This window comes from Saccharospirillum alexandrii, from assembly GCF_043641555.1.
Classification (GTDB): domain Bacteria; phylum Pseudomonadota; class Gammaproteobacteria; order Pseudomonadales; family Natronospirillaceae; genus Saccharospirillum; species Saccharospirillum alexandrii_A.
Map to the genome: position 1 here is coordinate 67,929 of NZ_JBHZRJ010000004.1, position 113,039 is coordinate 180,967.

The 113,039-nt window shown below is 56.4% G+C and carries 113 protein-coding genes and 1 pseudogene (1 of these 114 only partly in view); 40 read left to right on the forward strand and 74 right to left on the reverse strand.

Features of this window, described 5'->3' with window-relative positions:
• Positions 1-77 precede the first annotated feature (77 nt).
• Positions 78-923 (forward strand): MBL fold metallo-hydrolase, encoded by an 846-nt coding sequence (locus ACHUE7_RS14750; protein ID WP_394170661.1) that lies wholly within the window; start codon positions 78-80, stop codon positions 921-923.
• A gap of 68 nt (positions 924-991) precedes the next feature.
• On the opposite strand, the gene ACHUE7_RS14755 is transcribed toward ACHUE7_RS14750, so the two are convergent.
• Entirely contained in the window at positions 992-1,606 is a 615-nt protein-coding gene (locus tag ACHUE7_RS14755) for a LysE family translocator (RefSeq protein ID WP_394170662.1), read from the reverse strand.
• A 224-nt stretch (positions 1,607-1,830) separates the two neighbouring features.
• Here ACHUE7_RS14755 and ACHUE7_RS14760 point away from each other — a divergent pair, with 224 nt between their 5' ends.
• Positions 1,831-3,597: a choice-of-anchor I family protein gene (locus tag ACHUE7_RS14760; RefSeq protein WP_394170663.1), complete on the forward strand. Its 1,767-nt coding sequence runs from the start codon at positions 1,831-1,833 to the stop codon at positions 3,595-3,597.
• A 252-nt stretch (positions 3,598-3,849) separates the two neighbouring features.
• Here the strand turns inward: ACHUE7_RS14760 and ACHUE7_RS14765 are convergent, their stop codons facing one another.
• Entirely contained in the window at positions 3,850-4,278 is a 429-nt protein-coding gene (locus tag ACHUE7_RS14765; protein WP_394170664.1) for a GNAT family N-acetyltransferase, read from the reverse strand.
• 218 nt (positions 4,279-4,496) lie between these two features.
• Between ACHUE7_RS14765 and ACHUE7_RS14770 the strand changes: the two genes are divergently transcribed.
• Both ACHUE7_RS14770 and ACHUE7_RS14775 read left to right on the forward strand, forming a co-directional pair.
• A complete protein-coding gene (locus ACHUE7_RS14770; RefSeq protein WP_394170665.1) occupies positions 4,497-5,543 on the forward strand; it encodes a Fe(3+) ABC transporter substrate-binding protein in 1,047 nt (348 codons plus the stop codon).
• A 99-nt stretch (positions 5,544-5,642) separates the two neighbouring features.
• Positions 5,643-7,349, forward strand: coding sequence for an ABC transporter permease (locus ACHUE7_RS14775; protein ID WP_394170666.1), 1,707 nt, complete (start codon positions 5,643-5,645; stop codon positions 7,347-7,349).
• Between the two features lie 319 nt (positions 7,350-7,668).
• On the opposite strand, the gene ACHUE7_RS14780 is transcribed toward ACHUE7_RS14775, so the two are convergent.
• The 9 genes from ACHUE7_RS14780 to ACHUE7_RS14820 form a co-directional block, all read right to left on the reverse strand.
• Positions 7,669-8,793: an ABC transporter ATP-binding protein gene (locus ACHUE7_RS14780; protein WP_394170667.1), complete on the reverse strand. Its 1,125-nt coding sequence runs from the start codon at positions 8,791-8,793 to the stop codon at positions 7,669-7,671.
• A 161-nt stretch (positions 8,794-8,954) separates the two neighbouring features.
• Entirely contained in the window at positions 8,955-10,019 is a 1,065-nt protein-coding gene (locus ACHUE7_RS14785; protein WP_394170668.1) for a phospholipase A, read from the reverse strand.
• A gap of 109 nt (positions 10,020-10,128) precedes the next feature.
• Complete coding sequence (locus tag ACHUE7_RS14790; protein ID WP_394170669.1) at positions 10,129-10,914, reverse strand: substrate-binding periplasmic protein; 786 nt, start codon at positions 10,912-10,914, stop codon at positions 10,129-10,131.
• A gap of 68 nt (positions 10,915-10,982) precedes the next feature.
• Positions 10,983-12,164 (reverse strand): vWA domain-containing protein, encoded by a 1,182-nt coding sequence (locus ACHUE7_RS14795; protein WP_394170670.1) that lies wholly within the window; start codon positions 12,162-12,164, stop codon positions 10,983-10,985.
• A gap of 6 nt (positions 12,165-12,170) precedes the next feature.
• Entirely contained in the window at positions 12,171-13,016 is an 846-nt protein-coding gene (locus ACHUE7_RS14800) for an AAA family ATPase (RefSeq protein ID WP_394170671.1), read from the reverse strand.
• Positions 13,017-13,254: 238 nt separating this feature from the next.
• On the reverse strand, positions 13,255-13,923 hold the full coding sequence (locus ACHUE7_RS14805; protein WP_394170672.1) for a hypothetical protein: 669 nt from the start codon (positions 13,921-13,923) through the stop codon (positions 13,255-13,257).
• A gap of 404 nt (positions 13,924-14,327) precedes the next feature.
• A complete protein-coding gene (locus ACHUE7_RS14810; protein WP_394170673.1) occupies positions 14,328-15,182 on the reverse strand; it encodes an NAD-dependent protein deacetylase in 855 nt (284 codons plus the stop codon).
• A 118-nt stretch (positions 15,183-15,300) separates the two neighbouring features.
• Positions 15,301-16,098, reverse strand: a complete 798-nt coding sequence (locus tag ACHUE7_RS14815) for an acyl-CoA thioesterase (protein ID WP_394170674.1) — start codon at positions 16,096-16,098, stop codon at positions 15,301-15,303.
• A gap of 36 nt (positions 16,099-16,134) precedes the next feature.
• Positions 16,135-16,446: a putative signal transducing protein gene (locus tag ACHUE7_RS14820; RefSeq protein WP_394170675.1), complete on the reverse strand. Its 312-nt coding sequence runs from the start codon at positions 16,444-16,446 to the stop codon at positions 16,135-16,137.
• 151 nt (positions 16,447-16,597) lie between these two features.
• On the opposite strand from ACHUE7_RS14820, the gene ACHUE7_RS14825 reads away from it, so the two are divergent.
• Complete coding sequence (locus ACHUE7_RS14825; RefSeq protein WP_394170676.1) at positions 16,598-17,422, forward strand: ion transporter; 825 nt, start codon at positions 16,598-16,600, stop codon at positions 17,420-17,422.
• Here the strand turns inward: ACHUE7_RS14825 and ACHUE7_RS14830 are convergent.
• Both ACHUE7_RS14830 and ACHUE7_RS14835 read right to left on the reverse strand, forming a co-directional pair.
• Positions 17,419-18,042, reverse strand: a complete 624-nt coding sequence (locus tag ACHUE7_RS14830; protein ID WP_394170677.1) for a 3'-5' exonuclease — start codon at positions 18,040-18,042, stop codon at positions 17,419-17,421. The genes ACHUE7_RS14825 and ACHUE7_RS14830 overlap by 4 nt on opposite strands.
• Positions 18,035-19,900, reverse strand: a complete 1,866-nt coding sequence (locus ACHUE7_RS14835; RefSeq protein WP_394170678.1) for a DUF294 nucleotidyltransferase-like domain-containing protein — start codon at positions 19,898-19,900, stop codon at positions 18,035-18,037. Before ACHUE7_RS14835 ends, ACHUE7_RS14830 begins: the two co-directional genes overlap by 8 nt.
• 157 nt (positions 19,901-20,057) lie before the next feature.
• Here ACHUE7_RS14835 and dctP point away from each other — a divergent pair, with 157 nt between their 5' ends.
• Entirely contained in the window at positions 20,058-21,017 is a 960-nt protein-coding gene (gene dctP, locus ACHUE7_RS14840) for a TRAP transporter substrate-binding protein DctP (protein WP_394170679.1), read from the forward strand.
• Between the two features lie 238 nt (positions 21,018-21,255).
• Here the strand turns inward: dctP and ACHUE7_RS14845 are convergent, their stop codons facing one another.
• Both ACHUE7_RS14845 and ACHUE7_RS14850 read right to left on the reverse strand, forming a co-directional pair.
• On the reverse strand, positions 21,256-21,447 hold the full coding sequence (locus tag ACHUE7_RS14845; protein WP_127560298.1) for a PA3496 family putative envelope integrity protein: 192 nt from the start codon (positions 21,445-21,447) through the stop codon (positions 21,256-21,258).
• Between the two features lie 267 nt (positions 21,448-21,714).
• Positions 21,715-24,444: an EAL domain-containing protein gene (locus tag ACHUE7_RS14850; RefSeq protein WP_394170680.1), complete on the reverse strand. Its 2,730-nt coding sequence runs from the start codon at positions 24,442-24,444 to the stop codon at positions 21,715-21,717.
• Between the two features lie 173 nt (positions 24,445-24,617).
• On the opposite strand from ACHUE7_RS14850, the gene uvrD reads away from it, so the two are divergent.
• A complete protein-coding gene (gene uvrD / locus ACHUE7_RS14855; RefSeq protein WP_394170681.1) occupies positions 24,618-26,783 on the forward strand; it encodes a DNA helicase II in 2,166 nt (721 codons plus the stop codon).
• Position 26,784: 1 nt separating this feature from the next.
• A complete protein-coding gene (locus tag ACHUE7_RS14860) occupies positions 26,785-27,300 on the forward strand; it encodes a DNA-deoxyinosine glycosylase (protein ID WP_394170682.1) in 516 nt (171 codons plus the stop codon).
• 122 nt (positions 27,301-27,422) lie between these two features.
• Here ACHUE7_RS14860 and ppk1 read toward each other — a convergent pair whose 3' ends face one another.
• From ppk1 to ACHUE7_RS14875, 3 genes are all read right to left on the reverse strand, one after another.
• Positions 27,423-29,504, reverse strand: a complete 2,082-nt coding sequence (gene ppk1 / locus ACHUE7_RS14865; protein WP_394170683.1) for a polyphosphate kinase 1 — start codon at positions 29,502-29,504, stop codon at positions 27,423-27,425.
• Positions 29,505-29,783: 279 nt separating this feature from the next.
• A complete protein-coding gene (locus ACHUE7_RS14870; RefSeq protein ID WP_394170684.1) occupies positions 29,784-30,596 on the reverse strand; it encodes a substrate-binding periplasmic protein in 813 nt (270 codons plus the stop codon).
• 90 nt (positions 30,597-30,686) lie between these two features.
• The gene (locus ACHUE7_RS14875) at positions 30,687-31,247 is read right to left on the reverse strand and encodes an isochorismatase family protein (protein ID WP_394170685.1); all 561 of its coding nucleotides are present in this window, start codon (positions 31,245-31,247) and stop codon (positions 30,687-30,689) included.
• Positions 31,248-31,430: 183 nt separating this feature from the next.
• Between ACHUE7_RS14875 and ACHUE7_RS14880 the strand changes: the two genes are divergently transcribed.
• From ACHUE7_RS14880 to ACHUE7_RS14890, 3 genes are read left to right on the forward strand one after another with little or no spacing between them, the layout of a single operon-like run.
• Positions 31,431-32,000, forward strand: a complete 570-nt coding sequence (locus tag ACHUE7_RS14880) for a hypothetical protein (RefSeq protein WP_394170686.1) — start codon at positions 31,431-31,433, stop codon at positions 31,998-32,000.
• Positions 32,000-32,608, forward strand: coding sequence for a GNAT family N-acetyltransferase (locus tag ACHUE7_RS14885; RefSeq protein ID WP_394171070.1), 609 nt, complete (start codon positions 32,000-32,002; stop codon positions 32,606-32,608). The genes ACHUE7_RS14880 and ACHUE7_RS14885 overlap by 1 nt, the downstream gene beginning before the upstream one ends.
• 10 nt (positions 32,609-32,618) lie before the next feature.
• Complete coding sequence (locus tag ACHUE7_RS14890; protein WP_394170687.1) at positions 32,619-33,197, forward strand: TetR/AcrR family transcriptional regulator; 579 nt, start codon at positions 32,619-32,621, stop codon at positions 33,195-33,197.
• Positions 33,198-33,205: 8 nt separating this feature from the next.
• Here ACHUE7_RS14890 and ACHUE7_RS14895 read toward each other — a convergent pair whose 3' ends face one another.
• Positions 33,206-33,997: a helix-turn-helix domain-containing protein gene (locus tag ACHUE7_RS14895; protein ID WP_394170688.1), complete on the reverse strand. Its 792-nt coding sequence runs from the start codon at positions 33,995-33,997 to the stop codon at positions 33,206-33,208.
• Between the two features lie 138 nt (positions 33,998-34,135).
• Between ACHUE7_RS14895 and ACHUE7_RS14900 the strand changes: the two genes are divergently transcribed.
• Positions 34,136-34,540: a hypothetical protein gene (locus ACHUE7_RS14900; RefSeq protein ID WP_394170689.1), complete on the forward strand. Its 405-nt coding sequence runs from the start codon at positions 34,136-34,138 to the stop codon at positions 34,538-34,540.
• Between the two features lie 69 nt (positions 34,541-34,609).
• Here ACHUE7_RS14900 and ACHUE7_RS14905 read toward each other — a convergent pair whose 3' ends face one another.
• The 3 genes from ACHUE7_RS14905 to ACHUE7_RS14915 form a co-directional block, all read right to left on the reverse strand.
• Complete coding sequence (locus ACHUE7_RS14905; RefSeq protein WP_394170690.1) at positions 34,610-34,987, reverse strand: MmcQ/YjbR family DNA-binding protein; 378 nt, start codon at positions 34,985-34,987, stop codon at positions 34,610-34,612.
• A 155-nt stretch (positions 34,988-35,142) separates the two neighbouring features.
• Positions 35,143-35,601 carry a GNAT family N-acetyltransferase gene (locus ACHUE7_RS14910; protein ID WP_394170691.1) on the reverse strand — a complete coding sequence of 153 codons (459 nt, stop codon included), beginning with the start codon at positions 35,599-35,601 and terminating at the stop codon, positions 35,143-35,145.
• Positions 35,602-35,653: 52 nt separating this feature from the next.
• Complete coding sequence (locus tag ACHUE7_RS14915) at positions 35,654-36,118, reverse strand: DUF3592 domain-containing protein (RefSeq protein ID WP_394170692.1); 465 nt, start codon at positions 36,116-36,118, stop codon at positions 35,654-35,656.
• A 177-nt stretch (positions 36,119-36,295) separates the two neighbouring features.
• On the opposite strand from ACHUE7_RS14915, the gene ACHUE7_RS14920 reads away from it, so the two are divergent.
• Complete coding sequence (locus tag ACHUE7_RS14920; RefSeq protein ID WP_394170693.1) at positions 36,296-37,570, forward strand: O-acetylhomoserine aminocarboxypropyltransferase/cysteine synthase family protein; 1,275 nt, start codon at positions 36,296-36,298, stop codon at positions 37,568-37,570.
• A 21-nt stretch (positions 37,571-37,591) separates the two neighbouring features.
• Here the strand turns inward: ACHUE7_RS14920 and ACHUE7_RS14925 are convergent, their stop codons facing one another.
• Together ACHUE7_RS14925 and ACHUE7_RS14930 are read right to left on the reverse strand one after the other, a co-directional pair.
• Positions 37,592-37,804 carry a helix-turn-helix domain-containing protein gene (locus ACHUE7_RS14925; protein WP_348474273.1) on the reverse strand — a complete coding sequence of 71 codons (213 nt, stop codon included), beginning with the start codon at positions 37,802-37,804 and terminating at the stop codon, positions 37,592-37,594.
• Positions 37,804-38,436 (reverse strand): DUF2975 domain-containing protein, encoded by a 633-nt coding sequence (locus ACHUE7_RS14930; RefSeq protein WP_394170694.1) that lies wholly within the window; start codon positions 38,434-38,436, stop codon positions 37,804-37,806. Before ACHUE7_RS14930 ends, ACHUE7_RS14925 begins: the two co-directional genes overlap by 1 nt.
• A 226-nt stretch (positions 38,437-38,662) precedes the next feature.
• On the opposite strand from ACHUE7_RS14930, the gene ACHUE7_RS14935 reads away from it, so the two are divergent.
• From ACHUE7_RS14935 to ACHUE7_RS14945, 3 genes are all read left to right on the forward strand, one after another.
• Positions 38,663-39,076 carry a MarR family winged helix-turn-helix transcriptional regulator gene (locus ACHUE7_RS14935; RefSeq protein WP_394170695.1) on the forward strand — a complete coding sequence of 138 codons (414 nt, stop codon included), beginning with the start codon at positions 38,663-38,665 and terminating at the stop codon, positions 39,074-39,076.
• A gap of 54 nt (positions 39,077-39,130) precedes the next feature.
• Positions 39,131-40,333 carry an FAD-dependent monooxygenase gene (locus ACHUE7_RS14940; protein WP_394170696.1) on the forward strand — a complete coding sequence of 401 codons (1,203 nt, stop codon included), beginning with the start codon at positions 39,131-39,133 and terminating at the stop codon, positions 40,331-40,333.
• Positions 40,334-40,481: 148 nt separating this feature from the next.
• Positions 40,482-40,823, forward strand: coding sequence for an ASCH domain-containing protein (locus ACHUE7_RS14945; RefSeq protein ID WP_394171071.1), 342 nt, complete (start codon positions 40,482-40,484; stop codon positions 40,821-40,823).
• Positions 40,824-40,855: 32 nt separating this feature from the next.
• Here ACHUE7_RS14945 and ACHUE7_RS20655 read toward each other — a convergent pair whose 3' ends face one another.
• The 3 genes from ACHUE7_RS20655 to ACHUE7_RS14955 all read right to left on the reverse strand — a co-directional run bounded on the left by ACHUE7_RS20655 (position 40,856) and on the right by ACHUE7_RS14955 (position 43,849).
• On the reverse strand, positions 40,856-41,218 hold the full coding sequence (locus ACHUE7_RS20655) for a GFA family protein (protein ID WP_463558985.1): 363 nt from the start codon (positions 41,216-41,218) through the stop codon (positions 40,856-40,858).
• Positions 41,219-41,325: 107 nt separating this feature from the next.
• A complete protein-coding gene (locus ACHUE7_RS14950) occupies positions 41,326-43,311 on the reverse strand; it encodes a hypothetical protein (RefSeq protein ID WP_394170697.1) in 1,986 nt (661 codons plus the stop codon).
• A gap of 70 nt (positions 43,312-43,381) precedes the next feature.
• Complete coding sequence (locus ACHUE7_RS14955) at positions 43,382-43,849, reverse strand: SRPBCC domain-containing protein (protein ID WP_394170698.1); 468 nt, start codon at positions 43,847-43,849, stop codon at positions 43,382-43,384.
• Positions 43,850-43,941: 92 nt separating this feature from the next.
• On the opposite strand from ACHUE7_RS14955, the gene ACHUE7_RS14960 reads away from it, so the two are divergent.
• Positions 43,942-44,553, forward strand: a complete 612-nt coding sequence (locus ACHUE7_RS14960) for a DUF938 domain-containing protein (protein ID WP_394170699.1) — start codon at positions 43,942-43,944, stop codon at positions 44,551-44,553.
• A 67-nt stretch (positions 44,554-44,620) separates the two neighbouring features.
• On the opposite strand, the gene ACHUE7_RS14965 is transcribed toward ACHUE7_RS14960, so the two are convergent.
• The 25 genes and pseudogenes from ACHUE7_RS14965 to ACHUE7_RS15085 form a co-directional block, all read right to left on the reverse strand.
• Positions 44,621-45,316: a DNA alkylation repair protein gene (locus ACHUE7_RS14965; protein WP_394170700.1), complete on the reverse strand. Its 696-nt coding sequence runs from the start codon at positions 45,314-45,316 to the stop codon at positions 44,621-44,623.
• A 207-nt stretch (positions 45,317-45,523) separates the two neighbouring features.
• The gene (locus ACHUE7_RS14970; protein WP_394170701.1) at positions 45,524-46,045 is read right to left on the reverse strand and encodes a GrpB family protein; all 522 of its coding nucleotides are present in this window, start codon (positions 46,043-46,045) and stop codon (positions 45,524-45,526) included.
• Positions 46,046-46,092: 47 nt separating this feature from the next.
• A complete protein-coding gene (locus ACHUE7_RS14975; protein WP_394170702.1) occupies positions 46,093-46,491 on the reverse strand; it encodes a GFA family protein in 399 nt (132 codons plus the stop codon).
• A gap of 221 nt (positions 46,492-46,712) precedes the next feature.
• Positions 46,713-47,378: a formylglycine-generating enzyme family protein gene (locus tag ACHUE7_RS14980; protein WP_394170703.1), complete on the reverse strand. Its 666-nt coding sequence runs from the start codon at positions 47,376-47,378 to the stop codon at positions 46,713-46,715.
• 34 nt (positions 47,379-47,412) lie between these two features.
• Complete coding sequence (locus tag ACHUE7_RS14985; RefSeq protein WP_394170704.1) at positions 47,413-47,844, reverse strand: bifunctional diaminohydroxyphosphoribosylaminopyrimidine deaminase/5-amino-6-(5-phosphoribosylamino)uracil reductase RibD; 432 nt, start codon at positions 47,842-47,844, stop codon at positions 47,413-47,415.
• A 64-nt stretch (positions 47,845-47,908) separates the two neighbouring features.
• The gene (locus tag ACHUE7_RS14990; protein ID WP_394170705.1) at positions 47,909-48,508 is read right to left on the reverse strand and encodes a class I SAM-dependent methyltransferase; all 600 of its coding nucleotides are present in this window, start codon (positions 48,506-48,508) and stop codon (positions 47,909-47,911) included.
• A gap of 792 nt (positions 48,509-49,300) precedes the next feature.
• Positions 49,301-49,606, reverse strand: coding sequence for an ASCH domain-containing protein (locus ACHUE7_RS14995; RefSeq protein WP_394170706.1), 306 nt, complete (start codon positions 49,604-49,606; stop codon positions 49,301-49,303).
• 111 nt (positions 49,607-49,717) lie between these two features.
• On the reverse strand, positions 49,718-50,203 hold the full coding sequence (locus tag ACHUE7_RS15000; protein ID WP_394170707.1) for a nucleoside deaminase: 486 nt from the start codon (positions 50,201-50,203) through the stop codon (positions 49,718-49,720).
• A gap of 10 nt (positions 50,204-50,213) precedes the next feature.
• A complete protein-coding gene (locus ACHUE7_RS15005; RefSeq protein WP_394170708.1) occupies positions 50,214-50,912 on the reverse strand; it encodes a hypothetical protein in 699 nt (232 codons plus the stop codon).
• 109 nt (positions 50,913-51,021) lie between these two features.
• The gene (locus tag ACHUE7_RS15010) at positions 51,022-51,636 is read right to left on the reverse strand and encodes a LysE family translocator (RefSeq protein WP_394170709.1); all 615 of its coding nucleotides are present in this window, start codon (positions 51,634-51,636) and stop codon (positions 51,022-51,024) included.
• A gap of 32 nt (positions 51,637-51,668) precedes the next feature.
• On the reverse strand, positions 51,669-52,043 hold the full coding sequence (locus ACHUE7_RS15015) for a hypothetical protein (protein WP_394170710.1): 375 nt from the start codon (positions 52,041-52,043) through the stop codon (positions 51,669-51,671).
• Positions 52,044-52,230: 187 nt separating this feature from the next.
• Complete coding sequence (locus ACHUE7_RS15020; protein ID WP_394170711.1) at positions 52,231-52,599, reverse strand: hypothetical protein; 369 nt, start codon at positions 52,597-52,599, stop codon at positions 52,231-52,233.
• A gap of 442 nt (positions 52,600-53,041) precedes the next feature.
• On the reverse strand, positions 53,042-53,629 hold the full coding sequence (locus ACHUE7_RS15025) for a class I SAM-dependent DNA methyltransferase (protein WP_394170712.1): 588 nt from the start codon (positions 53,627-53,629) through the stop codon (positions 53,042-53,044).
• Between the two features lie 308 nt (positions 53,630-53,937).
• Positions 53,938-54,234, reverse strand: coding sequence for a YciI family protein (locus ACHUE7_RS15030; RefSeq protein WP_394170713.1), 297 nt, complete (start codon positions 54,232-54,234; stop codon positions 53,938-53,940).
• A gap of 296 nt (positions 54,235-54,530) precedes the next feature.
• A pseudogene (locus ACHUE7_RS15035) lies at positions 54,531-55,187 on the reverse strand (VIT1/CCC1 transporter family protein).
• 141 nt (positions 55,188-55,328) lie between these two features.
• Complete coding sequence (locus tag ACHUE7_RS15040; RefSeq protein WP_394170714.1) at positions 55,329-55,934, reverse strand: class I SAM-dependent methyltransferase; 606 nt, start codon at positions 55,932-55,934, stop codon at positions 55,329-55,331.
• Positions 55,935-56,427: 493 nt separating this feature from the next.
• On the reverse strand, positions 56,428-56,868 hold the full coding sequence (locus tag ACHUE7_RS15045; RefSeq protein ID WP_394170715.1) for a VOC family protein: 441 nt from the start codon (positions 56,866-56,868) through the stop codon (positions 56,428-56,430).
• A 112-nt stretch (positions 56,869-56,980) separates the two neighbouring features.
• Positions 56,981-57,271 (reverse strand): hypothetical protein, encoded by a 291-nt coding sequence (locus ACHUE7_RS15050; RefSeq protein WP_394170716.1) that lies wholly within the window; start codon positions 57,269-57,271, stop codon positions 56,981-56,983.
• 86 nt (positions 57,272-57,357) lie between these two features.
• A complete protein-coding gene (locus ACHUE7_RS15055; protein ID WP_394170717.1) occupies positions 57,358-57,810 on the reverse strand; it encodes a hypothetical protein in 453 nt (150 codons plus the stop codon).
• Between the two features lie 888 nt (positions 57,811-58,698).
• Positions 58,699-59,418 (reverse strand): hypothetical protein, encoded by a 720-nt coding sequence (locus ACHUE7_RS15060; protein WP_394170718.1) that lies wholly within the window; start codon positions 59,416-59,418, stop codon positions 58,699-58,701.
• A gap of 71 nt (positions 59,419-59,489) precedes the next feature.
• Complete coding sequence (locus ACHUE7_RS15065; protein WP_394170719.1) at positions 59,490-60,068, reverse strand: hypothetical protein; 579 nt, start codon at positions 60,066-60,068, stop codon at positions 59,490-59,492.
• A 112-nt stretch (positions 60,069-60,180) separates the two neighbouring features.
• A complete protein-coding gene (locus ACHUE7_RS15070; protein WP_394170720.1) occupies positions 60,181-60,864 on the reverse strand; it encodes an AbiU2 domain-containing protein in 684 nt (227 codons plus the stop codon).
• A gap of 66 nt (positions 60,865-60,930) precedes the next feature.
• The gene (locus ACHUE7_RS15075; protein ID WP_394170721.1) at positions 60,931-61,407 is read right to left on the reverse strand and encodes a GNAT family N-acetyltransferase; all 477 of its coding nucleotides are present in this window, start codon (positions 61,405-61,407) and stop codon (positions 60,931-60,933) included.
• A gap of 121 nt (positions 61,408-61,528) precedes the next feature.
• A complete protein-coding gene (locus ACHUE7_RS15080) occupies positions 61,529-61,855 on the reverse strand; it encodes an EF-Tu C-terminal domain-related protein (RefSeq protein ID WP_394170722.1) in 327 nt (108 codons plus the stop codon).
• Positions 61,856-63,045: 1,190 nt separating this feature from the next.
• Positions 63,046-63,603 carry a hypoxanthine-guanine phosphoribosyltransferase gene (locus ACHUE7_RS15085; protein ID WP_394170723.1) on the reverse strand — a complete coding sequence of 186 codons (558 nt, stop codon included), beginning with the start codon at positions 63,601-63,603 and terminating at the stop codon, positions 63,046-63,048.
• Between the two features lie 138 nt (positions 63,604-63,741).
• Between ACHUE7_RS15085 and ACHUE7_RS15090 the strand changes: the two genes are divergently transcribed.
• Entirely contained in the window at positions 63,742-64,254 is a 513-nt protein-coding gene (locus ACHUE7_RS15090; protein WP_394170724.1) for a dihydrofolate reductase, read from the forward strand.
• Between the two features lie 6 nt (positions 64,255-64,260).
• On the opposite strand, the gene ACHUE7_RS15095 is transcribed toward ACHUE7_RS15090, so the two are convergent.
• The gene (locus tag ACHUE7_RS15095) at positions 64,261-65,487 is read right to left on the reverse strand and encodes a multidrug effflux MFS transporter (protein WP_394170725.1); all 1,227 of its coding nucleotides are present in this window, start codon (positions 65,485-65,487) and stop codon (positions 64,261-64,263) included.
• Positions 65,488-65,611: 124 nt separating this feature from the next.
• The gene (locus ACHUE7_RS15100) at positions 65,612-66,748 is read right to left on the reverse strand and encodes a response regulator (protein WP_394170726.1); all 1,137 of its coding nucleotides are present in this window, start codon (positions 66,746-66,748) and stop codon (positions 65,612-65,614) included.
• A gap of 136 nt (positions 66,749-66,884) precedes the next feature.
• Here ACHUE7_RS15100 and ACHUE7_RS15105 point away from each other — a divergent pair, with 136 nt between their 5' ends.
• Positions 66,885-68,576 (forward strand): diguanylate cyclase, encoded by a 1,692-nt coding sequence (locus ACHUE7_RS15105; RefSeq protein WP_394170727.1) that lies wholly within the window; start codon positions 66,885-66,887, stop codon positions 68,574-68,576.
• Here ACHUE7_RS15105 and ACHUE7_RS15110 read toward each other — a convergent pair.
• The 6 genes from ACHUE7_RS15110 to ACHUE7_RS15135 all read right to left on the reverse strand — a co-directional run bounded on the left by ACHUE7_RS15110 (position 68,518) and on the right by ACHUE7_RS15135 (position 75,794).
• Positions 68,518-68,910, reverse strand: coding sequence for a response regulator (locus tag ACHUE7_RS15110; protein ID WP_394170728.1), 393 nt, complete (start codon positions 68,908-68,910; stop codon positions 68,518-68,520). The genes ACHUE7_RS15105 and ACHUE7_RS15110 overlap by 59 nt on opposite strands.
• A gap of 82 nt (positions 68,911-68,992) precedes the next feature.
• Positions 68,993-71,821, reverse strand: a complete 2,829-nt coding sequence (locus ACHUE7_RS15115; RefSeq protein ID WP_394170729.1) for a PAS domain S-box protein — start codon at positions 71,819-71,821, stop codon at positions 68,993-68,995.
• 89 nt (positions 71,822-71,910) lie between these two features.
• On the reverse strand, positions 71,911-72,972 hold the full coding sequence (locus ACHUE7_RS15120; RefSeq protein WP_394170730.1) for a Leu/Phe/Val dehydrogenase: 1,062 nt from the start codon (positions 72,970-72,972) through the stop codon (positions 71,911-71,913).
• Positions 72,973-73,149: 177 nt separating this feature from the next.
• Positions 73,150-73,611: a Spy/CpxP family protein refolding chaperone gene (locus ACHUE7_RS15125; protein WP_394170731.1), complete on the reverse strand. Its 462-nt coding sequence runs from the start codon at positions 73,609-73,611 to the stop codon at positions 73,150-73,152.
• Between the two features lie 108 nt (positions 73,612-73,719).
• Positions 73,720-74,388, reverse strand: a complete 669-nt coding sequence (locus tag ACHUE7_RS15130) for a response regulator (protein WP_394170732.1) — start codon at positions 74,386-74,388, stop codon at positions 73,720-73,722.
• Positions 74,388-75,794 (reverse strand): ATP-binding protein, encoded by a 1,407-nt coding sequence (locus tag ACHUE7_RS15135; protein ID WP_394170733.1) that lies wholly within the window; start codon positions 75,792-75,794, stop codon positions 74,388-74,390. Before ACHUE7_RS15135 ends, ACHUE7_RS15130 begins: the two co-directional genes overlap by 1 nt.
• Positions 75,795-75,957: 163 nt before the next feature.
• On the opposite strand from ACHUE7_RS15135, the gene chrA reads away from it, so the two are divergent.
• A complete protein-coding gene (chrA, locus tag ACHUE7_RS15140) occupies positions 75,958-77,142 on the forward strand; it encodes a chromate efflux transporter (RefSeq protein WP_394170734.1) in 1,185 nt (394 codons plus the stop codon).
• Between the two features lie 129 nt (positions 77,143-77,271).
• On the forward strand, positions 77,272-77,685 hold the full coding sequence (locus ACHUE7_RS15145; protein ID WP_394170735.1) for a VOC family protein: 414 nt from the start codon (positions 77,272-77,274) through the stop codon (positions 77,683-77,685).
• 94 nt (positions 77,686-77,779) lie between these two features.
• On the opposite strand, the gene soxR is transcribed toward ACHUE7_RS15145, so the two are convergent.
• Complete coding sequence (gene soxR / locus ACHUE7_RS15150; RefSeq protein ID WP_394170736.1) at positions 77,780-78,220, reverse strand: redox-sensitive transcriptional activator SoxR; 441 nt, start codon at positions 78,218-78,220, stop codon at positions 77,780-77,782.
• 368 nt (positions 78,221-78,588) lie between these two features.
• Between soxR and ACHUE7_RS15155 the strand changes: the two genes are divergently transcribed.
• The gene (locus tag ACHUE7_RS15155; protein WP_394170737.1) at positions 78,589-79,431 is read left to right on the forward strand and encodes a hypothetical protein; all 843 of its coding nucleotides are present in this window, start codon (positions 78,589-78,591) and stop codon (positions 79,429-79,431) included.
• 270 nt (positions 79,432-79,701) lie between these two features.
• Here ACHUE7_RS15155 and ACHUE7_RS15160 read toward each other — a convergent pair whose 3' ends face one another.
• Positions 79,702-79,854 (reverse strand): hypothetical protein, encoded by a 153-nt coding sequence (locus ACHUE7_RS15160; protein ID WP_394170738.1) that lies wholly within the window; start codon positions 79,852-79,854, stop codon positions 79,702-79,704.
• 192 nt (positions 79,855-80,046) lie between these two features.
• Between ACHUE7_RS15160 and ACHUE7_RS15165 the strand changes: the two genes are divergently transcribed.
• The 6 genes from ACHUE7_RS15165 (at position 80,047) to ACHUE7_RS15190 (ending at position 86,005) form a co-directional block, all read left to right on the forward strand.
• On the forward strand, positions 80,047-81,012 hold the full coding sequence (locus ACHUE7_RS15165; protein WP_394171072.1) for a TRAP transporter substrate-binding protein: 966 nt from the start codon (positions 80,047-80,049) through the stop codon (positions 81,010-81,012).
• 279 nt (positions 81,013-81,291) lie between these two features.
• Positions 81,292-81,882, forward strand: a complete 591-nt coding sequence (locus tag ACHUE7_RS15170) for a TRAP transporter small permease (protein ID WP_394170739.1) — start codon at positions 81,292-81,294, stop codon at positions 81,880-81,882.
• 50 nt (positions 81,883-81,932) lie between these two features.
• The gene (locus tag ACHUE7_RS15175; RefSeq protein WP_394170740.1) at positions 81,933-83,216 is read left to right on the forward strand and encodes a TRAP transporter large permease; all 1,284 of its coding nucleotides are present in this window, start codon (positions 81,933-81,935) and stop codon (positions 83,214-83,216) included.
• Positions 83,217-83,243: 27 nt separating this feature from the next.
• Positions 83,244-83,687, forward strand: a complete 444-nt coding sequence (locus ACHUE7_RS15180; RefSeq protein WP_394170741.1) for a universal stress protein — start codon at positions 83,244-83,246, stop codon at positions 83,685-83,687.
• A 135-nt stretch (positions 83,688-83,822) separates the two neighbouring features.
• A complete protein-coding gene (locus tag ACHUE7_RS15185; protein WP_394171073.1) occupies positions 83,823-84,959 on the forward strand; it encodes an alcohol dehydrogenase catalytic domain-containing protein in 1,137 nt (378 codons plus the stop codon).
• Positions 84,956-86,005 carry a proline racemase family protein gene (locus ACHUE7_RS15190; protein WP_394170742.1) on the forward strand — a complete coding sequence of 350 codons (1,050 nt, stop codon included), beginning with the start codon at positions 84,956-84,958 and terminating at the stop codon, positions 86,003-86,005. Before ACHUE7_RS15185 ends, ACHUE7_RS15190 begins: the two co-directional genes overlap by 4 nt.
• Before the next feature lie 19 nt (positions 86,006-86,024).
• Here ACHUE7_RS15190 and ACHUE7_RS15195 read toward each other — a convergent pair whose 3' ends face one another.
• The 5 genes from ACHUE7_RS15195 to ACHUE7_RS15215 form a co-directional block, all read right to left on the reverse strand.
• Positions 86,025-86,417, reverse strand: coding sequence for a thiol-disulfide oxidoreductase DCC family protein (locus ACHUE7_RS15195; protein WP_394170743.1), 393 nt, complete (start codon positions 86,415-86,417; stop codon positions 86,025-86,027).
• 8 nt (positions 86,418-86,425) lie between these two features.
• The gene (hemF, locus tag ACHUE7_RS15200; protein WP_394170744.1) at positions 86,426-87,343 is read right to left on the reverse strand and encodes an oxygen-dependent coproporphyrinogen oxidase; all 918 of its coding nucleotides are present in this window, start codon (positions 87,341-87,343) and stop codon (positions 86,426-86,428) included.
• Positions 87,344-87,377: 34 nt separating this feature from the next.
• Positions 87,378-87,959: an L-threonylcarbamoyladenylate synthase type 1 TsaC gene (gene tsaC, locus ACHUE7_RS15205; protein WP_394170745.1), complete on the reverse strand. Its 582-nt coding sequence runs from the start codon at positions 87,957-87,959 to the stop codon at positions 87,378-87,380.
• Positions 87,960-88,066: 107 nt separating this feature from the next.
• Positions 88,067-89,164: a DNA-processing protein DprA gene (gene dprA, locus ACHUE7_RS15210; protein WP_394170746.1), complete on the reverse strand. Its 1,098-nt coding sequence runs from the start codon at positions 89,162-89,164 to the stop codon at positions 88,067-88,069.
• Between the two features lie 115 nt (positions 89,165-89,279).
• Positions 89,280-90,353, reverse strand: coding sequence for a LysM peptidoglycan-binding domain-containing protein (locus ACHUE7_RS15215; RefSeq protein ID WP_394170747.1), 1,074 nt, complete (start codon positions 90,351-90,353; stop codon positions 89,280-89,282).
• 529 nt (positions 90,354-90,882) lie between these two features.
• Here ACHUE7_RS15215 and def point away from each other — a divergent pair.
• From def to ACHUE7_RS15260, 9 genes are all read left to right on the forward strand, one after another.
• Entirely contained in the window at positions 90,883-91,389 is a 507-nt protein-coding gene (gene def / locus ACHUE7_RS15220; protein WP_394170748.1) for a peptide deformylase, read from the forward strand.
• 3 nt (positions 91,390-91,392) lie between these two features.
• Complete coding sequence (fmt, locus tag ACHUE7_RS15225) at positions 91,393-92,361, forward strand: methionyl-tRNA formyltransferase (protein ID WP_394170749.1); 969 nt, start codon at positions 91,393-91,395, stop codon at positions 92,359-92,361.
• A complete protein-coding gene (gene rsmB / locus ACHUE7_RS15230; protein ID WP_394170750.1) occupies positions 92,358-93,647 on the forward strand; it encodes a 16S rRNA (cytosine(967)-C(5))-methyltransferase RsmB in 1,290 nt (429 codons plus the stop codon). The genes fmt and rsmB overlap by 4 nt, the downstream gene beginning before the upstream one ends.
• Before the next feature lie 19 nt (positions 93,648-93,666).
• On the forward strand, positions 93,667-95,043 hold the full coding sequence (gene trkA / locus ACHUE7_RS15235) for a Trk system potassium transporter TrkA (protein WP_394170751.1): 1,377 nt from the start codon (positions 93,667-93,669) through the stop codon (positions 95,041-95,043).
• 199 nt (positions 95,044-95,242) lie between these two features.
• The gene (locus tag ACHUE7_RS15240; RefSeq protein WP_394170752.1) at positions 95,243-96,691 is read left to right on the forward strand and encodes a TrkH family potassium uptake protein; all 1,449 of its coding nucleotides are present in this window, start codon (positions 95,243-95,245) and stop codon (positions 96,689-96,691) included.
• Between the two features lie 248 nt (positions 96,692-96,939).
• Positions 96,940-97,926: a glycine--tRNA ligase subunit alpha gene (gene glyQ, locus ACHUE7_RS15245; protein WP_394170753.1), complete on the forward strand. Its 987-nt coding sequence runs from the start codon at positions 96,940-96,942 to the stop codon at positions 97,924-97,926.
• Between the two features lie 6 nt (positions 97,927-97,932).
• Entirely contained in the window at positions 97,933-100,008 is a 2,076-nt protein-coding gene (gene glyS / locus ACHUE7_RS15250; protein WP_394170754.1) for a glycine--tRNA ligase subunit beta, read from the forward strand.
• A 134-nt stretch (positions 100,009-100,142) separates the two neighbouring features.
• Positions 100,143-100,898 carry a lysophospholipid acyltransferase family protein gene (locus tag ACHUE7_RS15255; RefSeq protein WP_394170755.1) on the forward strand — a complete coding sequence of 252 codons (756 nt, stop codon included), beginning with the start codon at positions 100,143-100,145 and terminating at the stop codon, positions 100,896-100,898.
• Positions 100,899-101,184: 286 nt separating this feature from the next.
• On the forward strand, positions 101,185-103,686 hold the full coding sequence (locus tag ACHUE7_RS15260) for an EAL domain-containing protein (protein ID WP_394170756.1): 2,502 nt from the start codon (positions 101,185-101,187) through the stop codon (positions 103,684-103,686).
• 87 nt (positions 103,687-103,773) lie between these two features.
• On the opposite strand, the gene ACHUE7_RS15265 is transcribed toward ACHUE7_RS15260, so the two are convergent.
• The 5 genes from ACHUE7_RS15265 to ACHUE7_RS15285 form a co-directional block, all read right to left on the reverse strand.
• The gene (locus ACHUE7_RS15265; RefSeq protein ID WP_394170757.1) at positions 103,774-104,526 is read right to left on the reverse strand and encodes a DsbA family protein; all 753 of its coding nucleotides are present in this window, start codon (positions 104,524-104,526) and stop codon (positions 103,774-103,776) included.
• 54 nt (positions 104,527-104,580) lie between these two features.
• Positions 104,581-105,201, reverse strand: a complete 621-nt coding sequence (locus ACHUE7_RS15270) for a DUF924 family protein (RefSeq protein WP_394170759.1) — start codon at positions 105,199-105,201, stop codon at positions 104,581-104,583.
• A complete protein-coding gene (locus ACHUE7_RS15275) occupies positions 105,182-107,047 on the reverse strand; it encodes a hypothetical protein (RefSeq protein ID WP_394170760.1) in 1,866 nt (621 codons plus the stop codon). The genes ACHUE7_RS15270 and ACHUE7_RS15275 overlap by 20 nt, the downstream gene beginning before the upstream one ends.
• A 124-nt stretch (positions 107,048-107,171) precedes the next feature.
• Positions 107,172-108,707 (reverse strand): GTPase family protein, encoded by a 1,536-nt coding sequence (locus ACHUE7_RS15280; RefSeq protein ID WP_394170761.1) that lies wholly within the window; start codon positions 108,705-108,707, stop codon positions 107,172-107,174.
• On the reverse strand, positions 108,691-109,899 hold the full coding sequence (locus ACHUE7_RS15285; RefSeq protein ID WP_394170762.1) for a YcjF family protein: 1,209 nt from the start codon (positions 109,897-109,899) through the stop codon (positions 108,691-108,693). The genes ACHUE7_RS15280 and ACHUE7_RS15285 overlap by 17 nt, the downstream gene beginning before the upstream one ends.
• A gap of 214 nt (positions 109,900-110,113) precedes the next feature.
• Between ACHUE7_RS15285 and ACHUE7_RS15290 the strand changes: the two genes are divergently transcribed.
• Positions 110,114-110,353, forward strand: coding sequence for a DUF5062 family protein (locus tag ACHUE7_RS15290; protein ID WP_394170763.1), 240 nt, complete (start codon positions 110,114-110,116; stop codon positions 110,351-110,353).
• On the opposite strand, the gene ACHUE7_RS15295 is transcribed toward ACHUE7_RS15290, so the two are convergent.
• A complete protein-coding gene (locus tag ACHUE7_RS15295) occupies positions 110,350-110,934 on the reverse strand; it encodes a VTT domain-containing protein (RefSeq protein WP_394170764.1) in 585 nt (194 codons plus the stop codon). The genes ACHUE7_RS15290 and ACHUE7_RS15295 overlap by 4 nt on opposite strands.
• Before the next feature lie 179 nt (positions 110,935-111,113).
• Between ACHUE7_RS15295 and ACHUE7_RS15300 the strand changes: the two genes are divergently transcribed.
• On the forward strand, positions 111,114-111,986 hold the full coding sequence (locus ACHUE7_RS15300) for an urea carboxylase-associated family protein (protein ID WP_394170765.1): 873 nt from the start codon (positions 111,114-111,116) through the stop codon (positions 111,984-111,986).
• On the opposite strand, the gene ACHUE7_RS15305 is transcribed toward ACHUE7_RS15300, so the two are convergent.
• A complete protein-coding gene (locus ACHUE7_RS15305; RefSeq protein WP_394170766.1) occupies positions 111,943-112,653 on the reverse strand; it encodes a pseudouridine synthase in 711 nt (236 codons plus the stop codon). The two genes, ACHUE7_RS15300 and ACHUE7_RS15305, sit on opposite strands and share 44 nt — an antisense overlap.
• A gap of 148 nt (positions 112,654-112,801) precedes the next feature.
• On the opposite strand from ACHUE7_RS15305, the gene ACHUE7_RS15310 reads away from it, so the two are divergent.
• Positions 112,802-113,039, forward strand: partial view of a hypothetical protein gene (locus tag ACHUE7_RS15310; RefSeq protein WP_394170767.1) — the 5' portion only. It continues 41 nt past the right edge of the window; the window shows 238 of its 279 coding nt (coding positions 1-238); its start codon is at positions 112,802-112,804; the stop codon falls past the right edge of the window.

Genomic DNA, 113,039 nt, shown 5'->3' on the forward strand with positions numbered 1-113,039 from the left:
AGTCGCTGTGGTCGCTGGCCTGTGAAGCTGGCCGTCGAGCGCCTAAGGTAAGCTCATGCCTGCCACAGGAGACCAGAATGAAACTGCATGCCCTGCTCGGAAACTCCCAGAAACTGGATGGCGGTGCCATGTTTGGCAACGCCCCCAAGGCCTTGTGGGAGCGCTGGCTCCCCAGCGATGACCAGAACCGGATCGACCTCAACTGTCGCTGCCTGCTGGTGCAAGAGCCTGACCGAAACATCCTGTTTGAAACCGGTGTCGGCGCGTTCTTTCCGCCAGATCTGCGCGAGCGCTTTGGGGTGCAGGAAGCGCAGCATTGCCTGCTGGACGCCCTGGCCGACCTTGGCCTGGGGGCCGATGACATCGACATCGTCGTGTTGTCTCATCTGCATTTCGATCACGCCGGGGGGCTGCTCAGTGCCTGGCAGGAAGGAAAGACGCCGCAGCTGGTGTTCAAAAACGCCTGGTTTATTGTGGGTGAACAGGCGTGGCAGCGGGCAATTCAGCCACACCCGCGAGACAAGGCGTCGTTTATTCCCGAGTTACCCGCACTGCTGGAAGCCTCGGGCCGGCTTGAGCGCATTAATGGCACCCGGTCGAAACGCCTGGGCGATGCTTATCGCTTTCATTACAGCGATGGCCATACACCGGGCATGTTGCTGACCGAAATTCAGACCGATGACGGCCCCCTGGTGTTTGCCGCCGACCTGATTCCCGGCAAAGCCTGGGTTCACCTGCCGATCACCATGGGCTACGACCGTTTTCCGGAGGCGCTGATTGACGAGAAACGCCGCCTGCTGTCCGACCTGGCCAGACGTAACGGACGGCTGTTCTTCACCCACGACCCCAACATTGCCGCGGGCCGGGTGGTTAAGGATGAGAAAGGAAAGTTTTCCGTAGCCGACGAGACGGTGGCCGTTTGAAAGTGGAGGGACACTGCCGGGGCAGACTGATCTGACCCGGGAAGGTGGGTTCCGAAGCAGCGCTCCGGCTACTTAAGAATCGACACGACCAGCCGGCCGGCCAGCGCCACCAGAATGACACCGAATACCCGCTCGAACCAGACTGAATGGCGCTTAAGACGCTCCAGCCAGGCGGGCGTCGAGAACAACCAGGCCACTACCAGATACCACCCGCCATCAATCACCATGGCGGTTGCGGCGTAACCCAGCTTGGCCAGCACCGAGGTATCGGCACCGACGACCTGACTGAACAGGGCAATAAAGAACACCGCGACCTTGGGGTTCAGGAACACCACCAGAAAACCATCCCGGGCGGCGCTGGCGGTGGTGGGTACATCCGGTAACTCGGCATCGGGGTTGGCCCGCGCGCGCAGCCCCTTAACGCCGAGCCAGGCCAGGTAGAGCGCACCGCTCCATTGCAAGGCGGTGAAGGCGACGGGTGAGGCCGTGATTAAGGCTGCCAGGCCAAAAATACTCAGCAACGCATAGAGGCCGATGCCCAGGCCGTGCGTCAGCGCCACAACAATGCCGTTGGAGCGTCCGCCCGCCAGGGTTTGCTTGAGCACCACCGCCAGTGAAGGGCCAGGCGACATGGCGCCCAACATGCAAATACTTACCACCGCCAGCCAGGTTGCCCAGGTCACAGTTCACCTCTGAAAAATCGTGTCTTGATCGTTGTGTGTATTGGGGTCCAAGTCAGATAGCCATCGACCTGGACCGGGCAAGACTAACCAAAGCCCGAACCATTGTCATCCGCATGAAAGCCAGCTGTCGTTTTGCTGTCATCATTTTGTCGTCAGGCTGTCACACAGGCTCCGTAGCGTGGGTGGGAATAACAACACTCACCGACCACCGACAGGATGCCGAAATGACCCTAAAACCTCTTGCGCTAAGCCTGGCTGCCGGCCTGACGCTCAGCGCCTGCAGCACCAACCCGACCCAGTCTGCCGACCGCGCCTTGCCCGCCGGCGACCCCAGCGTACAAATCGATATGGTAGGCCGCTACACCAGTGGCATTTTCGATGAAAGCGCCGCCGAAATTGTCGCCTACCACCGGGCGTCTGGCTATGCCTATCTGACCAACGGCGCAACGGGTCGCGTGAATGCCGTACGCATCAGCAATCTGCTGTCGGAGCCGGCGGTTAACCCCTACACCCTGAGCAACCTGGCCGATCGCAGCGATGCAGTACCGGAACAGGTGTGGGTGGCCGACCCCTATATGGGCCAGCGCAAGATCATGATCGGCGGTGCCAACAGCCTGGCCGTGCACGGCGACTTGCTGGCGATAGCGGTCGAGAACGAAAACAAGGTCGATAAGGGCGCAATTCTGTTTTACCGCCTCAACGACCAGGGCGACACCGACTTCGTAAAAGGCGTAATGGCCGGTGCCCTGCCCGACATGGTGACCTTTTCACCCGATGGCCGCTACGTACTGGTCGCCAATGAAGGCGAACCCAGCGGCGACTACCTGATCGACCCGGAAGGCAGTGTCTCCGTCATCCCGGTTACCCGGGGCATCCCGGATGACCTGGCGATTCAACTGAACTTCAATGGCTTTGATGACAACTACCACCCCGATATCATCACCGGCAACAACCCAGACCCGGACTACACGCGCCTGTCGCAAGACCTGGAGCCGGAATACATCACCGTCACGCCCGATAGTCGCACCGCCTTTGTTTCGCTGCAGGAAAACAACGCCCTGGCACGAATCAGCCTGACCGATACCCCCAGCATCACCGGACTGTTCCCACTGGGCTTCAAGGATCACGGCGTCACTGAAAACAGCCTCGATGCCAACAAGGACGATGAACTGGCCGCACTGTCCACTTACGCCGGCCTGTTTGGCACCTACCACCCAGACACCATCGCCAGTTACAGCGTCAATGGCAGCAATTACCTGGTCACGGCCAACGAAGGGGATGCGCGCGAATACTTCTCCGACGCCGCGAGCGAAGCGCAATGCAAGGGCCCCTTGCCCCTGGGTCAGTACGACTGGGATGAAGACGACGGCTGCCTGGTGTACACCGACGAAACTGAAATCGGCGACGTTCAACTCGACGCTTCGCTGACCGGCTTCGACGCCATCGCGGACCTGAAAATCAATAAAGCTCTGGGCGACAGCAATGGTGACGGCGTGTACGAAGCCGCTTACGCCTACGGCGCCCGTTCCTTCGCGATTTTCGACGACATCGGCGCCCTGGTGTACGACTCCGGCGATCTGATCGAGCGCATCACGGCTGATCGTTTCCCCGAGCATTTCAACACCACCGACAACGAACTGGCCATCGATGACCGCAGCGACAACAAAGGCCCCGAACCCGAAGCCCTCACCCTGGGCCAACTCGGCAACCGCACCCTGGCCTTTGTCGGCCTGGAGCGCATGGGCGGTTTCATGACCTTCGACATTACCGACCCGGAAGCGGTTGAGTTTGTGGCTTACACCAACCACCGCAACTACGACGCTGCGGCGGCGGCAACCGAAGACGGTGACCTGACCGCCCAAGCCGGCGACCTGGCCCCGGAAGGCATGCAATTCATACCCGCCAGCCAGAGCCCGTCGGGCGTTGCCCTGTTGCTGGTTGCCAACGAAGTTAGCGGCACCTTGAGCGTGTATCAGGTGCAGCAGCAGTAATTGAATGGTGCTGGGAGTAACTACTCTTTAAGCGGTAGATGCCGGTGGTGCCTCTGCAGGGTAGTCCGCAACAGGGACTAAAACGCCGGGAGCGTTTTAGCATGAGCGCAGCGAGCCCGTAGGGGGAATCCCATGGATGGGATTCATATCATGCGGTCTAGGCCCCATGGAAGGGTTTACGCCGACCCTGCAGAGGCACCACCGGTAGCTGCCGCGAACCACAGCCACTCAAATTAAGAGCAACCATGAACGTTAAACGGGCCAGCGCATGCAGTATTGGGCGTGTGGCCCGTCTTCCGGAGCGTCCGCTTCGGGAACAATCTCGAACCCCATCGCGAAATAGAAGCGCTGCGCCTGATAGTTCTCCCGAAACACCTTGACCCGCAGCTCGTCGTGCAGCTGCTTCACGTGCTCGACCAGCTCCCGGCCGATGCCCTTACGCTGATGCTCCACCTTGATGAACAAACCATTAATCCGTTTGCCCTCCAGCGCAATGTAGCCAGCGATGTCTCCCTGCCGCTCCCACAGGAACGCCTGCTCCAGCGGTAGCCGGTGCTCGCGCAGGTGCCTCATATCCCGGGCAATGTAGTCGGGGTCGATAAAAGGGTGGGCGATCAGACTGGCATCCTGGTACAGCTCGGCCAGCTCGTGGAAATCGGTATTGGTGGCGTGTCGGATCATCGGTCACTCCTGCCCGCAATGGGCTTGCTGATCGGGCTGAGACAGCACAACAGCCAGTCTAGCAGCCTGCCTGAGTTTCATCATGCCATCACACACTTACCCGAACACCCCTAAAGTTCCTTTATTAGTGTCTTTAGGGGGTTGTGTCTATTGACAGCGACAAGCCCACAACTGAGAATACTTATCATATTGAAAGCCTTTCGCAATGGAGATCAAGAATGACAACAACTATCAAACGCACAGTGAAGCACCTGACGCTGGTGGCCCTGCCACTGGCCGCCAGCCTGACCGTTACCGCCGCCCAGGCCGAGGAAGTGAACATTTACTCCTACCGCCAGGCATTTCTGATTGAACCCCTGCTGAACGCCTTTACCCAGCAAACCGGCATTGAAACCAATGTTATCTACGCCAGCTCTGGCCTGAACGAGCGCATCGAACAGGAAGGTCGCAATAGCCCGGCCGATATTATCCTGACGCCGAACACCACCATTCTGGTCGATGCCTACGACAAAGGCCTGACTCAGGCAGTCGAAAGCGACATTCTGACCAGCAACATCCCGGCCCAATACCGCGCCGACGACAACCACTGGTTTGGCCTGACCACTCGTGGCCGCGTGATCTACGCCTCGAAAGACCGCGTCGAGCCAGGCGAGATTACCACCTATGAAGAACTGGCAGACCCTCAGTGGGAAGGCCGTATCTGCACGCGCAGTGGCAAGCACAGCTACAACCTGTCGCTGTTTGCCTCGATGATCGAACACCACGGTGAGGAATACACCAAAACCTGGCTGGAAGGCGTCAAGAACAACCTGGCGCGCACCCCTCAGGGTAACGACCGTGGCCAGGTAAAGGCCATTATGGAAGGTGAATGCGACCTGTCTCTGGGCAACACCTACTACTTCGGCAAGATGATCACCAATACCGCAGAGCCGGAACAGGTTGAATGGGCCAACTCGGTCAACATCGTCTTCCCGAACCAGGAAGACCGGGGCACGCACATGTTCATCTCTGGTGCTGCCGTTGCCAAACACGCGCCAAACCGTGACGAAGCGGTACAACTGCTGGAATTCATGAGCCAGGATCTGGCGCAGTACATGTACGCCCAGGAAAACTTCGAATTCCCGGTCAAGCCCGGAACGCCTTACTCAGCCCTGCTGAACCAGTACATGGGCGACTTTGTGGCCGATGACGTCAGCCTGACGGCCATCGTTGACCACGTCGATGAAGCCTCTCGTCTGGTCGATGAAGTCGGTTACGACTTCTAAGCGCCACGGCCTTGCAGTAAACTTGCACACGGCAGCTACGGCTGCCGTTTTTGTTTGTCCGCTACCCGACCACTCCTTTTATCTGCAACAGAGGCATTAATGGCCAACCAGCCAGCACTGGGCACCCGACCGGGCATTCCGTTTTTCAGGCATCTGCGTGCCTGGCCGGCCACGGTGTTCATCATCGCCGGGCTGGTGGTGTTGCCGGTCCTGTCGGTGTTTTACCTGGCCCTGTTTCCAACCGAAAACATCTGGCGTCACCTCTACAACACGGTTCTGTTTCGCTACATTGAAGCCACGCTGCTGTTGCTGGCGGGCGTCGGCCTACTGAGTTTTGCCATTGGGGTCACCACAGCCTGGCTGGTTACCCTGTGCCGCTTTCCGGGGCGACGGGTGTTTGAATGGGCACTGCTCCTGCCCTTTGCCGTACCGGCCTACGTTATCGCCTTTATCTACACCGATATGCTTGAATTCGCAGGCCCGCTGCAAGGCGCGCTGCGCGATCTCTTTGGCTGGCAGACCCGCCGGGACTACTGGTTCCCGGAGATTCGCAGCCTGGGCGGGGCCATTGTGCTGATGTCACTGGTGCTCTACCCCTATATTTATCTGATGGCCCGTGCAGCCTTTATGGAGCAGGGCAGCAACGTGCTGGCCGCCAGCCGAACCCTGGGCTGCACGCCCTGGCAGAGCTTTTACCGGGTGTCGTTGCCCCTGGCCCGGCCCGCCATAGCTGTCGGCCTGGCGCTGACGCTGATGGAAACCCTCAACGATTTCGGCACGGTCGACTATTTTGCGATTCGAACCCTGAGCCTTGGCGTTTACGATACCTGGCTGAACATGGGCAACCTCGGTGGCGCCGCCCAGATCGCCAGCATGATGCTGGTGTTTGTGGTGGTTCTGGTGACGCTGGAACGCATTGGCCGAGCCCGGCAACGCCACTTCGGGCAGGGCAAGCCCAATCAGGATTCAGCACTCTACACCCTTACCGGTCTGAAAGCCTGGCTGGCTTCTCTGGCCTGCGCCCTGCCGCTGGTGCTCGGGTTTGCGGTACCGGCGTTTCAGCTGGCCAGCTACGCTCTGGGCAATTTTTCCGCTTACTGGACTGAAGATTTCGTTGCGATTTCCTGGAACAGCCTGTTTTTGGCAAGTGCTGCTGCGCTGGTGACCGTCGTTATTGGCACCCTACTGGCGTATGGCCAGCGCTTGCACCCCAACCGGAGTGTCCGGCTGTTTGTCAGTCTGTCGAAGCTGGGTTACGCGATGCCGGGAACGGTCCTGGCGATAGGCGTTCTGATCCCGCTGGCAGCGTTCGACAACAGCATCGATGCGTTCTTGCGTGCCCGGTTCAATGTATCCAGCGGTTTATTGCTCAGCGGAACGGTGTTCGCACTGATCTTCGCCTACAGCGTGCGCTTTCTGGCCGTCGCTGCCGGGGCTGTTGAGTCGAGTCTCGACAAGGTCACCCCGTCGATGGACAAGGCCGCCCGTTCACTCGGCATGAACAGTCTGGAGACGTTGCGCCGGGTTCATCTGCCGCTGATCCGCCCGGGCCTGCTCACCGGTGCCCTGGTCGTCTTCGTCGATACCATGAAGGAGTTACCGGCCACCCTGATGCTGCGGCCTTTCAATTTCGACACCCTGGCAACCTATGTGTACCAGTATGCCTCAGATGAACAAATCGAAGTCGCCGCCATGGGGGCGCTAATGATTGTACTGGTGGGTTTGTTGCCGGTCATCATGCTGAGTCGGTCGATCAAAGGCGGGCGTAAGGCGGCGGCTGTTTTGCCGGTGGCTGAACAGGGGTAGGGTAGCACCGCTTTCCCTTGTTGAATTTACTTCGGTGCCAAGAGTTCGTGCCCGCCACCGGGTAGGTCTGTCCGGGGTCGGCGTGAACCCATCCATGGGGCCTAGACCGCATGATATGAATCCCATCCATGGGATTCACCCTCCGGGCTCGCTGCGCTCATGCTAAAACGCTCCAGGCGTTTTAGTCCCTGCTGCGGACTACCCCGGATAGGCAGACCCGGCAGCCATCACTCGTGACATTGACTTACTGGCACTCTGCGAAAAAACTAGAAAAACTCCACGACATCCTGCCACTAAATCCAAGCCACATTTACGAAAACTAACGGGCCACTCCGCTGAACAAGGCGGCGGGCCGTGGCTGGTCAGCCATGGGCGCGACCGCGCTATGCCAGTCAGTGGGGTCGTAGTGGTTGCTGGTGGGAAAGGCCACCAGGTTGGCGGAAGTGAGTGCCAGCCCCAGGGTTGAGCCGGGCTGAAACACGGCCTGGGAGCCGAACTGGGCTTCGAGTTCACGACCGCTGTGCAATTTGAAGCGGTAAAGCGTCTGGGTGCCCAGAAACTCGCCACTGAGTGTTTCTACCTGAACGGCGTCGAAGGCGTCGGTGACGTTGACCTCATGCGGCCGTACAAAAATATCCAGGCTGGAGCCCGTGGCCCAGGGGTGGCCTGGTTGATGAACCTGGCCCAGTTCGGTTTCCAGCGTTTGGCTGTCCAGTACCCGGCCTTCAATCCAGTTGCCATCGCCGACGAAACTGGCCACCAGCGGTGTGGCTGGCTGATGATAGACCTCGGCTGGCGTGCCCCATTGCAGCAGGCGGCCCTGGTCCATAACGCCAAGACGGTCGCTGACCACGAAGGCTTCATCGCGGTCGTGAGTGACCATGATGGCCGTGATACCGGCGGTTTTTAGGATGTGGCGTACTTCGCGCGACAGGGTACGACGCAGCTCGGTATCGAGGTTCGAGAAGGGTTCGTCCATTAACAGCAGGCGCGGTTTTGGTGCCAGGGCGCGGGCGAGCGCGACGCGTTGTTGCTGGCCGCCCGACAATTCATGGGGGTATCGGTCGGCCAGGGCATCCATTTTGACCAGATCCAGCGCTTCTCGGATGCGGGTTTCGCGTTCAGACCGGCCAAATGACTTGAGCCCGAAGCCGATGTTTTCGCGTACGGTCAAATGCGGGAACAGGGCATAATCCTGAAACACCATGCCGATGCCCCGGGCTTCCGGGGCGATGCCAGCGCCAGGCTGGGCTATGCAGTTGTCATCGAGCTCGATTTGGCCGGCGACCAGGGGGGTGAAGCCGGCAATGGCTTGCAGCAGGGTGGTTTTACCGCAGCCACTGGGGCCCAGCAAACAGCAAATATCGCCTTCGTTCACCTGCAGCCCGATATCCTGCAACACCGGGACCGGGCCGTACTGGCATGCCAGACTGTCGATTCTCAACAACGAATTCACCGCACCCCCAGTGCTGATCTATTCAGATTCTCACTAGCAAGTGTAAATGAATATCAGTATGTGGCAAGTGATGCCACGTGTTTTACCTGCTTTACCCTTTGGCGCTCTGTGCGTGAGGCCCGGTTTTGGCTTACTGTGCTCAAGCGCCGTTAGAGCCAGCCGTTCAGTTCAAAGCCGAGGCCCAGGGTCTGATTGTAACGGTCGTAATCGATGAGGTTTTCACCATAGCCATGAAAATACTGCAGCCGCCCCCTCACCCGGTCGTTTACCGGAAACGACCAGCTAAATTCCGCCGCACCGCGATTGGGATCGGCCTGTAAATTGTTCCGTACCATCAGGGCAAACTGGTGCGTATCGCCGCCATAGACGATGTTCAGGTCAAAATGCCCCATGTAATCGAGAATATCGGGGTTGTCATCCGCGAGGGGGTCACCCGGGTAACGCTCCTCGGGGGCCGGAATGCGCAGCCACGGCCTGAGAGCAAAGGCCCAGCGATCCTGCTCCCAGATGGTTTGAAAAATCACCCGGTTCCAGCTGCGGGAGTCTTCTCCGGACAGACCATTGGACTGATGATTCAGTGAAATGGCGTTACCGATGTTACGCAGGCCACCCAGTTCAAGCCGACTGCCCATTGCAAAAATAAGCTCAGGTTCGTGGTTGGTTTCGCGAAACGGGGACGACAAGTCAAAGTTATAGGCCTGCCAGAATGAATGGGTGGTGTAGGCGAACGACAGCGACCCGTAATCCCGGTACAGGCTCTCCAGAATCACTACCTTTAAGCTCAGTTGAAACTCAATTTCAATCGGTTGCAGGTCGTCTTCACCCTGAGTATTGGGATTCGGGTCGGTGGAAAAGGCAATGGGCAATATATAGTTGGGCCGGTGCGGCAACAGGCTAAAGGGGTTATTCAACGAAAACTGTTCAAGTGCAATGCGCCGTCGCAATGGTGTCTCATCGTCACTGACCCCGCTGCCCGTCCGGCTTTCAAGACTGCAGTAATTACGCAAAGACGCGATGCTGATGACATTGGACGCACTCTCTATCAACTGCAGCATGCACCGCTCGTAGGGTGTCAGAACAATCGACTGCGGCTCTGCTTGCGTTTCTGATTCGCTGTCTGATTCTGGCGCATTCCCAATGCCCGAATCATCGACACCCACCATCTCGCCAAACGCACTGGGAATGCTGAGCGCGAGCATTAATAGCAGTAACACTCCCCCCCTGGCACCTGAGGCCAGATGAGAAAAAACCGGAACCATACGTGACCACCCACACAGACAACCAGCCTTCAGCCTACCAGAAAAAACAGGAACACTACTCCTGTTAACGCCAGTCGCTGACACCGTAGTCGGCCAGAATCTGCGCCAGCTCGCCACTGGCCCGCAGCCGGGCGATGCCATCGGTCAACAGGCGGGCGTAGCCTGGTGAAGCTGCAAAGGCGGGGCTAAAGGCAATGTAAACACGCGCGGCGTTAGCCTCTGCCGGCACATAGCCCGCCCGCTTGAACTTATCGGACTGTCCGGACCGGCGCAGTTGATAACGCATGACGTGTTCGTCTTCAAGCAACACCTGAATACGACCCCGCTCCAGCATCATAAGCCCATTCCTTAGCGGAGATACGCCGTGCAGTTCAGTGATGTAGGAACGATGCTGCTCATCCTGCAGCATGTTTTCGATGGTATCGCCATAACTGTAACCGGCGATCACCGCCAGGTGTTGCCCTTCAAGCGAACTGGCTTCGTGGTATTGCCAGGGGGATTCGGCCAGGGTCCAGAAGGCATTCGCCATCTGTCCCTGGGCCAGGTCGGGAAAGATAAAATCTGGCGCTTCCAGCCGGGTTGCGCCGATAACGCCATGAAATTCGCCATCACGCGTTTCCTGCAAAGCCCGCACCCAGGGTCTCTGGTGGTATTCAACCTGATGGCCGGCAGCCTGGAAAACCCGTCTGGCAATCTCGACCATAAAACCCACGCGCTCAGTTCCCGGCTCGCAGTTGTAGGGGCACCAGGGGTCGGCGACCAGCCGAATGGTGTCGCCACTGGCCAGGGGCATCTGGCATAGAGCCATCGCCGCCCAGAACAGGGCATACACCCACACCTTTTTCATCATCCGTAACCTCGGTGTGTTGCCGTAAATCTTTACATTGAGTATACCCCTGCCAGCCAGAGATGACACCTTCAGGCTTTACCGCTGAGTGCTCCGATTCCCTGGCTTAACCCCTCTACCGTCAGCGGGTACATACGACCTTCTATCAGTTGGCGCACCATCTCGATGCTTTGGGTGTACCGCCAGTACTCGCGGCCGATCGGGTTCAGCCAGATACTGCGTTTGAAATGGCGCCTTAAGCGTTCAAACGACACGGCTCCAGGCTCTTCGTTCATGAAGTCGATACTGCCGTATGCCGCCGCAATTTCATAAGGCGCCATAGCAGCATCGCCCACAAAAATAACTTTGTAGTCCGGCTCGTATTTGTGCAGCACCTCGCTCAGCGGCGTCACCGATTGCCGCCCGAGGCGGTTGTCGTGCCAGACGTGATCGTAGATGAAATTGTGGAAATAGAAGTGCTCCAGGTGCTTGAACTCGCTGCGACAGGCCGAGAACAGGGTTTCACAGACCCGGACGTGATCGTCCATCGACCCGCCCACATCCAGAAACAACAGCACCTTAACCGCATTATGCCGCTCAGGCCGGGTGCGAATGTCGAGCATGCCCGCGTTACGGGCGGTGTAGCGAATGGTGTCGTCGAGAGCCAGTTCCTCACGCGCACCGGTGCGGGCAAACTGACGCAACTTGCGCAGCGCCATTTGGATGTTTCGGGTGCCAATGTCGACCTGATCGTCCAGGTTGCGATACTGGCGTTGTTGCCACACCTTGGCCGCACGGCGGTGTTTGCCAGGGCCGCCAATGCGAACGCCCTGAGGGTTGTACCCACCATGCCCGAACGGACTGGTACCGCCAGTACCGATCCACCGGTTGCCACCTTCGTGCCGTCCTTCCTGCTCTTTGAGCCGCTCTTCCAGCGTGGCCAGCAATTCATCGAGGCTGCCCATGGCCTCCAGTGCGGCTTTTTCCTCGTCACTCAGATCGCGCATCAATTGCTGGCGCAGCCAGTCTTCGGGGACGTCCACTTCCAGCGGGTTCGGCAGTGCTTCAAGGCCGTCGTAGAAGTCGGCGAACGCCCGGTCGAATCGATCGAACTGGGTTTCATCCTTGACCAGGCACAACCGTGCCAGCTCGTAGAATGCATCCGCGTCGGCCGACCCCAGACCGGCATCGAGAGCCTCCAGTAGCGTCAGCAGTTCTTTGGGCGTGGCACTGACCCCATGCTGGCGGACTGTGGTAAAGAAGCGAATCAGCATGACAATTCAGCGCTCGCGCCGGCTCATGAAGGCCAGCCGTTCGAGCAAGTGCACGTCCTGTTCGTTTTTCAGCAAGGCACCGTAGAGCGGCGGCAATGCCTGACGAATGTCGCCGTCTTGCAGCGCATCGGCGGCCAGCCGGTCGCTGACCAGAAGCTTTAACCAGTCGATCAGCTCAGACGTTGACGGCCGCTTCTTGAGACCGGGCACTTCCCGAACCTGAAAGAAAACCTGCAAGGCGTCGCGCACCAGTCGGGATTCAAGATCCGGGAAGTGCACATCAACAATGGCCTGCAAGGTCTCGGCATCCGGGAACTGAATGTAATGAAAAAAGCATCGGCGCAGGAACGCATCGGGCAGTTCTTTTTCATTGTTGGAGGTAATGATCACCACCGGCCGCTGCACCGCTTCGATGGTTTCGCCCGTTTCATAGACGTGAAACGCCATGCGATCGAGCTCGACCAGCAGGTCATTGGGAAACTCTATATCGGCCTTGTCGATTTCATCAATCAGCAACACCACCCGTTGTTCGGCGGTAAAAGCCTCCCAGAGTTTGCCAGGGCGAATGTAGTGCCGGATATCATGCACCCGGTCATCGCCGAGCTGGCTGTCGCGCAAGCGCGACACCGCGTCATATTCATACAACCCCTGTTGCGCCCTTGTAGTCGATTTGATGTGCCACTGAACCAACGGCATCCCCAGCGCGGCGGCAATCTCTTCGGCCAGCAGAGTCTTACCGGTGCCTGGCTCCCCTTTTACCAGCAAAGGCCGCTGCAAGGTGATGGCGGCATTCACCGCGCGCTGTAACTCACCCGTGGCAATATAACGATCGGAACCGGAAAACATCGACATTCGAAAACCTGTACAAAGCGGATTTGCACCGAGTGTAGGCCGAGCCGGGCACAGAATAAACGGTTGTCATGCCAGCACGTCTTAATGGTTGCTAATTGGATGGGCTGCCTGTGGATTGTTGACTGGTAGCTCCTAACCATCGTTGCACTGGGCTGGGAGGCAGTCGGCCGCACGTGCATCGGGTAAGTCGATTTTATACTTTGTCTGTTACCGCTAAGAATCCCCGAGGATATTGCTCTTAAGTGTTGGCCAGGTAACTGCGAATACCCGCGTTGGTTTCAGACCCGGGAGCCAGGCGGCTGGCGATGAGCATGACATCCATGGCCTGGGTCATGCGATAGCGGTCAGCGTCGCTGAGAGCGGCTGCGTCTGAATCGTTGGCCAGCGCCTGCTCAAGGCGTTGCTGCAGGGCCTTGTATTGAGGAGCATTGGACAGCGGGGAAGACGCCTTAAGTTCGGTCAGGGCTGCAGAGGTTTCGTTGAGTAACAGTGCCAGATTACCGTCTTCGGGCACTGTACTGGCCAGGGCTTCGAGGTCCTGTTGCAGGTCGATGATCGCCTGTGGTCCGGCATCTTTAATGGCCGGTTGATCAGTGTTGTTCGCAGCCTGTGACTGACCCAGTAAACGCTCTGCTTCACTGCTGTCGATAAATTCGAGTTCTTGCAAACGACTGATAAAAGCAGCGCTGACTTCGAAGCTAGGGCCAGTAATGGTGAACTCTTCATTTAACGCCGCAAGGCGCTCTGCCCGGGAGCTGAAAGTGGCGCTGTCATCACTCGTTGCCGTGGCTGATTCTGCCTGAGCAGTTTGGGCAGGCAGCGTGGTGGCGCTAACCGCTGTGTCCTGCCCGCTGGCGTTCTGGTTCACCCCGGTTGGCGACACTGGGGTTAGAGGTGAGATGGCCATCGTTTGCATCCTGTCTGGAATCTTGAGCGATCCATTGCAAGGGCTATTCCAGTTAGCTGGAACCCGCGCTACAAGGCGTTTTTCTCATGTTTTCTGTTAACGAAAAGCAGATTCCGGTCAGAATACCGGAGAGAGTTTGCCGCATATAAAACGCACGGTGATCCAACGTAAAGGTGTCGATAAGTTTAATTGGCTTCCGGAAAATTAATGTTTGACCAACTCAGTCAGTGATCGGTGCCGGGTAGGGTCTCACGGGGTAGTCCGCAGCAGGGATGCTGCGGTCTAGGCTCCAGGGATGGATTTACGCCGACCCCGTGAGCCCCTACCCGGTGCCGGTCACGAATTCTGCCACCGAATAGAATTCAACTTTCCTGAGTCAACCACCCAGGCCGGCGGCGGGCGAATCACCTGGACAGCGCCCAACTGGCCAGCGTATCGCCGATGGGGGCGTTCAGGGTCAGGTCCATCAGGGCGTCTGCCCGGGTGGCTCCGAGGTTGAGGGTTGCCATGGGAATGTTGGACTGGTGGGCGTGGCGGCAGAAGCGATAGCCTGAGAAGACCATTAGGGAGGAGCCGATGACCAGCACGGCATCGCTGGCTTCCATCGCCGCCATGGCGTGTTCTACCCGGGTCTTGGGGACATTGTCGCCGAAGAAGACGACATCTGGCTTTAAAATGCCACCGCACTTTGGGCAATCGATGACCTCGAACTGACTGAAATCCAGTTCGAGGTCGGCATCGCCATCGGGGGCGGTTTCGGCGCTGTAGCCGTTGAAGGCGGGGTTGGCGAGGCGTGAGCGATCGTGGACTTCATCGCGCGGGCAACGGGAGTGACAGCTCATGCATACCACTTCGTCGGCCCGGCCATGCAGGTCGACCACCTGTTGGCTGCCGGCTTTCTGGTGCAGCCGGTCGACGTTCTGGGTGACCAGCGCCGACACCTGCCCGGCTTGCTCCAGTGACACCAGCGCCTGATGGGCGGCGTTCGGAGCCGCGGTTTGCATCACCGGCCAGCCGATCAGGCTGCGACCCCAGTAGCGCTGGCGCACCGGGTGGCGGGTCATGAACTCCTGGTGTTGAACCGGGGGCCGGCGCTTCCAACCGCCTTTATCGTCGCGATAATCCGGAATGCCCGAGGCCGTGCTGATGCCCGCGCCAGTAAGAATGAACAGCCGGGGGTGCCGGTCAATGAAGTCCGCAAGCCGCTCTGCCGCCTCCCCGACAGCCAAAACCCGGGGGTCACGGCTGGATGGTGGCATGGCGATGCTGCGAAACCCTGACTCGGCGGCCCTCATTATGTAGCTGTCTCCATTGGCGGTTGGTTAGCGAAGATTCGGAAGATGCCCCTTTAGCATACGACACTAAACCGGTTTTCGTTCACGCAAACACCGTAATGGTTTGTCGGCTAATCGCGATCAGGTCGCCATGCGCATTCCAGATATTGGCCTCAGTGTGGCCGTAACCTTCACCGGCCTGGCGGGTGATGGCGCGATACCCGAACCAGGCATCGGCCGGTACCTCGGCATGGGGGTGCAGGAATTCCAGATTCCAGGCCAGGGTACTGGCGGGCGCAGGTGCCTTCAGTTGCTGCAACAGTGTGGGCGGCCAGGCGTCGATCAGGGTGATCAGATGCGCATCGGTGAGCACGGCCGGGGCTTCCCTGAACCGCATAAACCCACCGTGGTGTGACGTATCGGAACCACTAAAGGCGATGTTGCCATCGATCAGGTTAACGTCGATGTGCTGGAAAAACTGGGGCGTTACCTTGGGTATAAAGGGCAGAAAGACCGGTTTCTCCGGCAAAGTAAAAGGCGGTGTCTCGGTATTCTCGACGCCGGTGACGGAGGTGCGCGCCTGGCCAAAGCTGGCCAGAATGGCCACGCCCACTTGCCCGTCCTGCACCACCCGGGCTTCTACCTGAGTAACGTTTTTGCCCTCGCGCAGCACCTCGACCTGAAACCCGAAGGGTGAGTCTGTCGCTACCGGGCCGACAAAGCTGATGCTCATAGAGCGCAAGACCCGGTCTGCAGGTACCGATGCCCGCATTACCTGATACGCCAACCCGGCCGACAAGCCTCCGAAGACGGTGCGGCCCTGGCCCCAGCTGTCGGGCACCGTCATTGTCTGGTCAGTGCCGCACTGGCAGGCCCGTTCCAGGAGTTCATCTATGGTCATGGTCGTGATTCCTCATGTGGCCAAACCGGCCGGTTATCATCGTTGCGGCGGCTCGGCCCCACAGGCCCAGCACAGCTCGAAGCTGCCGGCATTGCGTTCGCCGCACTGGCCGCAGAACCAGTCGGCCTCATCAGCCTGAGCCGTTGACTGGTCGATCAACTCGCGGGCGCGTGCTTCGTCATCGTCTTCCGCCACCCAGAGCTCAGGCCAGACATCGATCGGTGCCAGCTCGCCCATGGCGCCAACGGCGAATTCATTGCGCACCTGGCAGTCGATCCCATGGGATTCCAGTAAATGGCGTATATGGATGACGGCAAAGTGGTTGGGGTGGGTAAACACCAGCTTCATGGAGCCTCCTGTCAGTAACCCTCAGCTTAGGGAAGGCGGGGGAGCGGTGCAATGCAGACGCGATCTTTTCATAGAGATTGAGCAAGACGATAGGATGCACCGCCATGCCCCCGTATAATCGACCTCTTGAGAATCATGGAGTCCCTGCATTATGTCTGGTGTGTCTTCCCAATCACTGGCGGTACAGTTGAAACGCGTCGAGTCGAGCCGTCTGTTTCAAATTGTGGTCATCAGCATCATCATTTTGTCGGCCATTACCATCGGCGCCAAAACCTACGATGTGCCACCACTGCTTAGCCGCGCGCTGTCGGTGATGGATTACGCCATCACCTATTTTTTTCTGGCTGAGATTCTGTTTCGATTTGCGGTCTGTGAAAACAAGAAACGCTTCTTGCGCGATGGCTGGAACTTGTTTGATACGCTGGTGGTGGTCGGCAGTCTGATCCCGCTCGACAATGCTGATGCGGTCCTGATTGGCCGGTTGTTGCGGGTGTTCCGGGTGTTGCGTCTGGTCTCGGTGGTGCCGGAATTGCGGTCGCTGATCAATGCGCTGCTGAAGGCGATTCCACGCATGGGTTACATCGCGCTGCTGATGTTTATTATTTTCTACATCTACGGCGCCATCGGTTCGCTGTTTTTTGCCAACATCAATGAATACCTCTGGGGCGATGTCTCCATTGCCATGCTGACGCTGTTTCGCATCGCGACCTTCGAAGACTGGACCGACGTCATGTACGAAACCATGGCTGTTCATCCGCTCAGCTGGATTTACTACCTGACCTTTATTTTCCTGACAGCTTTTGTGTTTTTAAACATGATGGTCGGTGCCATTCTCGATGTCATGACGGCCGAGCAAAATGCCAGCTCACAGGAACAGGCCCACCAGGAACGTCACGATCTGGCCGAGCAAATGAACCAGATGCAGGCACAGATGAAGCGAATGGAGCAATTACTGGAAGGGCAATCGAAACCCTAAAACAACCGTTTCAATTTCCGGTCCGTCAGGTGAGTATCACGGCGTGATTTCACCTGTGCAAGAAACAATTCCGCCGTTGCCAGTGCATCGCTGAACGCATGGTGTGAGCGGTAGTGCGGCAAGCTGTAACGGTGGCGGCAGGCATTCAGGTTCAGGGTAGCATGGGTGCCCAGCCGGTCTGGTGGGACGCGGCGTTTTTCGTAGAGCATGGTGTCGAGCGTTTCCGCTTTTGGCCAATGCACGCCAAGACGCTGACTGTGCATTTTCAGAAAACGCAGGTCGAGTGGCGAGTGGTGCATCACCCATATGTCGTGTTGGTGCTGCGCCAGTTGCTGTTTCAGCCAGAGCCGCAGGTCTACGCCCTGTTCGCGTTGCTGGTCGGTGATGTGATGCACGTGGGCGCTATCGCTGACGTCGTCACCCATCAGGGCGCTTTTCCTGAACAGGCAATAGCCTGCCTGGTCCAGCTGAACGACACCATCCTCAATGCACACCCAGCCCGCGCTCAGGATGTGACTGTCGACGGGGTCTAGCCCGGATAATTCCAGATCCAGTACCCAATAACGTCGAGATTCCCAGGCGTCGCCCGAGCGGAAAAAGTGTTTGATCCAGTTAACCAAGCTGACCTCGCGCAAAGCGTTGCAGGGCCAGCGACTGGGCGCGTTTGATGGTGGCGAAGGCGTCTTTAAGGTGTGCCCGGGTCAGTGAACTGAGGGTATCCGGGTCAACAAAGCTGGTGGGTTCTTCGCCATTGGCCAGGGCATTGCTCTGCCCTTCAATGCGCAGGTGCGCGATCAGGGACCAGGCTTCGATCAGGCTTTCGGCCAGCTCGCTGTCGATCGTTCCGGCGGCTTTTACCGCCAGCAGCCGCTCTTGGGTGTTGGCCACAGTCACACCCGAAGCCAGGGCGTAGACCCGGGCCAGGTCGTTCACCAGCGCGACGCCGCGGTGTTTCAGGTCCAATGCGTCTTCCTGTTCACCGCTGCTTTTCAATACGAACTGGCGGAAAAAACCCAGCGGCGGGCGGCTGCGCACGGCGGTTTGGGTAAGCATGGCAAGGAAGATGTCGGCCTTAGGGGTACGCTTCGCCAGATGCGCCTGTATCGGATCGAGCAGGCTGGCATCGCCATCGATAACACGTACGTCGAAGAAGATGCTGCTGTTGAGCAGGGCCTCGGGGGTGGGCTGGTCGATCCAGTCATCGAAGGCGGCTTGCCAGCCGGCGACGCTGCGCCGCCATTTGGGGTTGCGCGCCATGATGTCGCCCGGGCACAGCACGTAGCCGCAGCGGTCGAGCGCGACACAGACCCAGTCAGACAGGGCCGCAAAATAATCGGCCTCTTCCGGTGTCGGTTCACGCGCCAGAATCAGAGCGTTGTCCTGATCGGAGGCGAAAGTCTGGTCCATGCGGGCCTGGGAACCGAACGCCAGCCAGGCAAACCGCATCGGTGCCTCGCCCACTTCCAGCTTGGCCAGGCGCAGGCATTGCTGTACGAAGGCATCGCCGATGGCCGCCAGTATGTGGCCCATCTCGTAGGGGCTGGTGTCTACCTGCACCCAGTTGTGTATCAGCCGCGGAATGCGGTGGCGCAATTCGGCCAGGGCGTCGAGCGATGACTGACGCTGAATGTCGTTGATCAGGTACAGCGGCGACACCTGCTGGGCACGAACCAGGTCGGTGGCGGAGATCATGCCGACCGGCTTGCCTTTTTCCATGACCGGCAGGTGATGGATTTGCTGCTGGGTCATCAGTTTCTGGGCATCGAACAGGGGAGCGTCGACATCGATGGTCGAGGGTTCGTCAGTGGCGATGCCCGACACCGGCAGGGTCAGGTCCATGCCTTCGGCCACGGCGCGGTTGCGCAAATCCCGGTCGGTGACGATGCCGGCCAGGGTGTCGCCGTTCATCAGCAACAGAGACGAAACCCGGTGCTCGCGCATAATGCCGGCGGCGGCTTTGATGCTGATGTCGCTCTGGCCGATCACCGGCCCCAGGTGCGCAAATTGCCGTACCGACTGGTTCAGGGGCTGCTCGAAGCGGGGCTGCACATCGCGGTCGAGCAGCATCCGGTTCTGGCGGTGGCGCTGCTCGCTGATCTGCTGAAAGAACTGGCGCATTGGCTGGTAGCGTTCGCACAGGGCGGTGAAATCGTCACTCGACAGTTTGAACACCAGGGCATCTTCAATGGCGAACACCCGAATGCCGCCGGTGTTGCCTTCGAGCAGAGTGTTGACGCCGAAAATCTCGTGTTCGCCCAACCGGTCGATCAGTTCATCGTGCTGGGTGCGCAGTTCGAAGGCGCCGGTACGAATCAGGTACAGAAATCCGGTCAGGGTGAGCGCTGATTGCTGTGCCCGGGGTACGTAGTCGATGCTCAGCCGTCGGGCGACTTCTGAACGCTCTTCGGCCGAGAGTGCCGAAAACGGCAGAGTCCGGGCCAGGAATTCCACTACGTCGTGCAAATCATCGCTGTTCATCGTTCATCCTCTGCCTGGGCGGCTCGTGTGCTCCTGCAATCTACCATGGCTGCGACGGTTTTTCCCGGTCTTCGGCGGCGACCCGGCAGTGATGCCATCCGCTCGTAACAATGGGCCCTTAAGCTGCGTATTTTATCCATCAAGGCAGGGGAAGGGTATGTCATTCACTACATCGATCACTGCAGGCGCGCCACGTTATGTGTGCCGGGCGCTGGGGTTGCTGGCGCTCGGTTTTATGGCCGGGCCAGTACTCGCCGGTACCTTGAAGATCTCGACGCTCTATCCGCCGGGTTCAGCCCCGGTGCGCAGCCTGACCGAGCTGTCCGCCGAGCTTGAAAGCGCGACCAGCGGCGCCCTGACGCTAAAGGTCTACCCGGGCGGGGTGATGGGGGATGATGCGACGGTAATGCGCAAACTGCGCATCGGGCAATTGCAGGGTGCTCTGGTCAGTAGCAGCACGCTGGAAGCACTGGAGGTGGAGATTAGCGATCTCAGCCAGCCGTTTCAGTTCGACAACCTCGGTGATGTACACCAGGCCCGGGAGACGTTCGACGCAACCATGCGCGAGCGACTGGCCGAGCGCGGCTGGTATGGCTTCGGCCCGCTCGACGGAGGCTTTTCCTACGTCATGTCGCAGCAACCGGTGGCGGACTTGGCCGGGTTGAGGGCCAGCAAGCTCTGGCTCCCCAATACCGATGCCATTCGCGAGCTCAGCCAGCAAATCCGTGTGGATTATCAGGTACTGGGCATTGCCGATGTGCTGCCGGCCCTGGAAACCGGGGCACTCGATACCCTGGTCGCGCCGCCCAGTGCCGCCCTGACGCTGAACTGGCACAGCCGGGTTGGCTACTTGACCGACCAGCCCGTTGTGTACACCTGGGGGATGCTGGTGCTGCCCGAACGCAGCCTGGCCCGGCTAACGGCCGACCAGCAAGCTGCCGCGCATCGGGTGCTGACGCTTTGGGCCAGCCAGTTGGATGAGCAAATGCGGGACAGTAACCTTGCGGCGGACCAGGCGTTGCGCCAGCAACTGACCGAGGTGTCAATCGCGCCCCCCACCCTGAGCTCAATTCGAGCGGAATTAGGGCAATTCGAGCGCCCGGGTAACGGTTCGTAACACGCGGTGTAGGATTGGGTAACATCAGACCGGGCTGTTTTGGCGTGCCCGGCTTCAGGAAGCGTTAGGGCACCAGCCCCGGGGTGCAGGCGTTCGCCTGTCAGTGGAACGCTGAAATTCACTGAATTTCAACAGCCTGCCAAGGAGGATAACCGCTGGCAAAAAGCAGGCTGGTAACGGGTCTGCCTTTTGCCAGCGGCTGTTTCAGACCGGTGTTGCCGGTGTGAACCCAGATCGCTCAGAACAACTCCAGATCCAGATCGTCCAGGTCTTTGCGCAGCCGTTGCTGTTCCATATGATCTTCGATGGCGCGGCGTGCGGCCAAGCGGCGATGATTATTGGAACGCTTGTTCTCGCTGGATTCAGTGGGCTTATGCAACTGATCGTCTTCAATATTAGCCAGTTCAAGATCGAACAGATTGACCGACATAAATTGAGCTCCTTAGGGCGACTGCCGTTTTCTTATTGTTGATCGTAATGGAAACAAGGGTGTGGTTTCGGATAGTGTCCGTTTCGGGAAAGGCCTGATGACACCAAACCGGGCGCCATATTATCCGCTTCGTATGGCAATTCAGTGACGCCAGTCAATGTCTTCATCGAACAGGGAACGACCCGCTACCGAGCCTTGCCTATGCAGTTTGTATGCCCATATTGGTATGGTATTTTAAGCCCAAAAGATCGCATTGGGCTGAAAGGCTCAATGCACCTGAATGGGCGAGGCCGCCAGGTGCATCTGGTGGCGTTGCTTCACCAGCGCCAGCAGGGTGTCGGCGTTCATCGACTGGCTAACCAGCCCGCCCTGGGCGATGTCACACTCCAGTTTCTTCAACAAGCGCAGTTGGGCCGGTTGCTCGACCGGGCTGGCGATAACCGCCAGGTTCAGACTGTGCGCCATCTCGATCACCGCCTTGAGCACCGGCTGCTGGCCTTTGGAGACGGCCTCCCGCACCAGGCCCGGTGCGAGGCTCAGCGCATTAACGGGCAGGTACTTCAAATGGCTCAGCGACGACTGGCCGGCGCCGAAGTCACCCAGCACCAGCCTCACCCCCAGCGTTGACAGGCGGTCGAGCACGCCGCGCACATGGGCGACGTCGGCCATCAACTGGCTTTCCGTGATCACCAGTTCCAGTGCATCGCTGGCCAGCCCGGTACTGGAGAGCACGGCGCTGATCTGGTCGACAAAACCCTCATCGTCGAGCTGGTTGCTCGCCAGTCGCAGCGACAGACGCACTGTTTCACAACCTTCGCGCTGCCAGCGCACTGCCTCAGTGCAGCTGCGTTGCAAAAACCAGTGCTGCAAGTCCGGACCCAGGCCGACGGTGTGAGCCATCGACAACAACACGTCCGACTCCAGTCGGCCGTAGACTGAGTGATGCCAGCTAACGCGTGCATCCACCCCCTCCAGCTGGCCGTTCGCCAGGCGGGTACGCGGCCAAAAATCGAGATGCAGCACCTGTCCGTCGAGCGCCTGCCTGAATTCACGGGCCCAGGCATCCCCCAGCTGCGGCAACCCGGGTGGGTAAGCCGCGTGGTAATTGATGGTGTTGCCGCCGTTAGCGCTGGCCTGAATCATCGCCTGTTGCGACAGTGTCAGTAGGGTGTCGATGTTGTCGGACTGAACCCGGCACACCCCGATACTGGCCGTCACCGACACCACCTGATCATCGACCAGCATCGGCCGCGCTACTTCCTGCAACAGGGTTTTCAGACAGTCTTCCAACATTGCCCGGTCGCCTTCGTATTCCAGGAACAAGCCAAACCGGTCGCCTCCGAGCCGCGCCACCCAGCGCAGCGGATCATTCTGATTGGTCAGCCTGGCGGCGACATCGCGCAACAACTGATCACCGGTGTCGGTGCCAACGTGACGGTTCAGCGCCGCAAAGTCATCGAGGTTCAGAATGGCAATGGCATAGTGGTCTGGCAGCAGCGGATCGTGCCGGTGAAAGCCGGCCAGCAACTCCTGAAAAAAGCGCCGGTTGTAGACCCCGGTCAGCGCATCGTAGGCGTCTTTATCGGTGGGAATCAGGCCATTGTAACGCTGCGACAAATCCTGACAGATGCCCAGATAGTGGCTGATGGTTCGGTCTTTGCTGCGCACCGCCGTGAGTGTCAGCAACACCTGAATACGGCGCGAGCCGCCCACTCTGATCACCAGGTCTCCGTGCCAGCGCCCGTTGTTGAGCAACGCCTTGGCGATGCATTGCGACTGATGGGTGGGCAGAATTGAAAACAGATCACGCCCCAGTAGCTGACTTTTCTGCATGCCCACGATCTGACTGAACATCCGGTTGGCCGTTTTGAAACGCTGGTCGCGACCCAGTACAAAAACACCATCAGAACTGTTGTTGAACAGCGAGGCTGACAAGCTGAGTTCTTCGCGCTGGCGCATGTCGGAGCTGATGTCGCGCCGGGTGCCGACCATGCGCACTGCCTGACCAGACTCGGTGCGTTCAATCACCTTGCCGCTGTCTTCCAGCCACACCGGCTCGGCACCCTCATCGGTCACCAGGCGATAGCGGGCGTGGTAAAAATCGCTGCGCCGGGTCAGATGGGCCGACAGGGCGCGCTTGACCTGGCCTCGGTCATCCGGGTGAACCCGGGCAATCAGGTCGATGCTATCCTCCGTTTCTGTGTTCTGGCCAAAGAACCGATGCTGGTCGGAATGGTAAACGCGGCGGCCGGTGATGTCCCAGTCCCAGAAGCCAATACCACTGGCTGTCATGGCCAGGTTCATTTGCTCTTCGTGCTTGATCAGCGACTGGTTCACCTGCTTGCGCAACGCAACTTCTTCCTGCAGGCGTTCATTACTCTGGTGTAACGCCCGGGTACGTTCTTCAACCGTGGCTTCCAGGCTATCGCGATTGCGCGCCAGTAACGCATTCAGGCGTTTGTTCACCAGCGCCCGACGCATGGCACGACGCGCCATCAAATGCCCCTGCCAGGCGCCCAGCAGCACCATGCTCATCAGTGGCAGATGCACGTCGATCAGGGTTTCGGCCGGCAGCGGCGGGCCGACGAAGACGGGCAACACCATCACCGGTGCCCAGGCGGCCAGAAAGGCTCGCCACTGGGCATACAACGCGATGGCCGCCATACCGACATAGGCAATGGACAGTGTCAGGCAGAGCCCACCGTAATGTGCCTCGTAGCCCCAGACCGACGATTGCAGTACCGTCAGAACAACAACGGCCGGCATCGCCCTGAACGCCGGGTACTGCGCCTGCCAGGCCAGTCCAAATCGGGACAACACCAGGCCCGCCGACGCCAGCAGTGCAATTAACCCGCCCACCAGCCACATATCGGGCCGCGCCGGGTGCACCGCAACACACACTAGCCCCATGGCCAGTGAAGACACCCACAGCAAATTGCTGTGGCGCAACACCTGGCGCTGGCGTTCCTGACGAAATGAGTGGCTGGCCGACTGCATGTTCAATCCTGACGGGTTTCCGCTGGAGTATAGACCAGCCATAGCGGTCCGCTGCGCGAAGTTAGCCAAACAGTCAGGAATTTCGACTAAAGGTTTATACGCCGCGCGCCCATCCACAAAGGCCAATCCCTTCTGGTACACTACCCCTGTTTTTTTGTACAGTGACCTTGCCGATGAGCCTGAATGCCCTGCTAGACCAACTCAACCCCGAACAACGCCAGGCTGTGGAGAGCGATGCCCAGCATCTGCTGGTGCTGGCGGGTGCCGGCAGCGGCAAGACCCGGGTGCTGACGCACCGCATTGGCTGGCTGATAGCAGCCGGTTTGGCCTCGCCCTACAGCGTGCTGGCCGTCACCTTTACCAACAAGGCCGCCCGGGAAATGCGCGGCCGGGTTGAAGAGTTGCTGGAAACTCCCTCGAACACCCTGTGGATCGGCACCTTTCACGGCCTGGCGCACCGCTTGCTGAAACACCACAACAAGCTGGCCCACCTGCCCGATAACTTTCAGGTCATGGACAGCGATGATCAGTTGCGGCTGGTCAAACGCCTGATGGTCGATCTGGGCATCACGGATGAGCGGGTACAGCCCAAGCAGGTGCAGTGGTTCATCAACGGCCAGAAAGACGAAGGCATTCGCGCCGAGTACGTCCAGACCCATGGCGACTGGTTTCAGGAAACCCTGAAAAACATCTACCTGCGTTACGAAGAAATCTGCCAGCGCAGCGGCCTGGTCGACTTCGGCGAATTGCTGTTGCGCGCGCACGAACTCTGGCTCAACAACCCGGACTTGCTGGCCAACTACCAGCAGCGGTTTACCCACCTGCTGGTCGACGAGTTTCAGGACATCAACACCATTCAGTACGCCTGGCTGCGGGTACTGGCCGGCGACAAACTCAGTCTCACCATCGTCGGCGATGATGATCAGTCCATTTACGGCTGGCGCGGTGCCAAGGTCGAAACCATTCAGACCTTCAATCAGGATTTCCCCGGCACTCACATGGTAAGGCTGGAGCAAAACTACCGCTCCACCGCCACCATTCTCGATGCCGCCAACGCCGTCATCGCCAACAACCCAGCCCGGCTTGGTAAAAGCCTCTGGACCGAAGGCGATCGCGGCGACCCGATTCGCCTGTATGCGGCCTTCAACGAACAGGACGAAGCCCGTTACGTTGCCGACGAAATCAACCGGCTGATGGAAAACGGCACCAACGCCAACACCATCGCCATGCTCTACCGCTCCAACGCCCAGAGCCGGGTACTGGAAGAGGCGCTGATTCACAGCCAGATTCCTTACCGCATTTATGGCGGCCAGCGTTTCTATGAACGGCTGGAAGTCAAAAACGCCGTCGCCTATTTACGCCTGGTACTCAACCGCCAGGACGACGCAGCAATAGAACGCATCATCAACGTACCAACGCGCGGCATTGGCAACAAAACCATCGAAACCCTGCGCGTGCTGGCGCGTGACCAGGGCTTTTCATTGTGGGAAGCCTGCTTGTCGGCACTGGAAAATTCAGTATTGCCCAAGCGCGCTGCCAACGCCCTCGAAGACTTCATGCTGCTGATTGCCGACCTTGAGAGCATTGTTAGCGAAAAAGAAGAACTCGGGGACATGGTCAAAGACGTCACCGCCGCTTCCGGGTTGATTGAACATCATGAAAAGGAAAAGGGCGAGAAAGGCCGGGCTCGCGTCGAAAACTTGCAGGAACTGGTCTCCGCCGCTCAAAGCTTCGCTGGCAATGACGAAGCCGACACCCCGGTTGCCCTGCTCGCACAATTTCTCGGCGAAGCCTCACTCGACGCTGGCGACAGCCAGGCCGATGAGTTCGAAGACAGTGTAAATCTGATGACACTGCACAGCGCCAAAGGCCTGGAATTCGACCATGTATTTCTGGTCGGCCTGGAAGAAGGGCTGTTCCCGCACAAGATGTCGATGGACGACGCCTCCGGCCTGCAGGAAGAGCGACGACTGGCCTATGTAGGCATCACCCGCGCGCGGCAGATTCTCACCCTCACCTACGCCGAAAGCCGTCGCCTCTATGGCTCGGAAACCTTCAATTCTCTGTCACGATTTGTACGGGAAATTCCGCAGGAATTGCTGACCGAAGTGCGCTTGCGATCAACGGTCAGCCGGCCGGTTAATTTCGGCCTGCAACAAGACATGGCCATGGACGATGCCGGCTTCAGCCTCGGCCAGCGCGTGCTGCACCCCATGTTCGGCGAGGGCACGTTAGTCAACGCCGAAGGCGGCGGAGCCCATGCCCGGGTACAAGTCTCTTTCGACGACGGCAGCGAACGTTGGCTGATGATGCAGTACGCCAAACTCGAAGCGATCTGAGATGACCGGTGTCACCATCAACAGCTTTGCCCCGGTTGAACCGACACAGGCCAGAGTGCTTATCATTGGTTCAATGCCGGGCAAGGCATCGCTAAACGCCCACCAGTATTATGCCCACTCACGCAACGCCTTCTGGCCAATACTCGGCCACTGGCTGGGCTTTGATGCAACACTACCCTACGAGCAACGGCTGACTCACCTGACCCACCATCACATCGGTTTATGGGATGCCCTCTACCAGTGCGAACGGCCATCAAGCCTCGATGCGGACATCGTAAAAACCAGTATCGTCCCGAATGATTTTGCCGCCTGGTTTGCCCGCCACCCGAACACACAGGCGGTACTGTGCAATGGCACAGCAGCGTACGATAACTATCGCAAGAAAGTCCTGCCAACACTGAGCACCACAGACCAGACCCTGCCTCTACACAAATTACCCTCAACCAGCCCGGCACACGCCAGCCTCAGTTTTGAACAAAAGAAAGACCAGTGGCGGATACTACTCGACTATTTATAAACCCAAGTTTCGGAGTGTGGTTCACTTCTATGGCATTGGCCCGCACCGGATACCGGGTATGCCTCTGTGGCTGGCACGATCTCAGAGCTACCAAGTAAACTAAGCCACAGAACCAGACCGGCTCAGGGCGTCAAGCTGCCCGAGCCGATGGCTTCTTCAAGTAGCATCATTTGTGCTGACAGGGGGTCGTGGCCGTTGGGTTTTTGCTGATGATAGCGACCGTCGGGATCGAGTTCCCAGGCTTGCTGGTTGTCGGTCATGTACAGCTCGAGATCCTTGATGACCTTGTCGCGCAGTTTTTTGGTCAGCAACGGGAAGCCGGATTCGACGCGGTGAAACATGTTGCGACTCATCCAGTCGGCGCTGGCAAGAATGACCTCCGGGTCGTTATCGTTGTGGAAACAGAACGCCCGGGTATGCTCCAGGAACCGGCCCACAATGGAACGCACCCGAATGTTTTCCGAGATGCCCTTGATGCCCGGGCGAATCTGGCAAATACCGCGAATGATCAGATCAATTTGCACACCGGCCTGGCTGGCTTCATACAGCTTGCGCACCAGTTGCTCTTCATACAGTGAATTCATTTTCGCGAGCACCCGGGCGGGCTTGCCCGCCTTGGCGAATTCGATCTCACGATCGATCTTGCGCATCAGATTTTTGTGCAGCGTAAACGGCGACTGATACAAGCACTCCAGCTTGCTCACCTTGCCCAGGCTGGTCAGTTGCAGGAAGACCCGGTAGACATCGTCACCAATCTGCTTGTTGCAGGTCATCAGACCGTAATCGGTATAGATCTGCGCGGTTTTCGGGTGATAGTTGCCGGTGCCCAGGTGCACATAATGCCGCAGTTTTTCGCCTTCGCGCCGGGCGATAAGCAGCATTTTTGCATGGGTCTTGTAGCCGACTATGCCGTAGACCACGTGAATGCCGTATTCCTGCAACCGCTCGGCCAGCGCCACGTTCGCCTCTTCATCAAACCGGGCCAACAGCTCAATAATAACGGTTACTTCCTTGCCCGCCCTGGCGGCCGACACCAGCGCTTCAACGATGATCGAATTCACACCGGTACGATACAGGGTCTGCTTGATGGTCAGCACCTGCGGGTCTTTCGCGGCCTGGCGTATCAGATCCACGACCGGCATGAACGAATCAAACGGATGATGCAACAGAATGTCGCCCTTGCGAATGGCATCGAAAATGGTGTCCTTGCGTTTCAGAACCCGCGGCACCCTTGCATCGAAGGGGGTATAGAGCAGATCAGGCCGGTTAACCTGGTCGATCAGCGTGACCAGTCGGTTCAGGTTGACCGGACCGTCAGCGCGGTACAGATCGACCTCACTGATTTCAAACTGCTTGAACAAAAACTGCACCAGTTCATCCGGACAGTTGGCGGCGACTTCGAGGCGCACTTCATCGCCGTACTGGCGGTACACCAGTTCGCCTTCAATGGCGCGGCGCAGGTCACCGGTTTCCTCTTCATCGACAAACAAATCGGAATTGCGCGTTACCCGAAACTGGTAACAGCCGATTACTGTCATGCCGAAAAAGATTTCGTCCATGAAATAGTGAATGATTGACGACATGAAGACGTAATCGTTCGAGCCAGATTGAGTTTGCTCCGCTGGCAATTTGATCATATCCGGCAGGGCGCGCGGGCACTGTACGATGGCCTGGCCGCTGTTGCGGCCGAAGGCATCTTTGCCATCGAGCTTGACGATGAAGTTAAGGCTTTTGTTCAGAATGCGCGGAAACGGATGCGCCGGATCTAGCCCGATCGGGCTCAGCAGCGGCAAGACTTCATGTTCAAAATAATACTGCAGCCATTGCGTTTGCTGCTCGCTCCAGTCTTCGCGTTTAATGACTCGAATGTCGTGCTCTGCCAGTAACGGCAACAGGGTGGTGTTCAGAGTGTCGTACTGGCGCTGGACCAGATCATGGGCTCGGCCAGCGATCTGGTCGAGCTGGGTACGCGGTGAAATGCCCTCCGGCCCGGTGACCATGGAACCAGCTTCAAAGCGTTCCTTCAAGCCGCCAACGCGAATTTCAAAGAACTCATCCAGATTGGTGCTGGAAATGCACAAAAATCTCAGCCGTTCGAGCGGTGGGATGGTGTCGTCCAGTGCCTGAGACAGCACCCGGTCGTGAAATTCCAGCAACGACAGTTCGCGGTTGATGAAATGCTCGTGCGTAATCGGTTCAGCCATGACCCACCTCTGATTCAGATGCGATCAGTGTATGACAAAACTGTTGCAGAGGTATGACAGACGACAGGATTTACGCTTTTCGTTCTTCTTGGCAAGGGTGGCTGGCATTCGTCCCGGCCGTCAGGTTGGTCTGGCCGGGGTCGGCGTGAACCCATCCATGGGGCCTAGATCGCAGCTTCCCTGCTGCGAACTACCCCGGCAAGACCAACCTGACAGCTGGGACTTGATGGGTTGCCTACTTTCAACAAAACCAGAACCGAATCCGTAGAACAATAGGGTTTATTGTTCCGCGATCGGCAGGTACACACCATTAGCCACATTATTCAGATGAACCTGCACTTTCTGTCGTTCCTGAATGGCTTGCAGCCCCTGATTAAACGCCTCGGTCAGCGCTTCGCCTCGGGGGCTTCGGGTAAAGATCAGGCGGTATGGCCAGGTTTCGATGGGAGTTGGGTCGTAGCTGATGTCGTTCTGCCGGTCGGCGAAATCCTGCTGCAGAATGTGCAAGCCGACCAGTTTGTCCATGGCGTAGGCATCTATTCGCTGCGACAGGAGTTTTGAGAAGTTCTGCTGTTCTGTGGAGACGAGCTCCATCTCCACGGCCGCCCCTGCGGCCCGGGCGGCGTCGAACCAGGGGTAGCTGGCGCTGCGCAGGCCGCCAAAGCGTTTGTTGTCCAGATCCCTGAATTCTTGCCAGATCAGCGGGTTATCCTTGTGGTAAAAAAATACCGCCTCCCCTTCCAGAACAACGTCTGAAAACAGGAAGCTGGCTTGCCGCTCTTCTGTCTTCACCCACAGAATCGACGCGTCGTATTGGCCACTCTCGACATAGACAAGCACTCTGGCCCAGGGCAGAAAATCGATTTCCACGTCCATGCCACTGGCCTGAAACGCTTCTTCAACGATGTGTGCCGCCACACCATAATGCTGGGCGGTTCTAGACAAATAAGGGGGCCATTCACCAACGGCAATGCGCACTGTTTCCTGGGCTACCAGGGGGCTACAGCATGCCAGCGACACCAGGCCAAGGAGTATTTTACGAACTGAGACCATTACATCGTTCTGCCGAATGGGCCAAGACAATCTAAGCATAGCCTACTGCAAAAAAGCCTACCGATTATTCTGCTCAGCACCGGCGCGCCACCGTACTGGCGACCCTGCCAGCCTGCAGGGGCTACGCCATCAGGCATTAAACGCGAGTGCCTGGGCCGTGACCGTGGTGTTTTTGCGCTTTGAGTACTCAAGCCAGTTCATGGCAACGTTGAGCTCTTTGATGATGGTGGCCGCTTCAATCACCGTACCGTCTTCGAATTCGATGGATTCGGTGGTATGGCCATCGCTGATGAGGGTCAGGTCGTAACCCCGCTCCAGCGCAGCGTGGGCGGTTGCGCGGATGCACCAGTTGGAGGCAGCCCCGGCCAGTACCAGGTGCGCAACACCCAACCCTTGCAGCACCGTTTCCAGTTCGGTCTGCTCAAACGATGAATTGAAGTGTTTGTTAATGCGAATCTCGCTTTCTACAGGTTCCAGTTCAGGCACCAATTGCCAGAGTGTGCTGTTCTGCTGCAGCTCTTCATCGGAATGCTGAACCCAGATAACGGGCACGCCTTCGGCACGGGCGCGGCTTACCGCCAGGGCGACATTGTTGGCAATGCGTGCGGTATCCCAGGCGTTGGCCAGCACACCCACTTGCATGTCGACAACGACCAGCGCGGCGTTGTTACCATTCGGATTTGTGGTCATCCCTAGCACCTCGTAGCGTTTTGAAAACCAACAAGCCTAACGCCTAGATTACGACTGAACGGGACCGCTGTCCAAGCCCTGTTATGCGACATGTCGCATTCGGAAACCAGTTGACAGCGCATCCTCAAAGGCTTCATATTAAAACCGGACAGCCGGTATGTTTTGATCGAAAAGGACCTTTTTATGATGCTATTTGAACGGGAATACCCCATTCCTGGCGCCTTCAAGGAAGTGCTCGGTGCCAGGCAAAGTGCGGGCGCCTTGCTGTGCATTGCACTCACTACTGCACTGGCAGCGGTTTTCTGGAGCCAGGTTCCCAGGCCGGAAGGGGTGCCCTTTGGGCTGGCGCGATGGATTCTTGCCTGGTTGCTGATGCTCGATATCGCCGCTGGGGCCGTGGCCAATTTTACCCCCGGCACTAACGCTTTCTACGCACAACGCCCCGCCTGGCGCTGGGGGTTTATTGCCATTCACCTTCACTTGCTGGCAATAGGCTGGTTGCTCGGTTTACCCCTGACGCCACTGCTGTGGGTTTGGGCTTACACCATGATCACTGCGTGTCTGGTTAACGCCTGTTACGGCCGTGCCTGGCAACCCGTTCTGGCGGGTAGCCTGGTCTGTGTTGGCATTCTGGTGATTACCCGGCTGTCACTGCCACCCTGGCAACTGTCGCTGGCTCTGTTGTTCATGATTAAGGTGCTGTACGCCTTTGCGGTGAATCATTACCCAGAACGGGAGGCTCCTACCCTGTGATGTCGATTACCATCGGGCCCCTGGCCAGCCCGGACCAGGCCGCTGTCAGTGCCTTGCTGAGTAACGCCTTTGCCGCTGACCCGGCTTACCACTACTTTCTTGAAGGCTGCGCGCCGGCTGACCGGGACCGCTACCGCGATCACCTGGTGCGGTTTATCGTCAGTTATCACTGCCGGTCGGGGATGCCGGTCTGGGGAGTGACCCGCCAGGGCGTGCTGGTTGCCTGTGCCCTGCTGGAAGTACCAGCCCCGGGCTGGCGACGAGCCATTGCCGTGCTCACAACGCTGCCCTCGCTGATTGGCCGGGTTCCCTGGTCTTGTGTGGCGCGAATGAACCGTTACGCCCTGCACAGTCGCCAAGGCCTGCCAGCGACCTTTCGCTACTTTCTGGTCAAAATCGGGGTCGCACCCGGCCAGCAAGGCCAGGGGTTTGGTAAACAGCTGATCCAGGCCCTGGCTGACTATTGCTTTCAGCTGGGTGAAACGCTGGCGCTGGATACCGAGAACCCGGCGAACGTGCCCTTGTACCAGCACCTCGGTTTTCACCTGCACGACGAACGAAAGCTGGATACACTGAGCATTTACCGACTGCACCTGCCACCGGAGTAACCCGAACACCATGAAAACCAACCGGGATGCGCTGTTGCTGATTGCCTTTCGGCTGTTCTTGAAAAACGGCTATGACCAGACCCGCATGCAAGATCTGGTCGCTGCCAGCGGCTTGTCGAAAGGGGCATTTCACCATTACTTCCCGCGCAAAGCCGACCTGCTGCACGCCTGCATTGAGCATTTCTTTGGTCGATTCCTACCAGATATGGACCCAAGCGCCCACCAACATTTTGAAGACCTGGTGCTGGACGGTGCCAGGCAATATGCTCAGCTAATCGATGAATTGACGTCGCTGGACATTCCGCTGGCGGCGTATCAGCGCTTTGTCTGGTCACTGCTGCCAGAACACAGCGAGGCATTTATCGAACGACAGCGGACGATCGAAGACCGGCTCACCCAGCTGGCCGAACATGACCTGGCTCAACGGCGACTGATATCAACCAACACCGCTCGCACGCTGGCGATACAGGCCATGGCGTTAACGGAAGGGCTAGGCGTTTTGTGGGCGGCCAATTCCCCCAAAAAGAAGGCGACCCCGCGAGCGTTCTTCGAACAAAGCTGCAAAGCCTGGCTGAATGATTTGAGCTGATCGGGCAGTTAATCGGCCTGCGCGGCCAGGGTTTCAAAAAACAGACGTGTTGCGTCATCGGCCGGGAAGTAACTTTCTATCATCAGTTCCTGCACACCGGCATCCAGGGCGGTGCCAAAGCTGCTCAGCGTTGAGAACACACTCAGCGCCTGGCCGTTGATGAGCAGTTCCGAGGTCAGCATGGGGCCTTCCCAGGTGTTCGGCTCAGGGGTTTGCCAGTTGACGGGTGGGTCCATGGCGAGCAGCCGGTCCATCAGACTGGTCAGCTCTGGTTTCGGTTGGGTTTGCAGTTGCAGTGCCAGTCGGCGCAACAGCAAAGCGGCAATGGCCTCCCAGTTGGTCATGTAGGGCCTCAGGCCATGCGGGTCGAAGATAATCTCCAGCATGTTGATGCGCCCTTGAAGGCTGGGCGCCGGCAGCAGGGCACTCAGCAATCGGTGTAGCGACTGATTCGCCAGGTGCAGGTCCCAGGTGTTGTGAAGCACGGCGGCCGGGTAGGGATCTTGCTTGTCGAGCATCACCTTCAAGGCATGCCGAACCGGGGCCATCGCGGCCTCTTCAAGTGGCAGGTCGGTGTATACCGGGGCATAGCCACAGGCGTTCATCAGGCGGTTGCAGTCGCGGTGTGCCAGGCCCATGACGTCGGCAAGTCGCAGCAGCATATCGCGGCTGGGCTGGGTGCGCCCGGTTTCAATAAAGCTGATGTGACGGGCTGACACCTCGGCCTGCAAACCGAGTTCGAGCTGTGAAAAACGCCTGGCGCGGCGCAAAGTTGCAAGTAAGTGACCGGCCGATCCCATCGGTGTGCTCCGTTATGCCTTACGTCAGACACTATCCTCGACCATAAAAGCGCGCAAGACCATTACCTCCGGGGTAATTGAGCGGCGACATCGAAACCGGGACAGTGGCCGCTCAACCCGTTCGATGAGGAAGACCCCATGAAAGTACCCAGCTTATCTGCCACCTTACTGACCAATACCGTTACGTCTGCCATTGCCGGCCTGTTGTTAATGGCCATACCAAGCCCTATCGGCGCATTTATGGGTGGCGTCGCGCCCTGGTTGCTGCAATTGGTGGGCGCGGGGCTGGTGCTGTTTGCACTCGGCGTGTTTTTGGTGCGACGCACGCTGCCCGGTTCCGGATCAACCACCAGAGTCGCCTGGGTGTTCGCGCTGGACATGACCTGGATCATGGCAACGCCCGTCGTCATGCTGGTTTATGCGCAGCAACTCAGTCTCTGGGGGCACCTGCTGCTGGCCGATGTAGCCTTGCTGGTGATGGGGTTTGCCTGCCTGGAGCGCTATTGGTTGAAACGCATGAGGGCCGGCGCGGCTACCGCCTGAAAAGTCACGCACCCCGGCAGTGGTCGTTCAAACAATCATCGGCTGATGTCATTCAACAAATGTGAACCCTCAAAAGGGGTGCACTTGCTGATTCAGACCCAGCTCTTTCTGCTTCTTCTTGCTTAGGCCAAGCGAAACAATCCGGTGTGATTCAGTGAGGTAATATTTGAGTTCTTCATCTGCAGCGGCAGATGCATCGACCTGCTGAATCCACTTCATGCCCCGGGAAGCTAAGTAAGGCGCGGGTCGAAAACCGGGCTGTTCTCGCAACACGTCGTAATCCAGATCAGAGGTTTTAAAGGTATAGGCCGGGCTGTCATTGTCACCCCAGCCGCCAATGGCAAATACCTTTCCGCCTACTTTCCAGACCTGGGCGCCACCCCATTGAACAACGTGCGTGGTAGCCGGCAGCGCCTGGCAAAAATCATTGAACTCATCGTAGGTCACCTGCTTTCTCCGTTTACCGGGTTCACCCCAACCTCAAAACAGGCTAGCTGGCACGCCCAAATCACGCAGTGGACCAACCAGACGCTCCCATTTAGAAAGCCATTGCTCCGCGTTTGCTCTGCCATTTGCCAGTAACGGAACGCACACCTGAACCGCTAAACGGTGGCGCTCAACACCAGAATTTCGTCACCGTTTTCCAGCACCTCGCCACTGCGCCGCCACCCCAACTGCCGGTAAAAGCCATGCGCCCGTATAGCTGAATTGCTGTCTGCCGATAGCCAGATCAGGTTGGCACCCGTCTGCTGCAAATCTGCTACAACCTTGCCCAGCAATTGTTTGCCAATGCCCTGGCCTTCGAAGGCTGGCAATACGGCCAACACCAGCACTTCGCCCGTGGCGATATGACCGGTACAAAAGCCAACCACCAACGAATCACTCAAGCACACCCAGCCAAGAAGCTCACCCGATTCCAGACCCTCGACCATACTGGCCGGGGTAACGCCCATCTCAGCCAGCCTGGCTTTGGGTATCGGGTTTTCTCGTGTTTTGCCGCGCACATCGAACAGCGCTTCTACATCGTTATTTTGGGTTTTTCTAAACTGCAGCGCCGCCATGCTTATTGATTTCCATATACAGTGTGAAGACTGAGTAAGTTAACGAGTAACATCAGCCAATGACACCCAGCCAGCCGAGTACTGCTACTGCGATGCCCACACCCAAGCAAATGACAGCCAGAATCAGCTCGCTGTAGGGCTTGTCTTTTTTCAGCCCGGGAACCAGCACTGCATCAGTAGGGTCAACCGGATTGTAATACACCTGAACCTCGCTACCGGCCGGGTAATGCTCGGCAAACTCGACGGTCTCCGGGTAAACCAGCGTATAAAAAGTGGGTAACCTTCCAGTGTAGTCGCGCCCGTTAACCTGATAGCTGAATGCCACCTTCAAATGCTCGGCGTCTTTCATTTCCCCTTCAATTAAGCGCTTCTTCCAAAGCTGAACCTCGACCAGCCGCCCGGCAACACTCGGCCAACTCTGGCTTGCTATCGCATGCTTGTAATTGGCAATTGAATGAAACAGCAAATAGAGGCCAAAGAGTGCAAACGCCAGACCAGCTACTAGGGGTAGGTTCATTGCTCAGGCTCGTCATGGGTGGAGCGCTCACATTAACGCAAGTCGTCGTAGAGGGAAACTGCCAGCCTTGCCGTTGAGTCGACGAGTACAACCCCCCAACAGGCGTGGCTCCATATCGGCTTGTTATCCTGTGGCTCCGAGGTAACATGCATTAACACCTACAACAAGGATCTGCTCATGAAACGCGAGACCATTGCCCTGCACCATGGCTACGAGGCTGACGACCAGCACGCCGTGGCTGTACCCATTCACCAGACCACCTCGTTCTCCTTCGACAACGCCCAGCACGGGGCGGATTTGTTTGACCTGAAAGTCACCGGTAACATCTATTCACGCATCATGAACCCAACCTGTGCGGTACTCGAGCAACGGGTGGCCGCGCTCGAAGGTGGCATCGGCGCGCTGGCGGTCGCTTCCGGCATGGCAGCAATTACCTACTCGATTCAGACGATCGCCGAAGCAGGCGACAACATCGTCTCGATCAGCGAACTCTATGGCGGTACCTACAACCTGCTCGCCCACACTCTGCCGCGTCAGGGCATTGAAACCCGCTTCGCCGATAAAGACGACTTTGACGGCATCGCCAAACTGATCGATGAACGCACCAAGGCGGTTTATTGCGAATCGGTCGGCAACCCTTCGGGCAGCGTTGTTGACATCAAACGCCTGGCTGACATCGCCCACGCAGCGGGTGTTCCGCTGATCGTCGATAACACCGTTGCCACGCCGTTTCTGTGGCGGCCGATCGAGCAGGGCGCCGACATCGTCGTGCACTCGGCGACCAAATACATGGGCGGCCACGGCACTACCGTAGGCGGCGTGATTGTCGATTCCGGCAAGTTTCCCTGGGCCGACCAGCCCAAGCGTTTCGCACTGTTGAACGAGCCCGATGTGTCTTACCACGGCGTCAGCTACACCCGCGATGTGGGTGAAGCCGCTTTCATTACCCGGGCCCGAGTTGTGCCGCTGCGCAACATGGGTGCCGCTCTGTCGGCTCAGGCCGCCTGGAACATTCTTCAGGGCCTGGAGACGCTGGCGCTGCGGATTGAACGTGTGTGCGAAAACACTCAGAAAATTGCCGAATACCTGAAACAGCACCCCCGGGTCAGCTGGGTGAACTATGCAGGGCTGCCCGACCACAAAGACCATGCCCTGGCTCAGGAATACATGAACGGCACCGCCTCGGGCATTCTCAGCTTCGGCATAGAAGGCGGCCGCGAAGCCGGTGCTCGCTTCTACGATGCATTGCAACTGATACTGCGCCTGGTAAATATTGGTGATGCAAAAAGCTGCGCGGCCATTCCTGCCTCAACCACTCACCGTCAGTTAAATGATGATGAGTTGAAAGCGGCGGGTGTCAGTGCTGATATGGTTCGGTTGTCGATCGGCATCGAACACGTTGACGATTTGATTGCCGACATCGACCAGGCACTCGCCAAATCGGCTGGGTAACCCAATAAAACACGGACGGGTTCATTGCGAACCCGCTTCGTGTTCCAGCAGGTCGCCGGGCTGACAATCCAACGCCCGGCAAATGGCCTCCAGCGTAGAAAACCGAACCCCTTTCGCCTTGCCGGTTTTCAGCAGCGACAAATTAGTAACCGACACACCGACACGGGCCGACAGTTCGTTCAATGACATCTTCCGGCGCGCCATCATCACATCGAGCCGAACCACAATCGCCATCAGATGATTTCCTCGTTTTCTTCCCGCAACGAAACGCCCACCCGAAACGCCTCGGCTACGACCAGCAGCAACAAACCGGTCACAGCGAACCCCCAATCGACTGAAAACTGCAGCTGGAAAGTGTTCTCAGCAGGAGATTGAAAAGGAAAGATCAATTCCAGTCCGTGCTGGGGCATCTGGTGAATAAGCAAGTTGTGCCAGATGGTGTCACGCACACACTGCCAAAGAGGGAATGCCAGCAAAATGAATCCGACAGAGCGCAAACGCCTGGCACTGCCAGAGCTAAATGGCATGCCATTACCAACGTCGCCGATGAAACGCCGCAACAACCACAGGCCGGCGACTAATAAAGCCCCTGAAATAACCAGATCCACTGCACGTACCAGCCATTGCCAGCCAAAACCTGAATGTTCGACGCTCAGCACTCCCTGACCCAGCGTCAGCGTTGAACCGATACCCTGGGCCGACGCCAGCCAGGCTGAGCCGGGTTGGGGCGCGAGCACCGGCCACTGGCTCAGTAATGGTTCCCCAAGCAAGGGTGCGCCAATCAATATCGCGGCGGCGATCGTGAGAAAGCCCAACGCCAACCCAAGCGCCAGATTCATCAAAACGTGCAGAATACGAGCCGACATCCCTTAAGCCTCCGGTTGTTTCCTGTTTAACGTGGTTGCAGCTTACTCGTTGAAATATCGCATAACAAGAAATATTTTATGTTAAACATAAGTTATATTAAGAAACGGTGGTAGCGTACCAAATTTCAGGCTGAAAACGCCTCGCGGGCTATCCCGCTAATTTCCTTACTCACTTGAATATAGGTGTCATGACACATATATTGCCATGCAAATGAAGGAGTGGGCTATGAATACCGAACAACTGGCTTTGTTGTTTTTGCGAAAAGCGGCACGCTTAAATGGCCATATCAATAAAGCGCTAGCAGAATCACTCGACCTCACCGCACCGCAGCTACGCATTATGGAAGTAGTGGCTAAAAGTGCTCCGGCCGGGTGCACTGTAAACACCATTAAATCGAGCATGTTCGACCCGATGTCGAACGTATCCAGAATGCTGATCAAGCTCGAAAAAAAGGCGTTAATCGTCAGGTCGCCTTCATCGACGGATCAACGAAGCGTTCTCATTCAGCTGACCAGAGAAGGCAAAAAGAACCTGATTCAGGGCAAGCAGATTATGGATACCTTCCTCAGCCGGCTTGACTTTATGACACCCGAGGAAGCCGATGTTTTTACCGACATTCTCAATCGCATCCCCAACTGAATTAATTCATATGTCAGCCATCTTGATACACCGCTGAACGATAAGGAGTTTGTTTTGAACATTGCTATTCTGGGCGCCGGTGTTGGTGGGCTCGCCACCGCCATAGCATTGACCCAACAAGGCTTTGACGTCCGGATTTATGAGCGGCAAGCGAGCCTGTCAACGATTGGTGCGGGGATTGTGTGCTGGCCCAACGCCACCTTCGTCCTTAAAGAACTGGGGGTGTTGGATGAGACCGCTGCTGTCTCAGGCGCCATCACCCGAATGGTACGAACGTCTTCAGATGGGCAAGCTCTGGGCGCATTGAATGTCGGTCAGATCAACACCTTAATGGGTTATCCGAGTTTGTCCATGCTACGCAAAGACCTGATGCGCATTCTCGAACGCCGCCTGGCTACACTCGGTGTTCGGGTTCACTACGGTCACAGAGTGGTTGATATAAGCGGCGGCGATTCGGGCGCTACCACCATACAATTCGACAAACTGCCGGCCATTGAACCCGATGTCGTCATCGGGGCCGACGGTCGAATGAACTCGGTTGCCCGACGCTTTGTTCACGGTGACAATACACCGGTCTACCAGGGTTTTATCAATTGGATAGGGGTGTTTGAATCGCCCGTTTCCATGTTCCCTGATACCGACGTGTTCGATTACTGGGGGGTCGGCACCCGTTTCGGAATAGTACCGGTGACCGACAAAGTCGCATACTGGGCTGGCGGTGTCGCTGAACCACAGGTCGGAAAGAATGACCCGGCAGCCTACAAGCAAGACTTGGCAGCGTTGTTTTCAGGCTGGAACGACAAAATAGCTATGCTCATTGAGCAGACACCAGTGGAGCACATCAACAAAGTATACGTACACGACCACAACCCGATCGACCGGTGGCACCGGGACAATGTGTTACTCATCGGCGATGCGGCTCACGCAGCACTGCCCACCTCTGGTCAGGGTGCTTGCCAGGCGCTTGAAGATGCCTGGCATCTGGCCAGGTTACTCAAACAAGGCGGTAACCTTGCCTCTGTATTTTCCAGCTTCACCGCGCTGAGAACAGCAAAAACCCATGCAATAGGCAATGCAGGCAGACAGCTCGCTACCGCCTTGTTCAACACCGATCCCGACTACTGCCAACAACGCAACCAGAACAGCATCGACAACGACTTTGATGCAAGCGCCCATGGAATGGCTCAGCTCTGGGGCAGCCACCTGGTCTACACTGCTTGGGCAAGAGAAGCGCTTCACTCAGACCTACCCACATAGCAAGCAAGGAGGAATTATGGACCTGCCAAAGGACCAGCGTGAATACTGAGAAACCTACCAGAAAGCAATTGGACAGGACGTATCGGCGCTTTTCTACGAGGCGTTCCACTTCGACGACAACGAAGAAGACGCCAATGCGCTGGCACAGCTGGTTCTGGCCGGCACCAAACGCGCCACCGCTGGCTTGCTGTGGTCAAATGAGGCTGAGCAAAAGCCTCTGCCCAGGCCCGGGGTGCTCAGTATCGTGACGAACTGGAACAACGAGCCGCTGTGTATTATCGAAACAACGGAGGTTGCCGTCGTATCCTGTGAGTCCGTTAGCGAGGAATTTGCAGCGACGGAAGGTGAAGGAGACAAAACCCTGGAATACTGGCGAAAGGCGCATTGGTCGTATTTTGGAAGAGAGTGCGAGCGAATAGGCCAGGAACCGAGCTTACAAATGCCAGTGGTGTGCGAGCAGTTCCGCGTTGTGTATCCGAAAATCACTTGACCAGGGCACAGTTACGTAGCATCGACAGCCGGCTAATCATCGATAAATTGCCAGGTCTCTGCACCATCGAACAGTCGAACCGGCACATCGGAATAGACCTCGGGTGAAAATAGTCTGAAGTTGATTGAAAGCCGTTCTTCAGGTGTTTTTTCAACCCCCTCATAATGGGTGACACATCCGCATTTTGCGCAGTGAAAAAACTCGATAACCTTATCACCCCAGATGTAAGCTACCACGGATTCTGGTCGGTAATTAACGCTGACGGTCGCCCTGGTATAATGGCCCCACAGTGTTCCGTACCGTCTGCAGATGGAACAATTGCATTGAATAAGCCGGCTGGGCAGTTCCGGGGCGTTGATTTCAACGTTTCCGCAATGACAGGTTGTTTTATACAAAGGCTGATCCTCCGATGAATACTACAGACTTACGGTTTAAGTGTGTCTGTCTCACATTGGTATCTGATTGCTTTTTAACGCTCGCCGTGTCCAGTTTGGCGACAGACTCAGCCTGGTGAGTTCTCGCGCGGAGCCGCCCAGCTGGTGTTACCAAGTTCCATAATACGGTCAACGTCAGCATCAGGCACAGCCGAGACATCACCCAACTCCAGGGTGTCGTAATGGAAGGCGTAGAGACGGGATGCAAACTCGGCAATGGGCAGAGAGGCTTCACCGCGATGCTCTCCATTTCCCCGTATTGAGCAGATAATGCCCTGGCCCCAGTCCTGCCCGCTGTCGTTGTTGGGGTTAAAGAAATAGACCCGCATCTCGTTTTCCGGGCTGAGCCCAACGCGCAGAATGTTAATGGCATGGCGACCGACGAAGCGGCCTGCGCTGTCCGTAACTGCGATGCCGGCTGGCTGAGCGTGAATCACCGTCATATTGCCGTTGTAATAAGGGTGATAACTGGCATAGAAACACCGGATGAACCCCTCATAGTCGCGTATTTCCCCGGTGTGGATATCCGCCACCACCCGAAAGCCGTGACTGACCCACCAGCCGTAGAATTCGGGGTTTATCCAGCGGTGGGCATCGTCATCCCGGTCTTCACAACGACGCCACATATCGCCATAGATGCGATCGAGATGTGGGATAAGGATCAGTGACACCGGGTCCACATCAACCGGAACCCCCGTTACCAGCCCGGGCTCCAGATTCCGGGAAGAGATGCTATGACCCTCAAAACGACACAACACTTCGTTGTCCCGGGCGGCCCAGGCGAGCACCTGAAGCAGGTAATCGGCCTCGCTGGACGCCCACACCGACAAACCAATGGCCGACTGACAGGTTGGGTTATTGCCCTGGCCGACACCCAGCGGCTGCCCAAGCAGGTTTATAACCCCGGCCAACAAAAATACCCGTGGCGCCCGCGCCTCGCCGAAGGCCTCCCTAAGGGTCGCCTCAGTCTCCGTCGACAACTTGAGCTTGATCTGGCGCCACAGAGCTTGCGCGACGGAAGGTGTAAACAACGAACCACGCTCTAGCATCATGGTCAGGCCGAACACTGACTGGCAGGTTTCCGGGTAAATCGCTTCGTCGATCAGAGCGCTGACCAGGCTGGTGTAACAATAGAAGTCGTCCTGACCGGTCATGGTCAACCCCAGCATTTCTGGGATCAGATCATCCCGTTCCTGGTTGCGCAAGAAGCGCAGCATAACCGCGTGGTACGCGGAGGCCAGGCCGGTTTCGTGCATGGTGCGGGCAAAGCCCCGGGCTTCGGTAACCAGCGCTGCCTCGTCCATTTCCGTGAGCCGCTGCTCATAGACTGGCAGACCCGGGTCTTCGGAACTGGCCGGTGTTGGCGCAAACAGCGCGTTGACCAGGCGGGTCGCGTCAGCGTTACCGGTGGTATTAATGGCCGGGTCATAGAGGCATTTGGCAATCTGGCTGATCATTTCGCAGATGCTGCCAACCTGCACCGGCCCCTGCTCCAGCAACCGCCAGACTTCCGCCACCAGGCTATCCAGCAGGCTTTCATAGCCAAGATGGGAAATCAGGTACTGGTAGAGGTCCTGAACAATGAACCCGAGCTGTTTTGGGCGTTCCCGGTCGGCCTCCGTGAACTGACCAGACAGCAGATCCAGATTCAACGCCATCACCTGGGTCAGGAAATTTCGCGCCTGTTCCGCGGAAATACCGGGATGAAAGTAATCTCCCCGGCTAACAGCGAGCATGCGCAGCTCGCTAATGGCCTCCACCACCGTGGTAACAGCCCCCGCCTCTCGAAGCGAATGCTTGGCCAGCGCCGGCTGCAAAATGCCCGGCTGAGCCCAGTCGCTGGTGCCGAAAATGCCAGCAGATTCCAGCGAGCGTACCCGCCGGTACAACGCATCAAAGCCACCCGGCAGCGTCATCAGTACCCGGGTACGCTCCAGCAGCGAAATGCTAGAGGCGTTGGGATTGGCGCTGCGTGCGCGGCCGAAGTCCGCCAGTGCTGCATCAAACTGTTTCAATGCCTTTTCAGTTATAAGGTTGGCGTTTTGGTCGCCCATGGTTTTGGATCCTGAATGCAAAGGGTACTCGGTGGGGTGCAAGCAAGGCACTCAACTCATGCTGCCTCAGTCATTCCGATTCTACAAATTCTGCGAGCTTCTCCAAGGTCGAGTTCAACCCTGCATCGTGGTCCTCGGGCCGGATACCTTCCGGTACGTTTCTGGCCTGAATTGTCACCAGCGTTCGCCCATTCCCGGACTGGAACATCCAACTCATTTGCATTGTGCCAGAGAACAAAGGGTCTTCGCTCTCGAAAACAACTGCTTGCTCTATCACCCGACCCTCTTCGAGTTTCGTTAGTTGCACTTCGACCTCGTCTGAATCCTCCGATGTTTTGCCTCCTCCCTGATACGGCTCAGTATAGGTAAGCCTCATTCGATACGAGCCCCCTTCGCGAAAATCGAAATGCAACATTTTACCTGTCATATTACCTGGGGGAAGCCAGCGCTCCATTGAACCCGGCTCAGAGAACGCTCGGTATATGGTCTCTGGAGAGGCGGAGATTAATCGTGATGCTGAATCTATTCTTGGGGTCATATTTTGTCGATTCCTGTTGATTAACTGACATCAAGTTGTCGCCAGACAACCCCCGTGTGGTAGTGTGAGAAAAATGAGGAGGAAACACCACAATGGCTACCGAACTGCCCTTTTCCCAAGCCTGCGAAAACAACCAGGCCCCCATTCTGGACGTACTTCTTGAGGTGTTTGATCAGCCTGCCAGAGTGCTTGAAATCGGTACGGGTACCGGCCAACATGCCGTGCATTTCGCGCGAGCACTGCCTCACCTTCAGTGGCAACCCTCCGACCATCCTGACGCTGCTCACCTGAGCCGACTGCGGCTGGAACAGGCGGGCCTGCCTAACCTATTGCCCATACTATATCTGGATGTCAGTGCCAGCCCCTGGCCAATCACCGAGTTCGACGGCGTCTTCTCGGCAAATACCGCCCATATCATGGCATGGCCAGAGGTCGAAAAGATGTTCCAGGGAATCGGCAATCGACTGACCCTCAACGGCGCTTTTTGTCTCTACGGTCCGTTCAATTATCAGGGGTCCTTTACCAGTGACAGTAACCGACAGTTCGACCAACACCTGCGAACCCGGGCACCGCAGATGGGCATTCGCGACCTGGACGATCTGAACATTCTGGCCAGGGCTGAAGGCCTGTTGCTGAAAGACGACGTAGCCATGCCCGCAAACAATCGATTATTGGTGTTCAGGTCGACCGGTACTCACCCTTAACGGGCTTTCCTGGGGGCTTAATGGTTGTATAGGGGTGAACGGCTCTGCAAAACACAACTAGCACCCATCAGTTCTTCTTACCTGTACGGAGCTTATGCGTCACTTCACGTCGAACCAGTGCTGATACAGAGTCTGAATGCTCTGCCAGAAACGCCTGAACCGATTCCCGATCCCAGGGCACCAGAGAGCGAAGCGCCCAGCTAATCGCTTTCTGAACCATTATCTCTTTATCGTCCAACAGCGGCTGACATACCAACAACGTTCTAGCTGTATCCCCCACGCCCCCGTGGGATCTAATATTAAGCGGCACCGTTGCAACCACAGCAGCACGCCGCCACCACAGATCCTGCGACTTACCCCACCGCATGATAGTCGCGTCTGAAACCCGGCCTTCCCGCCAAGCCCTTCCTACCAGCGTGCAACAAAAACTGTCAACGCACGCCCAATTATCAATTCCCTGACCAAGCGCTTCTATTCGCGTCGGTGTTAGCGATTCCCTCGCACCCTTATGGCCAGCTATTAGCTCATACCCGGCTTGCCTGCACTCGGTGACCCTCTTATCCAAGAGACAAAGCGCGACGTGATAGACATCCTCTGCCGATTGCGTTGCCAAACGGTTTTTATAGTCTCGCACTACGCCACGTAAATCGGGCGTGTAAACGCCAAAATCATGCTGGGAACTGGGCCGGTGCTCCTGACGGGTTCCACGGCCAAGCGCTTGCAGACTCTGTGTAATGTCGTCCGCTACTGATTCGGTATCCATGCAAAGGCCTTAAAGTAAGTGTGGGTAATCAGACGAATCACGACAGTGAACCAGTAATCGGCGGTATCACCCACAAAAAAACGCAACCAGTTTCGGGCCTAAGACTGGAAATGCGAGGCATTCTGCAAGCCATTCGCCAGAACCATACATCCCTCTATCTGAAGCAGTTCTGAGCTGTTAAGGCCGAAAACAGATAAGCCTCGATGTTCACTGGTTCATATACCACTCTATAGCCAGTGCTTCATGCTTCTTGATAAAGCTATCCTTTAAGCTCATATACTGGTTAATGTCGTTCCCACAAGCAGCCGCCGCTAGTCGCTTGGTTTCCGAGTACTCTGTTGCAACATCCGGATAGGCAATCAAATAGTCTCTGTAGGCTCTGTGGCGTAGCAAATGTGTGTCTCCCGCTTCAAAGGCGTGAACATGATGGCTGCGTTGGTGCCCGCCTTTCTGGAAGTATCGCCGCCCTGCAATCCCATTCTCACCCATCACCAGATACCCTATTGATTCCATAGCGTGGGCTTTAGATTCCAGCTCACTAAAGTCAGACACTTCAATCAGGATATCAATAACAGGCTTAGCCGCCAGACCGGGAACCGCAGTACTGCCAATATGCTCAATCTCCATTGCCACATTGCCAAGAACTTGTTTCAGTAACGACTGTTCCAATTTGAATGTTGCCACCCAGGCAGGGTCATATCTCACAACTTCAATCTTTCTTTGGTTCACGATGCACCCATTTCCAACCTTTACTGGGCTTATTGAGCCCAACCGTATCAGTCATACTCTTCATGTTGAGGGAGGTCATCTGTAATATCGAACCAGGGCGCTTTGTTGGCGACATACACATGACGCTCAGCTTTGACTCTGGGGTCAGTATCAAGTGTTCCCAGTGGAAAGCCATAGATGCCGGGGTTAGCATCGAACTTGGTGTAGAGACTTGAGCCGCAGTTTGAACAAAAGCCTTTATGTTCACCCGGGGAGGATTCATAGAACCTGATCAGTTCCCGGCCTTTGAGCGTTTGCCAGTCTGAGGCTTGCACCTTGGCCCGAGTTCTAAATGCCGAAGCATGCAGCTTACGGCACATTGAACAGTGACAGTTTAAAACATCGGTCAGTGGACCGTTTATTTCGTACTGAATGCCACCACATAGGCAGCTGCCAGTTAGCTTCATTGGTGGTAGTACCTTATTGCATGAGAGCGCACACTGTACCAAATGTGCAACGTAATTCTACGGCTAGTTGGCTAGCGAGTTGAGCAATCTGAACGAGAACCTCGGTGCAACCCAGGATAGAATAGGAAGCATCTTAACCTTACCCACTCGAACTTCGGCTTTACCTTTGACAATACCCTTTATCATTTCATTCACGGCCTATTAAGGCTGTATGAATTTACTTATAGCGACCTTGCAACCCGAAAGCCTAAGTCATCGATTTTATAGGTAGGGTGGCTGCGCCGACGATTCGATGCCAGACACCCTCTACTGGCGTCACACCAGCCTCCGCCACGGAAAACCCGGTAAGTGCCGTAAACTTCCGGGTCATAAACATCCCAACACCACTCCCATACATTGCCAAGCATGTCGAATAGGCCGAACTCATTGGCAGCTTTTAAACCCACAACTTGCGTTGTGGCATTTGAGTTTTCCTCATACCAGGCAATGTCGTCAATTGGACCATACTGGGCTGCGCTATTACCGGCACGGCAGGCGTATTCCCATTCTGCATCGGTGGGTAGCCGATAGCCCTTAGCACCTTCAATGAACTCAATAGTTTGAGAACTCAGGTCAACACGATAGCAGCTATCCAGGCCCGAAGATTGTGACAGTGCGTTACAAAACTGAACGGCGTCATACCAGGATACCGTCTCTACTGGCCGACGATCCCCCACGAAAACAGAGGGAAACATCTGCATTACGGAACCATATAATTGCTGGGTGACAAGGTACTTGCTCAGTAAAAACGGCTCAACTTGAACGGTCCATGATGCCTTCTTCCTATCATCCCGTAGCGTAATGGTGCCTTTAGGTATCGGAACCATCCATCCTTCAATTTCCCTCACAGATCTTCCCTCAGAAATGTCGCATGACCATTAATCAGCCGTTATTCAGGTCCTGCTTCAGGAACCCCTCCACTTCTTGTTCACAGACCCCTTCAACTACCTCGACCCCAGCTCGACGCAATTTCTCCAAACCCTGGCCATTGTTCCGTGGATGGGGGTCTGTCAACGCCACGACCACGCAGCTTACGCCTCGGCTGATCAATGCTTCGGCACAGGAAGGTGTTCTTCCCTGGAAGGAACAAGGCTCCAACGTCACATAAGCGGTTATTCCCGCTAGTGAGCCCGCGTACCTGGCCAGGGCGTCTGCTTCCGCATGATGCCTGCCCGGAGCCTTGGTATACCCACTGGCAACCACTGTTCCGCCTTTCACCAGAAGACACCCAACAGGTGGGTTTGGTAAACAGTCTGGCAGAGCCTTTCTGGATTCTGACAGAGCTAGCTTCATGAACGCTTCATGTGATTTCAATGTGGGGCCTAAAGAATGAGTACTGTTAACGATCTTGACACGCGCAGAGCGGTTTTCGCTCTATTCACGACTTCTGCACAATAAGATACAGATGCAACTCCGGATACTGATCATATTCCAGATGTCTGCATATACAGCCTGACTCTGAGATTACGTCCAGCAGCTTTGGTATACCTAAAGCCGAATAGTAAACCTTCGGCCCCATATAATCATCGGTATGCTCATTGGCCTCATCGAGCCCGCCAGTTGAAAAAATGAAGACGCCGTCCGGGTTCAAAGAGGACAACAACTTCTTGAGTACACTTTCGTGATCCTCTAGCGGAACGTGCCAAAGGCTATCCCAGGCAGTAATGAAATCGTAACGCTTTGTTGGCTGCCAGAAACACACATCGGCATGGTAGAACGTCACATCCGGGTACTTTTTCCTGGCTCTAGTAATCATTTCATCTGAAACATCGATGCCTTCAGGTGAAAAATCTTGTTCTAATAGTAGGTCAATAATTCGCCCGTTCCAGCCACAACCAACATCCAGCGCAGCTCCGCGTCTATCCGTGAAGGCGATGGCGCGGTTGTGCTGAGATATTCCATTGTCGTTAGGAAACTTGTCGCTATCCCACAAATCAGCGATTTGATCGTAGGCCTTTCCAATCTGATGAGGTTTCATGGGTTAAAGTCCTAAATAATACAATAGATATGCAGTAACCAAAGAGCCTGCATGCTATGCCCTTGCTATGAGGCTGGTTCATACTAAACCAAGCTCGGAAATTCCCCATAACCATTCAAGCCGTCGCCGCCCCCTCTGCTAGCTTCATAGTTAACCTGACCTAAAAACTTTACTATCTAGAAGGTTTCTTTATCGTTCTTCTCACCTAACTTACACTGGAAAGGTCGCTTTCAATAATTGACTCTATCTTTATATCCGTTTTTCCGGTAGTGATTTTATTGACCTGTTCATGTGTATATAAAACAGAAAACAGCAAACACTCAAAAGACCAAAGAAAGCGAACCCAATCATTGAGTTCTCTGAACCAAAGGTACCTAAAAGCCCGATCGCGTCAGTCGCGACATACAAGCTGTAGAGAAACACGGGGACGAACAGGACGATGGAGACTACTTTTATAAACCTGCTTTGACGTATTAACAACATAAGCGACAGAATCGCTGACCCCAAGATCAACAATGGAATACCCACTACTAGCGTCAGCATACCGCTGGAGCCAGACGCCAAAGCAACGGGAGAACTAAGCAACATGACTACCCCAGCTAGATAAACCCGCATCTTTTCCATGATTCTCTAATATCCTACTTGGTGAATAGTCGGCAAAGGTTACAACCACTGCATCCAAGTTTACTTAACAACAAAAACCTAACTTTGGCAGTTGCCTGGAATGGGCGTCTAACAATCGCCTTTTTACCTTCACAGGCTTCACTGTCAGGCAATCATGACTTTTAACCATTAGTCATTTAACACCTTAAAGCGTATGAAGAACAGCTCATTCTCGCCCGGGTAGATTCTGCGAATAATCCATTTAAGTATAAACACAAACGGAAGATACTCTGCCTTCGCATGCTGGCGATTCAGATCATTATACTGTACCGGCTCGATACTGGTAATTTGAATACGGCAAATCTTACTGCCATCTTCGTCTAAGAGTGCATCGAGCTCCTGGCCGTTATGGTAATCACTGTCTGCTTTATTACGAACAGTGCTCGTCTTTCTACCGGAGAGGATATGGCGCTTAAGCTTTCGGCGGAACATCATAGCGCTGATCTGGAATTCATGATGTTGGTGACCTATTCCAGACAAAACGGACGCGAGCGGATTAAGCTGTTCTTAAGTGGATTCTTCACCGCTACTACCACCGAGACCATTTTATATACCCTTCCGACTGTGAAAACTACGGTGTAACTTGTGCACCTGCTCGTCAAGACCTGGCACAGGGCCCTCAGCCACCGCGTTCGGAACTACGTCACGGATTGGCAGAGGTCGTACGGCAGGCTCAGAAACGCCTAGCTCGGCTAGCCATGCTGTCAATTGCTCGGAGGAACACACGTACACAATACGACCCAAACCAACCCAACCGTGGGCAGCGGCACACATAGGGCAATGCTCGCCAGAGGTATAAACGGTTGCCTTTGCTCTGGCCTCCGGGTTCATGTTTGCTGCAGCCCAGCGAGCTATCTCGAACTCAGGGTGGCGGGTGTGGTCACCAGAGGCGACGTGATTGTGGTCTTCAAACAAGACCGTCCCATCTGCTGAGACCAAAACAGACCCAAAGGGCTCATCCCCTATCTCCAACGCTTCTGTTGCCAGTTCTACACACCGTCGCAGGTGCTTCATGTCTGTTGGGTTCACCATAACAAATTCCTCAGCCCTGGCGAATGTGTTTCAAGCCCGTCAAAATAAGCTGTTTCAGATGGACAGGGGCGATGACAAATAAAGCCACACCTTTAGTGAAGTCGGGGTTTACCGCCTGATAGAACCGGATCTCTGGTTTATCACTGGCCTGAAACGCCGCCAGATCGCTCTCAGTATAGTTACTCACGCGCCCGACCGACACCAAACACCGGGTTGCGGTGGTTTGGCTGACATTGCCTTGTGAATTAAAACGCTCAAACAGTACATTGGGTGTCTTTTGACGGTGGTGTGGCCAAATGATCGCAATATTCTTGGCAATCGCCCGGTACATGGCCGGGCTCAGCATCGTGTCAGCGTAGTAAAGCTTGCGCCAGGGTCGGCGCAGCCAACACTTCGTGCTCTCGGTTAACGAAAACTGAAAGGTATTGCCGCCTTTCCTGTACGCCGGCAGAAAACCGGCTGACGCACGAATCAACACAGCGTCGGATTCTTCAGTAAACACAAGCAAACAGTAACCGACCAAACTGTCTCCCTGGAAGTACAGTCGCAACTTGCGCTGGAAAGCTCCCGGGCTATCAAAGTAGTTGGCCATATAGTCTGTTGACGATACGTTCGCAAAACAGGACGTGATCACCCCCGCAACGGCGTTGCGCTCCCGATCCGTCAGCCAGCGATTGGTTTGTGCCAAGTCTACACATCGTAACGTCATCGGCCCATGTCTCTTAGCGGAGGTGATTTTGCACCACTGTTCTGAATATCGACCCACGTTGCGCTGAGTAATACGGAAGATACTATAGGGGCTGCCTACCGTAGACGCGTTAACGCTCCGTAAGAGCAAGCTGCAGACTCAGGCCTGCAAAAGCGGTCGCGAAACCACGGCGCAGCCAAGCCTGAACCCTGGGGGATTCTATAACGACGACCCGAAACGCGTACGCCAATTGGCCATACAAAGCGAAGACACCGAACGTCATCGCCATAAAGACAATCCCAAGCCCCAGGAACTGAGCCATTGAGGACTCCGCGCCTGCTGTAATGAACTGCGGCAGGAAGGCCAGGAAAAAGATGGTCAGCTTGGGGTTAAGGATGTTTATCAGAAAAGCTTTTACGACCAGCGAAGCAACACTGCCTGGCTGATTCACTTCCTGAACAGAGAACGCCTCTCGGTTACGCCAAGTGGCAACCGCCAAGTAAAGCAGGTACGCAACCCCCGCGTACTTAAGCGCCTGAAAGGCCACTGCACTTGTGTGCATAATGAAAGCCAGCCCCAGTAATGTGGCCAGCAAATGCGGCACAATGCCGAGCGTACAGCCAAGAGAAGCACAGAGACTTGCCCGACGCCCCTGCATCAGGCCAATAGACACAGTAAAAATCACACCCGTGCCAGGAATAAGCACAACAACCAGTGACGTTAATAAGAATTCAGTGGTGAACACAGTAGAGTGACTCCCCAGTTGCGTTTAGTAGATCACAATTCCAAGTTCAATTTATACAACTGATAAGCGGTGTATGAAAAACCCGCCAGCAACAGGACAAGGGTGATGATCAGTCTCGAATGATTAATGTCCGGCAGGTCTTTATCAAGCCCTTTTAAGTCGGCGGGATGGTAAAGCGTTCTGGGGCTCCAGATCGCGATAATCACGAACAAAAAGACAATGGCCAGAAAGGTGTGTATCGAATAGATGAAGGCTTCCAAATTATTCATGATAGCCGCTGAGGTTGAGAAAACCGCATTGCAGATCAACATGGACAGCCCAAAAACACTCATCGGTGAGCGCAATGAAGAGATAATGGTAGCCTGTCTCTCAGTGTTTTCTACATCATTTTTCATAGGGTCACTCATGCGGTCACCTTAAGTGTCATGCGGCTTGGTGTGTTTCGAGCTCCCAGATATCAGCTGTAACAATCTAGGAGGCATTTTCAGTCAGATAAGGTGCTTATCTGATTCCATCCAATAATCCAATAGCGCGCAATTGTCGTCATCATACAACCTCGCCTCTTTTTCGCCCCGAGTTCGTCTTTTGCTGCCACTAGGCTAGTATGGCGTAAGCCGCTAACAATAACATGACGGTGGTTATAGGGCCCCACAAAGCCCTCTCTTCTCGAGATGGGGTAATCCAGTTCATGGCGGTACTCAGCGTCTGCACGGCGAGTGCGACATAGGCAGTCCACATCGGCCAGTGTGGCCTCATTCCAGCGGCCGAGGCTATACCCGCGCCCATACTGGCCAGCAACAAAACCGACAACGCTGCTGCATAACGCCCCGAAACCGGTAGTGCACCTTCATGACGTCCGCCCTGTGTCAAACGCCCCCAGGGTGCACCTGCAATCAGACAGAACTGAAAAATAATCACTCCAACAACGATGACAACATACAAAAACGCGGCTGTTTGAACCATGAACACCCCTTCTGTTAGTCTCAACCGGCGAGAGAAATGAGTCGTGTAGCAATGTGCAGCAGCGATAGCGCCTTATCATACCTATTAAAATAGCATGTTCAGTAAGACTCTGATTTCCCCAAATGATAGGACACCTATACTGGTCTGAGAAAAGTTTTCAGGCCCACCTTATGATCATTCGACTTTCCAGGGATTGCAGTAATTTCGGGTACTTGTCGCAGCAACTGTCTGTGATTGATACAGCACGACTTTAAGCTGTGGCCACGTCCTTTATACAACAGTCTGTTGGATTGAGTAAGGGTGCAACTAATAATGTTGTTATGCGTTGGTCATCAACTTGAATTCGTTCCAGAAGAACAGTCATATTTGTACAGTGTCATGTCACCGTAAAATCGGGTCAATTCACATATTTTACAGGTTGGTAGCAAGGCCGATGGTGCATTCATGAATCATTTATGGCCACCCCCATAATCACATCCAACGTACTCCCTTCGCCTTTCATCGAAAAAGGGATCGATGTGGAGACCGTTGAAAACCCAGCTTCCGTCATTGCCAATTGAACCTGCTGCTCAGTGAAGCCATATCCCTCGTCGCCTTCTTTCTTGTACCAATCCCACTGCACCAGATAACCACCCCGACGAAGGACTTGCTTTAGAAGCTTCAAGGTTTCTGTATAGTCGGAAACAAAGGCCAGGGCAGATGAAGCCACGATCAGATCAAATGTTGATGCTAAGTGGCTGTTATTTAAGATCACATTTTGATCTAACTCAGATGCAATGGTCACCACATCCTTAAGGTGTTTAGCATCAAGCGTTTCGATCATTTTTTGAGAAGGATCGAGAGCCACAATTGAGCTTGCCGAATCAGATAATCGTTCGGTTAGTAAGCCACTGCCGCACCCAAAATCGAGAATACGCCAGCCATCTGGATCCAAGGTATTTCTCAATGCATGGTAAGCATTATCGGCGTAAGCTATCACAGCTGGGTTACTGTCCCACCCATCTGCGTATTTATCCCAGCTGTCATCCATTTTACAATGCTCTCTTCTAAATTTTACATTCTCTAACGTCACCAGGAAATCCGAATATCAACGACGCCGAGACATTTCTTTCTGGGTAATACATCACCAATACCGGAAGTATCTTATGAACCAATGAGCAAGCAAGGTGAGTTCTCAATGAAACGGCGAGAATGACCCCCATCGCTCAGTCAAAGTATCAAAGCTAGAGTAACCTAACCCTCGATAACTACCTAAGTTGCGTGTCTTGATTGCCTACTCCACTTGATTGGAGGGCTAGTCGTCGCCTTTGCCGATAATTTGGGTAACGTCCGCTTTCGCTACGCACTCATGCCGATAAGCCATGGCCGAACGTCGAAGCTTAGGACGCCCGATTTGACGGCCGGATCTTCTGCGGCGAACGCCGCAATCTCTGCTTCGGTAACACCGGCAGCCGGTATCATCATTCCGCCACCATCAGCGTCGAGATGTGGACCGCCCAGAGCAAGCTTCCCAGCTTCCAAAAGCTTGCTGTAGTGGCTGACATGTTCCATAACACCAGGCTGGTCAAACAGCGTTTGGCCCTCAAGCCACTGCGGACCTGGGGTGTGAAACACCACAAACCTTACGTCTTTCATACTTTTTTCCCTGGGAAATGTGACTATTGAATCCGTTGCTTAGGCGCTCGTAGCGGAATATAGCAGAGCAAGACCAACCAGTCTGCTGGCGACTTCTTGTACTTGCACACCTTCAATCAGGCTTAGTTGAACTGCCTTAGCGTTGAATTCGTTTGAATGCTGCCAGGTCTTTCTGGGCTTTGTGTATCTTGGTATTGGACACCTCGTCAGTTTGATTTTGGTCTCCGTACAACCGGGTCAAGTTCACTTTTCCGACGGCAGCGCTTTATTAGGCGAGAGAGTGCACCTCCAGATAATCATACGGCCACCCCGAAGAGCGCACCGACCCCAGCCGTCAACACCATTGCCAAAGCACCCCAAAACGAGACCCGAGAGGCAGCCTTAAAAACAGGAGCACCGCCGACTTTCGCTGCTAATGAGCCTAATAAGGCAAGGAAGACCAATGAACTGCCAGTGACGACCCACATAAGCAACCACTCCGGAAATAGCAGGACGACACATAGGGGAAGGGCCGCACCTAACGAGAATGTGCCTGCCGACGCCAATGCAGCCTGAATTGGACGGGCCGTAGAAACTTCTGAAATGCCGAGTTCATCGCGGGCATGTGCCCCAAGTGCATCCTGCTTCATCAGTTGGCTTGCTAAGCTGTCTGCGAGCGCCCGGTCTAAGCCGCGCCTTACGTAAATCTCGGCAAGTTCCGCATGCTCTTGTGCAGGCGCATCTGCCAGTTCGGTTCTCTCCCTGGCAAGGTCGGCTCCCTAAGTGTCTGCTTGAGAGCTGACTGACACGTACTCACCCGCTGCCATTGACATAGCGCCGGCAACGAGACCAGCAACACCTGTAACCAACACAGCCTTAGAGTCCGCCCCTGCCGCCGCCACACCCAATACCAGACTTGCAGTAGACACAATCCCGTCGTTTGCACCAAGAACTGCAGCACGAAGCCAGCCGATCCGATCTGTTCTGTTCTGTTCTGTTCTGTTCTGTTCTGTTCTGTTCTATGTCGTTCAGAGTGTCTCATGCGAAGTCCAAGTAAACAGGTGAGCAGTAGCGCCTAACGCTGCAATCACGCGCTCGTCGCATGTAGTGTTTTGTCAATTTTTTTTGCGTGCAACCACTGAGTAGATGTGCCAGCGCTGTTCGGTCCCTCCGGGAGCCGTGCCGGAATGACGGTGCTCATTGAATGAAATGATTTCAAAAGGCTTTAGCCATTGCCTTACCCTATGCTCCGTCGCGACCAACACGTTCGGCCAAAAAGCACTGCGATCATACTCGGGACCTGCCATGGTATCTTCTGGCCCCAGGAAAGAGCCAACAAAAATACCGCCTGGAAGTAATGCCGCGCAGATCTTCTCCCAAGCGTCTGCGAACTCGTCTTGGGGACAGAAGAACAGACTAGCGTCAGCCACGACCAAAGAGGCTCTAGGGTAATGAAATGTACTAAAGCTATCCTTTGAAAGCGATACACTATCATCTCCACTAAACCTATTCTGACATCTCGCTATAGCTTCAGATTCTATATCGAAGGCGTGTACAGAGAACCCCTTGAACCTCAAAAATGCGATATCACTTCCCGCTCCGCAACCACAATCGATAGCAGTTCGGGGACCTTCAACAAGCGATATACCTAACTTAAGATCTTCGCGAGTATCTCTAAATTCAGTAGCCTCAAAATATTTCGATATCTCTACCGACGGCATCTAGTTTACCTTAATTTAACGTTTTACTATGGGTCAAACTGCGCAGCAGGTTGTCCCGTGGAGGCCGCGCACGGCAGGAACGTACCTGAGCAACTTGTTAAGTGTTACCTGTGCATTATTGCAAGATACCATAAATGCCCAAAACCTAAGATAACAACAGCAAACAGCCAATACTGATAAGGACTTACAAAGGCTAATGAGACTAGGCCCAAGAATAGTGAAACGGTACTAATAATTTGCAGCTTGGTTAGTTTTACGAGTTTTAAACCATGCCATGTAACTTGAAAGATAACCCTGAAGCTGTAAAAGCTGAAGACAATTAGTAGTGTGACAATAACCGGGAGCACTGACTCAATAAACTCACCCGAAGACAAGCTGGTAACCGCCGCAAGCAAGTATATGGCAAGACCTTCTAACCAAATAAGTAGGAGGACGAGAGTAACAATAAGTAACTCGATTCTAAATACGTACTTCATAGTCACTTAACGCTCCGCTAAACGGCGAGCGTTAGCGAGCCCGGTGGAGGCCACGCTTTTTGTGGCCAGAACGAATTTGAGCGGCTTGTTAAGCAATTTTTTCTATACGCTCTACTTGAAATTGACACGGTATTTTTATCAGGGTCTTTAGCATTAGAAAATGAATAACCATTTGCCTGATGTGTGGCTCCAAAAACCAAGCCCAACTCAGCACATTCGCGTTTAAATCCTTCAATATCCTGAACGCTAAATACGAGTTTAACCCCTGCCTGGCCAAGCTTGATACTCTTGGCTGCCTGGTGAACCAGTATAGTGAAGCCGCGACCTTCTGAAGTAAGCTCGATCAAACCTTCTAGTGCTTCACCTGTAGTTTTAAAGCCAAAATACTTCCGATAAAAATCGGCGGTTTTATTCATATTTCGTGCGTAAATTATAATTGTATTGAGCTCAGCGTCCATGACCACTCCGAATGCTTAACGCTGCCATAATTTGCAGTTTTGGAGTGGAGACTTTTGTGCTATTTTCAAGCACAAAAGGCGTAACGGAAAAACTGTCAAATTAATGGCATTGTTAACTATTTTGTATTTTCTTGCTGTAGAATTCACAGCGATCCACTAAGCCCATAGAGTTTGCAGCCTCTCCGAGCTTTATCCAAATTTCTGCTGGAGGCTTGCTTGTTGCCTCAAGTGCTGCCTCTTCGAGCATATCTAGTGCAAGTTCTAGTTCATTGTGATCAAGGTATTCATCATACTCAGCGATATACTTTCCAACACCCTGATATTCACAAAGAATTGCGCGTGCCTCGCTCAAAAAGGCGACAGTAATCTTCCACTTTTTCTCTAACTCTCTTCTGAAACTCATAAGAATGTTAACGCTTAGCTAAGCGGTGCCCTGACAAGGGCATCCGGTGGACGGCCCTCGGGCCGGGAACGTACTTAAGCGACTGGTTATACATTGGTTCCCGCAGTACGAAGTTTTCGGAACACCTTGGCTAATATGTCGTTACCGAGAATCAGACCGACAGAGAAAGCCAAAACCACACACCAGCCATAATTTATTTGCGCCTGAGCACTCAACTGAGTCACCAAAACACTGATAGAGCGGACGAGCCAATAAACACCAATCAAAAACACCCCTGCGGCGACAATTCCACTTTCAGGAATTACCGGTCCTGGTGTTTCGGTAGAAAAAGCATTCTTGGAAATTTTCGGGGCACTAAGCCATAAAACAATACCAATACTGATGGGCACCAAGAGGCCTGCTGCCAAATATCCAATGCGTGGTGAATTTGGCACACTCCACGCCTCAGGAACAAAAGCCAGAGGCACATAGTTTCCCACAGTGCTAAAGACCAGGTAGGCAGCAAAAACTTTAATAACGATCTCAACGAGTGCTCTCATATTCCTCTATGCGTAACGCTTTTAGCAGGCGCGCGCTTTTCAGCGTCGCCTGCCTAAACTTGTTACAAGTTTCGAGGCTCAAGCTTGTAGCTCTGCGCCTCAATGATAAGTACATCACCGCTTTGCATTTCGATTTCACATCCTTTTACAGTTCGCTTAACCGCATTTATGGAAATTGATTCACCCCAAGGACATTCGTGTGGCGCCCGAAAGTTGGATACTCCCGTGAACCGAAGCGCGTGGGGCTGCGCCGACTTTTCCCGCTCGGTAAACACAAGAAGGTCAATTTCCAACACGGCCTCACTCCACTCCAACCTGATACATTTCATGAGGGCATCGTGAAGTGGCAATGATTCAATTTCGTCCATAGCCATTTACTTGTAACGCCAGCCATAAGCGGCGGCTGAAAGCCGTCCGGTGGAGGGCCAAAGGCCCGGAACAACCTTAATGGCCTTGTTATAAGTTTTTGGTATCAACTCGGACCCCACAGTGGATGCACACAATTGAACCACTAAACCATTTTGTGACTACCGACGCCCAATTACCGCTTGATGCTGGGTGAGGCTGCTTGAAAGTTTGGATTGTGAGACATCGATTACAGTGCGGACACCGCACAAAAAACGCCAAAACGAAATGCACTACCCCGAAAATCAGGAACCCATAGAACAGCCTGAGCAACGTGCTTTCACTTCCTCCCTCAGTTGCCAGTGCGTAGACAAAGTAAAAACCGCAGATCAATAGCATCGCCCAAGCGAAGTAGGCGCTGATGGCATTCAGTTTTCCGATACCTGTGCGACTCAGCACGCTGTCGATCCTTCTGACTTATAACGCCTTGGGTAAGCTGCCGGTACGAAGCGCAGCGTAGTACCGGTCAGCTTCACCCATTGGTTAGGCATTTCGCGGCATGTGTTGAATTGAAAACCTTCCTCGGAGCCCAATTCTCAAGTACACCTGAACTGATTCGTGAGCCTGCGACAAATGATGCCGAATCTGCTTCTCATACTCTTTGTAGTAAAGCCCAACAAAGTCATCAAAATTCACGATTACATAGATCAAGTTGTTACTTGAGTTTGTAGGTATTTGGCTAGCCGCATAAGTTATATCGGACGATAATTTGTTCAAAAAACCATCTGACAAAGAATAGTACACAGTAGCGCTGTAAATCTCGTCTGCTTCTACACGGTCCAGTTCCTCTTCAGAAACCCCGATCGTTTTGACTTCACAGAAAGATTTCTCTCCGTTCTCCAGAAACTGGATATCCGGAGATTTTGGCTTATTTTTGCTTCCACCTTCGGCACTCTCAGGCACGAATTGCACAGAAGAACGCCCGGTGCTCACCAGGTATTCGTAAGCCAACACTTCATTCAAAATGTTTATGAACTGCTGTTTTCCACGCCTTCTAGAATCATGCTTAATGTATCCAGCTGCTTTCTTTGCAAACTCTCGCCAGGAACCTTCATCAAGAACCTCAAGGGCCTTCCCGTAAACCTTTAAGTCATCGAGAAAAAAGTCGTCATCTTCCTCAATGATGGAGCTGACCTCACTCAACCACCAATCATCATCGGCGGTTTTCTTAAGTTCTGAGATCAGATATTTGAGTCGTTCCATAATCTTGAGGTAGTGCCTAACGCCCCTATTCAACGGCGAGGGGCTTTTTCCGAGTCCGTTGCAATGGTTTGTTAACTGGTGAGTTCATTTACAGTAACAGCCTTACAAATTACAAAGCTACAATCAAAGACTAGCGCTTTGTATCCACCCTCTGGAGTAATGGAGGGAACATAGTTTGTTTTTAAGTGCTTTAATGCAGTTTCTTGAAACTTATCAAGCAGCGGTTTAGGTCCCTGAGCCAACAGCCCATTTGAGTCTTTGCAAAACTCTATGAAAATACCGGCATTCCGTGTATTTATCGTTTCTGAAAATTGTCTCCAACCATCGACAAGTTTTTCATGGGTTTCCCACAACCTGCCAAGCAAATCATAGTGATTCTCAGCTTCGCTTGAATAGTACAAATACCCTTGGGGCGCGTTATGCTTCCAAAGCAATTGATGCTCATTAAGAAAATCTATAACACCCGTAAAGCCAGGTTGAACATCACTCTCGATTACATCATGGCAAGTGATAGTGAATTTTCTAATTACGTCAATTTCCTTAATATCATCGCACTGAAAATGAATGACAAGATCATTCGTAAGATCGACACGGGTTATGAACCCATTTAGATCTTCATAAACATATTCAGACAACTTTTCGATGTTCAAGTTTATTCCCAGTTAACGTTCCTAAGCTACGGCGAAATTGCGCGAAGCGTAATTGAGTCCAAGGCCTGCCGCGTAGCGGTGTTTTGGCCTGAGTAGCCTTGGTTTGTTAGTATCATATTGCCCAAAAATTATCCGATATTTTTTTGTTATGATTTTCAAATGATTCCCATGCAAAGTCAGCATCTCTGATAATCATCGTTAGCAACGATACAAGTTCTTTAATGTCTATTAACAGCTGGTCCGCAATATTCCAAGAAAGTTCGAATTCGGAAATATCCGGGTAGCGGTATTCACCTTCAACAAACTTCAGTTCTAAATGTGCGGTGTACTTGTCCCTTGCGGTTTTACAACTAATAGCTTCACCGCTGTATGCTACATGTTTATATAGAATTTTAGCTTGTTCTAAATATTCCTTAAACTTTTCAGACCGTTCGATCTTAAACTGTTCCTTAATTTCATCTGGTAGTTTTTCACCTTCATAAGCACTAATATATTTTCTCTCTAAAAGCTCAACAACTGCATCATTTTCAAGTGCTTCAATGATTTTTTTAAGACTTGGTGCCTTTTTGGAAACATCAAATACAATTTTAGCTACATCTTGAACAATACTAAGAAACATATTCATTTTCAGGATATAGAATCCCTGACCCGCAGCGCCTGCGCCATACCTCTTACTCAATTCATTCGAATTTAGCATTGGCCTAATCAATTCGTATTTTCTCAATATACTTAGAAAATATGTCAGTAAGTGTTTGTTGTGGCCTGTTAACTTTTCAACGGTTTGTTTCGGATTCATATTTGATACTAACGCTTGCAGCAGTTGCGCGGGCTTTTCCGCGTCGACTGCCTGTGATTGTTAGGTTTACTCAAGCTCTAACTCCATTTTCTGATTGTATGTTTTGAAACCAAGTTTTTCAAAAGCCTGATGAGCCGCTTCATTTTTCGACCAGACATCTAACTGAACCTTTGAAATACCGTTTTTCTTTGCATATTGAAATACACGTTCGAACAACAGCTTGGAAATACCTAGTCTTTGAAATCTATTGCTAACTGCTATCTGCTCAACATAAATTGATGATCTTGCATTCAAAAATATATTACTTGGCCGTTGGTTTAGTTTACACAGAATATAGCCTGCTATTTCGCCATTCAGCTCAACAACGAACACAGAGAAATCTTTTTCGGTCATTATCTCCTTAAACCAAGAAATAACTTCTAGTTGATCTGTTTCTTTGAAAACACCGACGTTGAAGGACACATGGAGATCATGAACAACGCTATTGAGTTCATAAAGTGCATCAAGGTCTTCAATTCTAGCTTCACGTATTATTGTATTCATTCAAACCTAACGCCCAGCTAAGCCGCCGGAACGGAGTTGATTGTTTTGTGCCAGCGTAGCGGAAAAGCACAAAGCGAGCAACGTAGTGGAGGTCGGCTTGAGCTGATTGTTATGTGACTGACTACTTTGCACGATTTGCCGATTGCTCCAGTTCAATAATTTTAGTTATTACGCCTTTACCCACAGTACGAGCACCTTCTTTAATTAGGAATTTCATGCCCACATGAACTTTACCTATATGTTCTTGTGGGCTTAGAAAACCTAAGTAAGCTCGAACGGTTTCACCGGGGTTTGCAACGTCTACATCAGGATAAATATGAGAAGCATCCCAATCGTGCTCGTTATAATAAAATTGCGGCCTGTAGCCAGTATAGGCTGGTGTAGACCTACCGCCTTCTGCTGCAGTGAGAAAATATATTTCCGCTTCTATATCTTTAGGTACTGGCATAATTCTTAAGCCACATAACGCCGCCAGCACGCGCGGCTTTGTAGTGGAGGCGAAGCCGCAACGGAAAAGTCGTCGCTGTGCCTGGCCTTGTTAAGGTTTGCCCTGGCTGTATAACGGAATGTCATTAGACGCCCCGCTCCACAAGTCAAAGCATCCTCTCATGGTGATTCCAACCATCACCAGTGCACCTAGAGTTCCCCAGAAATAAACGCCTTCAAAGGATGTGTACGACTTTGCCGCAAGAAGCCCAACCAGTAGAACGCTAATAGGCAGATAGCTGGATATAATAGACAGAACTACAGCAAAGGTCACTGAGGCATAGCGTTGCTTTAGACGTCTGTAGGTTACAATGTAGATAGGACCACCACTGAGCATTGAAAACACAAGAAACAATAGGACCCATGCATATATACCATCAATAATCATAGATACCTTAACAGTTTGTTCATCGTCGTTCCCGACGATGATTCCGGAAATAGTAACTTAAACGCAATCACGCAATTTCGCTAGAACCCAGTGATAGAGCGGCTTTAGTCGATATCAAACTCCTCAATCCGCACATATCAGAACCGGAAAAACCGTCTGTTTAGACAATGATTCCCGATATCAGTGTCTCCAGCGACACATATTCCAGATATTCCCCGATATCTGCGTCGCACTCTGGTGCGAAGCGGCACGCTATCCAACAAGATATCTATCAAATCAGGACAGGTTCAACATGTTTAGGGGCAAGATCAGGGATATCGGGGGCTACTGTCAGATACGGTGGATATTAATCGTGCAGACTCGCTACCGCCCGGCCGGTTACAGGGCACACCAAGGGATTTGAGTTGTCCAATTACCATGTCACTGCGGAGTGATGATGGCAAGTATTTATTGGTAGGGTATTTTCATTTGGCGTTGAGGTCAGGCCTGGTAACGGCCTTCGCAGCGAGCAGGGATGCTTGCGGCAGGGCGTGGTGGGCCTGGGATGCCCCTGCAAGACCGGGCGAACGTCGGTGGCGGTTAGGACCGGGCTTTGCTGGGGGTGGGTGCAGCAGTTGGTCATGCAACCCTGGAACCCTACTATTTGCGCTAGGTAAGCGGAAGTAAGGTTCTGGGGTTCGTTATGCTTCGTAACGAGCAGTGGACTTCCCCCATAGGAGCATTTGGACAGTAGGGATGTGCAGCTTGGGGGCTACTACAGGCTACTACAGCCCCTTCACCGCATAAATGCCGGGTGCGTTACGCCAGTAGCCTTTGTAGTCCATACCATAGCCGAACACATAGCGGTCTTCGCATTGCAGGCCGATGTAGTCGGGAATGATGTCGGGGCGGGCTTTGCGGTTGTGTTGCTTATCCACCAGTACGGCGATGTGGATTTCGGCGGCGCCTTCTTTGTGGGCGTGGTCGACAATAGCGCCCAGGGTGGAGCCTTCGTCGTAAATGTCGTCAACAATGAGGATGGCGCGGTCTTTCAGGGATTGCTGTGGATAAGTACGCCATTCCAGGTCGGCGCCGCGGGTTTTGTCGCGGTAGCGGGTGGCGTGGAGGTAGCTGATTTCCAGCGGGAAACCGAGCTTGGTGACCAGTTTGCCGGTGAGTACCAGGCCGCCGTTCATTACGCTGAAAACGATGGGGTTTTTCCGGGCCAGGTCCTGCGAGATGCCGACCGCCATGTTATCGATGGCTTGCTCGACCTGTGCTTCTGTAAACAGGCAATCAGCTTCATTCCAGACTTGCTGGATATCAGACGGGATGGCGGTCATTGCTGCCTCTGTGGTCAGGTTTTAAACGGGGGGCGAACTTTAGCGGCTCCTTGAGTGCGGTGCAAGCGGAGCGACAGACTGTTCACTGTTCGGTAGTATAGTCGCTGTTTTTTACCACGAATACTGACGGAGAGTTCGATGCACATCGCCCTCATCTGGGCCATGGCCCGCAATGGCGTCATAGGCCGGGATAACAAGCTGCCCTGGTACCTGCCGGAAGACCTCAAGTACTTCAAACGGGTCACCACCGGCAAACCCGTCATTATGGGCCGTAAAACCTACGACAGCATAGGCCGGCCCTTGCCCAACCGCACCAACATTGTGGTCACCCGGGATGCCAGCCTTACCCTGGAGGGCGTTAAGGTCGTCACCAGCCTGGATGACGCGCTGGATATCGCGCGGGCTGAATCGGTGATCAGTGATGTCGATGAAGTGATTGTGATGGGCGGCGCCGAGATCTATGCCCAGGCCCTGCCGCATGCTGACCGGCTTTATGTCACCCTGGTACACGCTGAAGTCGAAGGCGATGCTGTCTTCCCGCCGATTGATCTGGGTGCTTACCAGGAACTGGCGCGGGAAGATTTCAACGCCGAAGGCCCCAACCCGTACGACTATTCCTTTGTCGTTTACGAGCGGCCCGAAGCGGATTAAACCGCGCTACTCTTCAACAAAGCCGTTCAACCCCATCCAGGTGCAGAACAGGGAAGCGCTGCCGAAGATCGTGAACCCCGCGACCAGCGGGATCAGGGTGTCGTTGAAAAACAACCCCACCAGATAGGAGAGCGGCACCGAGATAAAGCTGGTCAGGGAACCAATCAGCGCCGCGCCCAGGCCCGCCACCTTGCCCAATGGCTGCATCGCCATCGCATTGAGGTTGCCGAACAACAGGCCAACCGAGAAAAAGCCGCTGGCGCCGATCACCATAAACTGCCCAATCGGCGGGAGCCCGCCCTGCAGCAATGCCAGTACCCAGAGCAACGCGAAACAGCCAATAAAGCCGAACAATGCCAGATAACTGATCAGCCGGGTGCCAAAGCGCATCACCAGCCGGCTGTTGACGTAAGACGCCACGCCAATGGAACCCGCCATAGCGGCGAAGTAGAGCGGGAAGCGGTCGCCCACATCGTAGAGTTCCTGATAAATCGCCTGGGCCGAACTCAGGTAGGTGAGAAAGCCGCCGAAAATAAAGCCGGCCGCGGCGGTAAACCACATGGCACTGCGCGTGGTCAGAACCGTCCAGCCATCCCGCATCAGCTGTTTCCAGGCGAAGGGTTTGCGCTTGGCTTTGGGCAGCGTTTCGGGGTGGCGCCAGCCGAACCAGACGGTGATGACGAGTGCCAGGCCAATGAACACCGCAAAAATCATCCGCCAGTTAGAGAGTTTGACCACTAACTGGCCAACCGCCGGGGCGATCATCGGCACGATGATGAACACCATCATAATGAACGACATCACCTGCGCCATGGCGCGTCCAATGTAGCGGTCGCGGATGATCGCGACCGAGACGATGCGCGGGCCGGAAACGCCAAAACCCTGCACCAGCCGACCGAACAGCATCCACTCCAGTGTCTGCGCCTGCATCGAAATTACTGAGCCTATGGTAAAACAGACCAACCCACTGAAAATCGACGGTCGCCGGCCAATCACGTCGGATAGCGGGCCGTAGAACAGCTGGCCGAAGGCCATACCCAGCACCAGAAAAGTGATGATCATGTGGGTTTGGGCAACGTCGGTAATGGCCAGGTCGGTAGCGATGGCCGGCATGGCCGGCAACATGGCATCCATGCTCAGGGCGACCAGGGAGGTCATCAGTGCCATTAGGGTGACGAATTCGGGCAGGCGCATCTCAGGGCGGGCGGGTTTGGCCGGTGGAGCGGTGGTCATGACGGTTCAGTCCGGAACGGGTCGGCGGCAGAAGTACCGGCGACGCAAACGCGCAGTTTACCACGCTTTGTTGCACCGGTTGGGCGGCGTTCAAACTCAGTGACTTATGGCGGTTTGGGCGGAGCTACTGAAAGCCCAGTGCACGTTGCAGTCGCACCAATTTGGCAGTATCTGCCTGCGGCTGAGTCTGTAAACCGGCCAGATGCATCAGCAGCAAATCCCGGCGTACGGTATCGGAAGGCAGGTGATGTATTGCCCCAATGTATTCGCGCATCTGCAAAGGCAATTGCCAGCTTATTTTTACTGCATTGCCGTAGCGCGCACTGAACAGATTCATCAGCCGGTCGAGCATGGCCTCGTCGGGTGGGATTCCCGGGTTGGGGTGTTGTTCAATCACATCCAGCAGTGCAAATTCACCCAGGCGGTACAGCAGGCCTGCAGTGTAATAGGGGGCCGGGTCGAGCTTGAGGCGGGCTGCGAGTTGGGCGGCTGTTTCGGCGACTCGCTGGCTTTCTTCCGAGTAACGCTGCATGCGGTTTCTAATGGTGGGCGGCCGGTCTGTTGAGCCTTGGTTCAGCAACAGGGCACTCACCTGGGCGATCGCCATGGAGACGCCCATGGTCGCAATGGCATCCAACAGGGTCGGCACTGAACGGCCGTAGCGCCGCATCTCGCTGCTGTTAGCTACGCTGAGCAAGCGCGAGGTAATGATAACGTCGTCCTGCCAAAGTTTGGCGAGCGATTTGGCGGTGGGCAGCTCCTGCTGCCATTGCAGGGTGAGCACTTTTTGCGCATCGGGCAGGAGGGTTAAATGGTCCAGATGTTTCGACTGACTCTCCAGCCAGGCAACCCAGTCGGTTGGTTCGTTCGAAGCGCCAGGTGCATCTTTACCGGCAGCCAGTTTGAAAAACGGCGTTAACCGCTCCATCACATCTTCAGGTGTGAAGGGTTTAACAATGTAGCCGTTCAGCCCGGCACGATGGCTGGCTATAACGGATTGACGATCACCCCGGCCGGTCACCATGACAATGGGAACGCTCTTGTTTTGCTGACGAATGCGGCGCGCCAGGTCCAGTCCGGAATCGATGCCCTGCAAGTTCCAGTCGCAGAGCACAAGGTCGATCGGTTGGGTGCACCAGAGTGACCAGGCCGTGTCGGCATGCTCGGCCTCGTGCAACAGCAGCCCGTTGCGAATGCTGCCAACAATGGTCAGCAACAGGTCACGCATCAGCGGGTCGTCTTCTACGATCAGAATGTTCATGAATGAAGCGCGCTGCCTATTACTCACTGGGTAGGCTAGACTATCGTTATTAGGGGTTCAAAGCCATGCGACTCCCGTCATTGGGGCTGTTCGATGAGCCCACTCCTGTCACGACATGTGCGTTAGCGAGGAATCCATGGCGTCCAAAGAGGTAACCGCAAAACTCGCTGCTTTACGGCTCCGGTTTCTACAACGGTTACCCGTGGAATACGATAGCCTGACCGAACTCTGGGACCGCTGGATAACGCTTGAACAGGAGTCGGAACGGCAGCTACTGCTGCGCCAGATTCATACGCTCAAAGGCAACAGTGGTACCTTTGGTTTCGCCACACTGAGTCATCGGGCAGCACAGTTGGAGGCGGCGCTGGATGCTCGCCAGCACTCTGAACTATCGGCTGCGGACTGTTATGGCAATTTACTCGCCGAATTACGGGCCTCAATGACGCCCGACGCCGCCCGCGAGTGCGCTACACCCGCTGCGACCCCTCCGGTAGCGGCGCCCACCCCCGCCACGTCCTACTCCGCGCTTTCCGTTCCTGTTCGTCGGCCACAATTGGCTTACATCACCGAGACAGAGGCAACCCCAGACCAGGCATTACTGAACAACCTGAATGTGCAGGGTTATGAAGTGATTCAGGCCTCGCTGTCCAGCAAGGCGGAGCAACTGCCTGAATGGGTGCTGCTGGATCTGGCTGAAAGCCAGGGCTCGGTGCGTCGCTTTCTGGCGTCGATACACCGGTGGCTCAGGCAGGGGCTGGAGGTCATCGTGCTGATCGATGAGCTGGATTTTCAAGCACAACTGGCCCTGGTGCGTGCCGGTGTAACGCATTGTCTGATGCGGCCGGTATCGGTGGACCAACTGCTGCGGCTGGTCAAACCCGGCATGGGCCAAGCCCCGGAATTCCAGGGGCGTGTGTTGCTCATGGACGATCAGAAGCAGGTGATGCAGTATTACCAGACTCTGCTGGAAGCCGCGGGGTTAAAGGTAAAAGCCGAAAGCGACCCGGCGCGCATTTTCCGGCAGATTGAACAATTCGACCCGGATTTACTGCTGCTCGACATCAACATGCCCAAGGCAACCGGCCCCGAGGTTGCCCGGGTTTTGCGTTTGCACGAACGCTTTGAAACCTTACCCATATTGTTTCTGACCGGCGACCAGGAACAGGCAACTCAGCGCAGCGATCTGCTCAACATCGGCTCAGACGATTTACTGTACAAGGGAATGGATGAAACCGAGCTGGTGCAGCTGGTCACCGCCCGTGCCGAACGGGCGCGTCAGTTGAGTGACCTGGTCAACCGGGATTCTTTGTCCGGGCTGAATAACCACGGAGCCGTGCAACTGGCCTCAGAACAAGCCTATGCCAGAGCACAGCGCAAGCATCAGCCCAGCAGTCTGGTGGTGCTTGATCTGGACAACTTTAAGTCGGTGAACGATACCTACGGGCACGATACGGGCGATCAGGTTATTCGGACTCTGTCACAACTGTTGTCCGCCCGATTTCGCGGCACCGACACGGTCGGGCGCTATGGCGGTGAAGAATTCGTGATTCTGTTGCCAGGCACAGCACCCGACACCGCCAAGCAGCTCACCGAAGAACTGCTCGCTGACATGTCGGCAATGACATTCACCACAGCGGCAGGTAACTTTCGGGTGACCTTCAGTGCGGGCATCAGCGACGCCCTGGGTCACAGCAGCCACCTGGCGCAATTTAAGGCCGCCGATGAAGCGCTTTACCAGGCCAAACAGGCAGGTCGGAACCGGGTTGTTATCAGTCCGCCGCCGACTGAGACTGATCCCACAGCTGGCGCACCTGATCGGCTAGCGTAAGCGGGTCGAACGGTTTTGGAATAACACCAATGGCACCTAACGCCTGATAATCGCTGATCTCGCCGGGCTGGGCCTTGGCGGTCATGAACACTGCGGGCACTTCGCGCATGCCAGGCAGCGTACGCAGCTGGCGCAGGGTTTCGGGGCCATCGAGGTCAGGCATCATCACATCGAGCAACACCAGGTCCGGAATACGGTTGCTTAGTGCATTCAGGCACTCGGCGCCCGAGGCACACTGGGTAATTTCCAGCCCGCCCACCGTTACCAGTGCCAGCTCGGCAATGGCGCGGATATCCGGATCATCTTCCACATGCATGACATGGTTCAACGGCATGGGCCGGTACCTCTGGATCAGGAATCTGACTCCAATCTAACAGCTTTTAACTCAAAACTCGCAGCTCAAAACTCGTAGCTTTTTATACTCTCACTAAAACCACTCGAAACTCGGTCAGCCCCGGACGCGATTCGAAGCCGATATCGCCGCCCATATTTTGCACAATGCTGTGGCTGATCGCCAGCCCGAGCCCGGTGCCGCCTTTTTGTCGGCTGTCTCGGTTGTCGGCCTGGCTAAAGCGCTGGAATATCTGTGACTTGAACGCCTCCGGAATGCCCGGGCCGTGGTCACGCACCGTGATGGTGACGGTGCTGGTGGTCGTTCGCGCATCAATCGTCACGGACCCGCCTTCGGGCGAGAACTTAATGGCGTTGGAGAGCAGATTGGCCATTACCTGCTCGAAGCGGTGCGCATCGACCTTCACATTAACCGGCGGTACCTCACCGATGGTCACCGCTACTCGATGTACGTGAGCATAGCCCGCTATGTTGTCGGCCGTGGTGGCTAGCAACGGCTGCAGGGCATGAGGCTGCATTTTGAAAGGCATGCGCCCGGCAATGAGTTTATCCATATCCAGCAGGTCGTTAACCAGCAAGATCAGGCGGTCGGTGTTTTTCAGGGCAACGCTCACCATTTTGCTGGCGGCGGCCGGCACTTCACCCAAATGCCCGGCTGCCAGTAATTTCAATGACCCGGAAATGGACGTCAGCGGTGTGCGCAATTCGTGGCTGACGGTCGACACCAGCTCGCTTTTTAACCGCTCGATGCGGCGCCGGTCGCTGATGTCTTCGTACACCGTCCACAGCAGGCGGCTGCCATCCACGTCCGAGACTTTCAGGCCGATGACATTAGCCGGGTACTGGTGGCCGTCGCGGTGTTTAACCTTTATTTCAACCGGGCCGATCTGGTCTTGTTCAGTGGCTTCCCGAAAGCCCTGCTGGTCTATTTGATGGCTCAGACCGGGCGAGAGTTCGCGCTTGGTCATGGTCAGCAAGGTGTCGCGGTCGTACCCACTTTGCTGCACCAGCGAATCGTTAACCGCTATAAACCGGCCGTTGGACAGGTCAGTCAGCGCAATGCCCAGCGGTGACAATTCAAACAGCACCCGCAACCGCGCTTCACGCTGCAGCAATTGCTGCTGATCGTGCTCGCGCTCAAGCGCCGACTCCACCCAATGCCCGAGCAATCGAACAAAGGCCAGGTCGTTTTCATCGAGTGAGCTGAGTGCGCGCTGGGAGGCCGAAAAATTCAAGGTGCCATAGACCTGAGAGTTCACCATCAGGCGGATGCCAACGTAGGTTTCGACGCCAAAAATCTGATAGCAGGGGTGACGCTGATATTCCGTACCCGTGGCTGAATGAATGACCAGTTCGCCAGCGTTCTTCAACACCAGGCTGCAGAAGGTGTCGCCCAGCGAAAACCCATCACCGGGGTTCAGTGACATCGAAGCCGGCGCCTGACACCACTGCACGGTGTACCGGTCCTGCTCGATGTGACTGATGATGCCGGTTTCGAGCCCGAGGTGTTCGCAGCCCAGGGCCAGCGCCCGGTTTAACCGGTCGTTCAGGGTGTTTTTGGTGTCTGCCGCGATGTCGTTCAAGACACTCAGAAACTGCAACTGGCGGTGCAGGTTGTGCTTGATGTTTCGCTCTTCGGTGACATCGATGCTGAGCCCCACCAGGCCGATAATGTCGCCGTCCTGGTTACGCAGTGGCAGTTTCGACACCCGATACCAGAGGGGCCGCCCGTGCTGATCGGCGCTCTCGTTTTCCATCAGCGAGAGCGTCTCGCCTTGGTCAAGCACGGCCCGGTCTTCCTGATCGGATTTGACCACCAGTTGTTCGGGGTAGAGATCACGGTCGTGTTTGCCAAGGATATCCGCCTCTTGCTCGATACCCAGCTGGTTCAGTTCGGAACGGTTGGCCAGCAGCTTGCGGCCGCTGCGGTCTTTGACGTAAATGTTCATCGGAATGTTGTCGATGATGGTGCGCAGCAGCCGCTCGCGGCTTTGCAAGGCCTGGTCGGTTTGCAGCCGCCGGGCTTCACTGTCTTTCAGGTCGGTAATGTCGATGTGAGTGCCCATCACCCACTCCGGGCGGCCGTCGGCCGTCCAGCTGACCACCTTGCCCCGGTCCAGCACCCAGACCCAGTGGCCCTGCTTGTGGCGCATCCGGCAGGCCAGTTCATAGGCCGGGGTTTCTCCATTGAAGTGGGCGTTGAGCAGGGCTTCCGACGACGCCAGATCATCCGGGTGTACCAGCGTTTGCCAGGTCGCGATCGACACGGGTTCCAGTTCCGTTAACCGGTAACCGGCAATTTCAGCCCAGCGTTCGTTAAACACCGTGGCCCCGGTTTGCACATTCCACTCCCAGAGGCCAGCGCCGGTACCTTCGACAACGGCCCGCAGGTGGACTCGCTCCAATTGTTCGCGTCGTTGCAATTCGGCTTCAGCCAGCTCGGCCAGGTCCCGGAACAACTCGCGCTCGCCGGCGGTCAGGGTGCGCGCTGCCGTATCGATCAGGCACAGCGTTCCCAGCGCGTAGCCATCGCGGGAACGCAGCGGCATGCCGGCGTAGAAGCGAATTTGGGCGGCCCCGGTTACCAGGGGGTTATCGGCAAAGCGGGGGTCCTGGTGGGTATCGGGAATTTCGAACAGGCCGTCGCCTAGAATGGCATGACCACAGAAAGACACAGCGCGCGAGGTTTCGGTCGTCTCCAGCCCCTGGCGGGATTTGAACCATTGACGGTTCGCGTCAACCAGGCTGATCAGCACAGTGCGAACACCCAGGGTATTGCGGGCGAGTCGGGTGATCCGGTCGAACGCTGCTTCGGCGGGGGTGTCCAGAATGTCCAGGCTGTTCAGGGCGAGCAGACGCTGGCGTTCGTTATCGGGAATGGGCGGTGCTTGCATCAATACCGTCGTCGTCTCGGATTATTGCTGTGCAGTCTAGCACTGCACAGCACGGTCTGTGACGGTATTGATGAGAACAGGCGTTTCGGTTACGCGACCGATTGCAACCGCTCTCGGGCCATGGTGTCGGCCAGGTCGCTGGTGGCGATGTTCTCGCGAGCAGAGCGTTCGAACAGCGCCATCAGGGTGTCGTAAATACCTTCGATGTGTTCGTTCACGGTGTCGGTGTTGTAGTTGCCCTGCTTCTCATAACACACATCGATAATGCCCCCGGCGTTGATCACATAGTCCGGTGCGTAGCAGACGCCCCTGGCGTGCACCAACCGGCCGGTACCGGCGGTATCGAGCTGGTTATTGGCAGAGCCGGCAATGATGCTCGCCTGCAGTTGTTCCAGCGAGTGTGGGTTCACAGTGGCACCGAGTGCGCAGGGTGCGAAAATGTCCATCGGCTGACGATAAATATCGTCCAGCCCAACCGCCTTGGCATCCAGTTCCTTTACAGCGCGCTGTACCGCTTCGGTGTTGATATCCGTCACCACCAGGTGGGCACCGGCTTCGGCCAGCATTTCTGCCAGGCGATAACCGACATTGCCCAGGCCCTGAATACCCACGGTCAGGCCGTTCAGGTCGTCCCGCTGCAGACGATGTTTAACCGCCGCCTGGATACCCAGAAAACAGCCGTAGGCGGTTGCCGGTGAAGGGTCGCCGGATTTGGTGTGGCCTTCGAGGGTTTGTTTGTCGTCACAGCCCGAGACGTGGGCGGTTACCTCACGCACGATTTTCATATCGGCCACCGACGTGCCCGAGTCTTCCGCAGCGATATACTGGCCGCCCAGACGCTCCAGAAAGCGGCCAAAGGCACGCATTTGCGCCGGCGTTTTCTGGGTCTTCGGGTCGCCGATAATGACGGACTTGCCACCGCCCAGCGGCAGCCGTGCGAGGGCGCTCTTGTACGTCATGCCGCGCGACAGGCGCAGCACATCGGTCAGGGCATCGGCATCGTTCTGGTAGGGATAATAACGTGTGCCGCCCATGGCCGGACCAAGGTGCGTATTGTGAATGGCGACGATGGCACGCAGGCCGGAGTCAGGGTCGCAAACGTAGCTGACGTGTTCGTGCTGGTCGAACTCGACATGATCAAACAGGCTCATGACGATGATCCTTTTTTGTTGGGAGAGTGCCGGGGTCACCGGTACTGTTGAGTGGCGTTAGCCATGTCGGCCCTTGTGAGGCCTTGGCGTAACCATAATTCGTCAGCGTATTTTGTCCAGTATTAATAAAAAAAGCCCGCACTGGGCGGGCAAGGGAACCTTGAATGGGCGGTTTACCTACTGAGCATCGGTGGATTGCTCAGCGGGCGCGTAGCGGCCGCCCCGGTGGCTGCCGTGCATGCCTTTTCCGCCCCGGGGCTGGTGGGCTTCGAGGTAGGTGATCAGCCCTTCAACCTGGTCGGCCTGCAATACCGTGCCCAGTTCATCGGTCAGGGCGGTACGGGCAGCGTCGCGCAACGCCTGGCGCTCTTCTGCCGTTGGGCGTTCGGCACCGCTATCGCGTTGCTCCCGGTGCTGCTCACGCCGCTCTGCCATCTGGGTGGTCATGATGTCTACCACCTCTGCACGCTGGGCGTCGGTCAGATTCAACTGGGTAAAGATGTAGTCGAACCGGTCGGTCATGCGGTTCTGGTTCATGGCATCATGGGCGTAAACGGCACTGGCACTGCCCGCCAGGGCAACGACGACACCGATGGCAATCAGTGCTTGGCGCGGGGTGGTCGATAAAATGGATTTCATGGTCTGGTTCTCCGTTAAGTGGGCCCTCTGACCCGGTGAAAACCAGTATCGGCTGCCACTTCGCAGAAAGTGTGGAGCCACCGTGGATGACGGATTCTTTGCAATGGCTTACTCAAATTTGTACCCGGCGCCATACACCGAGCGCACAAATTCCTGATCGGGCGCCAGGGTCGAGAGTTTACGGCGCAGGTTTTTGATGTGGCTGTCGATGGTTCGGTCGCTGACTAGCCGACGGTCGGGGTAGATGTCGTCCATCAGTTGGTCACGGGTAAAAATGCGACCGGGTTGCTTCATCAATAATTGCAGCAGGCGCATTTCAATGGCTGTGAGTTCGGTATCCCGGTCACCAAAGCGGGCGCGGTTGCTGTTTTCGGCCAACTGCAACTGTGGCTCCGGCGCGCTGTCGGGAACTTGGTGCGTGCGGCGCAGCACGGCCTTTACGCGGGCGACCACTTCACGCGGGCTGAACGGTTTGCAGATGTAGTCGTCAGCGCCGAGCTCCAGGCCCAGCAACCGGTCGATCTCCTCGACGCGTGCTGTCGTGATGATAATGGGAGTCTGCTGAGTGCTGCGAATGGACCGGCACAGGCTGAGCCCATCGGTGCCGGGGAGCATGAGGTCGAGCAGTATCAGGTCGGGCGTTTCCCGGCTTAGCCAATCCAGAACGCCATCGCCCCGATCAAGCAGGCTGACGCTGTAGCCATCGCGCATCAGGTAGTCGCGCAATACCGTCGCCAGTTTGGTTTCGTCTTCAACAATAAGAATGTGGCCGCTCATCAGGCGGGGCTCCCTGAGTCTGGTTGATCGGAAGGATGCGCAAAGAAGACCGATACCACCAGGCCTCCCAGCGGGGAATGGGTGGCGGTCACCTGGCCATGGTGGGCCTCGGCAATGCTGCGCACAATCGACAAGCCAAGGCCCGAACCACCGCTGGCGCGGCTGCGTGACGCTTCAACGCGATACAACCGATCGAACAGCAACGCCAGCGCATCGTCCGGAACGCCGGGGGATGAATCGGACCAGCGCACAGTAATACCGGCATCGCTGCGCTGAACCTCGGCCTCTACCCGGCCTGGTTTGTTGGCACTGCCATCGGTGTAGCGCAGGCTGTTTTGCATCAGGTTGCTGAACAGCTGCATCAGCCGGTTCGGGTCGCCGGTCATCGTTACCGGTGCGGCGGGTGCCTTGAGCGCCCAGTCGAGGTGCTTGCGGGCCAGTTCCAGATCGAAGTGGCCGTGAACGGTGTTCAGCACGTCGAGCAGATCAATCTCGGTTGGCTGGTAGGCCAGGGTGCCTGCATCCCCCAGCGACAAATCATGCAAGTCGTTCACCAGCCCGCCCAGACGCTGAATCTCCTGAAACAGTGAGGCCAGGGTGTCGGGGTCTGGTTGGCGGATGCCATCGAGCAGGGCTTCAATTTCTGCCTTTAGCACGGCGATGGGTGTGCGCAGTTCATGGGCGATGTCGACGATCCAGCGCTGGCGCGCCTGCTGGTTGCGCTGCAGGGTTTCGGCCAGTACGTTGAAATCCCGCGCCAGGTCAGACAGCTCATCGTTGCCGCGCACGACAAGGCGCTGCTGCATGTCTTCGCTGCCCAGGTCGCCGCTGGCCAGTCGATGAAAGGCGGTCTTCAAATCGGCAATGGGGCGCAGCAGTCGCGCCGCGAAGGGGATGGCCAATGCTGCCGACACCAGCAGGGTGATCAGTGCTATCCAGCGTAACTGGCGCCGCTGTTGGCTGGCGAACAACCGGTCGAATTCGGCGCCCAGACGCACCGCTTGCGGTACGCCCAGCGAGCCTACGGTCTTGCCATTGAGTTCAATGGGCAACCAATAGGCCCGTCGCTGCAACCTGGGGTCGCCAATCAGCAGGGTATTGTCGGCATCGCTCAGCAGAACCGGCTCCCGGCGCTGGTCGCGCGGTGAACGCCCGGGTGTGGCGTTGCTCACCAGCCGATAGAAACGCATGGGCTCACGCTGCACCCAGGCCCAACTGCCCTGCTCTGCGTAAATATCCGACAGTGCCGACAGCAAGGGCGCCAGCCGGCGGCTCTGCACCTGCTCAAGATAGGCCTCGAAACCGGCGTCGAAGGCGCGATTGTTGATGAACACAATGGCACTCGCCACCAGCGCGTTGGCAAGCAGGATAATAAGAAACAACTTGTATCGAAGACTGATGCGCATGGTCGTCCGCCATGAGGTGATGCTACCGATTCTAGCAGCGCAATGTGCAGCCACTATGCATTGGCATTGGTGCGGGCTGTCTTGGATCTGTCATCTTAGCGCCATAAACTGTTCATCAGCATCGTGTCGGTGCACTAGCACCCAACTGAACAGGGCCAATACCTTGACTCCCAGTACTGATACCCGGAACACCACCACCTGGCAACGCACCTGGGACGTATTCTGGCGCTTTTTATTGCTGGGGTGCACCAGTTTCGGTGGTCCGGCGGCGCATTTGGGCTATTTCCGTACGACCTTTGTGGTTCGGCTGAACTGGCTCAGTGAAGAGCATTACGCCCACCTGCTGGCGCTGAGCCAGTTTCTGCCCGGGCCCGGCTCGAGCCAGGTCGGCTTCGCGATTGGTCAGCACCGGGCGGGGTTGCCTGGCGCAATTGCGGCGTTTATCGGCTTTACCCTACCGTCGTTCCTGATCATGACGGCCGTGGCGGTGACCAGCCTGACCGCCACGGCCGCCTGGGTTCCAGGGGTTATCATGGGTCTGAAATGGCTGGCTGTGGTCGTGGTACTCGATGCCGTGACCGGCATGTTTGCCCGTTTTTGTGATGCCAAAGCAACCCAGGCGGTCGCGCTGCTGTCCCTCGCCACTCTGGTGGTGTGGCCCGGAGTGGGCGGGCAAATGCTGGTGTTGCTGGTGGCCGCCGCCTGGGGTGCCGGCCGCACTGCCCGCGAAACGGGCACCGTTCCCGACGGAACCCGGGGCCGGGTACGCTGGCTATCGCTCACAGTGTTTCTGCTGCTGGCGGTGCTCGGTTTGCTGGGCTTGCCGGGTAGCCTCTGGGCCGATTTCTACCAGACCGGCGCACTGGTATTTGGTGGTGGTCATGTGGTGTTGCCGTTGCTGCAGGCCACGGTAGGCGATGCCATCAGTCAGGATGCCTTTCTGCTAGGCTACGCCGTTGCCCAGGCGTTGCCCGGCCCCCTGTTTTCTTTGGCGGCGTACCTGGGTGCGCTACTTCAGCCTGAAACACCACTGCTTGGCGCGGCGCTGGCCACCCTGGCCATCTTTCTGCCGGGCTTTCTGCTGTTGTTGGCGGTGCGCGACTACTGGCAGGCACTGCTGGCGCGGCCCCGCATCAGCGGTGCCGTTTCCGGCATCAACGCGGCCGTCGTTGGCTTGCTGATGGCGGCCTTGTACCAGCCAGTGTTTCTGCAGGGCGTTCAGGCGCCCTGGCAACTGGCACCGGTGGTGATCGGGGTGCTTCTGTTACGCAGCCAGCGTGTGCCGCTGGTTTTGCTGGTGCTGGGGTTTGCGCTGAGTGGCGTACTGCTGGACACACTGATGCCGTGATTAGCGGCAGCCCAGCCCGTTGCCCCCGGCAACGCCAACATTATTGTAAACAACCTCAAAAAAGCACTTTACCTCAAGTTAAGCTGAGGTATTAGCATCGGTGTGGCTAACAACAGAGGAGCCACAACCATGCATCTGGAACACATCAATCTCGTCATCACATCACTCGACCGGTCACTGGCCTTTTACCGGGCTGCCTTTCCGCACTGGCGCATTCGCACCCGGGGCGAGGGCACCTGGTACGGCAAGCCCCGTATTTGGGTGCATTTTGGAGACGACAACCACTACATCGCACTGAACGAAATGGGGGAAGGCAACAACCGGGACCTGACCGGTCACCAGGTGGGCCTGGCCCACTTTGCCTACGTCACCCACAACCTCGATGCGGTGATCAAACGTCTGCGTCAGGCGGGCTTTGAAGTGACCAACCCCGGCAGCGAGGAACCACACCGCCGCAATGCCTACTTCGTCGACCCGGACGGGTTTGAAGTGGAATTTGTGCAATACCTGAGCGACCTGCCCGAAGAGAGGAATTTGGAATAGCGATGAGCTATTAGCTGCGAGTTTTGAGCTGAGAGCTGAGAGCTGAGAGCTGAGAGCTGAGAGTTTTAAGCTAACAGCTCGCAGCTCCAAACTCTCAGCTTTCTTTTCCCTCCCAGAGCACCGGCCCTGTGCCCTGCTCGCCCAGAGCATCGTCCGGGTTTCGCAGGCGGCAGTTGTCCATCGATAAACAGCCGCAGCCGATGCAAGTGTTCAGTTCATCGCGCAGGCGTTGCATCGCTTCAATGCGCTCGGTCAGCGCCTGGTGCCAGCTTACCGACAATTGCTGCCAATTGTCTTTGGTGATGTCCTGTTGCTCCCCCAGTTCACTGAACATCTCGGCAATCTCTTTAAGGCTGAACCCAAGACGTTGTGCCGTCTTTATCACGGCGACCCGGCGCAACATGCGCCGGTTATAGCGGCGCTGATTTCCAGCGTTGCGGTGGCTGTGAATCAGCCCCTTCTGTTCGTAAAAATGCAGGGTGGCGACCGACACCCCGGCACGTCGTGCCAACTGGCCAACTGATATTTCTGACACGGGACTTACCCTGTTCAACATGATGGGCATCAGACTAGCGCCTGCGTCACCCGAACTGAAGCCTGTATCGCCTCGCATAACTCGCTATTTGTGCCATTGAGTGAAGAAAGCCAACCTGGGTTATCCACAGGGGTGTCGTTTGTGTCCGCCCAGGGAGCCGCACCATGGCGGCGTTCTTCGCGCCATGCTCTATTGAGCCGCTATTCAGCAGGATTGTTTATTGTGAAAGAGGTCACATAGCGGTAGCGTCAGTGTTCTTAGCTGACTACCTGGCCAGGGTTTTATACCCAAAGGCGTAGCCAGTGTTTCCAGTACACCCCGATGGCGTTCGATTAACGGCAAACCGGGCCAACACCAGACTAAACACTTTGACTGCAGATCACCTTGCGACCGGGCGCAGCCCGGGGGTCGATTTCGACGACATTGAGTTTCTGTTCAATGAGAGTGCCGGTGCCTTCATTGCACAGGTGCGTCACATGAACGAGCTGAGCACGCCAGCGATGACTCGGCTGCTGTCGGTTTCCAAGAAAACCTATATGGAGATGGAGAAAGGCAAACGCCAGTACCGCATGCACATCATCAACTGGTGGTGTTTTGTGATGGGCATGTCGCCGCTGCACTTGCTGGCCCAGTCGAATTATTTCAGCCACTTGCCCATTGGCGACTATCGCAATATTCGCCAGGTTCGCCTGGCATCGCTGCTGCAACGGGTTTCTCCGGCCGATTGCCTGGCGACATTGCAAAGCATGATCGATCATTGCCCGCGGCATATCGGCCGCGACGCCGATGACTCGGTGTGCATCCAGCCCAGCGAGCTTGCCGGTGTGCGGCCGTTTTTCTACGACAAAGACTATTACCGGATGGTGGCCGAGGGCCTGCTGATCTTTCTTCGCGACAACCAGCTGACCCGGCGCGACCTGGCCCGGCACCTGAATGTCACCCCGCGCACTGTGCGGCGCATTCTCTCGGGTGAGGTGTCCATTAATTTCAGCTACTACGCGCGGTTTTATCTGTCGACCGGTGTTTACCCGCTGCACATCCTGGATGACAGCCCCTATTTGAAAATCCGGCTGAAACTGGAACAGCGTTTGTGCCTGATCAATGACCTGATCGCCGGTTATGCCAGCTCACCCGACCTGTTGGATGAGCTGCTCATTTCACTCTCTCACCTGCCTCATAGTAACGGCTGGTGTGAGCTGTTCGAACGCTAACCTCACTCCGGCGGCAGACCCTCAACCCAGCCTTACACCATTCCAATAACCCTCAAAATACTTTCGAACACGAAACTTTAATGCTCCCATCTATTTTTCCATTCGCTCACTGTTCAAAACCTACGTGCGGTTTGCAATGTCAGCTAACTTATTGAAACGAGCATCCTTTTAGTGCACACCGATACCTCGGTTCTACCGATACGCGAGGGTCTTCTTTGGGGGCGATAATTTTAGGGGAATCAGCTTTTACAAGCCTTTTCGCTTAGCCATTCAGGCATTTTCAGAGCCGTAGCGGGTCGGGCCGGTTTTGCGCTCGCGATGCCGGGAGAACGGGCTCGCTTGATTGTTGCAAGCCTCCATCATCACGGTTAGCTGAAATATTTTAATGACCATTTCCTTGCCAGCGCCGAATTGTTTTGCCATTCTGATATAGCTCTAAAGGATTTTGGGGGTGCTAAGTCGATGGACATCGGCCTGTTTCAGACCCTCAACCCTAACCAACAGAAACCCACCCGGGGTGTTCGACCAGCGCCGGGGTGAATGGAGGTTAACCACATGAAAACATCTGCATCTGTTACCAAGATTTTGGGCATCTCTGCCCTGGCTGCCGCGACGATGGGCGCCGCCACCCTGGCCCAGGCCGCTAACTGGCGCTATGCACACGAAGAATACGAAGGCGACGTTCAGGATGTGTACGCCTATGCCTTCAAGGAATACATTGAAGACAATTCCGACCACACCCTTCAGGTCTATCGCTTCGGTGAGCTCGGTGAGTCCGATGACATCATGGAGCAAACCCAGAACGGCATTCTGCAATTCGTGAACCAGTCGCCCGGCTTTACCGGTTCCCTGATTCCGGAGGCACAGATCTTCTTTATCCCCTATCTGATGCCCACCGACATGGACACCGTGGTTCAGTTCTTCCGCGAAAGTGAAGCCATTAACGAAGACTTCCCCAAGCTATACGCAGAGCAGAACCTCGAGCTGCTGCAAATGTATCCGGAAGGGGAAATGGTCGTCACCGCCGACGAACCGATCACCGAACCGGCTGACTTTGATGGCAAGAAAATCCGCATCATGACTAACCCGCTGCTGGCCTCTACCTATGAAGCCTTTGGCGCCACCGCAACCCCGCTGCCCTGGGGTGAAGTGTATGGTGCACTGCAGACCAACATGATTCAGGGCCAGGAGAACCCGATTTTCTGGATTGAATCCGGCGGTTTGTACGAAGTATCGCCCAACCTGACCTTTACCGGCCACGGCTGGTTTACCACGGCGGCCATGGCCAACAAGGATTTCTACGACGGCCTGTCTTCTGAAGACCAGCAGTTGATTCAGGATGCAGCGGACCATGCCTTCGAGGAAATCCTCGTACACATCGACGGCCTGGCTGATGAAGCCCTTGCAGCGATTGAAGCGGCCAGCGATGACGTCACAGTGACTCGCCTGACCGATGAACAGATCGAGATGTTCAAGGCACGGGCACCTCAAGTGGAAGAGACCTTCATCGAAATGACCGGTGAAAGCGGTGAAGCACTGCTTAACCAGTTCAAGGAAGACCTCGAAGAAGTGTCTAACTAAAAACCGCAAGCGCTGGCATCGCCCTCGCCTTGTCAGCAGAACACCGGGTGCTCTGGTACCCGTTTTGTTCAAGGCCAGCTCCCGGCAACCCGTCAACAGTGCTGCCCCGGGCTGGCCGACATATCCAGATCCATACCCGGGTGGCATTTCTGGTGCTACTGCGCTTGGATACCAGACTCAGCCGCTGCGTTAACGCCGACGGCTGTCTTTGGCCCTGACAACACGGATCTGTTCAGATGAGCCTTTGCTCAGCGTTTGTTACGCACAGGAGCCATTTCAATGTCTGACCCGTCTAATGAAATGGATGACACCGGAGCCTTTGAATCCGGCCTGCCCGGTTTTCTGGGTGTCATCGATGTCGCCATCAGCAAAGTCGAGGCGGTTATTCTGGCCCTCGGCGTCATCCTGATGGCCGTCAATACCTGCACCAACGTCATACTCCGCTTCGTCTTGGGAGAGGGCCTGTTTTTTTCCGGTGAGATCAACCGGATTCTTATTATCATGATTACCTTCGCTGGTATCGGCTATGCCGCGCGTCACGGACGGCATATTCGCATGTCCGCTATTTATGACGTGTTGCCAACAACGCCGCGGCGCATACTGATGATTCTGATTGCCCTGTTCACTTCAGCGATCATGTTTTTCCTGTGTTACTACTCGGTCGATTACATCATGAACCTGTACGATCGCGGCCGCATTTTGCCGGCACTGGGTTTTGAAATCTGGATGATCTATGTGTGGGTGCCTGTCGGTTTCGCTGTTACCGGAACCCAGTATCTGTTAACGGCAATCAAGAACGTGACTTCGACCGATGTCTATCTGTCTACCGGCGTGGTGGATGGTTATGCCGACAACGAAAAAGAAGTGTGATCTGACAACGCTTTTTCGTTGACTAAAAGAACACTAAAAATGAGGCAATCATGGCTACGACCCTGATGTTCATAATGATAGGTTTGCTGCTGCTTGGCTTTCCTATGATGATTCCGCTGACCACCGCTGCACTGGTTGGCTTCTACATGATGTTCGATGGTTTCGGACAAAACACGACCTTTATTCAACAAATGATGGGCGGCATTCGCCCGGCTTCACTGATCGCCGTTCCCATGTTTATTCTGGCGGCCGACATCATGACTCGCGGTCAGTCCGCCAATCGACTGATCGACATGGTGATGTCCTTCATCGGACACGTAAAAGGTGGTCTCGCCATCAGTACCGCCGCTTCCTGCACGCTGTTTGGTGCGGTTTCCGGTTCGACTCAGGCAACGGTGGTTGCTGTGGGTTCTCCGCTGCGACCGAAGATGCTCAAAGCCGGATACTCCGATCCGTTTACCCTGGCGCTGATCATCAACGCCAGCGACATCGCGTTCCTGATTCCGCCCAGTATCGGCATGATTATCTACGGCGTCATTTCCGAGACCTCCATTGCCGAACTGTTCATCGCCGGCGTCGGCCCGGGCCTTATGATTCTGGCTTTTTTCTCGCTTTACGCACTGATATACGCCTACCGGAACAACGTACCCACTGAACCCAAAGCCAGCTGGAACGAACGTGGTAAAGCGGTGCTGGGCGCTCTGTGGCCACTCATGTTCCCGGTGATTATTGTCGGTGGTATCTACGGCGGTATTTTCAGCCCGACAGAGGCGGCCGCAGTCTGTGTACTTTACGCGGTGTTCCTGGAATTCATTGTGTTCCGTGAATTGAAACTGCCAGACATGTACCGCATTGCCAAATCAACCGGCTTAATCACCGCCGTTGTGTTCATTCTCGTTGCCGTGGGCAACGGCTTCTCCTGGATTATTTCGTTCGCCCAGATTCCACAAACCATCCTCGAAGCGGTCGGTGTTAACGAAATGGGCCCCGCGGGCGTCCTTATTTCCATCTGCGTCGCCTTCTTTATTGCCTGCATGTTCGTCGATCCGATTGTGGTTATTCTGGTACTGACGCCCATCTTTGCACCGGCCATCGCCGCTACCGGACTGGACCCGGTTCTGGTGGGTATTCTGATTACCCTGCAGGTTGCTATCGGGTCTGCGACACCGCCTTTTGGTTGCGACATTTTCACCGCCATCGCTATTTTCAAACGGCCTTACTGGGAAGTCATTCGCGGTACGCCACCGTTTATTTTTATTCTGATTTTCTCAGCGGCACTGCTGATCATGTTTCCGCAAATTGCCTTGTTCCTACGGGATCTCGCATTCCGGTGAGTGCTTTACTGACAGGGAGACCAATCGATGTTTAAGAAAATGCTGGTGGCTGTTGACGGGTCCAAGGCGGCGTTGCGTGCCATGGAGCAGGCCATTGAGTTTCAGCAAATGACCCCCGACGCAGAGATTTTCCTAATTTGCGTCTACAAACACCACAGCCTGTTCGCGGCCTCGCTGTCGGTCGGCCGACCCGAAGACCTGCAAATACCCGATGACACACTGGCTGGCTACGCCAAAGAAATTGTTGAGCACGCCAAAGGGGTCGCTACTGAGAAGGGCGCAAAAAATCTGCGGGGGTTTGTCAAAGGGGGGCGGCCGTCTAAGATGATTGTCGAGTTTGCCAAAAACAAAGGCATTGATCTGATCGTCATGGGTGCCCACGGCACCCACTCCGATAAAGACGGACTGTTGCTGGGCAGTGTCTCGCACCGGGTTGCCAGTCTGGCGCATTGCCCGACCCTGATCGTCTGAGTGCAGTGCGTGTATTCGGCACCTTAGGGTGCCGGTGCTTTTGCTCCATGGTACATATCCACTTAATAGGTTTTTGGGGCTTCAACCAGGAGGCTGATCGTGCATTCGGGATTCAACGACGACATTCCTGCCAGCATGACGGCCATGGTACTGACCGGCCATGGTGGCGTTGAGCAACTGGACTATCGGACTGACGTGCCAACGCCCAGGCCTGGCCCTGGCGAGGTACTGGTGCGGGTTACTGCTACGGCCAAAAATAATACCGACCGCAAAGCACGCGAGGGCCTTTACCCTACTCAGGATAACGACGAAGTAACCTCCTTCCAGATGGGCGGCAAAGCCACCCTGACGTTCCCCCGCATTCAGGGCGCTGATGTGGTTGGTCGCGTGGCCGCTGTGGGCGATGGCGTTAGCCAGGAACGGCTGGGTGAGCGCGGCCTGCTCGATTTCAATATTTACCCCGATGCACGGCGCACCCTGAACCTGATCCCGGATTACTACGGCCATGGTGCTGACGGCGGCTATGCCGACTACGTTGTTGTGCCCGCCGATCAGTTTCATCACATCAGCAATGCCGACCTCGACGACGCCCAGCTGGCAACACTGGGGATGTGCTCCTACCAGACAGCGCTGCACATGCTGACCTCGGCCCGGGTGAAAGCCGGTGAGCGAATTCTGGTAACCGGCGCCAGCGGCGGTGTGGGCACGGCGCTGATTCAGTTGTGCCGTATCATGGGCGCCATTCCCTATGCGTTAAGTCAAGCCGACAAAACCGATACACTGCTAACGCTGGGTGCTGAAGCCGTATTCGATCGCAGTAACATGCAAGGCTTTACCGAGCGCGTACTGGAGGCGACCGGCGGCTACCCGATGGATGCGGTTATGGATCTGGTTGGAGGCGAGTCAACCAATCTGTTCATCGACACCATGATCGTCGATATGCACAAACGCAACGACAACCCCCGGCTCAGCATTGCCGGCGCCAGCGGGGGTAATGTCAGTGAACTGCTGTGGACGAAAATGTATCTGTACCAGGTGCAACTATTTGGCGTGTCTCATGGCACCCGCGAAGAAGCGGACCAACTGATTGAATGGATTCGCAGCGGTGAACTTAAACCGGTATTGCATGCCGCCTTCAAACTCTCCGATCTGCATCGGGCGGAAACCTATTTTATGAACCGGGCCAGCAATTACCTGGGCAAAATCGTGATCGTACCGGATTCACAATGGGCCGAACATGGCGCACCCCATGCACTGGAGAATGCCGGATGAGCAACCCACAGGCGCCTTCAACCCTGACGCTGCAATTGCTCGATACCCATGCGGGTGGCGATGTGAGCCGCATAGTTACTGGCGGTATCTCCCCTCTGCCTGGCGCCACCGTGCGTGCGCAAATGGAGTATCTACGCGACCATGCCGATGGTCTGCGCACCCTGCTGCTCGAAGAGCCTTACGGCATTCCGGAAATGTCGATTGACCTGCTGGTGCCAGCTACCGACCCGAGGGCCGTCGCGGGTTACATCATCATGGAAGTCATGGGTTATCCGATTTATTCCGGGTCCAACACCCTGTGCACCGCCACGGCGGTACTGGAGCTGGGGCTGGTGGAAAAGCAGGAAGGCGAGCAGCATTTCTCTCTGGAATCTCCGGCCGGGCTGGTCAACATTACTGCCCGGGTACACAACAACGTCGTGGAGTCGGTTACCTGTGAAGGCCTGCCCAGTTACATCGACACCTACCAGGCGACACTGACAGTCCCGGGCATTGGTGACGTTACCTACAGCGTTGCCTACAGCGGTGGCTTCTATGCCCTGGTCGATGCAACCGAGCTCGGCTTTGATCTGACGCCGGATGAAGAGCGCGCCCTCAGCGACTGCGCCCACGCTATTGTTACAGCCATTCAGGCCGAGCCACCCTATTCACACTACAGCCTGGGCGATGTCGGGCCGCTTCCCTTTCTGCATTTTATGGGACCGGTAGAGACGGTCAGAGAGGGCTATTACCGGTCGCGCTCGGCGACTTACGTACACCCCGGTGTCATTTGCCGGAGCACCACCGGCACCGGCACCTCAGCCAGACTGGCGCTGATGCATTACGAAGGCCTGATCAGGCCCGGCGACAGACTGGAAACGGTTTCGTTGCGGGATACCCGTTTTGTGGGTGAATACAAGGGGACACAACAGCAGGGTCGCTTCCCGGTGATTGAAAACACCATTACCGGTAAAAGCTACGTGATCGCGAAATCAGACATTTTGGTTAACGGTGATGACCCCATGGTCACCAGCCAGGGGCTGGACCAACTGCTGTCTGTTAAATAACCCGGCGCCAGCTTGCGGTTCACTCCGCCTGGGAAGGAGGCAACTGGCAGGTTCCGGTACTGCAATAGCGCCGATCAAACCGGCGGTCTGCCCAGCGCCGATACAGATTGCTGGCAACGGACACCACACCAGGCCACAACAGCGGTCGGAACAACCAGCCTACCCGGGTGTGTTGCCAGGCTGCCACCGTCGCGTTCAGGCCGGTAACCCACTCACCACTGTCTGTTTGCAAATGCAGCGTCTGCAGCAAAGAGGCCCGGTCGGGCTGATGAGCATCGGGCAAGTGGTGAATGTCGCGCAACGCCAGCCCGCGATCGGCCAGGCGACGCAACAGGCGAACTTCTTTGGCGCACAATGGGCATGACCCGTCGAAATAGAGAGTATCCATACCCAACTCTACGAGCCATTTCATGGCCGGGATCAGTCAGCCCAGTGTTGCGGCTTTAAATAATGCGTAAGTAACCGTTCTTCATCACTGTCGGGCTCGGGCGTATGACCGTACACCCATTGCACGTGAGGCGGCAGCGACATCAGGATCGACTCGGTACGACCGCCAGACTGCAGACCGAACAGAGTGCCCCGGTCGAACACTAGATTGAATTCCACGTAGCGACCACGGCGCACTTCCTGCCAGTCACGATGCGCCTGGGTGTAGGGCGTTGCCTTGCGCCGTTGCAGGATAGGCAGATACGCATCGAGATAACTGTTGCCAATGGCCTGCATAAACCCAAAGCAGGTCTCGAAATCCCACTCGTTCAGATCGTCATAAAACAAACCGCCGATGCCACGTGGTTCATTGCGGTGTTTCAGATAAAAGTAATCATCGCACCAGGTTTTGAAACGCGGATACACCGACTCACCAAAGGGTTCGCACGCCGCCTTGGCCGTTTGATGCCAGTGCTTGCAGTCTTCATCGAATCCATAGAAAGGCGTCAGATCATAACCGCCACCGAACCACCAGACCGGCTTCATGCCGTCTTTTTCGGCCACAAAAAAACGCACATTGGCGTGCGAGGTTGGCGCAAAGGGGTTGCGCGGGTGAATCACCAGCGACACGCCCAACGCCTGCCAGCGGCACCCGGCCAGTTCGGGCCGGTGCGCGGTGGCACTGGCTGGCATGGTATCGCCCATCACGTGGCTGAAACCGACACCGCCTTTTTCAATCACGGGCCCGCCCTGCAATACCCGAGACCGGCCACCACCGCCTTCGTTGCGCTCCCAGCTTTCTTCCGCAAAACGAGCCGAGCCGTCTTCGCGCTCGAGTGCCGCGCAGATACGATCCTGCAAGTCGAGCAGGTAGGCTTTTATGGGTTCGATATCGAATTCGGTATGTGTCATGCGGTCTCCAGAGTGACAGGGGCGGCGGGTAGGCTCAGGCGCGAAACAGCTCACCGGTCAGCAAATCACGAATCTGACTCGGCTGGGCACCGGGAAACGTTTTGCCCGGTGCGATGCCATCGAGTTCGGCACCCAGTTTCAGGGCTACCTGCAAGCGGTCGGTCAGCGCGGGTTTGCCACTGCGATTGGCACTGGTCGACACCAGTGGGATGCCCGCATGGCGACACAAGGCCCGTGCCATCGGGTGACCCGGCACCCGCACGGCAATGGTCGGGCGATTGCCGGTTACCCAGGCGGGCAGGCTACCATTGTGTTCGACTACCCAGGTGAAAGGACCGGGCCAGCGCTCGGTCATGCGGTAAACCAGATCGGAACTCAACGGGGCGAGAAAGGGGGCAAGCTGCTCGTAGTCGGCCGCAATAATGATCAGCCCCTTGTCGACCGGGCGCTCTTTGATGGACAAAATCCGCCCGACGGCATCGGGGTTCCAGGGATCACAGCCCAACCCCCAGACGCCCTCGGTCGGGTAAGCCACCACGCCACCGGCCAGCAGGCGCTTGCCCAGTTGGCGGGCGGCAAAATCGAGGGCTTTTGGCAACAGAGTTTCTGCAGTCACGATAACGGGATCCGGATTCAGACCAGGGAGCGGGGAAGGGTACTTAAAGACGTGAAACATAGGAAGACGTAGGACATTGAAAGACGTCACTTAATGTCCCGCGTTCGTTAAAGCCGGCAATAACCCCCGGGTTGCTGTTGAATCCACCCGGCCAACTCCAGTTCCAGCAAGGGTTCCAGCAGTGTCTGGGACGGGCATTCAAGATGGTCACTGAGTACATCCAGCGGCTGGGGCTCCGATGACAGTAACCCCAACAGGGTGGTTTGCAGTTCGGGCAGGTTCGGGTCCAGCGGTGGGCAGGGTGCTTCGGGTGCGCGAATACGCAGGGATTCCAACATGCCATCGCCCAGCAAATCATCAATGCTGGTCAGCAGCTGAGCGCCATCCTGAATCAGCCGGTGGCAGCCTGCCGTATTTGGATTGCTGATGTCGCCGGGCAGTGCAAACACCTCGCGGCCCTGTTCCAGCGCATGATCTGCGGTGATCAGTGAGCCGCTGCGCTCGGCCGCTTCCACCACCACAATGGCGTCGCTCAACCCGCTAATGATGCGGTTTCGTCGCGGAAAATGGCCGGGTTTGGGCTGAGTGCCCAGCGGGTATTCCGACACCAGGGCACCGTGACGTATGACCTGGGAGAACAGCCCCGCATTCTGCTTGGGGTAAACAATGTCTACCCCGCAGCCGAGCACCGCCAGCGTCTTGCCGCTGGCTTCCAGCACGCCCTCATGCGCACAGGCGTCGATACCCGCCGCCCCGCCACTGGTGACCACGAAACCGGCTTCACTGATGCCCCGCCCCAGGGCCAGAGCGTGTTTACGCGCCGAAAGGCTGGCATTGCGGCTGCCGACCACCCCAACCTGGCTCTGCGCCAGCAGATCCGGATTACCGCGCACCCACAGCATCAGCGGCGGGTCCGGAATGTGGGTCAACAACTGCGGATAGGCGTCGCACTGCAAACTGACCAGATGGCAGTTTTCCTGCTCCTGCCAGCGCATCTGCTCCAGCGCACGCCGGTATACCGGGTGCTGTTCACCCAGGTTATGAATGTCGCTCAGTGTTTGCTTGATAGCGGGGGGTAGCGGCCAGCGCCGGGCGTGCCGGAACAGATCGCGGGGGTCGTCCACCACGTCCAATAGCTGGTGGCAACGTTTCAGGCCGAAACCGGGCGTCAATACCCAGCACAGCCAGTGCAGGCGTTCATCCATGCAAACGGGTCCTTTTCCCTGATGTGGCTCCGGCTGTTTCCCTGCCGGACATGACAGTTTACTGCTTGAGGCCGGAACCGCTCTACCATGAGCAGCCCCGGACGGTTTCGACTGGTCAGAAACCCGGTGAACGCACCTGATCACCCACGCTCATGGGCAGATCGGCTTCCAGAATCAGGCCGTAAGAAGCTTTCTCGAACACTCGAAAGACCATCATCAACCCGGCGTCTGTTTCCGGCAGTTGCAGGCGATCGTTGGTAATCGGGTCGCGCACCCGGTCGCCCCGCAAATGGACCCGGAAGATATTGCCCGCTTCCAATCCTTCGCGTGCACCCTTGTTGATGGTGACAACATCGAACTGACCAATGCTGCGCACACCGCGCGCAACCCGAAGGATCTCACCTTCAACGCCATCGGGTGGCTCACTCGGGTAGAACATGGAATTCAACAACGTCTCATCGGAAGGCAACAGCCGGTCACGCAGACCGATTTGCTGGTTGGTGCGCTGCAGGCCCAGGGTGCCGATATCGCGGCTGTAATCCGACAGGCGTGCCTGGCCCAGTTCGATCGCCTCGAACCCCAGGTCTTCGCCCGTCTCAGGGTCGGTCAGTGGTTCGCCTTCACGGTATATCTGATAGGTGCGCAGGGATTCGTCGAAATCACCCCGTGCGTAAACGGTATCGCCAGCGCCCACGATCAGACGGCCTTCCTGTCCGCTGACGATGTAGGGCGCTTCTGTCAGCTGATTTTCCGAAAGAATGCGGTTGCCGGTCAGGAAACCCGCCACGTATTCACGGGGAATGGAGGGAATGGCACCCAGAATGGGGGTTACCCGGGCAGTGGGCCGTAATTTGACCAGGCCACCTTCAACGTCTTCCGGCGAAACGCGCAGCGTGCTGGCATCTTCACCGCGAGAGAGCGTCGTCAGCCGCTGTTCGCCATCGACCAGAATCAGCCCGATAACATCGCCCGGGTAAATCAGGTGCGGGTTTTCAATTTGCGTGTTGAGTTGCCAGATGTCCTGCCATTTCCACGGATCGGCCAGGTACATTTCAGCGATATCCCAGAGTGTATCGCCTTTCTGAACGGTATAGCGTTCGGGCACATCGGCATTGAGCGCAACGTTTTCCGACCACGCAGGAAGCGCGCCGAAGCACAGAATGACAAAAGCTGCGATGGTGTTCCTCATGGCCAGTTTCCCTATAACAATCTACGGTACGGTCTATGGTGCGCCACAATAAGGTCAATGGTGCGATCAATACTAGTTGGTAACCAAACGATCACTGGAGTGATCAGTATATAAGCAGTCGCCCGGAAAGCCGACCTGCAAAACAGGCAGATTTTGCCGTTCAATTCAGCGCGGTTGGTAACCCGCCGGGAGCAACGTTAACCCTTCACCGGTCAAGGTACCTGGGGCCGGGTCCGTATAAAGCGCTTACACCTGCTCTAAGAGTGACCACTTTTAGTTTAGCAGTCAATCGCTTAGCGAGACATATTAAAGCCCACTGTGAGCTGTTTTAGACGCTTTATCGCTGGTTTTGAGAGCAATGTCACACTAAACCCGGACCAAACCCCGGGTCGAAGCCCTGGCCTAACGCTGTATGTCCCGGATTTTTTACCGTTTTTAGCGCCTTGCCGTGCGTTGCAAGCACCGGTTTGCGCCCATATTGTGTAAAATGCGCTCATAACTCTCCGAATTAAGACAAGGCACTGGAACCATGGCATTACTGGACATACTCGAATACCCCGATCCGCGCTTGCGAACCGTCGCCAAACCGGTAAAGACGGTCGATGAACGCATTCGCACCCTGGCCAGCGACATGCTGGAAACCATGTACGATGCACCGGGTATCGGCCTGGCTGCCAGTCAGGTGAACGTGCATGAACGCGTGATTGTGGTGGATATCTCCGAAGAACAGGATGAACCACACGTTTTCATCAACCCCGAATACGAAAAACTCGGCAACGATATCGACTACCAGGAAGGCTGCCTGTCGGTGCCGGGCTATTACGAGAAAGTGACCCGCTCCGACAAGATTCATGTGAAGGCACTGAATGTCGACGGCGAGCCCTTTGAACTGGTTGCTGAAGATCTGCTGGCCATTTGCATTCAGCATGAGATCGACCATCTCGATGGCAAACTCTTTGTCGACTACCTGTCCAATCTGAAGCGCACGCGGATTCGCAAGAAGCTGGAAAAACAGCACAAACAGATGGCGTCCTGATTCATGTCGCTGAAGGTTATCTTCGCCGGAACCCCCGAGTTCGCGGCCGAGCACCTGCGCGCAGTACTCGGCTCTGACCATGACGTTATTGCCGTTTACACCCGCCCTGACCAACCAGCAGGGCGTGGGCGCAAGCTCACGGCATCGCCCGTTAAAACCGTGGCCGAGGCGGCCGGCATTCCGGTATATCAGCCCGCCACGCTGCGCAACAGCGACGCCCAGGCAGAACTGGCGGCGTTAAACGCCGACCTGATGATCGTCGTCGCCTACGGGCTGATTCTGCCGCAGGCTGTGCTCGATGCACCGCGCCTGGGTTGCATCAATGTTCATGCCTCGTTGCTGCCGCGCTGGCGCGGTGCCGCCCCCATTCACCGTGCGCTGCTGGCCGGCGATACAGAGACCGGCGTGACCATCATGCAGATGAACGCCGGGCTCGATACCGGCGACATGCTGCTCAAAGCCCGGTGCCCCATCACGCCCGACATGACCAGCGAGCGACTGCACGACGCGCTGATCGAGTGTGGCAAACCCGCGCTGATTGATGCCCTGGCCAGCCTGGAAGCCGGCACCGCCAAAGCCGAACCGCAAAACGATGCCGACGCCACCTACGCCGAAAAACTCAGCAAGGCCGAAGGCGAGATCAACTGGGCTGAAAGTGCCGGGCACATCGACCGCCAGATTCGCGGACTGACGCCCTGGCCGGGTGCCTATACCTACTGGCAAGGCCAGACGCTGCGCGTTCATCAGGCCCGCCCCGGTGACCAGACCGCTACCCGCCCACCCGGCACCATCCAGCAATTCAATCCGGCCGACCTGGTGGTTGCCTGCGGCACAGGCACCCTGGTCATCGAACGACTGCAAATGCCCGGCAAGAAAGCCATGGCCACTGCCGATGTACTGAACGCGCGCCGTGCGGCCTTCGAAGCCGACCCGGTCTTTACCAGCACCCAACCAACCGAGGCCGCCCAATGAGCCAGAATGTCCGTGTACTGGCGGCTCAGACCGTTTTGCAGGTCGCCGATCAGGGTCGCTCGTTGAGCGATTTGCTGCCGCGCTACCGCGACACCCTGGAAGAGACCGATCGCGGCCTCTACCAGAAACTGGTGTATGGAACGATTCGGCACTACCTCAGCCTCGATGAACTGTCGCGTACCCTGCTCGATAAACCGATCCAGCATAAAGAACGGGTGATACAGATGCTGTTGCTGGTGGGGCTGTATCAGCTGCTGTATCTCGACATTCCCGAACACGCCGCCATCAACGAAACCGTCGACGCCACCAAGCCACTGAAAAAGCCCTGGGCCAAAGCCCTGTTGAATGCGGCGCTGCGGCGCTTTCAGCGCGAGCGCGAGGAACTGCTCGCCAACCTGCAAAACCAGCACGCCATGCCCGGCTGGCTGACCCGCCAGCTGCGCAAGGATTACCCGGAGCAATGGCTCGACATCATGGCCAACAGCAACGACCAGGGGCCAATGACGCTGCGCGTGAATCAGCGCCAGGGTAGCCGCGACGCCTGGCTGGCCGAAGCCGACACCGCAGGCCTGTCTGTGGAGCCCTCGGCGATCACGGCCTCAGCCGTCACGCTGGCGCAACCGGTCGGCGTTTTACAGCTGCCCGGTTTCGAGCAAGGCCGGGTCAGCGTTCAGGACGAAGCCGCCCAGCAATGTGCCTTCCTGCTCGACCCGCAAGACGGCGAGCGCATTCTTGACGCCTGCGCCGCCCCGGGTGGCAAAACCGGCCACCTGCTGGAACGGGCGGATGTTCAGGTCACGGCACTCGATATCGATGCCGGGCGCCTGGAGCGGGTGCAGGAAAACCTCGACCGCATTGGTCTGAAAGCCGAATTGAAAGCGGCCGATGCCGCCGAACTGAAAAGCTGGTGGGACGGCACTCCCTTTGACCGAATATTGCTCGATGCCCCCTGCTCGGGCACCGGCGTCATTCGCCGCCACCCGGACATCAAGCTGCTGCGCAAACCCAAAGACGTTGAGTTCCTCACCCAGGTGCAGGACACCTTGCTGCATCGCCTCTGGCAAACGCTCAAGCCGGGCGGAACACTCCTCTACGCGACCTGCTCACTGTTGCAGCGGGAAAACTCGGAGCGCATCAGTGCCTTTCTGACGCGCCAGGCCGATGCCAGAGCCGTTAAGCTGCAACTGGCGGGTGACGCCGAGGTCGAGGTCGGGGTACAGTGGCTGCCTCAACCGGGTAGCCATGATGGTTTTTATTTTGCGTTGCTTGAAAAAGTGGCTGAATAGGTCGTAAAAGGACACAGGCGTGAAAATTATCATGTTGGGTGCCGGCCAGGTCGGCGCCACGCTGGCGGAAAACCTGGCCAGTGAAGACAACGACATCACCGTCGTCGACACCGATGCCGAGCGCTTGCGCAACCTGCAGGACCGGCTCGACATTCGTACCGTCACCGGCATGGCGTCATTGCCCAATATTCTGGCCCAGGCCGGTGCCGAAGACGCCGACTTACTGATTGCCGTGACCAGCAGCGACGAAGTCAACATGGCCGCCTGCCAGGTGGCTTATACCCTGTTTCGCACGCCGACCAAAATTGCCCGTATTCGCAGCCCGCAATACACCCAGTACAGCGAAAAACTCTTCGCACCGGAAGCCTTTCCGGTGGATGTACTGATCAGCCCAGAGCAACTGGTCACCAATTACATTCAACGGTTAATAGAAACACCTGGCGCCTTGCAGGTGCTCGACTTTGCCGGTGGCAAACTGCAACTGGTGGCGGTACGGGCCTACCATGGCGGTCCTTTGGTAGGCCAGGAACTGCGGTTCCTGAAGCAGCATATGCCGTCGGTGCACACTCGGGTTGCCGCCATTTTCCGCAAAGACCGGCCCATCATCCCGGAAGGCTCCACCGTGATCGAAGCCGATGATGAAGTTTTCTTCATTGCCGGGCGCACCGACATTCGAGCGGTGATGAGTGAGCTGCGCAGCAAAGAGCGCTCCTACAAACGCATCATCATCGCCGGAGGCGGCAACATTGGCTATCGGCTCGCGCTGGGCCTTGAAAGCCGCTATTCGGTTAAATTGCTGGAACGCAACGAAGCCCGCTGCCAATGGCTCAGCGAACATCTCAACCACGCTGTGGTGCTGCGCGGCGACGCCTCTGATCAGGATTTACTGCTCGACGAAAACGTCGAAGATACCGATATATTCCTAGCCCTAACCAACGACGACGAAGCCAATATCATGGCCTCCATGCTGGCCAAACGCCTCGGCTCGCGCAAGGTGATGACGCTGATCAACAACTCGGCCTATGTCGATCTGGTGCAAGGCGGTGAAATCGACGTTGCCATTTCACCTTCGCAAACCACCATTGGCAGCCTGTTGACCCACGTGCGTCGCGGCGACATCGTTAACGTGCACTCCCTGCGTCGCGGTGCGGCCGAAGCCATTGAGGCCATTGCCCACGGCGACAAACGTTCCTCAAAGGTAGTAGGGCGCGCCATCGAAGACATCGACCTGCCCGAAGGGTGTACCATCGGTGCTATTGTGCGCAACGAAGAAGTGCTGATCGCACGCGATGATCTGGTCATAGAATCCGACGACCACGTGATATTGTTCCTGATCGACAAACGAAGAATCAGCGACGTCGAGCGGTTGTTCCAGGTGGGACTGACGTTCTTCTGATCCCGGGGTTGAATTAAAACCGGACACCGCAGTGGCACGAGCCCGGGTCACAGGCCCGCTTCATTGCACCCCTCACGGAGGCACATCCCTGTGCCGCCGCGAGGGACGCGGGCTTCCTGCCCGCTGTTACATGAAACGCCCCTGCAACCCTGTTACATTGCTGGCGTTTTTCAACATTCCGCAGGAGTGATACTGCCCAATGCATTATCGAATGACCATCAAGGTTCTTGGCTTGCTGCTGATGGTCTTCAGTCTGTCGATGCTGCCGTCCGTGCTGGTGTCTTTCTATTATCAGGACGGCATTCACAACGCCTTTATTCTTGGTTTTCTGCTAACGCTGGTGGCCGGCTTTATCAGTTGGATGCCGGTACGCCATTACCAGGGTGAACTGCGCACCCGTGATGGCTTTGTCATTACCGTGCTGTTCTGGGTCGTTCTTGGCCTGGCTGGCTCTATCCCGATTCATCTGGCCCCGGCCGCCACGGTGACCTACACCGACTCCTTCTTTGAAAGCTTTTCCGCGCTGACTACCACCGGTGCTACCGTCGTCGTCGGCCTCGACTCGTTGCCCAAAAGCCTGCTGTTCTACCGTCAGCAATTGCAATGGATGGGCGGCATGGGGATCATCGTGCTGGCCGTAGCGGTATTGCCCATGTTGGGCATCGGCGGCATGCAGCTGTACCGGACGGAAACCCCCGGACCGGTCAAGGACACCAAACTGACACCGCGCATTACCGAAACAGCCAAAGCCCTCTGGTACATCTATGCGGCTCTGACCATTGCCTGTGCACTGGCCTACTGGATCGCGGGGATGAGCCCCTTCGATGCCATCGCACACAGCTTTTCCACAGTCGCCATTGGCGGCTTCTCAACCCATGATGCCAGCATGGGTTATTTCGACAGTGTCGCCATCGAAATGGTCGCTGTGGTCTTCATGATCCTGTCAGTGGCCAACTTTGGCCTGCACTTTGTCGCCTGGCGCAACCGCAGCATCAAGCAATACCTGCTCGACCCCGAGTACCGGTTCTTTATTGTCATTCTGCTGGTGTTTGTGGTCATGACCACCGCGACACTGATGGTCACCCGCGTCTATGCCCCAGGCGAAGCCTTGCGCTACGGAATCTTTGAATCCGTTTCGTTGCTCACCACCACCGGCTACGGCACGGCCGATTTCGCTTCCTGGCCGCTTTACCTGCCGTTTTTCCTGATACTGGCCTCGTTTATCGGCGGCTGTGCCGGGTCCACAGCCGGCGGCATCAAGGCCATTCGCACCATGCTGTTGCTGAAGCAAGGGCTGCGCGAAATAAAACGGCTGATTCACCCGGCTGGGGTGTTCCCGATCAAGGTCGGCAAGAGGCCCGTGGGCGACCGTGTCATCGAAGCCGTCTGGGGCTTCTTCAGCATGTACATCATGATCTACGGGCTGATTCTGTTCGCCCTGCTCGCCACCGGCATGGACTTCGTCACCAGCTGGTCAGCCGTAGCAGCGGCGTTAAACAACCTCGGCCCCGGCCTCGGCGACGTCGCCAGCCACTACGCCAACATTCCAGACGTAGCCAAATGGGTGCTGTGCATCGCCATGCTGCTCGGCCGACTCGAAATCTTCACCTTGCTGGTACTTTTCTCGCCGCACTTCTGGCGCAGTTAATGTCGAATTGTTGGAATTGCACCCAGCCAAGTGCCAGGTGCAGGGTGTCCCTATCCGGGGAAGTCTGAGGCATGGATGCCGAAGCCTAGGCCCCATGGACGGGTTTACGCCGGCCCCGGATAGGGACACCCTGTGCCTGGCACGGACTCATGGCAACGAGGTACCTGAAGGCCACAGTGACCCCGCCGCACCGCCTATGTATAATGCGGCGTTTGATTTTTGACCTTCCGACATCAGGATGTTTCGCTGTGACTGAACAAACCACGCCATCGACAGCACCACCCAACGATTCAACCACGGCCCGCAATCTGAAGACCTTTCAGGGCCTGATTCTGACGCTGCAACAATACTGGGCCGACCAGGGTTGTGTGATTCTGCAGCCGCTGGATATGGAAGTGGGCGCCGGGACCAGCCATCCGGCGACGTTTTTGCGCGCCATCGGGCCGGAAACCTGGAACGTGGCCTATGTGCAGCCATCGCGTCGCCCGACCGACGGTCGCTACGGCGAGAACCCAAACCGCCTGCAACACTATTACCAGTACCAGGTCATTCTGAAGCCGAACCCGAGCAACATTCAGGAACTGTATCTGGGCTCACTGGAAGCCATTGGCGTCGACCCGCTGGTACATGACATCCGCTTTGTTGAAGACAACTGGGAAAACCCGACACTGGGTGCCTGGGGCCTGGGCTGGGAAGTCTGGCTGAACGGCATGGAGGTGACCCAGTTCACCTACTTCCAGCAAGTGGGCGGCATTGAGTGTTACCCGGTATCCGGCGAAATCACCTACGGCCTGGAACGCCTGGCCATGTACATTCAGGATGTCGACAACGTCTACGACCTGGTCTGGACCATCGGCCCCGATGGCAGCAAGGTCACCTACGGCGATGTGTACCTGCAGAACGAAATCGAGCAGTCGACATACAATTTCGAGCATGCCGATGTCGACAACCTGTTTCACCAGTTCGAATACCACGAAGGGGAAGCCCGCAAGCTGATCGACCTGAACTTGCCGCTGCCTGCCTACGAGCAAATTCTCAAGGCCGGCCACACCTTCAACTTGCTGGACGCCCGCCACGCCATCTCGGTCACCGAGCGCCAGCGTTATATTCTGCGCATTCGCACCCTCTCCCGGGATGTCGCCAAAGCCTATTATGAAGCCCGCAAGGCGATGGGCTTTCCGATGGCGCCACAAGCGCTGCGCGATGAAATTCTCAGTGCCGGGAACAAGGACTAAGACCACATGACACAGGCTGATTTTCTGATTGAACTGGGCACCGAAGAACTGCCGCCCAAGGCACTGAAACCCTTGCAAGACGCCTTCGCCGATGGCCTGACTCAGCGTCTGAAAGACGCCGGTGTGAGCTTCGGCGACACCGAACGCTTTGGCGCACCGAGGCGCCTGGCCATTTTGATTCGCGACCTGGGGCTGGCGCAACCGGACGAGGCGTTCGAACGCCGTGGCCCCGCCGTCAAAGCCGCCTTCGACGCCGATGGTAAACCGACCAGAGCCGCCGAGGGCTTTGCCCGCGGTAACGGTGTCAGCGTCGATGCACTGGAACGCATGGAAACCGACAAAGGCGAATGGCTGGTCTACCGGGGCGTCGAGCCCGGTAAAGCCACGGCAGATTTGCTGCCGGAGCTGGTACAGCAAACCCTCGATGCCCTGCCGATTCCCAAGCGTATGCGCTGGGGTACGAGCCGAGACGAGTTCGTGCGTCCGGTACAATGGCTGGTCATGCTGTTGGGTAACGACGTGGTGCCAGCTACCGTGTATGGCATTGAATCCGGCCGGTTGAGCCGGGGCCATCGTTTCCACGCTCCGGTCGATATCGAGATTTCCGAACCGGCCGCCTATGCCGAGACACTGCGCACACAAGGCAAGGTGCTGGCGTCGTTCAATGAGCGCCGCGACTACATTGAAACTCAGGCAAAAGCCGTGGCCAAAGCCGAAGGCGTTGAGGTGGTCATCGACCCCGATTTGCTCGACGAAGTGACGGCGCTGAACGAATGGCCGGTCGCCTTGATCGGTAGTTTCGAATCCCGCTTCCTCTCGGTACCGGCCGAAGCGCTGGTATCGTCGATGCAGGAACACCAGAAATACTTCCCAACGCACGACAGCAAGGGTGAATTGGCGCCACGCTTTGTGTTTATCGCCAACCTGGAAAGCAAAGACCCGGCCCAGGTAATCGCCGGTAACGAGAAAGTCATTCGCCCGCGCCTGGCCGACGCCGCTTTCTTTTGGGATACCGATCGCAAGACGCCCCTGGTCGACCGGGTCGAGAAACTCAAGTCGGTGACCTTTCAACAGCAATTGGGTTCGATGTACGACAAGGCCACCCGCTTGCGCGCCATCGCCGGTGAAATCGCCCAGCGACTGGGCGATGACGTCGAGCAGGCGGAACGCGCCGCCTGGCTGGCCAAGGCCGACCTGGTCACCGACATGGTGTTTGAATTCGACGACATGCAGGGCATTGCCGGCTACTACTACGCCCTGCACGATGGCGAACCCAAGGCAGTAGCCCAGGCCATTATCGAACAATACCGCCCCGCAGGTGCCGGTGACGAACTGCCGCTGAGCCGCGCTGGCATGGCGGTGGCACTGGCCGACCGGCTCGATAACCTCTCCGGTCTATTTGGCATCGGCCAGCCACCAACGGGCACTAAAGATCCCTTCGCCCTGCGCCGTGCAGCCTTGGGTGTGTTGCGCATTCTGGTCGAACGGGATCTGGATCTGGATCTGGTCGAGCTGGTCACCTTCGCCGCCGATCAGCATGCCAATCTGCCGCAGCGGGATACCCTGGTACCCCAGGTTGTCGACTATGCGCTCGACCGCTTCAGTGCCTGGTACGCCGACGCCGGTTTCCGCCACGATGTATTCCAGGCCGTGCGGGCGCTGAACCCGAGTCGGCCGCTGGATATTGACCGCCGGGTGAAAGCCGTGGCCAGCTTCAGCCATCTGGTTGAAGCCGAAGCTCTGGCGGCCGCTAACAAACGGGTCTCAAACCTGCTGGCCAAGGCCGACGGTGACATTCGTGCTGACGTTGACACCGCGCTGTTCGAAGCTGACGCCGAAAGCGCGCTCTGGCAGGCAATACAGGACGCTGAGGCGCACATCACCCCCATGCTCGCGGTGGTGGATTACCAGGGCGCCCTGCAGCACCTGGCCAGCCTGCGCAACAGCGTTGATGCCTACTTTGATGGTGTCATGGTGATGGCCGACGATGCCGCGGTGCGCAACAACCGCCTGGCGGTGTTGTCGAAACTGCGCCAGCTGTTTCTGAAAGTGGCCGACATTTCGGTACTCCAGGCCCAGTAAGGCGAGTGAATGCGGGCCAGCTCCGGCCCGCGTCTCTTCCCCCCGGGAAAGGCTAAATTCACTTAAACGACATCGCCCGGACACTGTTTGTCGGTACACTGGGCACCACTTTTAATCTGGCGAGAGCTGACGCTATGTGGTTGGCCTACCTGCGAACCTTTGTTTTTTATGCCTTTTTCTACGGGCCGTTTACCATTCTGTGGGCGTCGTTTTGCGCCCTCTTTGCCTATTTGCTGCCCTACCGGTTGCGCTATCACTTCGTGGTGGGTACCTGGGCCAAGCTGACGGTGTTCGCCAGCCGCTGGATACTGGGCATCAAGTACCGCATTACCGGGCTCGAAAACCTCGACGGTACCGCGGGTGTGGTGGTGTCCAACCATCAGTCAGCCTGGGAAACCTTTTTCCTGCAGCGGCTGTTTCGGCCCCAGACTCAGGTGATCAAACGCAGCCTGTTGAAAATCCCCTTCTTCGGGTGGGCGTTTTCGATGTTGCGCCCCATCGCGATCGACCGGGCCGACCGGGTAGGCGCCATGAATCAGATTCTCGAGCAGGGCATACCGCGCCTGAACGACGGTATTTTCGTGCTGATTTTCCCGGAAGGCACCCGGGCAGAACCCCACAAAGTTCGCAATTTTCAGCAAGGGGGCGCTCGTCTGGCCAAGGAAGCGGGCGTGCCGCTGATTCCGGTGACTCACAATTCCGGCGATTATTGGCTGAACAAGCGCTTCGTGAAACTGCCTGGCACCATCGACGTCATCATTCACCCGCCTATTGACCTCGGCAGCCTGAAAGCCAGCGAAGGTACAAAACTCGCTCACACGGTCATCAGTGATGGGTTAACCCGCATTCAGGCGCAACACGAACGGGTGAATAGCAAACACCGGCATTAAGCCATACCCTGGCCTCCTAACGGCCTTCGCCCGGTAACGCCAGATACCGTCAGACCAGGCCTGTCTGTTGACACATACGGTGTTAAAAAAAACGTCTAAACTGACCCATTAATGAACCGGCAGCTACCCTGATCCGGTTAAACCACAATGGGGAGTTGCGCGGTTGATATTGAACGTTTTCACATGCCTGTCAGCCCGGTTGAGGCAGATTGGGCCGGGCCGGCGACCGGGGGATATCTGGCGATCGCTCAGGGCCTTCCCCTTCATTTTTTTCTCCCTGCACAGCATGGCCGAGATAGACGCGTCCGCGCAGGGCCAGGTGGTGCGGGTTGGGCTTTACGAGAACGAACCCAAGGTGTTCACCAATACCGCTGGTGTGCCCGCAGGCATTTTTATCGACTTGCTCAATGAAATTGCGGTTACGCAAAACTGGACTCTCGACTATCGGCCCTGCGACTGGAGCCAGTGTCTGAACTGGCTGGAAACCGGCCAGCTTGACCTGATGCCCGATGTTGCCCTCACCGACGACCGCCAGCGTCGCTTTGACTTTCATCAGCAGCCGGCACTGAACAGCTGGTCTCAACTCTACAGTCGGCCAGACCAACCCATCGTCTCCATCTTTCAGTTGAACGACGCACGAGTCGCCCTGCTGCAAGATTCTGTTCAACTTCCGTATTTCCAGTCGATGCTAATCAATTTTGGGCTTCAGACTGAGTTGATTGAAGCACCGGACTACCCCGAGGCATTTCGCAGAGTCCGCGATGGTGAAGCCGACGCCGCGGTTTCGAACTACCTGTACGGTGCCTTGCACGCTTCCCAATACAACCTGGTGGCCACGCCCATCGCGTTTCAACCCTCGCAGTTGTATTTCGCCACTGGCAAAGGCCAGAAATCCGATCTGTTGGCGGCAATCGACCAGCAACTCACGAACTGGCGGGCAAACAGTGATTCGGTCTACTTCGATATTCTCAATGAATGGCAAAACCTGCCCCCCAAACCCCTGATTCCACGCTGGCTGATTCTATCGCTGACAACAGCCCTGGCCTTGCTGGCCATCACCGTTCTGCTGATTACCTGGCTACGCCACCTTGTAGCTGCACGCACCCGGGCTTTGTCAGACAGTGAACGTAAACTGACGACCATTCTCGACAGTGTCGGCGCCTTCATTTATATCAAAAATCGCGATTTCAAATATCAGTATGCCAACCAGCAACTGCTCGATTTTCTGGGTAAACGAAAAGAAGAAATACTTGATCGGACCGACTCGGATCTGTTTGGTGAAACCGTAGCCACCCCTTACCTGAGCAATGACCGACAGGTTTTTGCGCAGGGACACCCGGTGCGTGCTGAAGAGACCCTCAAAGGTAACGACGAGGAGCGCACCTTCTTATCCATCAAGATTCCGTTACACGATCACCTGGGGTCAATCTATGCCCTGTGCGGTATTTCGACGGACATTACCGAAGAAAAGGACAGGGAGGCCAGAATCCAGTATCTGGCGTATTACGAACCGCTGACCGGCCTGCCCAATCGCGCCTATCTGTTCGACTACCTGGCCCCAGCCATTCTCAACCGGCCCCCGCACCAGGGTCTAGCCCTGATGGTGCTCGACCTCGATGACTTCAAAGACATCAACGACACACACGGGCACGACTATGGCGATCAGTTACTCATCGAAGTCGTCCGCCGACTTACCAACGCTTTGCCGGACAAGGGCCATTTGATCCACCTCGGTGCCGATGAATTTGTGATAGTGATGTTCACAGAAGGCACTCCGAACGACCCGGCCAGCGCTTTTTGTGAACAGGTGACGCAATACATGCGCAACGGCTATGAGTGGCGCGATTTCAGCAATCACTGCACCGCCAGCATCGGCTTGGCCCTGCTTGAACCCGCTGAGGCCGGTGACCTTGGGCAAACGCTTAAACACGCTGAAGTTGCCATGCACCAGGCGAAACTCAATGGACGCGACGGATGGTGTCTCTTTACCGAGCAGATGCATATCGCACTGCAAACGCGCCTGGCGCTCGATGCCGATATGCGCAACAGCCTCGCCGACCAGGATTTCTTTCTGGTGTACCAGCTTCAATTTGATGACCGGCAACAGGCCATTGGTGCCGAGGCGCTACTGCGCTGGCGACACCCGCAGCGCGGTCTGGTGTCGCCCATGGAGTTTATTCCACTGGCCGAACGCAATGGGCTGATCCTGCCACTCGGCCGCTGGGTATTACTGACGGCTTGCCAGCAACTGGTGCATTGGGCCGGGCAAACCGAGACCTCCGGACTGTCAATGTCGGTCAATGTCAGTGCGGTGCAGTTCAGGTCAGCTGATTTTACCGCCATCGTAGCTGAAGTGCTGGCCCAGACCGGTGCCCGGGCAGAGCGATTAAAACTGGAGTTGACAGAAACCATGCTGATCGACGACCTGGACGATGCCATTCGCAACATCAGCGAACTCAAGGCCATGGGGGTGGATGTAGCACTCGATGATTTTGGCACCGGTTACTCGTCGCTGGCGTACCTGAAGCGATTGCCACTGTCCCAACTGAAAATTGACCAAACTTTTGTTGCCGACGTTCTTATCGACCCTGTCGCCGCTGCCATAGCCCGCACCATCATCGGGCTCGGACACAGCCTCGACTTGAACGTCATCGCCGAAGGGGTTGAAACAGAGGAACAACGTGAATGGCTGAAGCAGGAAGGGTGTCTGGCGTATCAGGGCTATTTATTCGGACGCCCGGAAACTGCGGAGCAATTACGGCATCGCTGGGCACAACCTGCCAACTGATCAAGGGTAGAAACGAAACAGGGCGGTTGAGCCTGTTTCAAGACTCACCCGCCGAAACGCCAGGCCCGTTGCGGGCCCGGAGATTACTTACTCCAAGCTGGCATCAATAGCGGCTTGAATATCGGCCTGTGGAAAAGCGCCGCGCAGAATCTCGGTACCCACCACAAAGGTGGGTGTGCCGGTAATGTTCAGCTGCTGGGCCAATGCCCGGTTGCTGGCCAGGGTTTGCTGTATCCAGTCTGCCTTGGTCTCCTCTTCCAGCTCAGCCCGGTCGAGCCCCAGAGAGTCGACCACTTGCCAGATCTCGCTGTTCTGACCCAGGCTGCCCGGGCGAGCTAGCAGGGCATCGTGATAGGCCTGATACTGATCCGGGTACAGTTCGCTGATCGCCAGGCTGACCCGAGCCGCAGTCACCGAGGTTTCCGACAGAATTGGCCATTCCTTATACACGACACGCAGATTCGGGTTGGCTTCCGTCAATGCCTTCACGGTTTCCGAAGCACGTTTGCAGTAGCCGCAGTTGTAATCGAAAAATTCAACCAGGGTGATGTTACCGTCCGGGTTGCCGCCCACCGGATCCTTGTCGGCATTCGTCAGCTGATCACCCACAGAGGCCAACAGTTCATTCTGGCTGGCCTGCTGGGCCGCCTGTTCCCGCTCTTGCAGAATGCCAATGGCTTCCATGATGATTTCCGGGTTTTCCAGAATGTAGTTGCGCACCATCTGGTTAACGTCGTCTTCTGTCAGGTCTTCTGCCTGAGCAAAGACCGCCGTCAATGCCAGCAAGGGCACCAATAACAGTAAACGTAACCGTGCGAATGGGGTGGGTGCGTTAAACATGGAGTCTCCAACAACGTGAGGGTTTTGACCACAGTATAGACGAGAGCTGATCATTTATTGACCAAAGCGAGCGTTATTCTGTGAGAGGTAATCTTGCTCAGCCGGGGTCGACGGCCGATTCAGAACGGTATTGCGGTGCGGGTAACGGCCGAATTGCTCGATGATGACCCGGTGCTCTCCGGCGGCATCATGAAAGCTTTTCAGTGCTTCCCGGGCGCTGGGGTAGTCGTTAAACAACTGGTCGATCTGCTGGCCCAGTACCTGATGGCACTCCAGTGACTCGGCGTGCATCAGTGGCATCAGGCAGAACATACGGCCACTCATGCCGAGCAACGTCAGATGCCCGTTATCGAGCGCTTGCTGGCTCCACTGCAGGGCAATCGGGTCCCAGGCAAAGGCCTCGGCACGACCGCGATACAGATTGCGACTGAACTGGTCGACCAAAATGATCAGCGCCAGTCGCCCTTCCGGGTGCTCGAGCCAGGCACTCAATTCGCCATCGATGGCGCGCTGATGGTCGGTAGCGAACCGTTCGGCGATCAGCCGGTCGGTTTCCTTGCCACCGCTGAACCAGCGTTTTTGATAGTGCGGCTCGGGCGGCTCCTGGTCACCAAACCAGAAATCGAGCACGGATTGCCAGGGTTTCATCGGCGTTTCAGGCCGCAGCCTGCTCATTCTCTGTCTCAGCGCCTGAGTTTAGCAGACTGCCCGCCACCATCGTCCAGTAGATTTGCAGAGTGTTGACCCAACGACCGGTCTGCGACAGGCTCGCCGGGGCGTCCCATTGTTCTGGCAACGCCAGCTGTTGGGCCAGGCTTTGCCGCCCAGCAGGGGCACCCAGGGGAAGCGCCGGCAATTTGAGCATGGTTTGGTACCAGTTCAGGTACAGCCGGGCCAGCTGCCGATCACGCAGTGAGGTCGCTTCCTGGGTAGCGGGTTCGAACCCGGCCCAGAGATGCAGTTGCTGCGCCGACTGCAAGGCGGAAAACAGCGTCTTGCCCAGCGCCAGATTCGGGTGTGACAAGGCCGCCCTGGGCCAAACCCCCTGAGCACTGCTGCGCCAGCGCTGGGTCAGCGATGCCAGATCCTGCTTGGGCGGATTCTTTTGCAGGCCCAGAGCGTGGGCCATGGCAGCTTTTTGCGTGGCCCGGGTGGCGTTGTAGTGACGCATCACCTGGGCAGGCCGCACGGCTTTGCCGCTGATCGCACTGGCGGGAGGCACCAGCGCATCCACGTCAATGCCGGTCTGGCCAACCCGTTGCTGGTGCTTCTGGTAGGTTTGGTAGTGCTTCAGCAGGGTACTGGCAGGCATTCGAACCCCGGCCTCGCGGTTCAGGGCTTTCTGATAACCCGCCGCACTGGACAGCACCCAGGTAGCCGGCGAGGCCATGCGAAACTGGCCCTGGCTGGTTTCCTCATCGGCATCGGTAGTCGATTCTGCCGGGCCGATCCACTCCGCCCACTGATCTGCGGTTACGCCCAGGGTAGTGCAAAACGACTGAAACTCCGGCCAGACGGGCATGAGACTGTTCAGCTTGCGGGTCAACCGCGTCACCTGGCGCGCTTCCCGGTGCCCGATCAGGGTTTGCATCATGGCTTCCTGGCGCGACTGGAGGTGCTCGACCATGGGCGTGACGCGCACCATTAGGGCGCCGGACCAGTCGGGTTTAAGCCGTGCCAGGGTGTGTTGCCACTGCTTGAAGGCCCCCCAGGTCCAGTAGGTAAAAGGCGGTGCCAGGGCGCCCAGTTGCCGGGTCATTTCGCCGGTCAGTTGCTGCAAGGTTACCGCTTGAAGATAGGGCAGACCGATCTCCACTTCGCACCGGCGCCGCAGCCATTGCAGTGAACTCTGGCGCACAGTGACGAAGGGCGCATTACTGATGCGAATGGCGGTGACCGAGGCGGTGTTCAGATAGGTGGTAATTTCGTGCGTCAGCGCGAACAACAGCAGTTCGGTATCCGGATCCAGCTCCAACCCCTCTGCTGGCGGGCGACGCGGCCTGAACAGCGCTGCGGGCACCAGCAGAACACCGGCGATGATCAGTTGCGTCAGAGCGGCACCCGCCTGGCTTGCCCAGACAGATACCGAGATCAGCGGCAACACCAGCAGCAGTGCGATCAGCGGTAACAGCAGATAAACCGCAAAGGGAATCGCAACCAGAATAAGCAGACTAAAGCGGGTTTCCAGCTCTTCATCCGGGTGGCGGTACCGCCCGGCAAAATAGTGACTGAGCCCGCCGTCCAGCAAATGCTGGCGCAGTTCATCGGCCGAGATTTTCTGGTTCGCCGTTGCCGTCTCGGCTTCGATGATCAGGCCAGCCCGGGTCAGTTTTTTGGCCCACTGACGGGCTTTCTCTTCCGGCAGGTTGCGCGCCAGCACGGTCCGCCGGTTGGCCATCAGATCGGCCAGTTGGGCGTCGCTGAGCTTAAGTTGTTCTTTGAGCGTGAGGCTGAGCTGAGTCTTGTTGGACACTGAATCCTGAAAGCCCAGGCAGACCAGGTGAAACCGTTGTGCAGACATGATTGAACCGAGCCCTGTAAGCAGCGATGGTGGCCGGGTGCCACCAGAGCCCAAGAATTAGCCAGGTCGGCTTTTTGCGCAAGTGAAAAAGGTTCAAACTGTGCGTTGGTTCAGGTGCGAACGCTTAACGCTTTAGCCCCTGACGAATCAGACGACCTGCGCCGCGCGCCTGGCGCATCACGCTTTTCCAGTCCCGCTTGCGACCCAGCCGGTTCAGCCGCTGGGCTCGGCCGTGTTTAGCTTGCTCCAGGCGTTCATAAACGGCACTCCAAAGCAGATCGATGTTGTAGCCGTCGGCGCCCTGGTCGAGCCGCACCGGCACCAGATCGACCACTGGCAGGGCAAGGTCTGCTGCGATGTGCTGCAGCGACTCGCTGATGGCAACGGCCTTGGGCGATGCCGGACTGGACAGGTCATAGGGAGGCGACCATTCCCGGGCGGGAGACAAGCGATCTATGTGGCTGACAACCCCGAGTATCGGCGGCTGCCGCCGGGTCGGGTTAGCACGGAACCATGCACGAAGGGCATCCAGCGCTTGCCGGTCCAGTGCACGGTCAGCACGGTGTGCCGACACCACCCATAAAATACAGTCTACCGACTCCAGCTGCGCGCCCCATTCTTCCGTGCTCAGTTCGTGGCTCACGCCTGGCGTATCAATCAGAACCGCCAGCGGCTCGCCCGCCTCATCACTTAACTGATAGCGCTCGGCACGGGCCGTCATCGGCAGTACATCGACCGCGCTCTGAGTGTCGTTCAGCAGGGCATTGACCAGGCTCGATTTGCCCACCTTAAGCTGGCCTGCGACCAGCACCTGAACCGGCCCCGGCGGCGGGCGCGTTGCTTGCTCATGCTCCGCCAGTTTTGCCATCTGGCCAGCATCGGCCTGCAAGCGCCCTGAATACAGGTCTATGGCGGCCCGGCCTACTTCCTCGACCCAGATGCGAGCGCCTTTTTGCTGCAAATAGTCGCTGGTTCGGTCGAATGCGACGTTCAACAGGCGCTCCCGGACTTCTGCCAGCACTGCCGACATTGGATTCACCGCCCGCACCAGCCGGAACAGGGTTTTGGCGCCTTTGTAATAGGGTTGGCTGGAGCTGCCCAGGTGCCAGAGCCGCATCACCTGCCCTACCTGGAAGTGACTGGACCCCGGAACATGCTCACCCAGCACCAGCCGGAGCCTCAGGCTGACCCGTTCGCTGAGCAACAATGCCTCAGGCAGCGTGAAATTCCAGACCGGGTCTTTGTGATCCGGATAATAGTGGCGGGCGACGTGCTCAATGACCAGACGTGCGCGTTCCAGCAGCAACGTCTGGCTACCCAGAATGATTTTGTCGGTATCCCGGGCCAGTTGCTGCACCTCGGTCCAGGCCGCCAGATCCTGAGCCGACCAGTCTGGTTCTGGTGGCGAAACCGGCGCGGCGGTCTCGGCCGGCGTTTCGATGCTGCCGATCAGACGGCGTTGCAACAGATGCACCAGCAAGTAGCCACCGCCGGTGAGCACTGCCGTGCCCAACAACCACAGTAACAGCCAGCCTTGCTGCCACAGCCAGAGCCCGCCCAGAGGTATCAGCAGCAACAGCGGCAAGACCATCAGCACCAGCATCAGGCCGATCACGATGATGATGGGCCCGCGCCAGCGGCGTTTAATCGTCTCGGTCATGGTGCTCCCTACGCATGCGGTCGTGAAACATCCGGTAAGCCTCTTGCAACGAGCCGCGATAGGCATTGGCGACGCCGGTGGGGTCCGCCTTGCCCTGTGCCGACAGATTCAGGTAATAACAGGCCGCCCGGCCCAGCGCGTAAGTGACCGCCGCACTGGCAGTGCCTGCGGCCACGGCACCGACCGACTGGCCATACACCGGTACCAGTTTGCCCAGCTGGCGCGCCGCAAAACTGGCCCCAATGCCGACCAGAGTGCCCGATCCCAGTGAGGTACCAAACTCAGCCAGACTGCGACGGTCCCAGTCGAGCCCGTAGATGCGACCAATGGAATGCAGCATTTTGCCCTGCAGGGTCGGCACCGTTACAAAGCCCGCCAGCGGGATCAGGTCGGTCAGGCCGGCGGCGGTGGCATAGCCCACCAGATGTGGGTGCAATTGTTGCAGTCGGGCATCGGCACCGGTCAGCTGCAGGCTGCGCAGCTGTTCACTCTGAGTGGCATCCAGAACCTGATCCAGCACGGCCAGCAAGGCGTTCAGGCCATAATCCGGGTTGGTAAAGCCGTCTTCAGGGCGGGTCAGATCCACCGCCACGGCATGCACGGGCCCCGGGCCCGGAAGCGACTCCAACCTGGCCGCCTGAGTCATCAGTGCGCGTTGCAGATCGGTCAGACCGGTGTCGCGTTGCAGTTCAGCGTAGTCCGGGTGATCCCGGTCGTCCGGGTAGCCATCGTGCAGCCGGGTCTGCACCAGCACGACCGGCCAACCCGGATGACGTTTGCGAATGCGATGCACCTGGGAAAAGACGTCATCCTGCTGCGGGTCCATGGCGCGGGCCACCACAATCAGCGCATCGGCCTGGTGTTCCTGTTCGGTCAGGTCGTCTTCCGGCGCATAATCAACTTCGCCAAGGCCACGGGTATCGATAAAGCGAACCAGCGGCAATTCCGGCGGGAAATCAAATAACCGGGCGTGGCGGGTACAGGGTTTGAAGCCTGCGCCAATCTCGGCTTCGGGGTGGCGGGTAATGGCATGCACAATCGATGTCTTGCCCGATTGCACCTTGCCCAGCAGCCAGAGCACCGGAGCCTCGCCCTGCACCTGCGGCGACACGGCGGCTTCAATGTCCGGTTCTGGCGACAGCACCGCATTGACGATGCGTTTCCAGTTTTTACCCCGGGGTTCCGATGACATAAACGTCTTGCCTTTACACTGATGCGGGCGACAAACCCAGTATGGCAGGTCACCCTGCAAATGAAACGCTCCGACTGGACGACAGCCGAGCCGCGTTTACACTGAAACCAGGCCCGCTCAATCGCCGTTGAAGCAACCACCTGACTGCTCTGTTATGGGCTCGCCCCACCATCGTTTCAACGTTATGCTCTGAACACTAACGGGGAACACCGGCATGAAGAAACTCAAGAATGAAAAAGAACTGGTCAAAAAAGCCATTGCCATGGGCAAGGCATACGGCGAGGCCAGAGGCGTCGTCGAGTTTGAACCCACGGATTCCGCCGAAGCGAAAATTGAGTACATTTATCGCTTACTGGTGCACGACAAGGTGATTCAGCCACTGCAGAATGACCAGATATCGCAACAGGCAATGCGCCATCGCCTGGCCATTTGGGCCTCGAAAGCGCCCGATTAAACCGGGCCCAGCAACAGGCCCAACCCATGCGATCCGCCAAAAATATAGATCGCGCAGATCACCCCTTCACCGATGGAGGCGCCCAGCAGGGTTTTCCATAATTTTATGCGAAGAATACTGCACACATAGACGATCATGTCGGTGGGCACAAAGGGGGCAAACCCCCAAATGCTGATGACAACGAGCTCGCGTTTGTGGAGTAATCGGGTCAGCCGCTCAACCTGACGGGGGTATCGTTCGTGGAAATACTGATCGAAGCGGACCTGCCGTGCCATTAAGTACACAATGGCCGAGGAGGTATATACCGCCAACTGATTGACCAGGAACAGAGGCAGGGGCGGAAGCACCAATACCCCGGCCAATACAAACGGCGTTGAGGGAATGAGCGTAAAGCCCCTGAGTGTGGAAACCACGAAATACAGAAACAGACTAACGATCAGGTTATCGTTAAAAAACTGACGCAGTGCCCGCGGCGCAAACCACTCCGGGTTGAGAAAATACACCGACAGCGACAGCGCTACGATGGCCCCCCAGGCCACCAGCCAGTTGCGGTTAACAATAACATCGGATTCTTTGTTCACAATGGGTAACAATGTCCTTTGGTGACGCGTCCTTTGAATCGATGCCATCACGCACCGAGGCTGTAGTTTATCGCGCAAGTCGTTTAAGTTTAACGGACAGAAGTCAGCTTTACCGGTTTACTACGAACCCGTGCGCCTGACCGGATCCAAAAACCCGGCCAACAGGAGACCGCCATCCAATGAAACCCCCTGCTGAACACCCCGAACCAAGCGATGCCCGAATGCGGCGAGCTGCCCAGCCCGTTATCGCTTACCCGCCAGATCAAATACCGCCTTACGATTCCAACCGGTTAAACCAGGCCCGCGCTACCCTGTCGCGGACCGACCGGGTAACGGTGAACCCACGCGATGCTGCCACCTTCCAGGTGCCCGCCGGACACTTTTTTCGCATCATCAGCACCGAGGGCGGCCAGGTCGGCGACTTGAATCTGTGGAACCAGCACACGCTGGCGGAACGTTTTTACAGCGGCAAAACGCGCGCCCTGCACGGCACCCACCTCAGTACCGGTGACCGCCTGTGGAGCAGTTTCCCTTACCTGAGGCCGATGGCAACCATCACCGCCGACACGCTCGACTGGTATGGGTGGGATGACGATGGCGCCAGCGTCCACGATGTAATCGGCACCCGCTGTGACCCCTACACCGGCTACCTGCTCAATACCGAGCACTACCACCATTGCTGCCACTCCAACCTCACCCGCGCGCTGGCACAGCAACAGAACCTGCCTTTAGCCGGGGCGGAACAGCATGTTCACGATGTGCTCAACGTCTTCATGTGCACCGGCTTCACCCGGGATACCCACCAGTACTTTATGAAGGCCAGCCCGGTCCGCCCGGGTGACTATCTGGAATTCTTTGCAGAAATCGACCTGCTCGGTGCGCTCTCTGCCTGCCCGGGTGGCGATTGCAGCGCAAGCCACTCCAGCGATGCGGCGGCCTGTTTTCCTTTGACCGTCGAGATCTATAAACCGGAAGGTGCAGCACTGGCAGGGTGGCAGCCGGCGTCAGTCAACGGCTATGACGGCCATCACGGGGTACCTCCAAAAGCCTGAATTCACCCGGGGCCAGCGAATCGTCCAGCTCATAAGAGCCTACTGCACTGCGGTGCAACGCCAGTACCGGGTTACGAAACCGGCCAAACATACGTTTGATCTGGTGGTATTTACCCTCGGTCAGGACCAGATCGGCGGTTGTGGCAGAGGTAATCGTCAGCGCGACTGGCGCGGTCACGATGTTTTCAGTTTCAAAATACATCCCCTCGGCAAACGCCTGCACATACCGGTCATCCAATGGGTCTTTTACCCGTACCTGATACCGCTTGGGCACCTTACTTTCCGGCGCCGTCAACCGGCGCGACCAGCGGCCATCGTTGGTCAGCAAGACGAGGCCGGAGGTATTCAGATCCAATCGACCCACGATATGCAACTCGTCTTTGGCCGGGTGATCAATCAAGTCCAACACGGTAGTGTGCTGCTTGTCTCTGGTTGCACAGACAACACCAACAGGCTTGTGCAGCAGGAGGTATAGCGGTGAACGGTGCTGTAGCATCGTTCCCTGGCATTCAATTCGGTCAAACTCGCAGACTCGCCATTGGCCATCGTTAACCGGCACACCATTGACGGTGATGACCCCACGGGCGAGCAACGGCTTCACCGATTTCAGTGGAATCTGACAGGACTTCGCGATGAACCGGTCCAGGCGACTGTGTTTGGAATGCACAAACGTCCCTCAATGAGGAGCCAGTATTGGCAAAGTGGCCAGATACACGGCGTTAAAATGCCAGCGAACTGGTGACATTGGGCCGTTCACAGTACCCTTGTGTCAACGCTGAAACCACGGCCATGCCCCTCAAAACGAGCAATCTTTAATGAAAAACACACTCAGACATCTGTTCCAGCCCATTCTCCGTATTTTTGAATCGGGCGACGATCAATTCCGATACGACAAGTCACATCGAAAAATACTGCTTGCGGTCGGCGTACTGTTCCTGTTTTTGTCGGCAATATCGGCCGTACTGGCCATTAATTCCGCCCAGTTGGGTGGCCTCGTCCCCGTACTCGCTTTCTTCCTAATCGGGTTCGTGTGTATCGTTGTGGGCACTCTGG

What these genes read in the sequence shown, in the direction of transcription:
- ACHUE7_RS15255 (WP_394170755.1), top strand. Translation starts at nt 100,143, where the DNA reads ATGTGGTTGGCCTACCTGCGAACCTTTGTTTTTTATGCCTTTTTCTAC.
- ACHUE7_RS15005 (WP_394170708.1), bottom strand. Translation starts at nt 50,912, where the DNA reads ATGACGTTACGATGTGTAGACTTGGCACAAACCAATCGCTGGCTGACG.
- uvrD (WP_394170681.1), top strand. Translation starts at nt 24,618, where the DNA reads ATGAGCCTGAATGCCCTGCTAGACCAACTCAACCCCGAACAACGCCAG.
- ACHUE7_RS15015 (WP_394170710.1), bottom strand. Translation starts at nt 52,043, where the DNA reads ATGAGTGACCCTATGAAAAATGATGTAGAAAACACTGAGAGACAGGCT.
- ACHUE7_RS15215 (WP_394170747.1), bottom strand. Translation starts at nt 90,353, where the DNA reads ATGAGGAACACCATCGCAGCTTTTGTCATTCTGTGCTTCGGCGCGCTT.
- ACHUE7_RS14790 (WP_394170669.1), bottom strand. Translation starts at nt 10,914, where the DNA reads ATGATGAAAAAGGTGTGGGTGTATGCCCTGTTCTGGGCGGCGATGGCT.
- ACHUE7_RS14925 (WP_348474273.1), bottom strand. Translation starts at nt 37,804, where the DNA reads ATGGCGATTGTGGTTCGGCTCGATGTGATGATGGCGCGCCGGAAGATG.
- ACHUE7_RS14835 (WP_394170678.1), bottom strand. Translation starts at nt 19,900, where the DNA reads ATGAACAGCGATGATTTGCACGACGTAGTGGAATTCCTGGCCCGGACT.
- dprA (WP_394170746.1), bottom strand. Translation starts at nt 89,164, where the DNA reads ATGGATGAACGCCTGCACTGGCTGTGCTGGGTATTGACGCCCGGTTTC.
- ACHUE7_RS14810 (WP_394170673.1), bottom strand. Translation starts at nt 15,182, where the DNA reads ATGCCACCATCCAGCCGTGACCCCCGGGTTTTGGCTGTCGGGGAGGCG.
- def (WP_394170748.1), top strand. Translation starts at nt 90,883, where the DNA reads ATGGCATTACTGGACATACTCGAATACCCCGATCCGCGCTTGCGAACC.
- ACHUE7_RS14750 (WP_394170661.1), top strand. Translation starts at nt 78, where the DNA reads ATGAAACTGCATGCCCTGCTCGGAAACTCCCAGAAACTGGATGGCGGT.
- ACHUE7_RS14960 (WP_394170699.1), top strand. Translation starts at nt 43,942, where the DNA reads ATGGCTACCGAACTGCCCTTTTCCCAAGCCTGCGAAAACAACCAGGCC.
- ACHUE7_RS15280 (WP_394170761.1), bottom strand. Translation starts at nt 108,707, where the DNA reads ATGACCGAGACGATTAAACGCCGCTGGCGCGGGCCCATCATCATCGTG.
- ACHUE7_RS14815 (WP_394170674.1), bottom strand. Translation starts at nt 16,098, where the DNA reads ATGACCATAGATGAACTCCTGGAACGGGCCTGCCAGTGCGGCACTGAC.
- hemF (WP_394170744.1), bottom strand. Translation starts at nt 87,343, where the DNA reads ATGACACATACCGAATTCGATATCGAACCCATAAAAGCCTACCTGCTC.
- ACHUE7_RS14995 (WP_394170706.1), bottom strand. Translation starts at nt 49,606, where the DNA reads ATGATGTTCCGCCGAAAGCTTAAGCGCCATATCCTCTCCGGTAGAAAG.
- ACHUE7_RS15075 (WP_394170721.1), bottom strand. Translation starts at nt 61,407, where the DNA reads ATGAATACAATAATACGTGAAGCTAGAATTGAAGACCTTGATGCACTT.
- ACHUE7_RS14950 (WP_394170697.1), bottom strand. Translation starts at nt 43,311, where the DNA reads ATGGGCGACCAAAACGCCAACCTTATAACTGAAAAGGCATTGAAACAG.
- ACHUE7_RS14880 (WP_394170686.1), top strand. Translation starts at nt 31,431, where the DNA reads ATGATGCTATTTGAACGGGAATACCCCATTCCTGGCGCCTTCAAGGAA.
- ACHUE7_RS14875 (WP_394170685.1), bottom strand. Translation starts at nt 31,247, where the DNA reads ATGACCACAAATCCGAATGGTAACAACGCCGCGCTGGTCGTTGTCGAC.
- ACHUE7_RS15270 (WP_394170759.1), bottom strand. Translation starts at nt 105,201, where the DNA reads ATGAGCAGGCTGCGGCCTGAAACGCCGATGAAACCCTGGCAATCCGTG.
- ACHUE7_RS15160 (WP_394170738.1), bottom strand. Translation starts at nt 79,854, where the DNA reads ATGGCAAAACAATTCGGCGCTGGCAAGGAAATGGTCATTAAAATATTT.
- ACHUE7_RS15300 (WP_394170765.1), top strand. Translation starts at nt 111,114, where the DNA reads ATGAAACCCCCTGCTGAACACCCCGAACCAAGCGATGCCCGAATGCGG.
- ACHUE7_RS15090 (WP_394170724.1), top strand. Translation starts at nt 63,742, where the DNA reads ATGCACATCGCCCTCATCTGGGCCATGGCCCGCAATGGCGTCATAGGC.
- ACHUE7_RS14910 (WP_394170691.1), bottom strand. Translation starts at nt 35,601, where the DNA reads ATGGCGGCGCTGCAGTTTAGAAAAACCCAAAATAACGATGTAGAAGCG.
- fmt (WP_394170749.1), top strand. Translation starts at nt 91,393, where the DNA reads ATGTCGCTGAAGGTTATCTTCGCCGGAACCCCCGAGTTCGCGGCCGAG.
- ACHUE7_RS15085 (WP_394170723.1), bottom strand. Translation starts at nt 63,603, where the DNA reads ATGACCGCCATCCCGTCTGATATCCAGCAAGTCTGGAATGAAGCTGAT.
- ACHUE7_RS14760 (WP_394170663.1), top strand. Translation starts at nt 1,831, where the DNA reads ATGACCCTAAAACCTCTTGCGCTAAGCCTGGCTGCCGGCCTGACGCTC.
- ACHUE7_RS15055 (WP_394170717.1), bottom strand. Translation starts at nt 57,810, where the DNA reads ATGAGAGCACTCGTTGAGATCGTTATTAAAGTTTTTGCTGCCTACCTG.
- ACHUE7_RS14770 (WP_394170665.1), top strand. Translation starts at nt 4,497, where the DNA reads ATGACAACAACTATCAAACGCACAGTGAAGCACCTGACGCTGGTGGCC.
- glyS (WP_394170754.1), top strand. Translation starts at nt 97,933, where the DNA reads ATGACACAGGCTGATTTTCTGATTGAACTGGGCACCGAAGAACTGCCG.
- ACHUE7_RS15020 (WP_394170711.1), bottom strand. Translation starts at nt 52,599, where the DNA reads ATGGTTCAAACAGCCGCGTTTTTGTATGTTGTCATCGTTGTTGGAGTG.
- ACHUE7_RS14930 (WP_394170694.1), bottom strand. Translation starts at nt 38,436, where the DNA reads ATGTCGGCTCGTATTCTGCACGTTTTGATGAATCTGGCGCTTGGGTTG.
- ACHUE7_RS15030 (WP_394170713.1), bottom strand. Translation starts at nt 54,234, where the DNA reads ATGAAAGACGTAAGGTTTGTGGTGTTTCACACCCCAGGTCCGCAGTGG.
- ACHUE7_RS14775 (WP_394170666.1), top strand. Translation starts at nt 5,643, where the DNA reads ATGGCCAACCAGCCAGCACTGGGCACCCGACCGGGCATTCCGTTTTTC.
- ACHUE7_RS14820 (WP_394170675.1), bottom strand. Translation starts at nt 16,446, where the DNA reads ATGAAGCTGGTGTTTACCCACCCCAACCACTTTGCCGTCATCCATATA.
- ACHUE7_RS15290 (WP_394170763.1), top strand. Translation starts at nt 110,114, where the DNA reads ATGAAGAAACTCAAGAATGAAAAAGAACTGGTCAAAAAAGCCATTGCC.
- ACHUE7_RS14845 (WP_127560298.1), bottom strand. Translation starts at nt 21,447, where the DNA reads ATGTCGGTCAATCTGTTCGATCTTGAACTGGCTAATATTGAAGACGAT.
- ACHUE7_RS14800 (WP_394170671.1), bottom strand. Translation starts at nt 13,016, where the DNA reads ATGTCGATGTTTTCCGGTTCCGATCGTTATATTGCCACGGGTGAGTTA.
- ACHUE7_RS14860 (WP_394170682.1), top strand. Translation starts at nt 26,785, where the DNA reads ATGACCGGTGTCACCATCAACAGCTTTGCCCCGGTTGAACCGACACAG.
- ACHUE7_RS15260 (WP_394170756.1), top strand. Translation starts at nt 101,185, where the DNA reads ATGGCCGAGATAGACGCGTCCGCGCAGGGCCAGGTGGTGCGGGTTGGG.
- ACHUE7_RS15100 (WP_394170726.1), bottom strand. Translation starts at nt 66,748, where the DNA reads ATGAACATTCTGATCGTAGAAGACGACCCGCTGATGCGTGACCTGTTG.
- ACHUE7_RS15285 (WP_394170762.1), bottom strand. Translation starts at nt 109,899, where the DNA reads ATGTCATCGGAACCCCGGGGTAAAAACTGGAAACGCATCGTCAATGCG.
- ACHUE7_RS15130 (WP_394170732.1), bottom strand. Translation starts at nt 74,388, where the DNA reads ATGAGCGGCCACATTCTTATTGTTGAAGACGAAACCAAACTGGCGACG.
- ACHUE7_RS14915 (WP_394170692.1), bottom strand. Translation starts at nt 36,118, where the DNA reads ATGAACCTACCCCTAGTAGCTGGTCTGGCGTTTGCACTCTTTGGCCTC.
- ACHUE7_RS15025 (WP_394170712.1), bottom strand. Translation starts at nt 53,629, where the DNA reads ATGGATGACAGCTGGGATAAATACGCAGATGGGTGGGACAGTAACCCA.
- ACHUE7_RS14795 (WP_394170670.1), bottom strand. Translation starts at nt 12,164, where the DNA reads ATGCTGATTCGCTTCTTTACCACAGTCCGCCAGCATGGGGTCAGTGCC.
- dctP (WP_394170679.1), top strand. Translation starts at nt 20,058, where the DNA reads ATGTCATTCACTACATCGATCACTGCAGGCGCGCCACGTTATGTGTGC.
- ACHUE7_RS15240 (WP_394170752.1), top strand. Translation starts at nt 95,243, where the DNA reads ATGCATTATCGAATGACCATCAAGGTTCTTGGCTTGCTGCTGATGGTC.
- ppk1 (WP_394170683.1), bottom strand. Translation starts at nt 29,504, where the DNA reads ATGGCTGAACCGATTACGCACGAGCATTTCATCAACCGCGAACTGTCG.
- ACHUE7_RS15180 (WP_394170741.1), top strand. Translation starts at nt 83,244, where the DNA reads ATGTTTAAGAAAATGCTGGTGGCTGTTGACGGGTCCAAGGCGGCGTTG.
- ACHUE7_RS15050 (WP_394170716.1), bottom strand. Translation starts at nt 57,271, where the DNA reads ATGAGTTTCAGAAGAGAGTTAGAGAAAAAGTGGAAGATTACTGTCGCC.
- ACHUE7_RS14975 (WP_394170702.1), bottom strand. Translation starts at nt 46,491, where the DNA reads ATGAAGCTAACTGGCAGCTGCCTATGTGGTGGCATTCAGTACGAAATA.
- ACHUE7_RS14765 (WP_394170664.1), bottom strand. Translation starts at nt 4,278, where the DNA reads ATGATCCGACACGCCACCAATACCGATTTCCACGAGCTGGCCGAGCTG.
- ACHUE7_RS14825 (WP_394170676.1), top strand. Translation starts at nt 16,598, where the DNA reads ATGTCTGGTGTGTCTTCCCAATCACTGGCGGTACAGTTGAAACGCGTC.
- ACHUE7_RS15190 (WP_394170742.1), top strand. Translation starts at nt 84,956, where the DNA reads ATGAGCAACCCACAGGCGCCTTCAACCCTGACGCTGCAATTGCTCGAT.
- ACHUE7_RS14955 (WP_394170698.1), bottom strand. Translation starts at nt 43,849, where the DNA reads ATGACCCCAAGAATAGATTCAGCATCACGATTAATCTCCGCCTCTCCA.
- ACHUE7_RS14870 (WP_394170684.1), bottom strand. Translation starts at nt 30,596, where the DNA reads ATGCTTAGATTGTCTTGGCCCATTCGGCAGAACGATGTAATGGTCTCA.
- ACHUE7_RS14885 (WP_394171070.1), top strand. Translation starts at nt 32,000, where the DNA reads ATGTCGATTACCATCGGGCCCCTGGCCAGCCCGGACCAGGCCGCTGTC.
- ACHUE7_RS15135 (WP_394170733.1), bottom strand. Translation starts at nt 75,794, where the DNA reads ATGCGCATCAGTCTTCGATACAAGTTGTTTCTTATTATCCTGCTTGCC.
- ACHUE7_RS14895 (WP_394170688.1), bottom strand. Translation starts at nt 33,997, where the DNA reads ATGGGATCGGCCGGTCACTTACTTGCAACTTTGCGCCGCGCCAGGCGT.
- ACHUE7_RS15120 (WP_394170730.1), bottom strand. Translation starts at nt 72,972, where the DNA reads ATGAGCCTGTTTGATCATGTCGAGTTCGACCAGCACGAACACGTCAGC.
- ACHUE7_RS15110 (WP_394170728.1), bottom strand. Translation starts at nt 68,910, where the DNA reads ATGCCGTTGAACCATGTCATGCATGTGGAAGATGATCCGGATATCCGC.
- ACHUE7_RS14900 (WP_394170689.1), top strand. Translation starts at nt 34,136, where the DNA reads ATGAAAGTACCCAGCTTATCTGCCACCTTACTGACCAATACCGTTACG.
- rsmB (WP_394170750.1), top strand. Translation starts at nt 92,358, where the DNA reads ATGAGCCAGAATGTCCGTGTACTGGCGGCTCAGACCGTTTTGCAGGTC.
- ACHUE7_RS15170 (WP_394170739.1), top strand. Translation starts at nt 81,292, where the DNA reads ATGTCTGACCCGTCTAATGAAATGGATGACACCGGAGCCTTTGAATCC.
- ACHUE7_RS15175 (WP_394170740.1), top strand. Translation starts at nt 81,933, where the DNA reads ATGGCTACGACCCTGATGTTCATAATGATAGGTTTGCTGCTGCTTGGC.
- ACHUE7_RS15115 (WP_394170729.1), bottom strand. Translation starts at nt 71,821, where the DNA reads ATGCAAGCACCGCCCATTCCCGATAACGAACGCCAGCGTCTGCTCGCC.
- ACHUE7_RS14990 (WP_394170705.1), bottom strand. Translation starts at nt 48,508, where the DNA reads ATGAAACCTCATCAGATTGGAAAGGCCTACGATCAAATCGCTGATTTG.
- ACHUE7_RS15045 (WP_394170715.1), bottom strand. Translation starts at nt 56,868, where the DNA reads ATGGACGCTGAGCTCAATACAATTATAATTTACGCACGAAATATGAAT.
- ACHUE7_RS15060 (WP_394170718.1), bottom strand. Translation starts at nt 59,418, where the DNA reads ATGGAACGACTCAAATATCTGATCTCAGAACTTAAGAAAACCGCCGAT.
- ACHUE7_RS15040 (WP_394170714.1), bottom strand. Translation starts at nt 55,934, where the DNA reads ATGCCGTCGGTAGAGATATCGAAATATTTTGAGGCTACTGAATTTAGA.
- ACHUE7_RS15145 (WP_394170735.1), top strand. Translation starts at nt 77,272, where the DNA reads ATGCATCTGGAACACATCAATCTCGTCATCACATCACTCGACCGGTCA.
- ACHUE7_RS15105 (WP_394170727.1), top strand. Translation starts at nt 66,885, where the DNA reads ATGGCGTCCAAAGAGGTAACCGCAAAACTCGCTGCTTTACGGCTCCGG.
- ACHUE7_RS14850 (WP_394170680.1), bottom strand. Translation starts at nt 24,444, where the DNA reads ATGCAGTCGGCCAGCCACTCATTTCGTCAGGAACGCCAGCGCCAGGTG.
- ACHUE7_RS14920 (WP_394170693.1), top strand. Translation starts at nt 36,296, where the DNA reads ATGAAACGCGAGACCATTGCCCTGCACCATGGCTACGAGGCTGACGAC.
- ACHUE7_RS15000 (WP_394170707.1), bottom strand. Translation starts at nt 50,203, where the DNA reads ATGGTGAACCCAACAGACATGAAGCACCTGCGACGGTGTGTAGAACTG.
- ACHUE7_RS14935 (WP_394170695.1), top strand. Translation starts at nt 38,663, where the DNA reads ATGAATACCGAACAACTGGCTTTGTTGTTTTTGCGAAAAGCGGCACGC.
- ACHUE7_RS15125 (WP_394170731.1), bottom strand. Translation starts at nt 73,611, where the DNA reads ATGAAATCCATTTTATCGACCACCCCGCGCCAAGCACTGATTGCCATC.
- ACHUE7_RS15265 (WP_394170757.1), bottom strand. Translation starts at nt 104,526, where the DNA reads ATGTTTAACGCACCCACCCCATTCGCACGGTTACGTTTACTGTTATTG.
- ACHUE7_RS15080 (WP_394170722.1), bottom strand. Translation starts at nt 61,855, where the DNA reads ATGCCAGTACCTAAAGATATAGAAGCGGAAATATATTTTCTCACTGCA.
- ACHUE7_RS15195 (WP_394170743.1), bottom strand. Translation starts at nt 86,417, where the DNA reads ATGAAATGGCTCGTAGAGTTGGGTATGGATACTCTCTATTTCGACGGG.
- ACHUE7_RS15070 (WP_394170720.1), bottom strand. Translation starts at nt 60,864, where the DNA reads ATGAATCCGAAACAAACCGTTGAAAAGTTAACAGGCCACAACAAACAC.
- ACHUE7_RS15275 (WP_394170760.1), bottom strand. Translation starts at nt 107,047, where the DNA reads ATGTCTGCACAACGGTTTCACCTGGTCTGCCTGGGCTTTCAGGATTCA.
- ACHUE7_RS14805 (WP_394170672.1), bottom strand. Translation starts at nt 13,923, where the DNA reads ATGGCCATCTCACCTCTAACCCCAGTGTCGCCAACCGGGGTGAACCAG.
- ACHUE7_RS14965 (WP_394170700.1), bottom strand. Translation starts at nt 45,316, where the DNA reads ATGGATACCGAATCAGTAGCGGACGACATTACACAGAGTCTGCAAGCG.
- ACHUE7_RS15095 (WP_394170725.1), bottom strand. Translation starts at nt 65,487, where the DNA reads ATGACCACCGCTCCACCGGCCAAACCCGCCCGCCCTGAGATGCGCCTG.
- ACHUE7_RS15185 (WP_394171073.1), top strand. Translation starts at nt 83,823, where the DNA reads ATGACGGCCATGGTACTGACCGGCCATGGTGGCGTTGAGCAACTGGAC.
- ACHUE7_RS14890 (WP_394170687.1), top strand. Translation starts at nt 32,619, where the DNA reads ATGAAAACCAACCGGGATGCGCTGTTGCTGATTGCCTTTCGGCTGTTC.
- ACHUE7_RS15165 (WP_394171072.1), top strand. Translation starts at nt 80,047, where the DNA reads ATGGGCGCCGCCACCCTGGCCCAGGCCGCTAACTGGCGCTATGCACAC.